The organism is Undibacterium sp. GW821-FHT11B02, assembly GCF_058808955.1.
This window is the reverse complement of record NZ_JBXASD010000002.1, coordinates 403701-519043: the sequence shown is the minus strand read 5'-3', so window position 1 is coordinate 519043 and position 115343 is coordinate 403701. Positions and strand designations below refer to the sequence as shown.

At 49.8% G+C, this 115343-nt stretch carries 83 protein-coding genes, 1 other RNA gene and 1 pseudogene (2 of these 85 cut by a window edge); 42 read left to right on the top strand and 43 right to left on the bottom strand.

Features of this window, described 5'->3' with window-relative positions; all coding sequences use genetic code 11:
• Together AC1RVX_RS05510 and AC1RVX_RS05505 are read left to right on the top strand one after the other, a co-directional pair.
• On the top strand, positions 1-1488 hold the 3' portion of the coding sequence (locus AC1RVX_RS05510) for an EAL domain-containing protein (RefSeq protein WP_493215565.1). The gene continues 2040 nt to the left of window position 1, outside the view; 1488 of the gene's 3528 nt are visible here — the last part of the coding sequence; its start codon lies off the left edge, out of view; its stop codon occupies positions 1486-1488.
• 533 nt (positions 1489-2021) lie between these two features.
• Positions 2022-3650: a methyl-accepting chemotaxis protein gene (locus AC1RVX_RS05505; protein ID WP_493215564.1), complete on the top strand. Its 1629-nt coding sequence runs from the start codon at positions 2022-2024 to the stop codon at positions 3648-3650.
• A gap of 199 nt (positions 3651-3849) precedes the next feature.
• On the opposite strand, the gene AC1RVX_RS05500 is transcribed toward AC1RVX_RS05505, so the two are convergent.
• Genes AC1RVX_RS05500 through wrbA form a run of 3 tightly spaced genes read right to left on the bottom strand, consistent with a single transcriptional unit; the run spans position 3850 to position 6300 of the window.
• Positions 3850-5259 (bottom strand): FAD-binding oxidoreductase, encoded by a 1410-nt coding sequence (locus AC1RVX_RS05500; RefSeq protein WP_493215563.1) that lies wholly within the window; start codon positions 5257-5259, stop codon positions 3850-3852.
• Between the two features lie 46 nt (positions 5260-5305).
• Positions 5306-5692 carry a DUF2069 domain-containing protein gene (locus AC1RVX_RS05495; protein WP_493215562.1) on the bottom strand — a complete coding sequence of 129 codons (387 nt, stop codon included), beginning with the start codon at positions 5690-5692 and terminating at the stop codon, positions 5306-5308.
• Positions 5689-6300: an NAD(P)H:quinone oxidoreductase gene (wrbA, locus tag AC1RVX_RS05490; RefSeq protein ID WP_493215561.1), complete on the bottom strand. Its 612-nt coding sequence runs from the start codon at positions 6298-6300 to the stop codon at positions 5689-5691. The genes AC1RVX_RS05495 and wrbA overlap by 4 nt, the downstream gene beginning before the upstream one ends.
• 185 nt (positions 6301-6485) lie before the next feature.
• On the opposite strand from wrbA, the gene AC1RVX_RS05485 reads away from it, so the two are divergent.
• A complete protein-coding gene (locus AC1RVX_RS05485; RefSeq protein ID WP_493215560.1) occupies positions 6486-7742 on the top strand; it encodes a YihY family inner membrane protein in 1257 nt (418 codons plus the stop codon).
• Positions 7739-8782 (top strand): GNAT family N-acetyltransferase, encoded by a 1044-nt coding sequence (locus AC1RVX_RS05480; RefSeq protein WP_493215559.1) that lies wholly within the window; start codon positions 7739-7741, stop codon positions 8780-8782. Before AC1RVX_RS05485 ends, AC1RVX_RS05480 begins: the two co-directional genes overlap by 4 nt.
• A 24-nt stretch (positions 8783-8806) precedes the next feature.
• On the opposite strand, the gene AC1RVX_RS05475 is transcribed toward AC1RVX_RS05480, so the two are convergent.
• Complete coding sequence (locus AC1RVX_RS05475) at positions 8807-10177, bottom strand: undecaprenyl-phosphate glucose phosphotransferase (protein WP_493215558.1); 1371 nt, start codon at positions 10175-10177, stop codon at positions 8807-8809.
• 146 nt (positions 10178-10323) lie between these two features.
• Complete coding sequence (locus tag AC1RVX_RS05470; RefSeq protein ID WP_493215557.1) at positions 10324-11241, bottom strand: glycosyltransferase family 2 protein; 918 nt, start codon at positions 11239-11241, stop codon at positions 10324-10326.
• 204 nt (positions 11242-11445) lie between these two features.
• Here AC1RVX_RS05470 and AC1RVX_RS05465 point away from each other — a divergent pair, with 204 nt between their 5' ends.
• From AC1RVX_RS05465 to AC1RVX_RS05445, 5 genes are read left to right on the top strand one after another with little or no spacing between them, the layout of a single operon-like run.
• Entirely contained in the window at positions 11446-12405 is a 960-nt protein-coding gene (locus AC1RVX_RS05465) for a polysaccharide biosynthesis/export family protein (protein ID WP_493215556.1), read from the top strand.
• A gap of 5 nt (positions 12406-12410) precedes the next feature.
• Positions 12411-13853 carry a Wzz/FepE/Etk N-terminal domain-containing protein gene (locus AC1RVX_RS05460; RefSeq protein ID WP_493215555.1) on the top strand — a complete coding sequence of 481 codons (1443 nt, stop codon included), beginning with the start codon at positions 12411-12413 and terminating at the stop codon, positions 13851-13853.
• Positions 13846-14784, top strand: coding sequence for a polysaccharide biosynthesis tyrosine autokinase (locus AC1RVX_RS05455; protein ID WP_493215554.1), 939 nt, complete (start codon positions 13846-13848; stop codon positions 14782-14784). The genes AC1RVX_RS05460 and AC1RVX_RS05455 overlap by 8 nt, the downstream gene beginning before the upstream one ends.
• 5 nt (positions 14785-14789) lie before the next feature.
• Complete coding sequence (locus AC1RVX_RS05450) at positions 14790-15746, top strand: glycosyltransferase family 2 protein (RefSeq protein WP_493215553.1); 957 nt, start codon at positions 14790-14792, stop codon at positions 15744-15746.
• Complete coding sequence (locus AC1RVX_RS05445; RefSeq protein WP_493215552.1) at positions 15743-16792, top strand: acyltransferase family protein; 1050 nt, start codon at positions 15743-15745, stop codon at positions 16790-16792. Before AC1RVX_RS05450 ends, AC1RVX_RS05445 begins: the two co-directional genes overlap by 4 nt.
• On the opposite strand, the gene AC1RVX_RS05440 is transcribed toward AC1RVX_RS05445, so the two are convergent.
• A complete protein-coding gene (locus AC1RVX_RS05440) occupies positions 16784-18094 on the bottom strand; it encodes an O-antigen ligase family protein (protein ID WP_493215551.1) in 1311 nt (436 codons plus the stop codon). The two genes, AC1RVX_RS05445 and AC1RVX_RS05440, sit on opposite strands and share 9 nt — an antisense overlap.
• Positions 18095-18162: 68 nt before the next feature.
• Between AC1RVX_RS05440 and AC1RVX_RS05435 the strand changes: the two genes are divergently transcribed.
• Positions 18163-20580, top strand: a complete 2418-nt coding sequence (locus tag AC1RVX_RS05435; RefSeq protein ID WP_493215550.1) for a hypothetical protein — start codon at positions 18163-18165, stop codon at positions 20578-20580.
• A 337-nt stretch (positions 20581-20917) separates the two neighbouring features.
• The gene (gene aceA, locus AC1RVX_RS05430; protein WP_493215549.1) at positions 20918-22216 is read left to right on the top strand and encodes an isocitrate lyase; all 1299 of its coding nucleotides are present in this window, start codon (positions 20918-20920) and stop codon (positions 22214-22216) included.
• Positions 22217-22362: 146 nt separating this feature from the next.
• On the opposite strand, the gene AC1RVX_RS05425 is transcribed toward aceA, so the two are convergent.
• The 9 genes from AC1RVX_RS05425 to cyoA form a co-directional block, all read right to left on the bottom strand.
• Positions 22363-23154 carry a WecB/TagA/CpsF family glycosyltransferase gene (locus tag AC1RVX_RS05425; RefSeq protein WP_493215548.1) on the bottom strand — a complete coding sequence of 264 codons (792 nt, stop codon included), beginning with the start codon at positions 23152-23154 and terminating at the stop codon, positions 22363-22365.
• A 12-nt stretch (positions 23155-23166) separates the two neighbouring features.
• A complete protein-coding gene (locus AC1RVX_RS05420) occupies positions 23167-24243 on the bottom strand; it encodes an acyltransferase family protein (RefSeq protein ID WP_493215547.1) in 1077 nt (358 codons plus the stop codon).
• Between the two features lie 269 nt (positions 24244-24512).
• Positions 24513-25049 carry a response regulator transcription factor gene (locus tag AC1RVX_RS05415; RefSeq protein WP_493215546.1) on the bottom strand — a complete coding sequence of 179 codons (537 nt, stop codon included), beginning with the start codon at positions 25047-25049 and terminating at the stop codon, positions 24513-24515.
• A gap of 193 nt (positions 25050-25242) precedes the next feature.
• Entirely contained in the window at positions 25243-26595 is a 1353-nt protein-coding gene (locus tag AC1RVX_RS05410; protein ID WP_493215545.1) for an ATP-binding protein, read from the bottom strand.
• 109 nt (positions 26596-26704) lie between these two features.
• Positions 26705-27577: an SURF1 family protein gene (locus AC1RVX_RS05405; protein WP_493215544.1), complete on the bottom strand. Its 873-nt coding sequence runs from the start codon at positions 27575-27577 to the stop codon at positions 26705-26707.
• A complete protein-coding gene (gene cyoD, locus AC1RVX_RS05400; protein WP_493215543.1) occupies positions 27574-28101 on the bottom strand; it encodes a cytochrome o ubiquinol oxidase subunit IV in 528 nt (175 codons plus the stop codon). The genes AC1RVX_RS05405 and cyoD overlap by 4 nt, the downstream gene beginning before the upstream one ends.
• Positions 28098-28694 (bottom strand): cytochrome o ubiquinol oxidase subunit III, encoded by a 597-nt coding sequence (gene cyoC / locus AC1RVX_RS05395; protein WP_493215703.1) that lies wholly within the window; start codon positions 28692-28694, stop codon positions 28098-28100. Before cyoC ends, cyoD begins: the two co-directional genes overlap by 4 nt.
• A 61-nt stretch (positions 28695-28755) precedes the next feature.
• Positions 28756-30762 carry a cytochrome o ubiquinol oxidase subunit I gene (cyoB, locus tag AC1RVX_RS05390; RefSeq protein ID WP_493215702.1) on the bottom strand — a complete coding sequence of 669 codons (2007 nt, stop codon included), beginning with the start codon at positions 30760-30762 and terminating at the stop codon, positions 28756-28758.
• A complete protein-coding gene (cyoA, locus tag AC1RVX_RS05385) occupies positions 30762-31817 on the bottom strand; it encodes a ubiquinol oxidase subunit II (protein ID WP_493215542.1) in 1056 nt (351 codons plus the stop codon). Before cyoA ends, cyoB begins: the two co-directional genes overlap by 1 nt.
• 201 nt (positions 31818-32018) lie before the next feature.
• On the opposite strand from cyoA, the gene AC1RVX_RS05380 reads away from it, so the two are divergent.
• From AC1RVX_RS05380 to bamC, 19 genes are all read left to right on the top strand, one after another.
• Positions 32019-33323 (top strand): MFS transporter, encoded by a 1305-nt coding sequence (locus AC1RVX_RS05380; protein WP_493215701.1) that lies wholly within the window; start codon positions 32019-32021, stop codon positions 33321-33323.
• Positions 33324-33521: 198 nt separating this feature from the next.
• Positions 33522-34187 carry a phosphoribosylanthranilate isomerase gene (locus AC1RVX_RS05375; protein WP_493215541.1) on the top strand — a complete coding sequence of 222 codons (666 nt, stop codon included), beginning with the start codon at positions 33522-33524 and terminating at the stop codon, positions 34185-34187.
• A 60-nt stretch (positions 34188-34247) separates the two neighbouring features.
• Positions 34248-35516 (top strand): tryptophan synthase subunit beta, encoded by a 1269-nt coding sequence (gene trpB, locus AC1RVX_RS05370; protein WP_493215540.1) that lies wholly within the window; start codon positions 34248-34250, stop codon positions 35514-35516.
• A gap of 119 nt (positions 35517-35635) precedes the next feature.
• A complete protein-coding gene (gene trpA, locus AC1RVX_RS05365; RefSeq protein WP_493215539.1) occupies positions 35636-36433 on the top strand; it encodes a tryptophan synthase subunit alpha in 798 nt (265 codons plus the stop codon).
• An 85-nt stretch (positions 36434-36518) separates the two neighbouring features.
• A complete protein-coding gene (accD, locus tag AC1RVX_RS05360; protein WP_493215538.1) occupies positions 36519-37394 on the top strand; it encodes an acetyl-CoA carboxylase, carboxyltransferase subunit beta in 876 nt (291 codons plus the stop codon).
• A gap of 57 nt (positions 37395-37451) precedes the next feature.
• Positions 37452-38741 carry a bifunctional tetrahydrofolate synthase/dihydrofolate synthase gene (folC, locus tag AC1RVX_RS05355; protein WP_493215537.1) on the top strand — a complete coding sequence of 430 codons (1290 nt, stop codon included), beginning with the start codon at positions 37452-37454 and terminating at the stop codon, positions 38739-38741.
• 62 nt (positions 38742-38803) lie between these two features.
• A complete protein-coding gene (locus tag AC1RVX_RS05350) occupies positions 38804-39853 on the top strand; it encodes an SPOR domain-containing protein (protein ID WP_493215536.1) in 1050 nt (349 codons plus the stop codon).
• A gap of 12 nt (positions 39854-39865) precedes the next feature.
• Entirely contained in the window at positions 39866-40354 is a 489-nt protein-coding gene (locus AC1RVX_RS05345) for a CvpA family protein (protein ID WP_493215535.1), read from the top strand.
• 22 nt (positions 40355-40376) lie between these two features.
• Positions 40377-41894: an amidophosphoribosyltransferase gene (gene purF, locus AC1RVX_RS05340; RefSeq protein ID WP_493215534.1), complete on the top strand. Its 1518-nt coding sequence runs from the start codon at positions 40377-40379 to the stop codon at positions 41892-41894.
• Positions 41895-42082: 188 nt separating this feature from the next.
• Positions 42083-43030 carry an ABC transporter ATP-binding protein gene (locus AC1RVX_RS05335; RefSeq protein WP_493215533.1) on the top strand — a complete coding sequence of 316 codons (948 nt, stop codon included), beginning with the start codon at positions 42083-42085 and terminating at the stop codon, positions 43028-43030.
• Between the two features lie 84 nt (positions 43031-43114).
• Positions 43115-44410: an ABC transporter permease gene (locus tag AC1RVX_RS05330; RefSeq protein WP_493215532.1), complete on the top strand. Its 1296-nt coding sequence runs from the start codon at positions 43115-43117 to the stop codon at positions 44408-44410.
• A 343-nt stretch (positions 44411-44753) separates the two neighbouring features.
• Positions 44754-47027, top strand: a complete 2274-nt coding sequence (locus tag AC1RVX_RS05325; protein WP_493215531.1) for a TonB-dependent receptor plug domain-containing protein — start codon at positions 44754-44756, stop codon at positions 47025-47027.
• A gap of 139 nt (positions 47028-47166) precedes the next feature.
• The gene (locus tag AC1RVX_RS05320; protein ID WP_493215530.1) at positions 47167-48015 is read left to right on the top strand and encodes a 3',5'-nucleoside bisphosphate phosphatase; all 849 of its coding nucleotides are present in this window, start codon (positions 47167-47169) and stop codon (positions 48013-48015) included.
• A 68-nt stretch (positions 48016-48083) separates the two neighbouring features.
• Positions 48084-48959 (top strand): protease HtpX, encoded by an 876-nt coding sequence (htpX, locus tag AC1RVX_RS05315; protein WP_493215529.1) that lies wholly within the window; start codon positions 48084-48086, stop codon positions 48957-48959.
• Positions 48960-49012: 53 nt separating this feature from the next.
• Entirely contained in the window at positions 49013-49636 is a 624-nt protein-coding gene (locus AC1RVX_RS05310) for an L-threonylcarbamoyladenylate synthase (protein ID WP_493215528.1), read from the top strand.
• A gap of 51 nt (positions 49637-49687) precedes the next feature.
• Positions 49688-50347, top strand: a complete 660-nt coding sequence (locus tag AC1RVX_RS05305; protein ID WP_493215527.1) for a site-2 protease family protein — start codon at positions 49688-49690, stop codon at positions 50345-50347.
• A gap of 18 nt (positions 50348-50365) precedes the next feature.
• Complete coding sequence (locus AC1RVX_RS05300) at positions 50366-50917, top strand: class I SAM-dependent methyltransferase (RefSeq protein WP_493215526.1); 552 nt, start codon at positions 50366-50368, stop codon at positions 50915-50917.
• 99 nt (positions 50918-51016) lie between these two features.
• On the top strand, positions 51017-51901 hold the full coding sequence (gene dapA, locus AC1RVX_RS05295) for a 4-hydroxy-tetrahydrodipicolinate synthase (protein WP_493215525.1): 885 nt from the start codon (positions 51017-51019) through the stop codon (positions 51899-51901).
• Positions 51902-51978: 77 nt separating this feature from the next.
• Positions 51979-53154, top strand: a complete 1176-nt coding sequence (gene bamC, locus AC1RVX_RS05290) for an NlpB/DapX family lipoprotein (RefSeq protein WP_493215524.1) — start codon at positions 51979-51981, stop codon at positions 53152-53154.
• A gap of 101 nt (positions 53155-53255) precedes the next feature.
• Here bamC and AC1RVX_RS05285 read toward each other — a convergent pair whose 3' ends face one another.
• A complete protein-coding gene (locus AC1RVX_RS05285; protein WP_493215523.1) occupies positions 53256-53684 on the bottom strand; it encodes a DUF1841 family protein in 429 nt (142 codons plus the stop codon).
• A gap of 111 nt (positions 53685-53795) precedes the next feature.
• Between AC1RVX_RS05285 and AC1RVX_RS05280 the strand changes: the two genes are divergently transcribed.
• Entirely contained in the window at positions 53796-54377 is a 582-nt protein-coding gene (locus AC1RVX_RS05280; protein ID WP_493215522.1) for a malonic semialdehyde reductase, read from the top strand.
• 78 nt (positions 54378-54455) lie between these two features.
• Here AC1RVX_RS05280 and nth read toward each other — a convergent pair whose 3' ends face one another.
• From nth to AC1RVX_RS05265, 3 genes are all read right to left on the bottom strand, one after another.
• Positions 54456-55103, bottom strand: a complete 648-nt coding sequence (nth, locus tag AC1RVX_RS05275) for an endonuclease III (protein WP_493215521.1) — start codon at positions 55101-55103, stop codon at positions 54456-54458.
• Positions 55100-55786, bottom strand: a complete 687-nt coding sequence (rsxB, locus tag AC1RVX_RS05270) for an electron transport complex subunit RsxB (RefSeq protein WP_493215520.1) — start codon at positions 55784-55786, stop codon at positions 55100-55102. Before rsxB ends, nth begins: the two co-directional genes overlap by 4 nt.
• Positions 55787-55910: 124 nt before the next feature.
• Positions 55911-57146, bottom strand: a complete 1236-nt coding sequence (locus AC1RVX_RS05265; RefSeq protein WP_493215519.1) for a polyhydroxyalkanoate depolymerase — start codon at positions 57144-57146, stop codon at positions 55911-55913.
• A 543-nt stretch (positions 57147-57689) separates the two neighbouring features.
• Between AC1RVX_RS05265 and AC1RVX_RS05260 the strand changes: the two genes are divergently transcribed.
• Together AC1RVX_RS05260 and AC1RVX_RS05255 are read left to right on the top strand one after the other, a co-directional pair.
• Positions 57690-61982, top strand: a complete 4293-nt coding sequence (locus AC1RVX_RS05260; protein ID WP_493215518.1) for a response regulator — start codon at positions 57690-57692, stop codon at positions 61980-61982.
• Between the two features lie 76 nt (positions 61983-62058).
• Positions 62059-63183 carry a response regulator gene (locus tag AC1RVX_RS05255; RefSeq protein WP_493215517.1) on the top strand — a complete coding sequence of 375 codons (1125 nt, stop codon included), beginning with the start codon at positions 62059-62061 and terminating at the stop codon, positions 63181-63183.
• Between the two features lie 138 nt (positions 63184-63321).
• On the opposite strand, the gene AC1RVX_RS05250 is transcribed toward AC1RVX_RS05255, so the two are convergent.
• From AC1RVX_RS05250 to AC1RVX_RS05220, 7 genes are all read right to left on the bottom strand, one after another.
• Positions 63322-64392 (bottom strand): NAD(P)/FAD-dependent oxidoreductase, encoded by a 1071-nt coding sequence (locus AC1RVX_RS05250; protein WP_493215516.1) that lies wholly within the window; start codon positions 64390-64392, stop codon positions 63322-63324.
• Positions 64393-64450: 58 nt separating this feature from the next.
• Positions 64451-64774 (bottom strand): ferredoxin FdxA, encoded by a 324-nt coding sequence (gene fdxA / locus AC1RVX_RS05245; RefSeq protein ID WP_422987633.1) that lies wholly within the window; start codon positions 64772-64774, stop codon positions 64451-64453.
• Between the two features lie 413 nt (positions 64775-65187).
• Complete coding sequence (locus tag AC1RVX_RS05240; protein ID WP_493215515.1) at positions 65188-65952, bottom strand: FliH/SctL family protein; 765 nt, start codon at positions 65950-65952, stop codon at positions 65188-65190.
• A 211-nt stretch (positions 65953-66163) separates the two neighbouring features.
• On the bottom strand, positions 66164-66628 hold the full coding sequence (locus tag AC1RVX_RS05235) for an SMI1/KNR4 family protein (protein ID WP_493215514.1): 465 nt from the start codon (positions 66626-66628) through the stop codon (positions 66164-66166).
• 21 nt (positions 66629-66649) lie between these two features.
• Positions 66650-67678 (bottom strand): Fic family protein, encoded by a 1029-nt coding sequence (locus AC1RVX_RS05230; protein WP_493215513.1) that lies wholly within the window; start codon positions 67676-67678, stop codon positions 66650-66652.
• 503 nt (positions 67679-68181) lie between these two features.
• On the bottom strand, positions 68182-69006 hold the full coding sequence (locus AC1RVX_RS05225) for an Imm49 family immunity protein (protein ID WP_493215512.1): 825 nt from the start codon (positions 69004-69006) through the stop codon (positions 68182-68184).
• Positions 69007-69062: 56 nt separating this feature from the next.
• Positions 69063-69404: a hypothetical protein gene (locus AC1RVX_RS05220; protein WP_493215511.1), complete on the bottom strand. Its 342-nt coding sequence runs from the start codon at positions 69402-69404 to the stop codon at positions 69063-69065.
• A gap of 504 nt (positions 69405-69908) precedes the next feature.
• On the opposite strand from AC1RVX_RS05220, the gene AC1RVX_RS05215 reads away from it, so the two are divergent.
• Complete coding sequence (locus AC1RVX_RS05215; RefSeq protein WP_493215700.1) at positions 69909-70235, top strand: integrase core domain-containing protein; 327 nt, start codon at positions 69909-69911, stop codon at positions 70233-70235.
• 249 nt (positions 70236-70484) lie between these two features.
• On the opposite strand, the gene AC1RVX_RS05210 is transcribed toward AC1RVX_RS05215, so the two are convergent.
• The 3 genes from AC1RVX_RS05210 to AC1RVX_RS05200 form a co-directional block, all read right to left on the bottom strand.
• Positions 70485-70742, bottom strand: a complete 258-nt coding sequence (locus tag AC1RVX_RS05210) for a hypothetical protein (RefSeq protein ID WP_493215510.1) — start codon at positions 70740-70742, stop codon at positions 70485-70487.
• Positions 70742-71158 carry a hypothetical protein gene (locus AC1RVX_RS05205; RefSeq protein WP_493215509.1) on the bottom strand — a complete coding sequence of 139 codons (417 nt, stop codon included), beginning with the start codon at positions 71156-71158 and terminating at the stop codon, positions 70742-70744. Before AC1RVX_RS05205 ends, AC1RVX_RS05210 begins: the two co-directional genes overlap by 1 nt.
• A gap of 333 nt (positions 71159-71491) precedes the next feature.
• Positions 71492-71758, bottom strand: coding sequence for a hypothetical protein (locus AC1RVX_RS05200; protein WP_493215508.1), 267 nt, complete (start codon positions 71756-71758; stop codon positions 71492-71494).
• A gap of 16 nt (positions 71759-71774) precedes the next feature.
• On the opposite strand from AC1RVX_RS05200, the gene AC1RVX_RS05195 reads away from it, so the two are divergent.
• Positions 71775-72575 (top strand): integrase core domain-containing protein, encoded by an 801-nt coding sequence (locus tag AC1RVX_RS05195; protein WP_493215507.1) that lies wholly within the window; start codon positions 71775-71777, stop codon positions 72573-72575.
• A gap of 579 nt (positions 72576-73154) precedes the next feature.
• On the opposite strand, the gene AC1RVX_RS05190 is transcribed toward AC1RVX_RS05195, so the two are convergent.
• Together AC1RVX_RS05190 and AC1RVX_RS05185 are read right to left on the bottom strand one after the other, a co-directional pair.
• A complete protein-coding gene (locus tag AC1RVX_RS05190) occupies positions 73155-73676 on the bottom strand; it encodes a DUF2247 family protein (RefSeq protein ID WP_493215506.1) in 522 nt (173 codons plus the stop codon).
• Complete coding sequence (locus tag AC1RVX_RS05185) at positions 73673-88327, bottom strand: carbohydrate-binding protein (protein WP_493215505.1); 14655 nt, start codon at positions 88325-88327, stop codon at positions 73673-73675. The genes AC1RVX_RS05190 and AC1RVX_RS05185 overlap by 4 nt, the downstream gene beginning before the upstream one ends.
• Positions 88328-88762: 435 nt before the next feature.
• On the opposite strand from AC1RVX_RS05185, the gene AC1RVX_RS05180 reads away from it, so the two are divergent.
• Complete coding sequence (locus AC1RVX_RS05180; protein WP_493215504.1) at positions 88763-89734, top strand: 2-hydroxyacid dehydrogenase; 972 nt, start codon at positions 88763-88765, stop codon at positions 89732-89734.
• On the opposite strand, the gene AC1RVX_RS05175 is transcribed toward AC1RVX_RS05180, so the two are convergent.
• Positions 89731-89985 carry an acyl-CoA-binding protein gene (locus tag AC1RVX_RS05175; RefSeq protein WP_493215503.1) on the bottom strand — a complete coding sequence of 85 codons (255 nt, stop codon included), beginning with the start codon at positions 89983-89985 and terminating at the stop codon, positions 89731-89733. The genes AC1RVX_RS05180 and AC1RVX_RS05175 overlap by 4 nt on opposite strands.
• 106 nt (positions 89986-90091) lie before the next feature.
• Positions 90092-90793: a UPF0149 family protein gene (locus AC1RVX_RS05170; RefSeq protein ID WP_493215502.1), complete on the bottom strand. Its 702-nt coding sequence runs from the start codon at positions 90791-90793 to the stop codon at positions 90092-90094.
• 109 nt (positions 90794-90902) lie between these two features.
• Between AC1RVX_RS05170 and AC1RVX_RS05165 the strand changes: the two genes are divergently transcribed.
• Both AC1RVX_RS05165 and rpiA read left to right on the top strand, forming a co-directional pair.
• Positions 90903-91910 carry a serine/threonine protein kinase gene (locus AC1RVX_RS05165; RefSeq protein WP_493215501.1) on the top strand — a complete coding sequence of 336 codons (1008 nt, stop codon included), beginning with the start codon at positions 90903-90905 and terminating at the stop codon, positions 91908-91910.
• 83 nt (positions 91911-91993) lie between these two features.
• Positions 91994-92665 carry a ribose-5-phosphate isomerase RpiA gene (rpiA, locus tag AC1RVX_RS05160; RefSeq protein WP_493215500.1) on the top strand — a complete coding sequence of 224 codons (672 nt, stop codon included), beginning with the start codon at positions 91994-91996 and terminating at the stop codon, positions 92663-92665.
• Between the two features lie 91 nt (positions 92666-92756).
• Here rpiA and AC1RVX_RS05155 read toward each other — a convergent pair whose 3' ends face one another.
• The 3 genes from AC1RVX_RS05155 to AC1RVX_RS05145 form a co-directional block, all read right to left on the bottom strand.
• Positions 92757-93029, bottom strand: a complete 273-nt coding sequence (locus AC1RVX_RS05155) for an oxidative damage protection protein (protein ID WP_422990318.1) — start codon at positions 93027-93029, stop codon at positions 92757-92759.
• Positions 93030-93083: 54 nt separating this feature from the next.
• Positions 93084-94394 (bottom strand): amino-acid N-acetyltransferase, encoded by a 1311-nt coding sequence (gene argA, locus AC1RVX_RS05150; protein WP_493215499.1) that lies wholly within the window; start codon positions 94392-94394, stop codon positions 93084-93086.
• A gap of 139 nt (positions 94395-94533) precedes the next feature.
• On the bottom strand, positions 94534-95682 hold the full coding sequence (locus tag AC1RVX_RS05145; protein ID WP_493215498.1) for a tetratricopeptide repeat protein: 1149 nt from the start codon (positions 95680-95682) through the stop codon (positions 94534-94536).
• 296 nt (positions 95683-95978) lie between these two features.
• Here AC1RVX_RS05145 and hrpA point away from each other — a divergent pair, with 296 nt between their 5' ends.
• Together hrpA and AC1RVX_RS05135 are read left to right on the top strand one after the other, a co-directional pair.
• Positions 95979-100139, top strand: a complete 4161-nt coding sequence (gene hrpA, locus AC1RVX_RS05140) for an ATP-dependent RNA helicase HrpA (protein WP_493215497.1) — start codon at positions 95979-95981, stop codon at positions 100137-100139.
• 130 nt (positions 100140-100269) lie between these two features.
• A complete protein-coding gene (locus tag AC1RVX_RS05135; protein WP_493215496.1) occupies positions 100270-101169 on the top strand; it encodes a DMT family transporter in 900 nt (299 codons plus the stop codon).
• A 15-nt stretch (positions 101170-101184) separates the two neighbouring features.
• Here AC1RVX_RS05135 and AC1RVX_RS05130 read toward each other — a convergent pair whose 3' ends face one another.
• The 3 genes from AC1RVX_RS05130 to pepF all read right to left on the bottom strand — a co-directional run bounded on the left by AC1RVX_RS05130 (position 101185) and on the right by pepF (position 105978).
• A complete protein-coding gene (locus tag AC1RVX_RS05130; protein ID WP_493215495.1) occupies positions 101185-101784 on the bottom strand; it encodes a hemerythrin domain-containing protein in 600 nt (199 codons plus the stop codon).
• Between the two features lie 160 nt (positions 101785-101944).
• A complete protein-coding gene (locus AC1RVX_RS05125) occupies positions 101945-103999 on the bottom strand; it encodes a S46 family peptidase (protein ID WP_493215494.1) in 2055 nt (684 codons plus the stop codon).
• Positions 104000-104115: 116 nt separating this feature from the next.
• Complete coding sequence (pepF, locus tag AC1RVX_RS05120) at positions 104116-105978, bottom strand: oligoendopeptidase F (RefSeq protein WP_493215493.1); 1863 nt, start codon at positions 105976-105978, stop codon at positions 104116-104118.
• Between the two features lie 326 nt (positions 105979-106304).
• On the opposite strand from pepF, the gene AC1RVX_RS05115 reads away from it, so the two are divergent.
• On the top strand, positions 106305-108404 hold the full coding sequence (locus AC1RVX_RS05115; RefSeq protein ID WP_493215492.1) for a TonB-dependent receptor: 2100 nt from the start codon (positions 106305-106307) through the stop codon (positions 108402-108404).
• 79 nt (positions 108405-108483) lie between these two features.
• On the opposite strand, the gene AC1RVX_RS05110 is transcribed toward AC1RVX_RS05115, so the two are convergent.
• Together AC1RVX_RS05110 and AC1RVX_RS05105 are read right to left on the bottom strand one after the other, a co-directional pair.
• Positions 108484-112071, bottom strand: coding sequence for an ABC transporter permease/M1 family aminopeptidase (locus AC1RVX_RS05110; RefSeq protein ID WP_493215491.1), 3588 nt, complete (start codon positions 112069-112071; stop codon positions 108484-108486).
• Between the two features lie 9 nt (positions 112072-112080).
• Positions 112081-112995: pseudogene (locus tag AC1RVX_RS05105) on the bottom strand (ABC transporter ATP-binding protein).
• A gap of 231 nt (positions 112996-113226) precedes the next feature.
• On the opposite strand from AC1RVX_RS05105, the gene ffs reads away from it, so the two are divergent.
• Positions 113227-113325: signal recognition particle sRNA small type (gene ffs, locus AC1RVX_RS05100), an RNA gene on the top strand.
• A gap of 198 nt (positions 113326-113523) precedes the next feature.
• Here the strand turns inward: ffs and AC1RVX_RS05095 are convergent.
• Positions 113524-114849 carry an MFS transporter gene (locus tag AC1RVX_RS05095; RefSeq protein ID WP_493215490.1) on the bottom strand — a complete coding sequence of 442 codons (1326 nt, stop codon included), beginning with the start codon at positions 114847-114849 and terminating at the stop codon, positions 113524-113526.
• 1 nt (position 114850) lies between these two features.
• On the bottom strand, positions 114851-115343 hold the 3' portion of the coding sequence (locus tag AC1RVX_RS05090) for a MerR family transcriptional regulator (RefSeq protein WP_493215489.1). The gene runs 566 nt beyond the window's last position; the window shows 493 of its 1059 coding nt (coding positions 567-1059); its start codon lies off the right edge, out of view; it ends in the stop codon at positions 114851-114853.

The window sequence follows — 115343 nt, the reverse complement described above, 5'->3', positions numbered from 1 at the left end:
TCTTTGCAAGAGCCGTATAGCCTTGCGCGCATAGGTGGTGATACGTTTGCTGTCGGGCTTGCCAATCTTACTCAGGGTAGCGACGCAGCAGTCATACTGGAGCAAAATATATTCAGCTGTTTTACCGGAACTTTTAATATTGATCAGCATCAGGTGCGGATATCTGCACGGGCGGGGTTGGCGCTATATCCTGAAGATGGCAAAGATGCTGAAACCTTGTTCGGACATGCAGAGGTTGCCTTAAGAAATGCAAAGATCTCGAATGAGCGCTATTTGTTTTACGCACCAAAAATGAATGCCGCTCTTGCCGCCAAACTGGTGCTGGAAAACGAGCTGCGTACTGCTCTGTCTTCGCATCAGTTGTTAATGTACTTTCAACCACGGGTAAGTTTGCGTAGCGGTCATATCGTCAGTGCTGAGGCCCTGATACGCTGGATTCATCCAGAGCGTGGCATGATTTCTCCTTCAGAATTTATTCCTCTGGCAGAGGATACTGGTCTGATCGTACCCATAGGTGAATGGGTAATCGATGCCGTATGTGCGCAGCAGGCGGCGTGGCGCGAAAAGAAAATTGAGATCGTGCCTGTGGCGATCAACCTGTCTGCTGTGCAATTCAAGAACGGTAAAATCCTGGAGATCATCCATGATGCTGTCAACAAGCATGGCCTTAATCAGCATGACATAGAATTTGAATTGACTGAATCTGTTGTTATGGGCAATCCTGAAGAGGCGGCATCGACTTTGAAGGCCATGAAGAGTATGGGAATTCAGTTATCTCTTGATGATTTCGGCACTGGCTATTCGTCGCTAGCGTATTTAAAACGCTTTCCGTTTGATTTTGTAAAAATCGATCGTGCCTTTATCATGGATGTCACTAATAATCCCGGTGATGCAGCTATTACCAGCGCCGTGATTGCTATGTCGCACAGCCTGAATTTGCGGGTCGTGGCTGAGGGAGTGGAAACCGAAGGGCAATTACAATTATTGCGCAGGCTGCGTTGCGACGAAATACAAGGTTACTACTTTAGTCGCCCTGTTCCTGCTAATGAGTTTGCAACGATGTTATGTGAGCGTAAGCATTTAACCAATGTCGCTGAATCCAATGAGAGTAACAATACCTTGTTAATTGTGGATGACGAACCCAACGTCTGCTTCGCGCTAAAACGCCTGCTGCGTCAGGAAGGTTATCGCATTCTGACCGCAACAAGCGGGCAACAAGGCCTGGATATGCTGTCGGTTAATTCCGTGCAGGTGATCGTATCTGACCAGCGCATGCCGGGTATGTCGGGAACAGAGTTTTTGAATATTGTCAAAGAATTATATCCAGATACAATAAGGATCATATTGTCTGGATACAGTGATTTGGTGATCATAACGGAAGGTGTGAATCGCGGCACCGTTTTCAAGTTTTTCACGAAACCCTGGGATGATGCGCAATTGCGAGAAAATATTCGTGACGCATTTAATCGTTATCGCCCAATCAGGTAGGTGGCAAGTTATCTGATGTCTGATCTGTCCTGAGTGCCAGTTTTTTTGTAAACGGTTTTGCTGTACTTCATTCCAGCTGTTGTTTATCTAAACTAATGTTGCAATTCGCCATCTTCTCTTCATTTGTTCTTGTAATGTTTCGGCTATACTTGAATAGAGCGCTTTCATTTACTGTGCAGAGAATTACATAATAATTCCAGGGGACACCGATTCATGTCAGCATAAATGGCCGTGCGATTTTATTGGGAACTGTGCAAACCTGTTTGCAGTCTGTTTGAAGAATACATCCCGGTTGTCGCGCCATTTATCGCTTTCCAGTCATGCCTTCCTTTCTTTGCCAGTTCTGTCAAATGGCTTTTACACATGGCTTTTTGAAGATATTTTTTCTGTAATATTTTGTTCTTGTCGTTATTAGGGTAAGGCAGGAATTTGGACGCATGCATCCTTTGTCTGGGCTGGGTCTGTTGTGACGGCTTGTTCATGCCGTGCCAATTTCAGTCTTCCGTTCTGGTGTAGGATATTCAGGGAAATATATGAATCAACTTTTACGTTTGAAGATTAGTGGCCGTTTGGCGCTAGGCTTTGGTTTGGTTATTTTGTTTGCTTCAGGCTTGCTGGTGTTGGGTTTGTTTCGTATGAGCCAATTGCAAGGGTCAACCAATTATATTTTCAACACCAAGGTCGCCAGCCTGGACGCCGCAACCGATATGCGGGAACAGGGCCGGGCGCTGGCGTTGGTGTTACGCAAAATGACTGCTCCCAGTGATTTGGCAGAAGCCGAACGCGAAACCAAAAAACTGGCAAAAATCCTGGAAAATTATGATGGTTCAGAAAATTCCGCTAAAAAACTGATAGACGATACCGAAGGCAAAACCACCTTGCAAAATTCGGTTGAGCAAAAACGCCAGGTGATGACGATTGCCAACAAGATCAAAGGGCTGGTTGCGGAGGGCAATTATTTTGATGCTGCTTCGGTTTTGCAGACCGAATTTAACGCGCCGAACGAAAAATGGATGGTATCCCTGGGGGATCTTGCACAGCAACAGCACAAGGCTATGCAATTGGCCTACGATGAATCGGTCGGTAATTATAAAAGTGCAAGGGCAGGTATGCTGATTATCGGCATCTTGACCATTTTGATTGGTTCTATCGCTGCGTGGCTGATTGCCAGAACCATTGCCGGACCCATCAAAATGTCTGCCGTGATTGCTGATCAGATTGCCCATGGTGATTTGACCAAGCCGGTTATTGTGTCTGGTACGGATGAGATTGGCGATTTATTGCAGTCTCTGAACCAGATGCAGGGGAATCTGCTCGCGACAATTTCCAAAATCAAGGTAGGCACCGAAACCATCACCGTAGCTTCGCGGGAAATTGCGTCTGGCAACGCCGATCTGTCCAGTCGTACCGAATCCCAGGCCAGCTCGCTGGAAGAAACCGCCAGCTCCATGGAAGAACTGACCAGCACAGTGAGACAGAATGCTGACAATGCAAGGCAGGCCAATCAACTGGTGGTGTCAGCATCCAGCGTCGCGGTCAAAGGCGGTGCTGTGGTGGGGCAGGTGGTTAATACCATGGGCTCGATCAAAGAAAGCTCAAGAAAAATTGTCGACATCATTGGCGTCATTGATGGGATTGCCTTCCAGACCAATATCCTGGCCTTGAATGCGGCGGTAGAAGCCGCCAGGGCTGGTGAGCAAGGGCGTGGTTTTGCGGTGGTGGCAGCCGAAGTGCGCAATCTGGCGCAACGCAGTGCCAGCGCTGCCAAAGAAATCAAATCCCTCATCAGCGATTCCGTTGACAAGGTTGATCAGGGTAGCAAGCTGGTGGATGAAGCCGGCAAGACCATGGATGAAATCGTCACCAGCGTCCAGCATGTGGCCGACATCATGAGCGAGATCACGGCGGCGAGCCAGGAGCAAAGTTCAGGGATAGAACAGGTGAATCTGGCGATTACCCAGATGGATGAAATGACGCAACAAAATGCGGCATTGGTAGAACAGGCAGCGGCGGCGGCAGAAAGCATGGAAGAACAGGCCGAGGAACTGACAAAAGCTGTCAGCGTATTTCAGTTGCCAAGGGAAATGAAAATAGAAAGCGCGCCAGCCCACAAAAACAATGGTGGACGCCAACAAAGCCTGCGGCGCCTGGAGCATCGGTAAGTAAACTAGATAGCGGGGCATCTGGTTTTTTGGTGGTGAGGCTGTCAGAACCTGTTCACGATCTGTAGCGAGCGGGCGTCAGCGAGGTGAAGAGCAGCGCAAAAAGCGGAATGTACTCTAGTACATGGGCATTTTGAGCAGCGCATGAGCCTCGCGTTGTCTCTGATTGCGCCCGCACAGTAAGATCGTGAACAGGTTCTTAAAGTAGCTTGCCTGGGTTCATCAGGTTGTCAGGGTCCAGCGCTGCTTTGATGCTGCGCATCAAAGACAATTCCAGCGCTGATTTATATCGTGTGATTTCTTCCCGTTTCAACATACCCAGACCATGTTCGGCTGAAATGGAACCATTCAGGCCATGCACCCTGTTATGCACAATGCGGTTGACAGCTTCTTGCTGTTGAATGAAATCAGTATCGAGCATGGTCACAGGAGCTGACACGTTGTAATGCAGATTGCCATCACCCAGATGGCCAAAGCAAACTATCTGACATCCTGGGAATGCCGCATGCAACGCTGCATCGGTCATGTCGATAAATGTGGGTATGTCCGAAATCGGCAAGGAAATATCATGCTTGATGTTCTTGCCTTCCAGTGCCTGGGCGGCTGAGATGTGCTCGCGCAATTGCCATAAGGTTTTCGATTGACTGATGGAAGTGGCACAGACAGCATCTGCAGCATAGCCATGATCCAGCGCTTTTCCCAGCATGCTTTCCATTAATCCGTTTGCATGTTCTTCCGATTCATGATCAGAAATTTCAAGCAGGGTGTAATACGGGCAGTTGCTGTTCAGTGGTTTTTTCAGCAGGGGAAAATGCTTCAGCACCAGTTGCAAGCTGAAATCGGAAATTAGCTCGAAACCAGTCAGCGTCGGCCCCAGGTCGCTGCGTGCCAGATTCAGTAATTGCAATGCAGCGTCTGCAGTTGGTATGGCAGCCAGTGCGGTCAGACTGGCACGTGGCTGTGGAAATAGTTTCAATACTGCAGTGGTGATGATGCCCAAAGTACCTTCGGCGCCAATATACAAATCCCGCAAGTCATAGCCGGTATTGTCTTTGCGCAGGCCGCGCAGGCCATTCCAGACCTCACCTTTTGCCGTCACCACTTCCAGGCCCAGGCACAGTTCCCTGGCATTGCCATAACGTAGTACTGCTGTGCCGCCAGCATTGGTTGCCAGGTTACCGCCTATGGTGCAACTGCCTTCGGATGCCAATGATAAAGGAAATAATCGTTGATGCGCTTCTGCCGCTGCCTGCACATTTGCCAGCAGGCAGCCGGCCTGTACAGTCATTGTATTATTGCTGGCATCCACTGCCAGTACACGGTCCATACGCTTGAGCGAAAGGATGACTGCCTGACCAGTCTGATCCGGTACACTGCCCAGCACCAGGCCTGTATTGCCACCTTGTGGGACGCAGGGAATGCGGTACTGCGCACACAGGGCGACCAGTGCAGCAACTTCTTCCGTTGATTTGGGCAGCAATACCGCGATTGCCTTGCCGGTGTAACGTTGACGCCAATCTGTCAGGTAGGCTTGCTGGTCAGATTCGTTGGTCAGTACATGGTCCTGACCTATTGTCTGGGCGCAGGAAGCGAGAAATTCAGAGTTCATGGTCGCCTGCAATCACTGGATTTTTGATGTATGTCTGCTTGCATCATTATTCAGCCGCTTTGGTTTTGGCCAATGCCTTCGCCGCTTTCTTCAGTGGGCGTAAATAAAAAATCGTGCTAAAGAAAAAAATCAGTGACAGTGCGACTTCACCCCAGGCCAGCATGGCTGACAGAGGCAACTTGTCACTGGTGGCCCTGACGATGCCTTCAGTAAAATACAGCCATATCAACATGGATGACCATTGCATGGTGTAGTTGTCTTTTTTTAAGACACCGCGCAGCGGTATCAATAGAAATAGGGCCTTGATCACCATCCATGAACCACCGGGACGCAAAGGTGCAATCATCCATTCCCATAACAGGCAGAGTATAAATAGGGCAATCAGGCTTGCAGATGCGACGAAGTAGTAGGGGGTGGAACGCGTAGTGTTCATGTCACGGCCTGCAATTTGCAGCTGGTTTCGGCCAGTCGTTTGCCTAGTGCAATGGCCAGCTTGCGGCTGTCTTCTGACAATGGCAGTGTGCCATCCTTGCCTGACCAGTGCGTAGCTCCATACGGGCTGCCACCAGTGGAGGTGGTCATTAATTCGGGATGGCTGTACGGAAGACCAAGCAACAGCATGCCATGGTGTATCAGTGGCAACATCATGCTGAGTAGCGTGGATTCTTGCCCGCCGTGCAGACTACCAGTCGAAGTAAAGACACAGGCAGGTTTGCCACTGAGTGTGCCAGACAGCCAGTCTGCCGCAGTGCCGTCAAGAAAGTATTTCATGGCGGCAGCCATGTTGCCGAAGCGAGTAGGCGAGCCGAGTGCCAGTCCTGCACATTCTTTCAGGTCAGACAGTTCTACATAGGGTGCGCCTTCTGCTGGCACATCAGGTGCTGTGGCTTCAGCAACAGTGGAGACCGCAGGTACGGTGCGCAGCCGGGCATTGCAGCCAGGTACACTTTCTATACCTTGGGCAATCAGTTCAGCCATTTTCCTGGTACTGCCGTGCCGGGAATAAAATAAAACCAAAATCGTGAGTTCTTGTGTAGTCATGCTTGTATTATATTAGGACTTACGAAAAATTGTCCCAGCAAGGCGTAGCGACGAAGACAGTACGAACAGTACGGCTAGGAGCTGCAACGCAGCTGGGGCGGTTTTGCGTAAGTCCTATGTATGAGTCTTTATTCTTTGACCCTCAGTAAAATAGAGGGTACTTTTATTTCAAGCTGCAAAAAACTATGCGTGGTCTGTCGTGGAAACAAATACTCAACCTGTTCAAATTTGCCCTGCAACGCTTGCAGGAAGGGCGCTTGCCGCAAGTCGCCGGTAGTCTTACCTTTACTACCGTGCTGGCACTGGTGCCGATTCTGACTGTCGCATTTGCCATTTTTACTGCTTTTCCCTTGTTTAATACTTTCCGTACTTCGCTGGAAGCGTATTTTATTCAAAGTCTGATGCCTAAGGGGATTTCCAACACTATTCTTGGTTATCTGACACAATTTGCTACCAAAGCGACCCGTGTTTCTGCCATCAGCGGTGTCGCCCTGATGGTGACGGCCATTACCACCATGGCAACGATAGACAAGTCCTTTAACCAAATCTGGCAGGTCAAGCGTTCACGTCCGGTTTTGCAAAGATTATTGGTGTATTGGGCGATTGTAACGCTGGGGCCTTTGCTGGTCGGCGTTTCGCTGACTTCCACTTCTTATATATTCACTGCCACGACCGGAGTGGTGGGTTCTGTACCTTTCATTGGCGGTGTGTTGTACACCATGGCCTCCATTGCATTTACTACGGGTGCTTTTACCCTGTTGTATTTGATCGTGCCGAATCGGTCTGTGGAATGGCGTGATGCGGTCTGGGGTGGCTTGTTCGCCGGTATCGCCTTTGAGGTTGCTAAACGCATTTTTGCCAGCTTCGTCATTCAGTTCCCAACCTATACCGTGGTATATGGTGCGTTGGCTGCCGTGCCTATCTTCCTGGTCTGGATTTATGTTTCCTGGTTGATTATTTTGATCGGGGCCGTGATCGCCGCAGCTTTGCCAATCGTGAAGTTTGAACGCTGGTGGCATGTGCCTACACCGGGTAGTGCATTTGAAGATGCGGTCTGCATTTTGCAGGTGCTGGTCCAGGCGCGTATGGCGAACGCCGGGGCGGCGGTTGATGTCAATGCGATACGTACTCAGACCCGCCTGGGTATCGACGAAATTGAAGGTTTGCTGGAACGCATGTCAGAAGCCGGCTGGGTGGCGCGAGTGAATGCCAATACCACGACTTCAAGAAGCCGTTTTTGGTTGCGCAAGAACGAAGCGGGCGCAGAATTATGGATCTTGCTGGTCAATCCTGTCGGGCTGCACCTGTCTGATGTGTACCGTCTGTTCGTGTTTGATGCGACGCGACGCAGCAGCTTGTCCAGTCTGGTGGACCAGAGTATAGAAAGTGGCTTGTGTACTAATCTGCAAGACTATTTTTCTGTGGCGGAGCCTGTGCAATGAAGTTCAGCCTGATACAGGCCAGCGAACTTGGTCCGGAAGTGTTGCGACAATGGCTGGAACTACGTCACAGTAATGTGATGTATGACAGTCCGTATTATCACCCTGCATTCACAGTCATTGCAGGGCGCGCACGTGCAGATGCCAGGATCTTGTTATGTGAAGAAAATAATGGCCTTGCCGGTATGTGGCCTTTTCATGCAGTGAGTGCATTTCGTGCAGAATCCGTAGGCGGTTTTTTATCCGATTACCAAGGGCCGATACGCCTGCCATCGTCGCACTGGAAAATGACAGACGTGCTGGCTGCCATGCAATGCAACCACTTTGGTTTTAACCACATGCCAACTGAATTTTCTGATTTCAAGCGCCATGCCTGGATAGAAAGTCAGTCCCACACCCTGGATTTGGCGGGTGGTTATGACGCGTATGTGCAGCGTCTGTCAGAAAAAAGAGATGCCTCTTTGATGAAGAAGGTGGCGACCAATGAGCGTAAGCTGGCAAAAAAATATGGTGAACTGCGCTTCGAAATGCAAAGTAACGATCTGCGTGATTACCAGGCCCTTCTGAAAGGTAAAAGCCAGCAGTTTGAGCGCACTGTCGGTACGGCGCATGACATCTTCCGGCTGGGCTGGGTACGTCAGATACTGGAAGAAATCCGGCTCACCAACGAGTCCGGGTTTGCCGGTATGTTGTCCACCCTGCACGCTGGGGATACGCTGATTGCAGCCCATTTTGGCATGCGTTCAGAGAAAGTGTTGCATTACTGGTTCCCCTGGTATGACACGACTTATGCAGAGTTTTCGCCTGGCCTTGTCATCTTGGCGCAGTGCGCCAAACATGCGGCGCAACTGGGTTTGACTTCGATTGATCTGGGCAGGGGTGATCAGGCGTATAAATTGCGCTTTGCCACCGGGGCAAATGCCTTGTGTGAGGGGGCGATCAGTTCGCCGGCTATGATAGCCATGGCGCAGGCAGGTTTGTATCGCAGCAAACAGTTTTTGAAACAATCCAGCCTGGGGCAGCAATTACGCAAGTTGCGTTAGACCAAAGCCTGACGCAACTTGTTTTTAATACGCGTTTTTATCGCCTAGTACGACTTTCAAAGTGCGCCAGATAATCACAATATCCAGCCAGATCGACCAGTGTTGTATGTAGTACAGGTCATAGTCGATACGCTCTTCCATTTTTTCCAGGGTTTCTGTTTCGCCACGCAAGCCGTTGACCTGGGCCCAGCCGGTGATGCCAGGTTTGATTTTATGGCGGAACATATAACCGCTAACCAGTTTTCGGTACAGTTCATTATGTTCAACAGCATGTGGGCGCGGCCCCACCAGACTCATTTCACCACGCAGGACATTGAATAGCTGCGGCAATTCATCCAGTGAGGTGCGGCGCAGGAAGCGCCCAAATGGAGTGACCCGTGGATCACCTGCTTTTGCCTGTATTACCGGCGCATCGGGTGAGGTCTGGCGCATGCTGCGGAATTTATATACATTGATGGGGCGACCGGCAATGCCGTAGCGCGTTTGTTTGAACAGGACGGAACCAGGTGACCCCAGTTTGACGCCTATGGCGATCATCAGCAGTATCGGTGAAAGTATGATCAGCCCAAACAGCGAGCCAAACAAATCCAGCAGGCGTTTTGGTAGTGCTGCCAGTCCGATGAAAGGTGTTTCGGTCGATGCCAGTACCGGCCGACCTGCCAGCTCGCGCAGTTGTATTCCGGGCATGCCAAAGATCAGCGATTCAGGCACAAAATAGGTGGATACGGTGCTATCTTCCAATACGGCAATAATTTCGGCCAGTTCTGGTGGTTCCTTGGTGTTCATGCCGATGAAAACGACATCAATATTAACGTGGCCGGTTTCAGGGTCGACGATCCAGTCAGTGGCTTCGCTTAAATCGCCCAGACGTTTCAAATTGCTGGGCGGGCGGGATTCGTTCCTGTTGTCAAAGAAACCGACTACATCAATCGCGGCCAGTGGGGTCTTGCGCAGGGATTCGACCAGGTCTGCACAGGCAGAATTGGACCAGATCAGTACCGCCTTGCGTCGTCGTGTTGGATTCGAATAATAAATCACAGCTATGCTACGCATGAACAAGGCGGTGCAGGTGAGGCTGAAAGGCGTGACAAACAACCAGGTCAGCATGACTGCGCGTGACAATTGTTCCGAGGTTTTATCGACATAGGCACTCAGCACAACGATCATGAACACCACGAACCAACGTCCGGCGATGCTGGGGAAAATCGTCAGCAGGCGTTTTTCCTGCAGGGTATTAAGCATCTGCTGACTGGAAAACACGATAATACTGGCCAGCGTGGCGATCAACATACGTACACCAAAGATCTCTGGATCGGCATGTTCGGAATAAATGATGATGGCAAACAGCGTCAGGTAAATGGTTGCAGCAAAGGCGATTCCCGTCAGCGCAGTCAAAAGTTGCGCAGGTTGTGAAGGATTTGAAGCTGATGACGCATTAACCATGGATGCCAGTGTTTTCGGTAATATTTAAACGAGTCAGTGAACGAATAAATAATATGTAGTTGAAAGCGAGAACGGCTAAAAATACAAATGACTGCAGTTCAACTCTTGTGTTTGACAAACAGATTTTTGATCTGTCCCAGCTGCCAGTGATGCAGATGCTGTCGGAATTCCAGATTGTCATAACGTGGTGCACCCTTGATGGCAGCACCGATATAACCGGCGATGATCAGCAGACCACCGATAATAAAGGGCTTTTCGCGCATGCGAAATACGCCCGAAGCCAATGCGTATAGTGGGTGGTAGCCCATGAACCAGATACCGCGTCCCCAGCGCAGGCGGCCACGATATACATTCTTGTCAGAAGAACCCATCAGCCTGTGATGCATGAGTACTGCTTCAGGATCAAAAAAACTCAGCGTAGTCCAGCCCTTCATGCGTGCCGTGTGGACATCAATACCGTCCCATAAGACTTCTTCAACGAAGCCACCAATTTCTTCAAAAGCGGTCCGGCGGTAAAGCTTGAATTGCCCAGCCACATGCTCGTCTATGATGTGTTCTTCGATTTTTTGTCCCTCTTCTTCACGGAAGACTTTGCCGGATACGGCTGCCAGTTTCGGGTCTTGTGCAAAATGCTGAAACATCAGTTCCAGATAGCGTGGACCAAACGACATGTCGCCATCCAGTTTCGCAATATACTCATACTCTTGATGCTGAATTTGTGTGATGCCAAATTTGAAGGCTGCCACCACACCTCCACCCACCTTGCGGAATCCACGGTCAGGGCGCTGAACCAGCCGGATAAAGCTGTGTTTTTCAGCATACTCACGTACGATGTCAGCGGTACCATCTTGTGAGCCGTCATCGACAATAATCCATTCAACCGGCTTGACGGTTTGGGCCACCATGGAATCCAGTGTCAGCCTGATCAAATCTGCCTCATCACGTACAGGCGCAATGATGACCAGGGGGACCACCCTGTCGGCATTGCTTGATGATGGAGGACTTGGTGTGTGCATAGATATCTTTCGCGCTTTTATCGAATGTTAACTTAGCTTTGAGTTGCTCACAATTCAACAAAGGTTAATTTTTGTTATTAAATGACAATATCAATATAGCCGATATGCCAGTCTGGGCTTGAGTTTTGTTGTCCTGACAAAAATTTGCATCTATTCTTACTATTGCAATATAAAATGAAGTTCTTTATGTAAAAGCTTGAATGCATGATGCCAATTTGGTCCATTTTTTCTGATTTTCGTCAAATAACGGTTTGCCGGGCTGTCGCTGCAATATTGACCGTTGCCTTTGCCGTACCGGTAATGGCGCAGGAAAATGTGCCTGAATCATCCGCAGGCCTGAAACTGGAAAATCGCTTATTGCAGTTGCCACAGGAAGATAAAAATCCGCCGGTAGTGACCCCCGCATCAGACTTGTCGCCAGAAACCGCCAGTGATGTTATCGGTGAAGGCGATCAGTTATTGATCACCGTTTTTGGCCAGCCGGACCTGACTGCAGATGTGACTGTCGGTGAAAGCGGTGTGATTACCTTGCCCCTGGTGGGAACGGTGGAGGTAAAAGGACGAACCGCAACCGAAATCGCTGCCGTGTTTTCCAAAAAGCTGGAACAGGGGCAGTACATAAAAAATCCCAAGGTTTCCATCAAGGTAATACAGCAGCTTAGCAGAACTTTCTCTGTGCTGGGTGAAGTCTTGCGCCCTGGACGTTACCCCTTGCAGGGGCAGATCAGCATACTGGAGGCCTTGAGCCTGGCTGGTGGCGTTTCTCAAAAAGCCGAGAAAAGCTTGCGCATTTTGCGCCGTGAACCGGGCAAACCAGCGTCCGAATTGCATGAATATTCCTCCATCAAACTGGAGCTCGATGCCGTCAGGCTTGCCCCGGAACTGGCACAGAAGATCCAGCCAAATGATGTGCTTTTCGTACCGCAGATCAAGAATTTTTACGTATATGGCGAGGTGCGCAAGCCCGGTATGTATCCGATGGAAGAAGATTTGAACGTCATGCGTGTCCTGTCCATAGGTGGTGGGGTGACAGAAAGAGGCTCAGTGCGACGCATCATCATTTATCGCAAAATGCCGGGCGGCGAAATGCGCGAGGTATCTGCTGGCATTATGGATGGCGTGTTGCCGGGCGATGTCGTGTTTATCAACGAACGGATATTCTGAAGCGCATGATGAGAACATCCCCCAGTGAGTTGGTATTGTCCTTTGCCCAGATCGGGGCCATGCTGCGTGCGCGTCAGTTATTGATCGCGTTTGTCATGGTGGTGGCGGTGGCCGGTGCGGTCGTAGCCAGCCTGTTGCTGCCTAAAACCTATGTGGCGAGTGCCGAGATATTCATTGATTACCGCATGAATGACCCGATCAGTGGCCGCCAATTTCATCCCATGCAGGACGAAAGTTATTTGCAGACCCAGTTCGATGTCATCAAGAGCGTACAGGTTGCAGAAAGAGTGATACAGGTACTGGGTTTGCAGGCAACACCGGAAGGTAAGAAATTTATCGTCAAATATGGCGAACAGCGCGGCTTGCGGGCTTTGGCTGAAGCGATCGTCAGGAATACCGAAGTCGCTCCGCATAAAAATAGTCGCGTGATCGAAATCCAGTATTCGTCCAATGATCCCAGGCATGCCACGGATGTTGCCAATGCCGTGGTCAAGGCATATATCGATTTGTCGTTGGAAATGATGAATGCCCCCGCCAGGGCAAGACGCGATCAATACAATGCCCAGCTGGAATCCATGAGCCGGCAGATTGATGAGTTGCAAAATAAGCTTACTGCCTACCAGCAGCAATACCAGATTGTGGATGTTGATGAAAGAGCTGACCTTGAATCGAAGCAGATGAATGCCCTCAGTGTGCGCCTGGTCGATGTACAGTTGCAGCGGGTCGAGGCGCAGGCCAAGCGGCAATCTCTGGAAAAGTTGGTGAAACAGGGTAATCCTGAATCAGATATTCCTGAAATCGCGGGCATTGGACATATTTCCGGTCTGAAGGCAGCCCTGATTTCCCTTGATGCGCAAATGGCAAATGCCAAGATTACCTTGGGGGTACGTCATCCGAAATATATTGCCATCCAGGATGAACGCCAGGCCCTGATGGATAAGCTGCAAAGAGAGTCAGCCACCGCCTTTGAAATGCTGCGAGCATCCGAAGATCGCCTGTCACAGCAGGAAAAAGTCATCGAGGCTGACATTGCCGCCTACCAGAAAAAGACATTTGAAAATAAAAAACACAGGGATGTCATCAGTTCATATCAACGGCAGCTTGATAGCGTACAAAAAATTTATAATGCTGCGATACAAAAATTTGATGAATTATTGATGACCAGTAATGTGGTGATTTCCAATGCCTCTGTCATGCAATGGGCTGAACTTCCAGAAAAACATGCCAAGCCTTTACTGCGCAATAATTTGATATTTGGTTTACTGGCTGGTGTCGTGTTTGGTTTTGGTCTGGCATTCTTGCTGGAATTGTTGAACCGACGTGTACGCTGCCTGGAAGATTTGGAACGTGAATTTGATGAGCCGGTAATGGCAAAAATAGGGTTTGACGAAAGATTGAGTGGCAGTGACAGCCAACCGCAACAGCTTGAGCGAGGCATGCATGCGTGAAGCTGAAACCCAGGTGCAGAATGTATCCAAGATAGGGCGCTTGGGTGAGTTGTTTTTGCAAAAAGGCTTGCTCACGCCTGAGCAGATCGACCAGGTTGCGCAACTGCAAAAGGAAAAAAAGCTGCGCTTTGGCGACGCTGCCCTGGCGCTGGGTTACCTTACCCAGGCACAGCTGGATCAGGCATTAGGCGAACAATTTGGTTATTCAACCAAGAGCCTGATCAATGGCAGTGCCGACCCTTCACTGAAATTCTTTTATTTTCCCTTTAGCAAAGAAGCAGAAGAAATCCGGCGTCTGCGCAGTGAATTGCTGTTGAAATTCAGCAGCCAGGAAAAAATAAAATTGGCCATGGTCAGCGCCGCCAAGGGTGATGGTAAAAGCTATATGGCTGCCAGCCTGGCGATTGCGCTGTCGCAGGTGGGTAAACGCACCTTGCTGATCGATGCAGATTTACGTGGTGGTAGCCTGCACGAATATTTTTCACTGGGTAAGCCAGATGGTCTTTCATCTGTGCTGGCGGGGCGCATCAGCTTGTCCGATGCCTTGATTCAGCTCATGCCCAGCCTGCATTTGCTGCCAGCCGGGCCGCAACCACCGAATCCGCTGGAAATTTTGCGAGCACCGCGCATCCGTGAATTGCTGGAATCCTGCGGCGAGCAGTTTGACGCCTTTGTGATTGATACCCATGCGGCGTCAAAAGCCTCTGATGCGCAGATGGTGGCCCATCAAACCGGTAGTGTCTTGCTGTTGGCGCGCACAGACCATACTTATATCGATGAGCTGCGCCAGACCAAGGCGGACATGCTGGCTGCTGGCGTTGAGGTATTGGGCACGATCTACAATCAGCATGAGGATGATGGTGCGTCCGGTCTGGCGCCGTTTTCATGGATGTATCGCCTGGTTTCTCGCATGTTCCGGCGTAAACATTAAGACTCATGACTGATCTGAGTATTTGTATTTGCACCTACAAGCGACCAGTCCTGCTGCGCCGTTTGCTGCAGACGATCTGGGAACAGGCGGCAGAACACAGTGTTGAAGTCATCGTCGTCGACAATGACCCGGCACAATCTGCATCGGCAGTGCTGGCAGAAATGGGGCAGCTGTTTGGCGACAGCCTGACCGTAATCAATCTCGCCAATCCCAATATCTCCCTCGCACGCAATGCTGCCATTGCCGCAGCAAAGGGAAACTGGATTGTCATGATCGATGATGATGAAGTGCCAGTATCCATCTGGTTGCAGCAATTGATGGCAGTACAGGCTGCACACAATGCCGATGTGGTGTTTGCACCGGTATTACCCGACTACGCGGAAGCCACCCCGGACTGGATACGACGGGGAGGGTATTTTGATCGACGGCGCATGCCTACCGGAACTCGAATAGACCATCGTGATGCACGCAGTGGCAATGTGTTGATACGGCACGTCTTGCTGCAACGATTGGCTTCAAGTCAGCAGGGTGGTATCGGCCCGTTTGACCCCGCCTTTGGCACCACTGGTGGTGAGGATACCATGCTATTCCGGCGGCTGGATGCAATGGGGGCAGTCATGGTGTGGTGTGATGAGGCCCCTGCCAATGAATATATTCCGGCAGAACGGGCCACGGCGAAATGGCTGCTGCAACGCTCTTATCGTACCGGACAATTATTTATCCGTACCGAACTGGCAATGTTGTCTGGTATGAAAAGATGGCGGTCGGCTATCCTGTTGAGTGGCCGTGCCTGCGCGCAGTTTGTACTGGCGCTGTTATTTGCGTTGCTGTGCCTTCCTGTCAGGCCTTTGAAAACATTTACCTGGTTGAGAATTGCGGCTTCCCAATTGGGTAAGCTGAGTTATTTCTGGGGTAAGGCTTCTCATGCATACGGTAGTCAGGGAGCAGCAAGTAAGTCATGAGTAATCATTCCCAACATCGCTTGCAGGCACTTGATGGTTTGCGCGCTGTTTCCATTGCCATGGTTTTTTTCTCGCATGCAGGCTTTGGGCATGTGGTGCCGGGTGGCCTGGGCGTTACGATTTTCTTTTTTATCAGCGGCTTCATCATCACCAAACTCATGTTGTCTGAGTGGGATGCAAAAGGCAGTATTAGCATACGTCACTTCTATGTGCGCAGGCTGTTTCGCCTGACACCGGCCCTGTTGCTGTTTGTGGGGATTTCGGTGACGCTGATGTCACTGGTTGGGGATGTCTGGACATGGACCGAACCGGCCGCAGTATTTCTGTATTTTGCCAATTACTATGGTATTTATTCCACGTTCAGTGGTGAACTGATCAAGCAACCCTTGGCTATCACCTGGTCGCTGGCAGTGGAAGAACATTTCTATTTTGTGTTTCCGTTTCTTTTTATGGTCTTCGCTGGCGCGCCAAGGCGTTTTCTGGGTGTCATTGCCGTGATCTTGCTGGCGATGCTGGCCTGGCGCAGCTACCTGGTATATGGCATAGGCCTGGATCATTTGCCGCATTACCGCATTTATACGGCGACAGATACCCGTGCCGATTCGATTTTATATGGTGTCTGCCTGTCATTGATATTGGCACGTTACCCCCAATTGTTTGCACGCCTGAATACCTTGCACAGCTTTGCCGTGGGAGCGGCTGTCATGTTGATCAGTCTTGCTATTCGTGATGAAAATTTTCGGGAATCGCTGCGGTATTCATTGCAAGGCATAGCCTTGTTCCTGATGTTTTCGACATTGGTATTTTCTCGCAATTGCCTCAACAGTTTCCTGCAATGGCCACCAGTGGTGTACGTAGGCAGGATCAGCTATTCCCTTTATCTATATCACTGGCTGGTGATTGGTGTCGTGAACTGGTATATGCCTGAAACCTCTGTCCTGCTCAGATTGATGGTGGTGACGGTGTTTTCCTGGTTGTTGTCGCATCTGTCCTACCGCTATATCGAGCAAAAATTTCAGGCGTTGGGGCGTAAGCTGCTAAGCTGATTGCGATTGGGCGTACTTTAAGCGTCTGGTGGCCGAACTGACAGCGATCAGGCTGAAGATGAAAAATACATTCTGGAATACAAAGCCACGAAACAGGCTGCTTTCGGTGAAATTGGTAATCACCACCACAACCAGCATGGCTGACCAGAATGCAGCCTGCTGGCGGTCAAGGCGGGCCAGGGTAACCAGAAAGCCAGCCTGCGTCAGCAGTGTCAGTATCACCAGTATCAGACCGATTAGTCCTTGCTCATTGAGGATATCCAGATAGCCATTGTGCGACTGCAGGGGAATCCAGTGCAGGGCATCAATTACAAATTGCGACAAACTGTCCGGCCCCAGCCAGAACGCGCCATAGCCCAGGCCCATGAGGTAGTGCTTGTTGATTTCCAGCCAGACCAGTTGCCAGACATCGGTGCGACCAGTCAGGTCTGTGCCTTTGCCAAACAGGCTGGCAATGGGTGACGCAGCTTCTTGCCAGGTAGGCATGCGTGACTCTTGCATGAAGAAAACATAAACGGCGATGGTCAGCAAACAAACAATGACCAGGGTGGCACGCGTCAGTGAATAGGATGATGAAATATGGCGTTTGCGCAACAGGTGGAATATACCTGTCGTCAGCAAGGTGATAATCATACTGGTGGAGCTTTTGCTCATGACCAGCATGAAAAAAGAAAATAACAGACCCAAAGCCAGGCTGCGTATGCCGACTTTTTCAGTGCACGACTTGATTTGCCATAACAGAATGCTGAGGGCGGCGACCTGACCCAGTTCATTTTTCTGTGACAAGGCGCCGCGCCAGGCACCACCCAGTTCGTAATCTATCCCTATGCTGGGAACGGCAATCGCCATGAAAAACGACAGTATCAACAAGCCCGTCAACGTGTAAAGCACATAATTGACCATCAGTTGCAGTGGGCGGGCTGCGAGTTGCACGCTGAAACCTATCATCACCAGGCCATATAGCTGTATGGCACGCTTGAAAGTAGTAGCCGACAGCGGTGACCACAGACTGGAAGCCAGGCACCAGATCAGGACCAGCGCCAGAAAGGGATTCATGGCACGAATATCTTTCAGGGTTTCGGGTAAATGACGGTAAAGAATGAAGGTTGCCAGAATGAACAGGCTGCCCCATTGCAATTTGGTGGTGAGCGAGCCTTCCATGGTGACAGCAGATGAGCCGGTATAGTCCCAGGACAGGCCATATGGCAGCAGAGAGAAAATGACGAACAGAATGATCATCAGTTTGACGATATTGGTTTCCAGCTGGTTCAGGCTGGATGGCAGTACAGGCAAATTTTGCATTTCTCAATACTGATGTCATGTGTTTGTGCGATATTCTAATGGCTACCATGTCAGTTGCGACCCAAACTATGAAGTATTTTCAATTTCCTGCCCGTTCTCCTGGTCATCCTATGCTGCGTTTGCTGACTTCTCTGTTGGCATGGTGTGTTATTGCTGTTTCTGCCAGAGCAGGGGAATTGTCCTGGTATCCCTTTGAAGTGAATGAAGATAACTTGTCTAGCGTCGTTGATTTTGGTGGCATGAACCATGCGTTGGAAGCAGGCGACCGGCTATACGTCAAGGGGAATCATTTTTTTCGCCTTGGACATGATGGCAAGCAAGGTACCCGTGACGACAGCCGGGTGCGTCTGTTTGGCATCAGCCTGGCGAATGCTGCCAATTTTCCTGACGAAAAAGATGCCGTTAAAATAGCCAGGCGCTTGCGCAGACTCGGATTCAATGCCGTGCGCCTGCATCATCTGGACACCGTGCTCAGCGACAGTCAGGAACAGCCGCGTGGCATTTTAACGACAGCCGCCTTCCCCAGTTTCAATGAAGCCGCCTTGCTGCGTCTGCGGACCTTTATCAATGCACTGAAGGCGGAAGGCTTGTACGTGAACCTGAATTTGCACGTGGGTTACCAGTTCAGGCCCGCAGTGGACCAGGTGACACCCTTGACGCCAGGCGAACAGATGCCTTTTGCCAGCCACCCCTTGCATTTGTTCGAGCCACGCATGATCAGCCTGCAGGCCGAATATGTGCAGCAATTGTTGCGGCGATTGGAGTTGAAAGACGACCCGGCCCTGGCAATGATAGAAATCAACAATGAATCATCGCTGCTTGGCGCATGGCAGCGCACACAACTCGATTCCCTGACTGGTGAATATGAACGCCAACTGCAGCAGAATTGGCAAAAATGGGTATTGCGCCAATATGGCAGCGCCGAACAGGCTTGCGCAGTGTGGGATAGCTGTTCTTTGCCCAGAAAGGGCATTATCAACGTCAAATCGTCCGAAGCCAATGTGCTGGAATATGGTGAGGGCTGGTTGGCCCGATTGCAACGTTTTGGCAGCAGGGCAATGACCAGGTTGGGTTATGCCACACCAACTGCACTGCAACAGCAATACCGGCCACACAAAGAGGGAAATGGGCGTCGGGTGCTGGATTATGTCCGTTATTTGTCGGACATGGATATGCAATACCTGACCGTGATGCGTAAAACCATACGGCAGGAACTGGGTGATTTGGTGCCGCTGACAGGAACGCAAATGTATTTTGGCGGCATTGCCATGGCAGATGCGCAGCAACAGATGGATTACGTGGATGAGCATTTCTATGTTGACCACTATGACTTTCCAAACAAGCCATGGGACAGGAACGACTGGCGCATCCGCGATGAATCCGTATTGCGCGATGGCTGGCAAGCGCTATTGCAACGCGCCTATGTGCGTGACCTGCGCAAGCCTTTTGTCATCAGTGAATTTAACCAGGCTTACCCGAATCGCCAGTCCGCAGAAATTCTGCCGGTGATGAGTGCCATTGCTGCCGCGCAAGACTGGGACGGGCTATTTCTTTTTCACTATATAGATGGTGATCGCTGGTTGTCTGTACCTGACAGTTTTGGCCTGAGCGGTCATGCCGGACAACTGGTAACGACTGGGATAGCCTCTGCATTATTCCGTCAATATCAGATACGTCCGCTGCCTGAACAGATAGCCATTAATCTGCCGACCGAGACCAGGCAAATGCTGGGAGCCTTGCGCGATGGCGTCAGCGGTAGCGGCTTCCCCGGTTATTTGCAAGCGCAATATGGGCTGGAATATAAGCATGCATTTTTCTCGCGCCTGGGTATGCTGCATGATATGCAGGCAAAATCTGAGAGCATGGCTAAATCCGGGGCACGTTACGCAAAAACATGGGTGGATGAGGATATGTTATGGACAGCTCCTGGAAGGCAGTTGCGCTATAACCAGTCTGGCCCCTGGTTATTTGCGGATACAACTTATGCACGCATGTTTGCCGGTACCCGCTCAGACTTGTCGGTGAATCTGGATTCAGACAAAACCTTGCCCATGTTTGCTGAAAAAGGCAGGCAGTATGGGGTTATGCTATTGACCAGCCGTGACGCACTACCTTTGAAGAGTTCCCGACGCTTGCTGCTGGTATTGTCCGGTGCCACGGCAGCAACTCAGCCAAATGTCATACCACAACGTCCCAAAAAACTGGTTAACTACGACGGACAAAAAGCCTGGTGGACGCTGGAGCCAGATACCACAACCTCAATCAAACCATCTGGCGCGCTGGATGGCAATGCCCCAGTCTGGCTGGAGCGTATTCCCGTCAAGCTGTTCCATGCTACCAGCAGCAAAAAAATAACAGTCTTTCCACTGGATGGTAGTGGCAGTCGCATGAAAGCGCTGCCTCATACTGCTGTCCGGCAAAAAACGGGTGGATTCGAGCTGGATTTTGATTATCCATCGCCTTGGTACGAGATTGTGCTGGAATAAACCAGATTAATACTTCCTAATCTGAATCAAAAATTTACAACTCTGAATTTCATTTTGAAACTTAATTTTCTTTATGTGCAGAATTGAATTTCCGAATTTTATAATGTGAGCAGCATTTTTCGCATTGTGAAATGAAACTGTGTATCTGCACAAATTATTTTTCTCATTCTGAGGAATGTTATTTCACATCGCAAAAAACATATTTTAAGTATTTGATTTTAAACGATTAAATATTTGTTATATGTCTTATATAAGACCTTGTTGCTACGCAAAAAATACCCTATTATTTCTCTCAACGGATTCACTTTTTTATTTGATTTGCCCACAGGAGAGAAACATGACAACTCGCGCACAACAAGTAGCAGAATTGCAAAAAGACTGGGATACCAATCCACGCTGGAACGGTATCAAGCGTAACTACACGGCAGAAGACGTGGTTCGTCTGCGTGGTTCCATGAAGGTTGAGCACACCATCGCCAAAAACGGCGCGATCAAACTGTGGGATCTGGTCAATAACGAACCTTTCATCAATGCACTGGGCGCGCTGACTGGTAACCAGGCCATGCAACAGGTAAAAGCTGGCTTGAAAGCCATCTATCTGTCTGGCTGGCAAGTTGCTGGCGACGCCAACGTTGCTGGTGAAATGTACCCAGATCAATCCCTGTACCCAGCCAATTCTGTACCACTGGTTGTCAAGCGCATCAACAACACTCTGACACGTGCTGACCAGATTCAATGGTCTGAAGGTAAAGACGACATCGACTTCTTCGCCCCTATCGTGGCTGATGCTGAAGCTGGTTTCGGTGGCGTATTGAATGCCTTCGAACTGATGAAGGCCATGATCGAAGCGGGCGCATCTGGCGTTCACTTTGAAGATCAACTGGCTTCCGTTAAAAAATGCGGCCACATGGGCGGCAAAGTATTGGTGCCAACACGTGAAGCAGTTGAAAAACTGAACGCTGCCCGTCTGGCTGCTGACATCATGGGTACTTCCACCGTGATACTGGCCCGTACCGATGCTGAAGCAGCTGATTTGCTGACATCTGACGTGGACCCCAACGACCAACCTTTCTGCACAGGCGAACGTACGGTTGAAGGCTTCTACAAAACCAAACCAGGTCTGGAGCAAGCTATTTCCCGTGGTCTGGCCTATGCAGAATATGCAGACTTGATCTGGTGCGAAACTGGCAAACCTGATCTGGAATTCGCCAAGGCATTTGCTGACGCTATCCATGCCAAGTTCCCAGGTAAATTGCTGTCTTATAACTGCTCCCCATCTTTCAATTGGAAGAAAAACCTGGACGATGCCACCATCGCCAAATTCCAGAAAGAACTGGGCGCAATGGGCTACAAATTCCAGTTCATCACACTGGCTGGTTTCCATGCATTGAACTACGGCATGTTCAACCTGGCCCACGGTTACGCACGTCGCCAGATGTCTGCCTTCGTTGAATTGCAAGAAGCTGAATTCGCAGCAGCTGAAAAAGGCTTCACTGCTGTTAAGCATCAACGCGAAGTTGGTACAGGCTACTTTGATGCAGTCACACAAACTATCCAGCAAGGCAAGTCTTCCACGACAGCTTTGCATGGTTCGACAGAAGATGAACAATTCTTCGATGCAAAAAAAGTAGCATAAATATCAGCGTTAAAAATAGCAGTAAAATTAGCAGTAAATTCAGCACCAAGTAAGCTCCCAAGAAAAAACCGCGCAGATTAATCTGTGCGGTTTTTTTAATTTCTTATGCGACGTTGCGAGGATTGAAGCTGAACTTCGTTTTAAATTCAGCGCATCTGCTTTTGTATTTTTCGCTCACGCAGCAACAAGCCAACAAAGCGCCAGGCTTGTGTCGTATAGCGCTGCCATAGCCGGCGCGGTTCACTGGCAAGACGCCAGAACCATTCCATGCCTATCTTTTGCATCCAAAGTGGAGCACGTTTTTTCTGCCCCAGTGCAAATTCCATGGCGGCACCCACACACAATATCAGTGGCACATTGTCAGTGGTGAATTGCTCACGATAGCGAAATGCCAGACGCTCTTGCTTGGGCATGCCCAGACAAATGAAAAGGATATTGGGTTTGTTATCCTGTATGCGTTGTAATGCCCGATCACTTTCCGCACCATCAGCACTAAACTGCATGGATGGACAGAAAATATCGACCTTCAGCCCAGGGTAGGTTTTGGCAAAGGATTCCAGCAACAGACTTTCTTGCCCTGGCATGCCGCCCAAAACAAAAATCGACATGTCTTTTTCTATGCAGCCACGGCAAAGTGACACAAACAGATCAGCCCCAGTCACACGTTCTGGCAAGGGCAGGGCGCACATCTTGCTGGCCCAAATGATGGGCATGCCATCAGCAAAAATATAATCAGACGTTGCGTACAAGGTCTTGAATACTGGCTCATATTCCAGCTTGGTCATATGATCGACATTCGGCGTCACCACCACGCGGCTAGTATGGTCACGACGACTGGCAACTTCCAGCAAATGCTGATTGGCATCTGCAAAACGCATATTGCAGATATTTAAACCAAATAATTTAGTGGTAATCAGTCTGGTTGTAGATGAATTCATGTCAGCATAATTTCAGCGTTCAAAGGGTACTTTTTTTCTCAAAAACCAGCTTTCATAATAGATAAAACTGATTCTTGCCAAAATGATCGTCAGCAGGCTAGTCAATATGAAAGTGGTGATACCAGAATCTACCACGCCGATTAGCTTGAAAGCTTTGACGACAAGGTTTTTACATAGCATGTGTAGCATGTACATGCCGTAACTGATGGAGCCGATATACGCAATTGGGCTTGCGCGTAGCAGCTTGCCAAATAGATGATTTTCCTTGACGACACAGGAGCCAACCAAGGCAGAAAATAGTAGAGAGGATATAAAATTTGGCAAGGCATTTGAAGCTAGATTTGCCAGCAAGCAAACTGCAATAACCGGGCCAGACCAGGGTTGACCAAGTATCTTTAATAGCGAATTGAAGAACGTTTCATCATTCAGGGCTATGGCTAGCAAAGCGCCAATTACAATGGGTAATGGCACCGCGCTAAGAAATGCGTTCCCTATGAGTTGCCCTGCGATACAAAGAAGCAATGCCAATATCAATGACAAACTGGCATTCTTTATTGATCCCGTCAATATAAGAAGAGGTGGCCAGATTAGATAAAATTGTTCTTCAGCAGCAAGTGACCAGGAAAAATAAAAAATCACGCGCCCATCAAGTGGGACAAACAGGTTCGAGGTATAAGTGGCGAAGTAAATCAGATTACTAAAAAAAGCCTGACCATATTGTGAGTGACGTTCAAGCACAGCTACGACAATGACATAGAGTGCTAAGGTGCCATAGTACAAAGGGAAAATCCGCAGTGCGCGGCGCAGGTAAAATGCTTTGATATCTATTTTGCCGTTCCGGTCGCGTTCCCGGAGTAATAGAGTAGTGATCAGGAAGCCACTAATGGCAAAGAACAGTTGTACCCCTTGCGCGCCAATGGTAGCCATAACATGATTAACACTGGCAGGAGCGGTATGATGCCAGATGACCGCGAAGATGCTGACGGCACGCAATCCGTCTAGGGACGCAAATTTTTTTGTGGATAGGTACGCGCAATGCTCATTACTCATTCCCACCTCTCGAATATTGACAGCTAATGATAGTGACATTCATGGTTGGCAAGTTTAGTTTGGGTGGTGTAGAGGAGTCGATATGCAAGACGTGAGGGTGGAAGCTTATCGAATCCAAGTCCCCATTATAGAGGATGTGCGTGGCTGAATTGTCAAAACGTTTTCAATCCATAATCCGGATGGATGTTGTATTCCTAACCGGTAAAGCGCAAACGGTGACTTTTATGTTGAGTTAATTATCGATCGTAAGGTTTAGACCACCGGTCAGAATTACTGACATGCTTTTATTTGCTGGTATGGTGATTGAGCTATTTAATCCTTTGTTTCTCCAGCTTGCGTGCCAGCGTACGTCTATGCATGCCTAGCCTGCGCGCTGTTTCGGAAATATTAAAGTCGGTTTCGGCCAGCACCTCGTGGATTCTTTCCCACTCCAGATTTTTGAGGGAAGTGGAACGATTCGTAATTTCTACATCGGCAGTGCCGGCGATATGTCCAAAGGCGGCTTCAATATCATCGGTGTTAGAGGGTTTGGACAGATATTGACAAGCCCCTAGTTTGACCGCTTCCACGGCAGTTGCAATACTGGCGAAGCCGGTGAGTACGACAATCAGCATGTGGGGGTTGTGTTGATTTAAAAGCTGCACGCATGCCAGTCCGGACGAGTGACCATTCAACTTCAGATCGACGACAGCATAATCAGGGGAATGATCTGATAATAGTTTTTCAGCATCGTCCTTGTTTGTTGCGTGCAAGACGGTATAACCGCGCCGCTCAAACGAGCGACCCAGTGTACGGGCAAAAGCAGTATCGTCCTCAATAATGAGTAGCAGACGATTCTCTGGCATAGTGAACAAATTCCTGAAGTTAAACGGAGATTTCGATGAGGTGCACCAGAAGTGTAATTTCAGTAACTACGGCGTATTTTCTGTCATTTTGACGTTTTTCGTTGCTCATAGCTGGCCATGGGCGCCTCAGTCGAATCAAAAATGCAGTTAAGTTGCATACGTCGCCAGCACGAATCTTAATGGAAAATCCCACTTACAGCTTGATCGCCGAAAGTGGCAGGCTCAATTGTACGATGGCGCCGCCTTCATCGCGGTTGGACGCAGTGACATGACCGCCCAGTTTGCGTGCCACGTTGACGACAAAAAACAATCCCAGTCCGCTGCCCGGCCGGCCTTTGGTTGACTGATAAGGTTCGCCTATGCGTGACAGAATGGCAGGGTCAAACCCATGTCCATGATCGACGACTGTGAATATCAACGAATCATCTTCACGCCTGACCTCCATCCTCAGCCATTCAGGGGAGGCTTCCAGGGCGTTATCGAGCACGTTACAAACCATTTGCTTGAGGGCAGTATCATAGACGATAGGTATATCTTCTTTGATCTGATTATCGAAACCAAATGAGACAATTGATCGCGTCGATATAAATTCTTTGGTGAGGTCATTTAAAAAAGTATTGATCGTGGTTTTGACCGCAGATTCTCCGCGTGCTTCTCCAGCCGATAGCAGGATGCCGCTGACGATACTTTTACAGCGTTGCAGCTGTGTTTCCATCTCGCTGATTTCTTCCAGCAGTTCGGCGTCCTTCTTGAACTGCGGCATCCGTCGCCAGTCACCCAGGATCACCGATAGCGTCGCCAGCGGTGTGCCCAGTTCATGCGCTGCGCCAGAAGCAAGCAGACCCATGCGCACGATGTGATCTTCTTCAACTGCCCGTTGGTGCAGATCTGCCAGTTGGGCGTCCCGGGCACGCAGGTTGTGACCAATACGGGTGATAAAGAAAACCAGCAGGGCAGCATTGAGCATGAAACAAATAATCAGGCCAGCTTCATATAAACGCGACAGCCCGCCGTTTGCGCCAGGTGGCAGAGACAAAGGTTCAGAAAACAGCGATAGTCCGGCCAGGCAGACACTGGTGATGATGACGATGATCCAGGTGGACCAGGCTTCAAGCAAGACAGCACTTAAAATCACTTGCAGGAGATACAGAAACGCAAAAGGATTGGATGTACCACCGCCAAAATAGAGCTGTGCTGTCAGGCTAAATACATCGATCAGTAAGGCAAAAACAAGTTCGCCATTCGTCACAAAAACACGCTCGTGCCAGCGTAAATGACTGGCAATATTAAAGGCGATCAGGCAGATCAGAACAGACAGCATTTTGACTAAGGGCAATTGAATGCCAAAGCCTAGCTTTACAATCAAGATGGTGGATAATTGACCAAAAACAGCAATCCAGCGCAGCTGAATAAGCTGAAGCATATTTTTGTGGCCTGCCGAATTTTGGTATTCGATAGCAATGGCGGACTGTTTTACCGGCGTTCTGGTTGCCGGCTTAGCAGAAATTTCTTGCTCATGGCTGTGCGGTATTATTTTTTTTGTCATGTTCGCTATGTCCGCTTGCTCTGATCGTTCTGACTATTCTGGCTATTCGGGAATGCTCCCATATCATGAGCGGGAGGTTCAATTCGAAGTTCAATTACGGTATTGTGTTTCAGCTGTGTTGGCTTTGTTGACGTTTTCTATCCCGGTTGACATAAAACCAGGCAGCTGCCGTCATGGCTGCAAGCAAGAACCAAACTACAGCATATACCAAATGGTTGTTATGGAATTGAATCACCGTTAAGCCTGCGACGGGGTATATGGCAGTGTCGTCATTTTGCGGCGCACCAGGTTGGTCGTTCACTGTTTTGATGGTCGCATCTGCATCGATAAAAAAGGGGGCTACCTTTGTTAAGCCAACCGCTGCTGCAATCGCCTGCACATCGCGCGAATACCAGCGATCGTTGGCAGGGTCATTTTTCTGCAGGAAACCTCCACCAGGCTCGGTCATGCGTAATAGTCCACTGACATGAATAGTGCTGATGCCTGGTGATTCAGTGAGATTTTTTTGGGATGATGTTCGATTAGATCGATAAGATGCGGCCATTTTTTCCGGGATAAAACCGCGATTAACCAGGACCGTACTTTGATCTGCCATCGCTAGCGGTGTCAGTAGCCAGAAGCCGCGCCCCAATTCTGTAGAGGCTTGCACCAGGGTCGTTTTCTCATACAGAAAGTTGCCGGCAACTTGTACATGACGATACTCGTCAGCACTTGCGTTGATGTGCGCCCATTCAGAGAAGGTGGGGACAGGAACCGGATTGGCGTGAACCCGTTGTTCAACACGTGCTATCAAATCCAGTTTCCATTGCAGGCGTTGAATTTGCCAGATGCCAAGTGAAATGAAACCTGCAAAAATAGCCCCCATGCAAGCGGTGAAGGCTAATCTGAAAAAGGCGGAATGGCGGGTATGGCGCTTGGGTTGATCTACTTTTAGCATCAGATCAGCACCTTTACCTGCCAGCCCTTGTTCAGAATCACTCATTGCATAGACGGCATAGGCTTCATACTGTCGGGGGCGCTACCTGATGCAGGCGTTGTTGCTGGTGCCAATTGCAATGCGGGCTTGGATAAGGGTTTGGATATGGCATTGATCGATTCCGGTTTTGTCTCGGCTTCATGCATCATGCCGGGCATCATATTGTGATTCAAGTGGTACATTACCCAAAGTGATCCGCTCATCATGATAAATACCAGCATGCCGGTGAACAGTAATGCCAACATCGACCAGCCGCCCTCTGATTTGGTATTCATGTGCAGGAAATACACCATGTGTACCACAATCTGCACTGCTGCAAACGCCAACAGCACCAATCCTGTCGTACTCGATTTGTCAAAGACTTTTCCCATGACGAGCCAGAATGGGATTGCTGTCAAAATCACAGCCAGGATAAATCCCTTGGTATAGCTTTTCAGGCTGCCATGGCCGGCATGCATGTGTCCATGTTCATGGTGGTCATCGTGATGATTGCCGTGACCATGGGTGCTGTGTTCTTGGTGCGCGCTCATGGCAAGACTCCCATCAAATAAACAAAGGTAAATACGCCGATCCAGACTACATCAAGAAAGTGCCAGAACATAGACAGGCACATCAGTCGTCTGCCATTCTCTGGTGTAAGTCCATGGCGGACGATCTGGAGCATCAGTGTAACGAGCCAGATACTACCGAAGGTAACGTGCAAGCCATGTGTGCCGACCAGGGCAAAGAACGATGTCAGGAAGCCGCTACGTTGTGGGCCTGCACCTTCATGTATCAAGTGTACAAATTCATACAGTTCCAGGCTGATAAAGCCGGCACCCAGCAAGCCGGTAACAGCAAGCCAGACCAAGGTGGTTTTAACACGCTTGCCTTGCATTTCCAGCATGGCAAAGCCATACGTGATCGAAGATAACAACAGCAGGGACGTATTGACGGCAACCAGAGGCAGGTCAAACAATTCTGCGCCTGTAGGTCCGCTGGCGTAGTTGCGGCCAAGTACGGCATAGGTCGCAAACAGGCAGGCGAAGATCAGGCAATCGCTCATCAGGTAGATCCAGAAACCGAGCAATGTGCCGTTTTCTGGATGATGTTCTTTAACGTAAAAATCGCTGCTGGCGTGCATGCCTGCGTGTGAAGTTGCACTGGTATTCAAGTTCGTGCCCTCGTTTGGAAAAGTTGCAGTATTAGACATAGCTGGCACCTGACAAGCGGGTACGTTCGTCTTCAGTGCGGATGACATCGACAGCAGGGATGTAGTAGTCGCGCTTGTAATTAAAGGTATGGATAATGATCGCGGCCATCATGGCAACAAAGCCCAGGCCCGCCAGCAACCACATTTGCCAGATCAGGGCAAAACCGCACACCGCACTCAGCAAGGCAATGATGAAGCCAGCGCCAGTATTTTTCGGCATATGTATCGCCACGAAACCGTCTTTTGGACGAGCATATTGATTGCTCTTCATGTCAGCCCATGCATCGTTGTCATAGACTTTTGGTGTGAAGGCAAAGTTGTATGCTGGTGGAGGTGAGGATGTTGACCATTCAAGCGTACGACCACCCCAAGGATCACCAGTAACATCACGCAGAGACTCACGACGCTTATAGCTGACAAATAACTGGATGATGAACGAGGCAATACCCAAAGCAATCAGGAATGCGCCGAAAGCAGCGACCTGGAACCAGATTTGCAGGGATGGATCTTCGAAATGACTCAAGCGTCTTGTTACACCCATCAGGCCCAATACATACAAAGGCATGAACGCAAAGTAGAAACCGATAGTCCAGAACCAGAAGCAGCATTTTCCCCAGAAATCATCCAGTTTGTAGCCAAACGCTTTTGGGAACCAGTAGTTAATGCCAGCAAACATACCAAACAGCACGCCACCGATAATGACGTTATGGAAGTGAGCAATCAGGAACAAGCTATTGTGCAAAACGAAATCGGCAGGTGGTACCGCCAACAGCACACCTGTCATGCCGCCGATGACGAAAGTGATCATGAAGCCTATGGTCCACAACATGGGCAATTCAAAGCGGATGCGGCCACGGTACATCGTGAACAGCCAGTTAAATATCTTCGCGCCTGTCGGAATGGAAATAATCATGGTCGTGATGCCAAAGAACGAATTGACACTCGCGCCAGATCCCATGGTGAAGAAGTGATGCAGCCATACCAGGTAGGACAAAATTGTGATCACCACAGTCGCGTAGACCATGGAGGTATAGCCAAACAGACGCTTGCTGCAGAATGTCGATACGATTTCAGAAAAAATGCCAAACGCAGGCAACACTAAAATATAGACTTCAGGGTGACCCCAGATCCAGATCAGGTTCACGTACATCATGGCGTTTCCGCCCAGATCGTTGGTGAAGAAATTGGTGCCTACCATGCGATCTAGCGACAACATGCCCAACACTGCAGTCAGGACAGGGAAGGCCGCAACGATCAATACGTTGGTGCAAAGCGCAGTCCAGGTAAATACGGGCATCTTCATCATGGTCATGCCAGGCGCACGCATTTTGATGATGGTTGCAATCAGATTTATCCCTGAGAGTAAAGTGCCGACCCCGGCGATCTGCAGTGACCAGATATAGTAGTCCACGCCCACATCCGGGCTGGACATAATGCCAGACAGCGGTGGATAGGCCAGCCAGCCAGTTCGGGCAAATTCGCCTATGAACAGCGACACCATCACCAGACCACCACCAAACGCAGTCATCCAGAAGCTAAAATTATTCAGGAAAGGAAACGCCACATCGCGCGCACCGATCTGTAGCGGTACCACGTAGTTCATCAAACCAGTCACCAAGGGCATCGCCACAAAAAAAATCATGATCACGCCATGTGCCGTAAAAATCTGGTCATAGTGGTGAGGTGGCAAGAAGCCGGCAGAATCACCAAACGCCAAAGCTTGTTGCAGGCGCATCATGATGGCGTCTGCAAATCCGCGCAGCAGCATCACCAAAGCAAAAATTACGTACATGATGCCGATTCGTTTGTGATCGATGCTGGTAAACCAGTCACGCCACAACATACCCCAAACGCGGAAATACGTCAGTGCCGCAAGAACTGCGAAACCACCAATGCCTACGACAACAAATGTCGCCAGCAGGATAGGTTCATGAAAGGGAATCGCATCCCAGGAGAGCCGGCCGAAGATGAGCTTCGTCAAATCAATATGGTCTTGCATCATTTGGTTCCGATGATAAGAGGAGAAGCTTTGCAAATGTCGGCTTCGGTATCGAAGGACAAACGTAAAGCGTTATCTTGTTTCAGGCGTTGAGTGAAAATATTGGCGAAAGCTGTTTTCGCATTCGATGCGGCGTAGGCCTTTGCATTTGCTCTTGCATCACTCATCATCATTTTGTCCATACATACTTCACCAGCACCGACACAACGATTCAAGATCGCATGGTACAAGTCTGCGTCGACGCTGGCGTAGTGTCGTACCGGGTCACGCTGGCTTGGTTTTTCTAATGCCTGATAAGTTACACGGTCCAGTGTCTGCGCTTTTGTTTTGGCGGCTTGTACCCACAAATCAAAATTTTGAGCGCTCATCCCATGAAACTTAAAGTGCATGTCAGAGAAACCTGCGCCGCTATAGTTTGCTGAAAAACCATCGAATTCACCTGGCTTGTTGATAACGGCATTGAGTGTTGTCTCCATTCCAGGCATGGCATAAATTTGACCAGCCAGTGCAGGAATAAAGAAGGAATTCATGACAGTGGATGCGGTAATCTTGAAGCGGACAGGTACGTCAACTGGTGCTGCGACTTCATTTACCGTAGCGATACCAAGATCGGGGTAGATGAAAAGCCATTTCCAGTCCAGGGCTACAACTTCTACGTTCAAGACCTTGGTATCAGCGGGAATAGGGCGGTTTTCATCCAGGCGCGACAACTTACGATAGGGGTCCAAAGTATGCGTGCTGATCCAGGTGATCAGACCCAGAGCGATGATAATCAGCAGCGGGGCACCCCAGATCACTAATTCCAGTTGAGTTGAATGATCCCAATCCGGTTCGTACTTTGCTGAAGTGTTATTTTTTCTGTAACGCCAGGCAAAGAGGATGGTAAGAAAGATCACTGGCACGATGATCAGCAACATCAGCAGCGTAGATACCCAGATCAAATGGCTTTGTTGAGAGGCAATATCGCCAGATGGATTCATTACTACCGTGTTGCAACCCGCCAACAAAATTGCAGAAAAAACAGCAAATCCGCGTCGTGCAAATAAGGGAATCATATTGAGATAGGTCAATAAATATAGAAATTTGTGCTAATGTACCTTTACAAAAAGGCCTTGGCGATTGGACGTTTTGTCCTAGTTTGCAAATAAGCATCAAAAAAGAAGATCGCACGAGAACCTAATATAATTTTTGAGACAATTTGAGGGACCATCATGGCCAGCATCAGCACCAATGAGAATGAACTGCCCCCCAGCTATATGACAGATTCTGCAATCAGGAATGTCAGAAACACTAATTCTGATCATTCTTCGATTGCTCCCGGCGAAATTGCAATTGGCGTCGTCATCGGCAGAGCGTCGGAATACTTTGATTTCTTTGTCTATGCGCTTGCCTCGGTGCTGGTTTTTCCTCAGGTTTTCTTTCCATTTGAGCAACGACTCGAAGGTACTCTCTACGCGTTCGTGATCTTCTCATTTGCTTTCCTGGCTCGTCCGTTTGGCACGGTGACGTTTATGGAAATCCAACGGCGACTGGGACGCGAAGCCAAGCTCACCATTGCCCTGGTGTTGCTGGGTGTATCTACCGCAGGCATTGCTTTTCTTCCTACCTATTCACATCTGGGCGCAACATCTATTGTGTTACTTTCCGTGTTGCGTATTGGGCAGGGTGTTGCGCTCGGTGGCTCATGGGATGGTTTGCCTTCCTTGCTTGCTTTAAATGCGCCGGAAAATAAGCGCGGATGGTATTCGATGTTAGGGCAATTGGGTGCGCCGGTAGGCTTCATGATCGCTGCGGGTTTGTTTGCGTACATGGTAGCCAATTTGTCGACAGAAGACTTCCTGGAATGGGGGTGGCGTTATCCGTTTTATGTCGCGTTCGCGATCAACGTGGTCGCTTTATTTGCCCGCTTGAGGTTGGTTTCAACCAACGAATATAAGCATTTGCTGGATGAGCGCGAACTGGAACCAACCAATGTCGTCGAGATGATCCGTTCACAAGGCCGCAACTTGCTCATTGGCGCACTGGCAGCTTTGGCAAGCTACGCATTGTTTCATCTTGTCACGGTGTTCCCATTATCGTGGATCACGATTTACTCCAAGCGTTCGCTGAGCGGCTTTTTGGAGGTGCAGATGACTGGTGCCGTATTGATGATCTTGGGTATTATTATTTCTGGTCTTGTTGCCGATCGTATTGGCCGTCGCAGAATGTTATTTGTGCTGGCATCGATGATTGCTGTGCTGAGTGGATTCGTACCAGCCCTGTTAGGTGGTAGTGAACTTGGACAGGATATCTTTATTCTGTTGGGTTTCAGCATATTGGGCTTGTCTTATGGGCAGGCATCGGGCGCTGTGACCTCTAATTTTGCTCCCAAATACCGTTATACCGGCGCTGCTTTGACATCTGATCTGGCATGGCTGGTCGGGGCAGGTTTTGCTCCGCTAGTAGCGCTGGGACTGTCTTCACACTTTGGGCTGGAATATGTCAGTCTGTACCTGCTGTCTGGCGCAGCGTGTTCGATAGCAGCGCTCAGCTTGAATCGTGCTTTGGAGATCAGAAACTAGTCGACGAGATTGGGGCAGACGTTGGATGCTTGTCCGACGCCTGCCAGTCAGAGAAATCGGTGATATCAAGAAGTGTTTGCTTCTTGATGTCACCGATTTTTATTTTCGGGCTTTGCCAAAAAGATATGTCCGCACACCCGGGATCAAGGTAAAGTTATTGAAACGGTGTAAGCTTCCTCAAAGTTTAAAGGTAGTTCAATGCATTTTAAAACCAGAATCAAAATTTGCGGTTTAACCCGGGCAGAAGACGTGCGATTTGTCGTGGCGGCTGGCGCTGACGCCTTGGGGTTCGTGTTTTATCCACCCAGCCCACGCTTTGTCACGGCTGAAGCAGCTGGGGCGCTGTTGCGGGAAATTCCACCATTCGTGATGTCGGTCGGCCTGTTCGTTAATATTGATGAGGCAGGCTTGCAAGCGGTCATACGGCAAGCGCCTGTGCAGTTACTGCAATTTCATGGCGATGAAACCCATGAGCAATGTGCCAGCCTCGCGGCCAGTGTGAATCGTCCTTTTATTCGTGCTTATCGCGTCAAACCTGACACAAGTGCAAAGGATTTGCTAGAATGTGAGCAGTCTTATCGTAAGGCTAGTCCTTTATTCAGTGGTTTATTGCTTGATACCCATGTTGATGGGTATGGCGGTAGTGGAAAGGTTTTTGATTGGTCTCTCATTCCAAAAGAGCTCGCGCCTCGGGTCGTTTTAAGTGGTGGCTTGAGCGTACAGAACGCGACTGGCGCAGTTAGTCAGGTTCGCCCGTTTGCGGTCGACATCAGCAGTGGTGTGGAAGCAGCAAAGGGTATCAAGGATGAAGCCAGCGTACGTGCATTTATAGCTGCAGTGCGCCTGGCAGACAATCAGGAATAACGATGTTACTTCGGGTATATCCCCGGAACATCGTTTTCAAGCCAGTATGAAGGAACGAAAATGAAAGAACTCCAGCCTTTGGATGCTCAGTTCGAGCACCAACCTATCGCCAATCAGGCAATTTATCAGTCAGCCGGCTACCATTTACCCGATGCACGTGGTCATTTTGGCCAGTTTGGTGGCACTTTTGTGTCCGAAACCCTGACCCATGCGCTGACAGAGCTCAAAGAAGCCTATGCCAAATATCAGCATGATCCTGAGTTTTTAGCTGAGTTTCGCAATGAATTGAAGTATTTTGTCGGTCGTCCATCACCTGTGTACCATGCCAAGCGCTGGTCTGATTTGATGGGTGGTGCACAAATCTATTTCAAGCGTGAAGACTTGAATCATACTGGTGCCCACAAGATCAATAATGTCATCGGCCAGGCTTTGCTGGCCAAGCGCATGGGTAAGCCGCGTGTCATCGCTGAGACGGGGGCCGGTCAGCATGGTGTGGCGACTGCTACTATCTGCGCCCGTTTCGGTCTGGAATGCGTGGTCTACATGGGTTCGGAAGACGTCAAGCGTCAGGCGCAAAACGTGTATCGCATGAAGTTGCTGGGTGCAACCGTGGTGCCGGTGGAATCCGGTTCCAAAACCCTGAAAGATGCGCTGAATGAAGCCATGCGGGATTGGGTTGCGAATGTGGATAATACTTTTTACATCATAGGTACAGTGGCTGGCCCACATCCTTACCCCATGATGGTCAGGGATTTTCAGTCTGTCATCGGTGAAGAATGCTTGTGGCAGATGCCTGAGCAAACCGGACGTCAGCCAGATTATGTGGTGGCTTGCGTTGGCGGTGGCTCAAATGCGATGGGTATTTTTTACCCGTACATTGATCACAAACAAGTGAAGCTCATCGGTGTGGAAGCTGCAGGAGAGGGACTGGAAAGTGGCAAGCATTCTGCTTCGCTGACCGCAGGTTCACCTGGTGTCTTGCATGGCAACCGCACCTATTTGCTGCAGGATGAAAATGGTCAGGTCATCGAAACCCATTCTGTTTCGGCCGGCCTCGATTACCCTGGTGTGGGGCCAGAACATGCCTGGTTGAAAGAAAGTGGTCGTGCACAATATGTGACCATTACCGATGATGAGGCACTTAAGGCTTTTCATGATTGCTGTCGTATTGAAGGCATCATCCCGGCGCTGGAATCCAGCCATGCCCTGGCGTATGCAGCCAAGCTGGCAGCGACTTTGTCCAAGGACAAAATTGTCCTGGCAAATCTTTCTGGCCGTGGTGACAAGGACATGCATACTGTGGCCGAGCGTGCCGGGCTGAAGTTCTAATCCACCATTGCAGTCAACACAGACATACAGGCAGAGATGCCTGTATGTTTTCCCTATCAAGAATTGAGATTGATGTCAGCATGCTATGCAGATGAGGCATCAAATAGAGGACCGACAACATGTCAAGAATTCAAAACACCATGGCTGCTTTGGCAGCCAGCAATAAAAAAGGTTTAATCCCTTTCATTACCGCTGGTGATCCTGCACCGGATTTGACTGTGCCTTTGATGCATGCCCTGGTTGAAGGTGGGGCCGACATTATCGAGCTGGGCGTACCGTTTTCTGACCCTATGGCGGATGGCCCTGTCATTCAGCGTGCTTCTGAAAGAGCGCTGCAATTTGGAGTTGGCTTGCGGGATGTATTACAATTCGTCCGCGAATTCCGGCAAAGTAATCAAAAGACACCGGTTGTACTGATGGGGTATGCCAATCCCATAGAGCGTATGGGTGAAGATACATTCATTGCCAAGGCCGCCGAAGTTGGGGTGGATGGCGTGTTGGTAGTGGATTATCCGCCGGAAGAATGTGAAGAATTTGCAAGAAAAATGCAGCAACAGGGTATGGATACCATTTTCTTGCTGGCACCGACATCGACTGATGAGCGTATTGCGCAAGTTGGCAAAATTGCCAGTGGTTATGTGTATTATGTGTCTCTGAAGGGGGTTACAGGCTCTGGCGCATTGGATCTGGATGCGGTTGCCGCCATGATTCCGCGTATCAAGAAGCATGTTACTGTGCCGGTGGGCGTGGGCTTTGGCATACGTGACGGGGCCACGGCCAGAGCCATTTCCACGGTATCAGATGCAGTGGTGATAGGCTCGCGCATCATCCAGGAACTGGAAAATACCCCGCGTGAAAATGCTGTTGCGGCAGTGAAAAGCTTTATTTCTGGTGTCAGACAGGCTTTGGACGAGTAAAATACGCGCCTGACTGGTTCTTTTACCAGAATGAACCTGATGCTGGGTTGTTAAAAAGACAGCCTGGCGGACATAAGGAGAAAACATGAGTTGGTTAGAAAAACTGTTGCCACCGCGCATACAACGCTCGGAATCTGCAAATCGCAAATCGATTCCTGAAGGTTTGTGGGTCAAATGCCCGTCTTGCGAAGCGGTGCTCTACCGTTCTGATCTGGAAGCCAATATCCATGTTTGCCCCAAGTGTAGCCATCATCTGCGCATAGGTGCACGTGAACGTCTGGATGCCTTGCTGGATGCAGGTGGTCGTTATGAAATCGGTCAGGAAGTCTTGCCTATCGATACACTGAAGTTCAAAGACAGCAAGAAATACCCGGATCGTCTGAAAGACGCGCTGGAAACCACGGGTGAAACGGATGCCATGGTTGTCATGGGCGGTTCCATCATGGCGGTGCCTGTCGTTGCAGCCTGTTTTGAATTTGAGTTCATGGGCGGTTCCATGGGTTCTGTGGTGGGTGAGCGTTTTGTCCGTGGTGCCCAGGCAGCGCTGGAGCAGAAAGTGCCTTTCCTATGCTTCACTGCAACGGGTGGCGCACGTATGCAAGAGGGCTTGCTTTCCCTGATGCAGATGGCAAAAACCACGGCCATGCTGACCAAATTGTCAGAAAAGAAATTACCTTTCATCTCGGTACTGACCGACCCTACTATGGGTGGCGTGTCTGCTTCTTTTGCCTTCCTGGGTGACGTGGTGATTGCTGAGCCCAAGGCTCTGATCGGTTTTGCCGGTCCACGCGTGATTGAAAACACTGTGCGTGAAAAATTGCCGGAAGGCTTTCAGCGTTCCGAATTTTTGCTGCAAAAAGGCGCGATAGATATGATTGTCGATCGTCGCAAGATGCGTGAAGAGATTGCGCGTTTGCTGGCTTTGTTGCAAAACCAGCCCGCTGAAGCAGTTTCCTCCTGATTTATATTGAATATCCAATAAGCCCGAAGCAATTTTTGTTCGGGCTTTTTTTATCCTATGACAAACTTACCTGCCACCTTGGCTGCCTGGTTGGCCGTACTTGAAACTCGCCATTCCAAAGAAATCGATATGGGTCTGGACCGCGTTGCTGCGGTCAAAAACAAGCTGGGAATTCATTACGATTGCCCCGTCATCATGGTTGCAGGTACGAATGGCAAAGGCTCTACCTGCGCTATGCTGGAAGCAGTGTTGATGCAGGCTGGTTACCGCGTGGGTTTGTACAGCAAGCCACATTTCCTGGATTTTAATGAACGCGCACGCATCAATGGCGAAATGGTCAAGGATGATGTTTTCATCACCACCTTCAACGCGGTTGAAGAAGCGCGTGGCGATATTTCACTGACGTATTTTGAATTTACCACTTTGGCAATCTGCAAATTGCTGGCCGATGCCAAACTCGATGTGGTGATCCTCGAAGTCGGTCTGGGCGGTCGCCTGGATGCTGTCAATGTCATCGATGCTGATGTGTCCATCGTTACCAGTATCGATATCGATCATATTGATTATCTGGGTGATACCCGCGAAAAAATCGGTTTTGAAAAAGCCGGTATCTTCCGTCCTGGTAAGGCAGCTATTTGTGGTGACCCTTTGCCGCCACAGTCGCTGATTGATCATGCGCAAGCCATAGGCGCTGATTTGTGGCTGTTTGGCCGTGATTTCAACTACAACGGTGACCAGCAGCAATGGAATTTTGCCGGACGCAGCCAGCGCCGTAATTCACTCGGCTACCCCAGTCTGCGCGGTGCCAACCAGCTCTTGAATGCATCTGCCGTACTGGCTGCCTTGGAGGTATTGAAGCTTGAGTTACCGGTCGGCGCGCAGGAAGTGCGTACCGGTCTGGTGATGGTGGATTTGCCTGGTCGTTTCCAGGTTATGCCGGGCCGCCCGACAGTGGTGCTGGATGTGGCGCATAATCCGCATGCGGCGGCGACGCTGGCACAAAATCTGGACAATATGGGTTTTCATGCCTATACCTATGCTGTATTCGGCTCCATGCTGGATAAGGATATTGACGGTGTAATTGCAAAATTGAAAGATAAAGTGGATCACTGGTGCATCACCACCTTGCCTTTGCCGCGAGCGGCCCCAGTTGATGTATTGAAAGACAAGTTGATTGCTGCAGGAGTATTGGCTGATCCTGAAAAAACGGTCACCAGTTTTGATACGCCAGAGCAGGCATATGCGGACGCCATCAGTAAAGCAGGCGAAAATGATAGAATAGTGGTCTTTGGATCCTTCCTGACGGTAGCAGGTGTGATGCGCGCCCGTCGTTCAGCGCTCCATTGATGTTTTTTGCGGGCTGGTCTGGATATTCCTGACCGGTTTGCTAACCAACCAGAAATTTGCACATGGGTTTGCTCTCGCGTTTTACACAGAAGCAGGAAACTTCCGAACCTCAGGATAGTGGCGAATTCCGCTCTCGCGCCGAAGAAGAGAGCATTCAGACACGTTCGCGCACTAAAAAGAATGAGTCCAAGCGCAAGACAAAGACAGATGACCCTATCCTGCCAGAAAAAAAGCGCGCAAGACAGCGCCTGATAGGGGCGGTTGCTCTGGCATTGGCAGCCATCATTGGTTTGCCTATGATTCTAGATTCTGACCCTAAACCGCTGGCTGACGATGTAAATATCCGTATTCCTTCAAAAGACAAAGCTTTTGATGGCAATGCAGCGGCATCATCTGAAGTGGTAACACCGAGGTCCAAGAATCTTGCCGTCAATGAGCCAGTAGAAGAAATTATTGAACCTGCACCTTTGCCCAAGAACAAAACAGCGAACAATTTAAACAATGCCAATCCGGCAGCAAATATCCTGGTGCCCCCTCCGGCTGCTGCGATGAAACCGGCCAAGCCAGAACTGAAACCTGAAGTAAAGCCAGAACTTAAAGCTGATAACAAACCTGCTGCCAAAACAGAAACAAAACCTGAGCCAAAAACTGAGGTTAAATCTGTCACCGCTACGACAAAACCTGCGGAAAAAGAGCAGACAGTTGCAAAAGCTGAAGTGAAAACAGAAGCCAAGCCAGTCAAGCCTGAAACTAAGCCAGATAGCAAGCCAGTCGTTGCCAAACCAGGTGGCGCTGACGATGACGCCGCACGTGCTCTCGCCATCCTGGAGGGAAAGACACCGCCCAAGCCAACAGTCAGTAAGCCGGCAGAAGCTGCAGCCAAGTCATCGTTTACTGTGCAAGCAGGTGCGTTCTCTACCCAGGCCAAGGTGGATGAATTGCAAGCCAGACTGAAAGCCGCTGATATCAAGTCCTATACGCAAAAGATAGTGACTACCAATGGTGAAGTGACAAGAATACGGGTAGGTCCTTTTGCTTCGAAAGAAGAGGCAGATAAAATGCGTGCCAAATTGAGCAAGCTGGGCATCAATGCCAGCATACCAACGAACTAGGCCGGATGTGCAATGACCCTGTTTGATTATGTCGTGATACTGGTGCTGGTTTGTTCTGTTGTCATTAGTACTCTGCGCGGATTGATCAAGGAAATTTTATCGCTGGTGAGCTGGGTGGTCGCTTTTGTCGTGGCGAATGCCTTCAGTGAAACGCTGGCTGGCTGGTTGCCAGATGCCGTGCCAGGACAGATATTGCGCCTGATTGTGGCTTTCATTGCCCTGTTCATCGGTGTGCGACTGATTATGGCGCTGATCATCATGGCGTTTGATGCCGTGATCAAGGCTAGTGGTTTGACGCTGGCAGATCGCGGCCTCGGTGGATTGTTTGGCTTGGCACGCGGATGTGTGCTGGTGTTGGCGGCAGTACTGGTATGCGGAATGACATCCATTCCCAAGCAGCCATTTTGGACCGGGGCTGTGCTCAGCCCGATAGCAGAAGCGTCTGCTCGTGCCATTCTTCCGCTATTGCCCGAATCTATATCCGGGCACGTAAAGTTTTAATTGTTTTTTTTAGGAGTCCACCATGTGTGGCATCGTAGGCGTATTCTCAAATAATCCCGTCAACCAATTGATTTATGACGCCTTGCTGTTGCTGCAGCATCGCGGTCAGGATGCTGCAGGTATCGCAACCAATCATGGCAATAAATTCGCCATGCATAAAGCCAACGGTCTGGTGCGTGACGTTTTCCGTACGCGCAATATGCGGTCTCTGCCGGGTAACGTTGGTATCGGCCAGGTGCGTTATCCTACTGCTGGCTCCACCAGTGAAGAAGAAGCGCAACCGTTTTATGTGAATGCACCGTTTGGTATTGTACTGGCGCACAATGGCAATCTGACCAATGCCGTAGAGCTGAAGATCGAGTTGTTCAAGAATGACCGTCGTCATTTGAATACTGATTCTGACTCTGAAGTCTTGCTGAATATCCTGGCGCATCAGATTCAGGAGGTGACCAGCGGTTATTCGCTGGACCCTGAAGGTTTGTTCCGTGCCGTCTCCATGCTGCACAGGCGCGTGCGTGGCTCTTATGCAGTAGTTGCACAAATCTCTGGCTATGGCTTGCTGGCTTTCCGTGATCCTTTTGGTATCCGTCCTCTGTGTATTGGTGTTTCGCAAACCGACAGTGGTGCTGAATACATGATCGCCAGCGAATCTGTTGCCCTCGAAGGTCTGGGCTTCAAGTTCCTGCGTGACGTTGAGCCGGGCGAGGCCCTGTTTATCGACATGGATGGCAAATTGCACACTCAGCAATGTGCTGATAACCCTAGCCTGAATCCTTGCGCATTTGAATATGTTTATCTGGCTCGTCCTGATTCCATCATCGATGGCGCATCGGTTTACCTGACACGTTTGAAAATGGGTGAATACCTGGCGGAGAAAGTGCGTAACCAGTTCCGTGATGGCGAAATTGATGTGGTCATGCCTATCCCTGATTCTTCCCGTCCTTCAGCGATGGAGCTGGCACTAAAACTGAATCTTGATTATCGCGAAGGCTTTATCAAAAACCGTTACATCGGCCGTACTTTCATGATGCCTGGTCAGGCCGTACGCCGTAAATCGGTACGTCAGAAACTGAATGCCATCGGTTCCGAATTCAAGGGCAAGAGCGTGTTGCTGGTCGATGATTCCATCGTCCGTGGAACAACCAGTCGCGAGATTGTGCAAATGGCGCGTGAATCTGGTGCCAAGCGCGTGATTTTTGCTTCAGCAGCGCCGCCAGTGCAATTTCCTAATGTGTATGGTATCGATATGCCTACCCGCAGTGAATTGATTGCCTATGGTCGCAGCGAAGAAGAAGTCTGCCGTGAAATCACTGCTGATGCCCTGGTGTATCAGGATGTTGCTGCCATGAAGCGTTCCATCTCTGATGTGAACCCAGTGCTGAAAAATATCGAAGCATCCTGTTTTGATGGTTTCTACATCACTGGTGATGTGACAGCCGGTTATCTGGACAAGCTAGAAGCCGCACGCAATAACCCGCGTGCAGAACCTGAAGATTTGTTGCGTTCACAGTTGAATCTGAACCTGGCTACTACCGACTAAGGTCGTACTTAAGCCAAAAAAACCTGCCCGTTTGCAAACGGGCAGGTTTTTTTACGTCTGGATTTTTGCTTGATGGTTGGGGGGGGGCTGTGCCGACACGCCACAGTTTTGTTTCATGCTTGCTGAAAAAGCATTGAATGAATTACCATTGCTGAAACAATTTTTTTCCTACTTCAAGGACATCTGCCATGACCACACCTTTGCTGGACGTGCGTAACCTGAGTAAGACATTTGGTACGCGCAAGGTTGTTGATGATATTTCTTTTTCCATTGCACGTGGCCAGACCCTGGGTTTGCTTGGCCCTAATGGTGCAGGAAAATCGACAACTGTCAGCATGATTTGTGGTTTGTTGCAACCGGAACAGGGTAGTGTGCTGCTTGATGGACAAGCCATGGGGCCGGGTAAGAATGCTGTCAAATACAAGATAGGTCTGGTGCCACAGGATCTGGCCTTGTACGAAGACTTGCCAGCAAGAGAAAATCTGAAGCTGTTTGGTGCGCTATATGATCTGTCGGGCAGCAAGTTGCAGCAGCGTTGTGATGCCGTGCTGGAACTGGTCAATCTTTCTGATCGCGCTGCCGACAAACCATCCACTTTTTCTGGCGGCATGAAAAGGCGTTTGAATATTGCTGCAGCCTTATTGCATGATCCCGAATTGCTAATTTTGGATGAGCCCACCGTCGGTGTTGATCCGCAAAGCCGGAACGCCATCTTTGACAGTCTGGAAGTGCTGAAAAGCCAGGGGCGAACCCTGATTTACACCAGTCACTATATGGAAGAAGTGGAAAGGCTGGCTGACCACATTGTCATTATTGACCATGGCAAACTCATCGCCAATGAAACCCCGGCTGATCTGTATCGGCGTCTGCCAGCCAAAGCGGCTCTGTCTGTGGATTTGATCCGGGAAATGAATGAGACGGATGTGGCAGCTCTCAGTGTTTTGAATGGTGTGAATAGCGTGCAATTGACTGACCAGGGCAAGCGTCTTGATGTAACCATGACAGAGCATGACGTGGCGTTGGCCTTGCTGGACTGGCTTGCCAGGCAGGGTCATAAGACTGCGCATTTTGCTACAGCTAAAACCAATCTGGAAGACGTGTTTTTAACCCTGACTGGCCGCAGTCTGCGTGACTGATAAGCAGCCTTGCCTTGTCGGTAAAAGATTTATTTCAATTCAAATTTCAAATCCAATTTTCAAGCGATTTTCTAAGGAACAAACATGACTGCCTTGCTCGCATTGATCAGGAAAGATCTGATCCTGTTTATGTCTGATCGCCGTGCCTTGTTGCTGAATTTGCTGATGCCCATACTGCTTGGCGCTTTCTTTGGCTTTATCACCGGTGGCGGTGGTTCAAAAGATGCGGCTAAGATAGAAGTGGCATTGGTCGTGCTGGACAATCATCCGATTAGCCAAAAAATAGTGAAAGGTTTGAAGGAGGAATCATCTTTGCTGGTAAAGGAAATGTCGCTGGATGAAGCAAAGGCAATGGTGCTCAAAGGCAAGATCAATGTCGCCATCGTGTTGCCTGAAAAATTTGGAGAAAATGCCGGTGGTGCCTTGTTTGGTGCCAAGACCAGACCAGAAATTCCCGTGTTTTATGATCCATCGCAGAATGCCGTACTTGCCATGGTCAAGGGTATGTTGACGCAGCAAGTCATGCAAAACGTCAGTGCTGAAATGTTCAATGGCAAAACAGGAACTGCCTTCATTGATGACAGTTTGCAGAAATTGGAAAAAAGCAGTCAGGACAATCCGGACAGAGCAGAATTGCATGACTTTCTGGGCAGTCTCAAGAAGTTTCAATCAAGTCAGTTAGGTGTTGCTGTAGCTGCCAAGGATGGTGCTGCGGCCGGTGGTTTAAGTATGCCTTTTGAGACCAAAGATGAAGCCATGATTGCTGGTGACGCCGTTACCAGCAAATACAATGGTTATGCACATTCATTTGCCGGTATGAGCGTACAGTTTATTTTGTTCATGGCAATTGATGCAGGTATAGGTGTTTTGCTGGCAAGGCGGCTGGGTTTGTGGAGTCGCCTGCTGGCTGCACCTGTTGGTCTCAATACGCTGTTGATTGCGCGTGCGCTGTCATGTGCATTGATTGCTTTTTTTCTCATCAGTTTTATTTTTGGTGTGGCCGTCGTTGTGTTCAAGGTGCATATCGCTGGCAGCTTGCCAGGTTTTTTTGGTGTCGCGATTTCATTTTCCCTGATGACAGCCAGCTTTGGTTTGTTGATCGCGGCTTTTGGTAAAACACCAGAAGCCGCACGCGGCATTTCAGTCTTTGCGACCTTGATCATGGTGATGTTAAGTGGTGCCTGGATGCCATCTTTCATGTTTCCGCAATGGTTGCAGAGCCTGACCTTGATCGTGCCAACCCGCTGGGCGGTGGATGGCCTGGATGCCATGACCTGGCGTGGACTGGGTTTTGACGCTGCTTTGCCAGCGATTGGGGTGCAATTGATTTTTACACTGCTATTCGGTTCGCTGGCTTTGTGGCGTTTTCGCAAAGTCTGATTAAATTTAATCAAATATTTGATTGAATTTAATTTTGCAAAAATCAGCTTGAGCCATTGCCTGGAGTTGCCCTGCCAGGCTCTGGGTTTTCACTGTAATTGAGCGATCTCGCTCTGCACGTATCGCATGTTCATTGGCTATCCGGTTTGTGGGGAAATTCTCTGACACATAAATGGTTTGCTTGCAGGTATCGCAAAGTAACGGGGATCGTCCATCTGTTTCAATTCAATACAATAAATGCTTGGTCGTTGCTGGTATTCGGCCTTGCTTGAAAATACAATCTGCCCAGAGTACAAAATTCCTTGTGCCATGGCAGCACGTTATTTTTATATGTTTGAAACTTATGTATCCCAAATTTAAATTAAGTAGTTTAACGCTGGCGATTGCAGGTGTTTTTTCTATTGCACCTTTTGCCTACTCGCAATCAACGCAGCCAGAACCACAAAAAAATACAGAAGAATCCAATCCAAACGCGAAGACCAAAGAAAAGGCCGCGGTAAAAAAAACAGATGCTGCCAATAAGGATAATGTTCAAAAAGTAACCATCAACGGTGGCCGCACCGATCTGGAGGAGCGTCGTCAATCTACCGCTGCCAAGATGATTTTTGGCCGCGAAGAGTTGGATCGCAATGGCGACAGCAATCTGGGTGAAGTCTTGAAAAGATTGCCTGGCGTAACAATTGGTGGCCGGCCAGGACGTGGTGGTGATATTCGTATGCGTGGCATGGGTAACGGGTATACCCAGATACTGATCAATGGTGAACGTGCGCCGCGGGGATTCTCCATGGATAGCCTGACGCCAGACCAGGTAGAACGCATAGAAATCATGCGCGGCCCCGTGGCGGAATACAGTACCCAGGCGATTGCCGGTACCATCAATATTGTGCTGCGTGAAGAATACAAGCAAAAAAATACCGATCTTAAAGTGTCGATGGGATTTGAACAGGGACGGGTTGCACCAAATGTGTCTTTAACTGTGCCGGGTGAAATCGGCAATTTGTCCTATGCCCTGAGTGGCTCGATATTCCAGAATCGTCAACATGACGAAAGCACGACCTTCACTAATGAAAAAGGTGTTGATGGGACAGATGCCTTAATACAAAATCAGGCCGATCAGACTAATCGCAAGACCACAGGCATACATTTGACGCCGCGCTTCAACTATCGTTTTGATAATGGTGATACCTTGATGGTGCAGCCGTTTTTGATGCTCTCACGCAGTGATTCGAGTAATCAGAGTGAAGTGGATCAGTTATATCGTTCACCTACCCTGGTGGCACCAACGCCCTATGCTTTTGCCACTTTTGGCGCGCATGCAGAAACCACGTTCTTGCGTGGCTTTGGTAACTGGCAGCATAAGTTTGATGACAATGCCAAATTGAATATCAAGTTTGGTGGTGGTCTTGGCAAAATGGATAACTCATCGCTGCGCTATCAGTTCGACAAGGCGGGCAATCAGATAGATATCATCAGTGACGTCAACAATACCCGCGACAGCAGCATCAATACCGGTGGTAAATACACCAAGCCTTTTGGTGAAGGGCATACACTGGCAGCCGGTTGGGATCTGGAAGCAGGGCAGCGTTCTCAGACCCGGGTCTCACTGGATAATGGTCTGCCACAGTTTGCTGATTCAGGTGACAACCTGGATGCCAGTACTCGCCGTCTGGCGGTGTTTGCGCAGGATGAATTTGATATCAATCCACAATTTGCTGCATATGCCGGTCTGCGCTGGGAAGGAATCAGGACCAGCAGCACATCATCCAAGGGGGCGGTGGAAAACACCAGCAGTGTCTGGAGTCCCTTGTTGCATGGGGTTTGGCGTATTCCGGATAGCAAGGACCAAATCCGGGCAAGCCTGACCAGCAGTTATCGCGCACCTGCACTGAATGACCTGATTGCCTTGCCCAGTATTTCAAATCTGAACGGACCTACCCGCCCTGACCGTACCGGTAATCCTTCCCTAAAGCCGGAACGGTCAAAAGGCCTGGATATCGCCTATGAGCATTATCTGACACGTGCCGGTATTCTTAGTGCTAATTTTTTCATACGTGATATTAATGATCTGATACGCCGTCGCACTGTACTAACTGATACCAGTACCGGCCAGCGTTGGGTATCATCACCTATCAATATTGGCCATGCCAACACACGTGGCATAGAGTTGGAAGCCAAATTCCAGTTGCAGGAATTCTTCCCTGACGGTCCGGCAATTGATGTGCGCAGCAATTACAGCCATTTCTGGTCAAGAGTTGATGATATTCCAGGGCCAAATAATCGTCTTGATCAGCAACCGTCCCAGACTGCCAATTTTGGTCTTGATTATCGTCCGTCCAAAATACCTCTGACCGTAGGCGGCAACATCAACTGGACACCGGCGTACGTGATACAAAACAGCGATACCCAGGTTACCAGCACCGGCATCAAGCGCCAGATGGATTTGTATGGTTTATGGAAATTCAATCCCAATCTGCAAGTGCGTCTGTCTGCAAATAATCTCCGGGCCAATGATTACCTGAGTGGTACCGTCGTTACCACTGGCGGCATCAACCATGCGGATTACACGACGGCACGCACCTACACCACATGGACATTGCGTGTAGAGATGAAGATATAAAGAAGTAAACGAAAAGAACGAGTGATCGTGCAGTGCAGCACGATCACCATTGCGGGAGTACAATAACCACCGAGACTCGTGTTTGGGTCTGGTTGAGCCTGTTCGCAGGCTTGTCTGCAATGTTTCTCTTTTGTTCATCATGTTATTTTCAGAGCTAAACGCCGATCTGCATAGTCATTCCATCGTTTCCGATGGAGTGTTGGCACCTGCACAACTTGCAGCACGCGCCAAATCCAACGGGGTGGATATGTGGGCCCTGACTGATCATGATGAAGTCGGAGGAATCCCTGAAGCACGTGAAGCAGCGCGTGATCTGGGCATGCTTTATATTCCTGGCGTCGAGATTTCTGTTACCTGGGCCGGTAAGACTATCCATATCGTTGGCCTGAATATTGATGAAACCAATCAGTATCTGGTTGATGGACTAGCAAAAACCCGTTCAGGCCGTGAGAGCCGGGCACGCGACATGGCAGCAGAACTTGCCAGTCGGGCCGGTATTTTGAACGCCTATGAGGGAGCACTGAAATACGTCGGCAACCCCGACCTGATTTCGCGCTCACATTTTGCCCGTTATCTGGTTGAAATAGGTGCATGTGCTACCGTATCGGACGTATTCAAACATTATCTTGCCGAAGGCAAGCCCGGATACGTGCCGCATCGCTGGGCCACATTGGGTGAGGCAGTGGGCTGGATACGCAGCGCCGGTGGTGTGGCAGTCGTTGCCCATCCAGGGCGTTATGACCTGACCCCGCTGGCATTTGATGCTTTCTTTACAGAATTCAAAAACCTTGGTGGTTTGGCAATTGAAACTGTCACTGGTAGTCATACTGTCGATCAGTATGATGAATACACGAAGATTGCTGCGCAATACGGGTTCATGTCTTCGCGCGGGTCGGATTTCCACTCACCACAAGATGCGGAAATCGATATTGGACGCTTGCCCGTCTTGCCAGCAATGGCAAAACCGGTCTGGGAAAAATGGTCGTGACTTGAATTTACCTGGATTGGCCTTATTTGCAGGACATGAATTATGCAGTTTCCTGAGTGAGGTGAGTCATGAAGCGTATTGTGCTGTTTTTACTGACTAATCTGGCGGTAATGGCCGTCATGTCTGTCGTGTTGTCCCTGCTGGGCATCAACCGGTTTTTGACGGCGAATGGCCTGCAACTGACAACGCTGATGGCGTTTTCCCTGGTGGTTGGGTTCACAGGTGCCATTTTTTCCCTTCTGATCAGCAAGCCCATGGCAAAATGGTCTACGGGGGCCAGGGTAATAGACGCACCTTCAAATTCGACTGAACTGTGGTTGCTGAATACTGTCAAAGCTTTATCTGAAAGGGCTGGTATCGGTATGCCGGAAGTAGCGGTATACAATGGCGAAGCAAATGCTTTTGCCACTGGAGCTTTCAAGAACTCTGCTCTGGTTGCCGTTTCCACGGGTTTGCTGGAAGGCATGAGCAAGGAAGAGGTCGAAGCCGTGCTGGGTCATGAAGTCTCGCATATTGCCAACGGTGATATGGTTACCATGACCTTGATACAGGGTGTAGTGAATACCTTTGTCGTTTTCCTCGCCAGAGTGGTAGGCTATGCGATTGACAAGGCGGTATTTCGCAATGGGGATGATGATCGCCCGGGCATCGGTTATGTGGTCACCGTTTTCGTGTGTGAAATCCTGTTTGGTATAGCGGCATCGATGATCGTTGCCTGGTTTTCGCGGCAGCGCGAATTTCGTGCGGATGCCGGTTCAGCCCAGTTGCTGGGTAATCGCCAGCCCATGATTCATGCTTTGGCCAGACTGGGTGGTATGGCCCCGGGCGAATTGCCAAAGTCAATGGCGGCATCTGGTATTAGTGATAAACCGGGCTGGGGTGCATTGTTTTCTACGCATCCACCATTAGAACAGCGTATCGCTGCATTGCAGAGCATGCGCTGATTGATTGAATGAATGTTAGTGGCGGTAGCACAGCTACCGCCTTTCTTATTTTTATGAGCCAATTTTTTCAAATTCACCCAGACAATCCTCAACTGAGGCTGATTAAGCAGGCAGTGCAGATTATCGACAATGGCGGCATCGTGGCCTTGCCTACGGATTCCTGCTACGCATTGGTTTGCCATCTGGATGACAAGGATGCGGTAACGCGTCTGCGCAAGATCCGCAATGTTGATGAAAAACATCATCTGACCTTGTTGTGCCGTGATTTGTCTGAAATCGCCCAATATGCCAAAGTCGACAATCGCCAATACCGTTTGCTGAAGGCAGCGACGCCAGGACCGTATACCTTTATCCTGGAAGCGACCAAGGAAGTGCCGCGCCGCCTCAGCCATCCTTCACGCAAGACCATAGGTTTGCGGGTGCCGGAAAACAGTATTACCCATGCCTTGCTGGAAGAATTAAAACAACCTTTGCTGGGAACGACCCTGATTTTGCCGGATGAAGCAGAACCTTTGACCGATCCCGAGTTGATACGCGAGCGCCTGCAAAAGCTGATTGACCTGGTGATCGATGGCGGTGCCTGCAGTCTGGTACCGACTACCGTGGTCGATATGACGGCAGATTCTCCTGAACTGGTGCGCCAGGGAAGGGGAGATGTGGCCCTGTTTGGTCTGTAATACCTGTTTTTCCTCCCTTTTTGTTTGCCAGTGACATCTTAGAGCTTATTCATGAATGAACTTATACAAACCGTATTGACTTACGCCTTGCCTGTGATTTTTGCCATCACCCTGTATGAGGCTGCGCGTGGATATACGGCACGTCACTTTGGCGATACCACGGCACAGGCGCAAGGGCGCCTGAGTTTCAACCCTATGGTGCACATTGATCCCCTGGGTACCATTGTCATTCCTGTGGTGCTATATCTGGCGACCGGCGGGGCCTTCCTGTTCGGTTATGCCAAGCCCATGCCCATCAATTATGGGCAATTGCGCGACCCCAAGAAAAACCTGAAGTGGATCGCCCTGTCTGGCCCAGCGGCAAACTTTGCCATGGGCTTTGCCTGGTTGTTACTGTTGGTGATTTTGCAGGCCATGAAGGTAGAAGAGCCTTTCTTTTTGCAAATGGCACAGGCCGGTGTGCAGACCAACCTGGCCATGTTTGCCTTTCACCTGATTCCTATTCCACCGCTGGCAGGGGGGCAGATTTTGTTGAGCTTATTGCCGCATCAAATGGCGTATAAATTTGCCAAAGTGGAGCCGTATTGCTTTTTCATTGTGATGGGCCTGGCTTTGCTGCATTTGCTGCAATACTGGATGTTACCCTTGATGGTGGGGGGCAATATCATCTTGCGGATACTGATTACGCCTGTCCTCCTGTTATTGGGTTAAGTGAGCTGGGACTGCATCATGAATCTGCCTTCTGCCTGGTTGCAAAGACATATTGCCTTGTTGCCTGCCGGATTGGTGCTGGATCTGGCTTGCGGCGGTGGCAGGAACAGTCTGTTCCTGCTTGAAAAAAACTATGAGGTACTGGCGCTCGACAGGGATGGTCAAAGTTTCGTCATGCTGGAGACGGCTGGTGCTCGTACCATGCTGCATGATCTGGAAGTGGAAGTTGAACACGATAACTGGCCATTTGTAGAAAACGCTTTTGAGGCCATCGTGGTCTGTAATTACCTGCACAGACCCCTGTTCCCTGCCATACTGGGCAGTCTTGCCCCGGGCGGCGTGTTGATCTATGAAACCTTTGCTGTTGGTAACGAACAGTTTGGCAAACCGTCAAATCGGGCCTTTTTATTACAGCAAGGCGAACTTCTTGAGCAAATCCAGTCTAATCCCCAGGTGGCAATGCATGTGATTGCCTATGAAGAGGGTTATGTTGAACAGCCAAAACCAGCAATGATCCAACGTATTTGTGCCAGAAAAACTGGAAAAACCAAGGGTTTGGACAGGCTTTGAAACATTCTCCTACAAGTTTAAAGGCTTATTCCAGCTATTTGCGCCCAGATTATCAGCGTATCCGCTACAATCAGGGTTTTACTTTTTTCTTGCATTAACATGACAAAGATTCAGGGAAGTCTGGTTGCGATCGTAACCCCCATGCAGGCAGATGGCAGTCTCGATTTGCCTTGTTTGCGCAAATTGATAGACTGGCATATCGCTGAAGGTACAGATGGTATTGTCATTGTCGGGACAACCGGCGAATCACCTACAGTTTCTGTAGCGGAACATTGCGAATTGATACGCGTGACGGTTGAGCATGCGAACAAGCGCATTCCTATCATCGCCGGTTCTGGCGGTAATTCAACTGAAGAAGCCATTACCCTGACCAAATTTGCCAAGGAAGCCGGTGCTGACGCATCCTTGCAGGTTGTGCCTTATTACAATCGTCCTACCCAGGAAGGCATGTATCAGCATTTCAAGAAAATTGCTGAATCGGTAGATATTCCTGTCATTTTGTACAACGTGCCTGGCAGAACGGTTGCCGACATGTCAAATGAAACCATACTGCGTCTGGCGCAGGTTCCTGGCATCATCGGTGTCAAGGATGCAACAGGCAATATCGCCAGGGGTACTGACTTGCTCCGTCTGGCACCAGAGTCTTTTGCCGTTTTCTCGGGTGATGACGCAACTGCCATGGCATTGATGCTGTGTGGTGGCAAGGGGAATATTTCGGTGACTGCCAATGTGGCACCACGCGCCATGCATGAACTGTGTGTAGCTGCCATGGGTGGCAATATCAAAGAAGCGATTGCGATCAATAATCGCATGTTGCCCCTGCATAATAAATTGTTTGTAGAACCTAATCCTCTGCCAGTGAAGTGGGCGATGATTGAAATGGGATTGATCCCTACGGGGATACGCTTGCCGCTGGTTCCCATGGCTGCGCAATATCATGAAACCGTTCGTGCTGCTTTGCGCGAGTCAGGTGTATTACAATGATCTCCCCTGAACAGGCAGGAATCCTGTCAGTTTGCTTCATGCAGTTTTAATTGATAATAATTCGTAGGGATTTTCACATGGCAAAAAGCTTTGTTGCTAAAAACGGCATCATCGGCGCTGTAGCGCTGATAGGTTTAACTGGCTGTAGTTCAATCAGTAACATGCTTGAACCGAATCGCATTGATTACAGAAGTGCCAGTAAGGCAACGACTGCATCCCTGGAGGTGCCACCGGATTTGACCCAGATTCGTCGTGATAGCCGTTTCTCTATCCCTGAAGCCAACAAGAGTAGTGCAACAGCGTCTGCCTACAATCTGGAAAAAGGCAATAAGGCGGTCATCAATTCAGGTAATGGTGGAGTTGCAGTCAAGCAAGTACAAAACATGCGTATAGAGCGTGATGGCACGACCCGTTGGCTGGTGGTCAAGGATACGCCTGAAGCCCTGTGGCCACAGTTGAAGGACTTCTGGCAAGAGTTGGGCTTTCTCATCAATATTGAAAATCAAGAAGCCGGTGTGATGGAAACCGACTGGGCTGAAAACCGCGCAAAAATCCCTCAGGATATTATCCGTAACACCCTGGGCAAGGTATTGGATTCCCTGTATTCGACTGGCGAGCGTGATAAATTCCGCACCCGTATTGAGCGTGGTGCGAATGGTGAAGTAGAAATCTATATCAGCCATCGCGGTGCACAAGAGGTATTGATTGGTGCACAAAAAGACAGTACGGTATGGACGCCGCGTCCAGTTGATCCTGGTCTGGAAGCTGAATTCTTGTCGCGTCTGATGGTGCGTCTGGGTTCAGATGGTGAAAAAGCCAAGGTCGCAGTAGCGGCTACAGCGCCAGGTGCGCCTGCCGTTGCCCATTCCAAATTGCTGAAGGCAGATGGTTCCTCCTATGTGGAAGTGGATGAGGCTTTTGACCGCTCATGGCGCAGGGTTGGCCTGGCACTGGATCGCATTGGCTTTACAGTGGAAGACAGGGACCGTTCGCAAGGTCTGTACTTTGTCCGTTACATTGATCAGGACATTGACGCCAAAACCAAGGGTGCCAGCGAAGGCTTCTTCTCCAAATTGTTCTCGTTTGGTTCTTCCAGTGATGCTGCCAAGAATGCACAGAAATACCGTATTCTTGTGAAAAATGCACCGAATGGCGAAGTCAGTCATGTGTCGGTACATGGCAATGACGGTAAAGTGGATTCTTCTGCTGTTGCAGAGAAAATCCTGCAATTGCTGAATGACCAGTTGAAGTAATTCTGCTGTACAGACATAAAAAAAGCGAAGCTGATGCTTCGCTTTTTTTATTGGCTTCCGGTTTTTGCCGGAGCTTGCCTACTTGTCGACTTGAAGGGCGTTTAACTGCAGCGCTTTTTCAGGGCATCGATATACGCTTGTCCATCAGGTGGCAGACCGCTTCTTTGTGAGTTCCATATCATTTCACCCAGGCATTCCATGATTTCATGATGGGCTTCGTGTTCTGAATTATTTCTTCTGGCCAGTATCTGAAATGCTTGCCTGACACCAGGCGGCTGATCTACTGAGATTTGCTCGGCAATCGACAGGTGCATGGACAGGTGCAGAAAGGGATTGGTCTGCCCTTGGTCAACGCTGTAATTGGTTTCCAGAGCTGCTTCTACATCGCTCAGGGCTTCTGCATATTCAGGGTGTTGGCTGATCCAGTCGGCGGCAATGATTTCCAGCGGCGTCAGCACCAGGCTTTCACGGCTTTTACGAAAGGTTTCACAAAAAAAACGGCGCACATCGTGCTGGCTGGGGGTGAACATGAACAAGTCCAAAATAGTAAATGCCGCTATTGTAAAAGGTATTTTATTTTACTGCCCTGTAGCTTTCATTGACTTCGGTTATGATCCACACATTATTTGAAAGGAAATCCCATGCTTGGCAAAGAATCCCTGAATCAGTTGTTCACCAATGCCCGTACCCATAATGCCTGGCTGAACAAGCCCGTTACGGACGCACAGTTGCAAGATATTTATGATTTGATGAAGTGGGGTGCCACTTCGGCCAACTGTTCTCCTGCCCGTATCATTTTTGTGAAATCGGCAGCAGAAAAAGAGAAGCTGCTGGCTTGTGTATCTCCTGGCAATCTGGAAAAAACCAGAGCAGCCCCCGTGACTGCCATCATAGGCATGGACATGGAATTTTATGAAAAATTGCCACAGCTGTTTCCACATGCAGATGCGCGCTCATGGTTCGTCGGTAATCAGCCTATGATCGATGCGACGGCTTTCCGCAATTCATCGCTACAGGGAGCTTACCTGATGCTGGCGGCGCGTGCAGTGGGCCTGGATTGCGGCCCTATGTCAGGTTTTGATGCAGACAAACTGAATGCCAGTTTTTTTGCCGGCACCAGCGTCAAGGCTAACTTCATTTGCAGTCTGGGCTATGGCGATGCACAACAATTATTCCCGCGTTCACCTCGCCTGGCTTTTGATGAGGCTTGCAAGATAGTCTGATCATTTTATTTGGGTAAGCACGCTATTTGCTGAAGAGTTCTGTAAAGGACTCTTCATCCGTATTTCATCGCGAGCGGCTCAAACGATGTCAGGTACAGGTGTTTTTTGCTTGAAGTCGCACAGATCGGCAATCATGCAATTCCAGCACTTGGGTTTTCTGGCGATGCAAGTATAACGACCATGCAAAATCAGCCAGTGATGGGCATCCTGTTTGAATTCTGCCGGAACAAATTTCAGTAATTTTTCTTCGACGATATCGACATTTTTGCCAGGTGCAATGCCGGTGCGATTCGATACGCGAAAGATATGCGTATCGACGGCGATGGTGGGTTCACCAAAAGCGGTATTCATCACCACATTAGCGGTTTTCCGGCCTACGCCTGGCAGTGCTTCCAGTGCTTCGCGTTGACGTGGGACTTCGCCATCATGCTCGGCCATCAGTATACGGCACGTCTCAATCACGTTTTTGGCCTTGGTGCGAAACAGGCCTATCGTTTGTATGTATGGGATCAGGCCATCCACCCCCAGGGCATGAATCTTGGCAGGCGTATTGGCGACTGGATAAAGCAACCGGGTGGCTTTGTTGACCGAGACATCGGTTGCCTGTGCAGACAGCAGTACGGCAATCAGCAATTCAAACGGCGTTGTGTATTCCAGTTCGGTGGTCGGATGCGGGTTTTGTTGTTGCAGACGGGTGAAAATCGCGTGACGTTTAGCCGCATTCATTCTTTATTATCCTCGGAATCGGTTTGCAATTTTTTCAGGCGCGCTCTTTCTATGGCGGCAGCGATGATCGCTTTTTTCCGTTCCTTGCTGGCGATTTCTTCTGCGCTGAGAGCGGGTTCTGCTTCCAGGGCGACCAGTTTGGCGGCAGCCTTGGCTGCCAGTCGTGCGTCGTTTTCCTGTTTTTCCCTCAATAAGCGCTGTTGCCGGGTATGGAATTGCTGCCGGGCTTGAGTGGCTTTCTCTTCACTCCAGGCATCCCAGCCAGTTTTTCCAGGGGTGACAGGCAGCATGCTGATGCAATCGACCGGGCAGGGGGCTACGCACAGGTCGCAGCCAGTACATAACTCGGGGATGATGGTGTGCATTTGCTTGGGGGCACCAATAATGGCGTCTACCGGGCAGGCTTGTATGCACAATGTGCAGCCTATGCAGTAGGCTTCTTCTATCACTGCGACCGGGCGTTCGCGCTCGTGGCCATGGCTGCTGTCCAGTTGTATCAATGGCTTACCCAAAATATGCGCGATACGCTGTATGCCTTCTTGCCCACCTGGCGGACATTGATTGTAATTGGCCGTGCCGTCGGCAATGGCCTCGGCATACGGACGGCAAGCAGGGTAGCCGCATTTGGTGCACTGGGTTTGCGGCAATGCGTTTTCTATCTGGTCGGCAAGTGAAAGTAGCACGGGATATCAAAAAACGATGAGGAGACGTGATTATCCGCTGAAAGCAGTGTGTCGACAAACAAAAAAGCCACTGGCTTTGCAGGCAGCGGCTTTTATTGGTTTAGATTGATACTGCCAGACAATATCAGGAATGATCCTTGATGAATTCGCCAATTTTCGGGCAGATGATATCGCGCCAGCGACGGCCAGAGAAAATGCCATAGTGGCCGCAACCAGGGGCAACATAATCCTGCTTCATATTGGCCGGAATACTGCTGCACAAGTCATGCGCAGCCTGTGTCTGGCCAGGGCCTGAAATATCATCGAGTTCGCCTTCAACAGTGAACAGGGCTACTGTCTTGATATCTTGTGGTCTGACCAGTTTGCCTTCCACTTCCCAAGTGCCGGTAGGCAGGCGGAATTCCTGGAAGACCGTCTTGATGGTATCCAGATAGTATTCAGACGGCATGTCCAGGACCGCATTGTATTCATCGTAGAATTTGCGATGCTGCTCTGCGGAATCATCATCACCCTGTATCAGGTGTTGATAAAAGTCCCAGTGGCTTTGCGCGTGGCGATCCGGGTTCATGGCGACAAATCCGGTGTGCTGCAGGAAGCCAGGATAAACCTTGCGACCATAGCCAGGGTAGTTAGCAGGCACACTGTAAATCACGGTATTTTCAAACCAGGAGAATTTTTTCTCCGTCGCAAGATTGTTGACCTGGGTAGGTGATTTACGTGGGTCAATCGGGCCACCCATCAAGGTCATGGTCTTTGGCAACAGAGGGTCTTTTGCCGTTGCCATCAAAGAAATGGCAGCCAGTACCGGGACCGTAGGTTGGCAGACAGAAATAACATGAGTGCCAGCACCCAGGAAGTGGATGAAATCCTGCACATAATAAATATAGTCATGCAGATGAAAAGCGCCGGCAGACAAGGGCACCATGCGTGCATCCGTCCAGTCAGTGATATATACATCATGCTTGGGCAGCAGACCACGTACAGTGTCGCGCAACAATGTCGAATGATGACCTGACAGCGGCGCTACCAGCAGCACTTTAGGATGGTTAAGCTTGACGGCTTCCTTGTCGCCCAGCACTTTCTTGAAGTGCAGTAACTTGCAGAAAGGTTTGATGACAGCGGTAGTTTGTGCAATTTCGACGACCTGACCATCAATGGTGGTAGAGGTAATGCCAAATTCCGGTTTTTCGTAATCTTTACCCAGGCGGAACAGCAGCTCATAACCCGCCGCAATTCGCTGCGAATAAGGTGTGTGTGCCAGTGGTGACACAGGATTGGTAAACAGTTTGGATGATGCTTCTGCCCACTGCGTCAGCGGGTTCAGAAATGCACGATTGAGTTCATGAAGTTGATAAAGCATAGTGAATCTTTCGAATAGGGTGCCATCGATAATTTCTTGCCACAGAGTGCGTTGTTGCTGCAATGCTGATGACTAAGAAAAAACACTTAAGTCAAACTGTTGCAATGCATCATAAACCAGTTTTAAAAATTTTGGGCTGACCAAAAGAGTTGCATAACTTGATGTTGTGAATTAATGTTAAATTATTGATCTATATACAATTATTTCTTGTGGAAAAGTTGAAATTTAAGTTATTTTTTCAAAAAGCATCAATAAGTTCCACCGGATTGCAGGCCAATATTGCTACTTGCAGTGTCATGTGGGACGAAATTTTTGTGATAACGGGTACGGATTGCAGCTACAAATAGGCGGATGCCAATGAAGAGACACATGTAGAGATAAAGATGCAGATAAATGAGTTTGTCTTGCAGGTATACAAATACAATGTCATATCGTCCTCTATTCGTATGCTGGGTAGGTAACTGACAAGACACCGGGGCTGGCAACATGTCCGGTCTCCTCCATTTTTAGATGGCATCATTTCTTTCTGAAGAGCTGAGCAGAATGAGTAAAGATAGTTCTCAAACAGAAATTCACTGGCGCGAGCGCTGTCTGGACGCACTGGACCTGATGCGTGATGTCCCTGCTGAGGGTCGTAAGATCGCTGCCGAGATGCGTCGTCAGGAAAACATAAAAAGCAGCCCCGCATCATTGATTGCGGCTGATTTGATTGATGCCTTTGCCGATTATTTTGATGGCCGCCTGGAGCTGGCAGCGCCAGTCTTCGAGCGTGGTGCCACCTTGTTTGAATCGGTAGATGAACATGAAGGCATGGCATTTGCCTTATTTGGCACCATTGCCGTCTGGCGCCGACGTGGCAATGTGCAGGAAGCCTATGCCTTGTGCCATGCGCGTATCATACCTGCCTTGCGCATGCGTACCAGCCGTGTTTCGATTGTGGTGTACAACATGCTGGGTATTCTTTCCCAGGAGCTGGGTTATACCGAAGAAGCTATTCGTCATTTTTATACTGCGTTGAATGATGCGCGCAGTCTGCAAATACCAAACCGGGTGGCGCAGGTAACTGCCAATCTGGGTGAGATTTTCTATGTCAGTGGCAACGCTGAAGATGCTGAAGTCTTGCTGCAGGAAGCCAGGGATATTGCTGTACATTCCTCTGAGCGCTGGCTGGCTCCTTTTGTGTCCACCATGCTGGCCTTGTGCAAAGTGTCGCTGGATAAATATGAAGAAGCCTACCAGACCATAGCCAGCTACATCGGTGATATCCAGACCGGCCATAATTCTGACGTTGCCAGCCGTACTTTTTGCTTGTCAGTTGCTGCCTACACGCTGGCGATGCGTGGTCAGCTTGACGAGGCGGACAAGCTCAGCGAAACAGCCATGGCTTTGCTCAGCAGTTTTGAAGACAAACATCTGAAACCCTATAGCTGGTGGGTCAGCGGTCACTTGCACAGATGCCACAAGCGTTATCCCGAAGCGATCCGCGATCTGCGACATGCTGTTGACGAAGTTGGGGGCAATGGTTACATCTACATGCCGCTGCGCGCCATCAAGGAGTTGTCAGAGATCTTCACTGAAATGGAAGACTGGAAGGAAGCCTACAACGAGCAAAAACGCTATCTTGATCTGTTTGCCAAGGCTCAGGGACTGGCTACCCGCGTGCATGTGCAGACCCTGCACATCAGAAATGAACTGAAAGAAGCTGAACTGGCCAGACGCATGGCTGAAAGAGCCATGGTGGAGAGGCGACAGCTTGAAGATGAACTCAAGCGCATGCTGGCTGAACGCGAAACCGTATTGGAAAATTCCATCGTTGGCATGGTGTTTCTGAATAATCAGGGCCGGGTTCAATGGGTGAATACGCCGCTCTGTCAAATCTTCGGCGTTGAACGGTACAAAGTGCTGGGCGCGTCGCTGGAACCTTTTTACGAGTCACGCGAAGCCTATCTGGAATCTGGCGCCGCCGTCAATCAATCGGTGCTGCGTGGTGAAGCCTATGAGGCTGAATTGAAAATGCGGCGCAGTGATGGCAACGTATTTTGGGTGCATTTTTCAGGTCGCGCAGTGGATAAGGATAACCTTGCCCACGGTACGGTCTGGGTGGTCATGGATATTTCAGCCCGTCGCCAGTTGGAAGAAGACCTCAGCAAGTCCGAACAGCATTATCGTCAACTCATTAACAATGTGACCGAAGGTATCCTGGTGGTGCAGGATGGTCGCATCGTATTTGCCAACCCCCGCGTGCAAAGCCTGACAGGCTACAACGCGGAAGAGCTGGCGCAACTATCTTTTATCTCGGCGATTTATCCCGATGACAGACCGATGGTGATTGATCACCATACCCGTCGTTTGCGTGGCGAGAATGTTGAGCAGTATTACCATTTTCGCATACAGAATCACACCACCAAATCAATCATCTGGGCTGAGCTTTCTGCCGTCCTGATCGATTGGGAGGGGCGGCCAGCCACGCTGTCGTTTGTGTCCGATATCACGCAGCGCAAGCTGCTGGAATCCCAGCTCAAGGAAAGCATGGCGGAGCAAATACGCCTGCAGACGCTGCAAATGCAAAATGAACTGAAAGATGCAGAAATGGCACGTCGCCATGCGGAAGAAACGACGGAAGCCAAATCCATGTTCCTGGCCAATATGAGCCATGAAATACGTACTCCAATGAATGCCATTATCGGCATGGCCCATTTGGCATTGCGGACAGAACTGAATGCCAAACAAAAAGACTATGTTGATAAAATTCATAAAGCCGGGATTTCCTTGTTGGGCATCATTAATGACATTCTGGATTTCTCAAAAATCGAAGCTGGCAAGTTAAGCATAGAGCATATTGATTTTGATCTGGATGAAGTACTCAACAATATCTCTGCCGTGACCACCGACAAGGCGGATGAAAAAGGGCTGGAATTTTTGTTCCGCGCACCTCCGGATATTCCGCGATATTTAAATGGCGATCCCTTGCGTCTGGGACAGGTCCTGATCAATCTCATCAATAACGCCATCAAGTTCACCGAGCAGGGGGAAATCTACGTCACATGCCAGTTGCTGGAAATGTTGAACGGCAAAGTAAAACTCAGATTCGAAGTACGTGACACCGGCATAGGCATGAACGAAGAACAGTCAGGCAAATTGTTCAGGCCATTCAGCCAGGCGGATGAATCGACGACCCGCAAGTTTGGTGGAACCGGTCTGGGGCTGTCCATTTCCAAGGGTATGGTCGAATTGATGGGAGGTGAAATTGCCCTCACGAGCGAAGCCGGTGTCGGTACTTGCGTACACTTTACTGGCTGGTTCGGCATTGCCCAACCTATAGTTCAACGCCAGGTCATTCCGGCAGCCATTAATGGAATGCGTATTCTGATCGTGGACGACAATCTGGCCGCAGCGGAGATATTGCAAGAAATACTGACAGAACTGCCGGTAGATATTGATGTGGTCACCAGTGGTGCAGCCGCCTTACATGCGGTGCGGCAATGTAATCTGACACGCCCCTATGGCATCATATTTACCGACCTGCGCATGCCGGAAATGGATGGTCTGGAATTGATTACCTACCTGAAGCGCGACGGCTCGCTGCAACCGACACCTTTGATGGTATTGGTCAGTGCGCATGGCAGGGAGGAAGTCAGTTACCGCGACGATATTGCAATACCGGATGGTTTCCTGACTAAACCAGTCAACGCATCGACTCTGGTCGATTGCATGATTGAATTGTTCTCCAGCACCGGCTATGCTGTCTCCAGTGCCCACGGTGTGCTGATACCCAAATATACCGATTTACGTGTGTTACTGGTGGAAGACAACGAAATCAATCAGCAAATTGCCATGGAATTGATGGAGGCCGCAGGTATTGCAGTCGACGTCGCCAACAATGGCAAGATAGCCGTCAATACCTTGCGTGAAGCTGGGCCTGAATATTACGGTGTCGTGTTCATGGATGTACAGATGCCCGAAATGGATGGGCACGAAGCCACTAAACTGATACGTGCTGACAAACGTTTCGACGTGTTGCCCATCGTCGCCATGACGGCACATGCCATGGTGGAAGAACGGGAACTCTGTTTCGCCTCCGGCATGAATGCCCATCTGGCTAAACCCATCAATCCCAAAGAACTGTATCACGCCATTTCTCACTGGTGTCAGGGACATGTTTCCGGGGATAATTTTGACACCGTGCAGCTGCCGGTACAGGATGCTGGCAATACCTTGCTTATCGAAGGTGTAGATACCGGAGAAGGCTTGAGCCGTACTTTGGGTAACCGGGCTTTTTACCTGGAATTGTTGTCACGTTTTTGTGATGACCAAAGAAGCGTACCTGAACAAATGCGTATAGCCTATACCAACGGCGATCATTTACTGGCAGAGCGCCTGGCACATACCCTGAAGGGTGTTGCCGGCCTGATCGGCGCCAAGCAGATACAGCCTTTGGCCGCTGAATTGGAGCTGATGCTGCATGAAAAAGTGGATTGGTCCGTGTTAGGTACGGTGCTGGATGAGTGTGAAGCCAGGTTGCATGCGACTGTTTCAGCGATTGATCAGGTCCTGGCGCAGGAAAAATCACTCAACAAAGCTGAAGTAAAAACACCAGAACTGACACCGGTTGACCATGATGTCATGCAACAACTGTTGGATAAATGTTGCAATTTGTTGCGAGATTACGATGGCGAGGCGGTGGACTTACTGTTAGAGTCAGGAGAGATGATCGCCAATGCATTTGGTGTGGATGTGCACAAGCAAATTATGCGGGCCGTCAGACAGTTTGATTATGATGTAGCCCTGAGCTTATTGAGTAACAGCGCAAAGAATCTCGGTTACGCAATACTTTGATTTGATGAGTCAATCCGTAGTCACCGGCTTCAAAGAAAACAGTACTGGTAATCTAGTAATCGGGGCGAGGTAAAACATGAATGAAATGTTCGACCATAATGCGAAGCAGGTAGTGTTGATTGTCGACGATACGCCAGACAATATTTCCCTGCTGTCGGGTTTGTTGAAAGATCAGTACAAAATAAAAATTGCCACCAATGGTCTGAAGGCCTTGCAAATCGCGTCCAGCCTGCCAGGGCCGGACCTGATATTGCTGGATGTCATGATGCCCGAAATGGATGGTTATGAAACCTGCCGCCGCCTGAAGGCTGAGCCGACCACCGCCGATATTCCCATCATCTTTCTGACGGCCAAGAGCCAGGTGCAGGATGAAGAAATGGGCCTGAGACTGGGGGCAGTGGATTACATCAGCAAGCCTATCAGCCCACCTATCGTGTTGGCGCGTGTAGCTACCCAGCTTAATCTGGTGCGTGCACGCCATTTGCTGCAAGACCAGAACAAGCATCTGGAAAGCCTGGTGCAAGACCGTACCCGCAAGCTGGGCAAGATGCAAGACGCCATCATCATGGCCATGGCATCGCTGGCTGAAACGCGTGACAATGAAACAGGCAACCATATCCGGCGCACACAAAACTATGTCGCCGCGCTGGCGCGCAAATTGCAGAATCATCCACGTTTTCATACTGAATTGACCGATGAAAACATAGATTTATTATATAAATCTGCACCCCTGCATGATATCGGCAAGGTTGGTATACCCGACAATATCTTGCTGAAACCGGACAAACTCACGTCCGAAGAATTTGAAATAATGAAGTTGCATACCACCTATGGTCGCGAAACCATCATATCGGTAGAAATGTATCTGGGTGAAAGTAATGAATTTTTGCGCTTTGCCAGAGAGATCACCTATTCCCATCAGGAAAAATGGGATGGCTCAGGTTATCCTGAGAACCTGGCAGGCGACGCCATACCGCTTTCTGCACGCCTGATGGCCGTAGCTGACGTGTATGATGCCCTGATCTCCAAACGTGTCTACAAGCCCGCATTTAGCCACGAGGAAGCCATCAGCATCATGCGCAAGGGACATGGCAGTCATTTTGATCCAGACATCCTGGACGCCTTCCTGCAGATTACCGATGAATTCAATCAGATTGCCCATAAGTTCAGGGAATCTGAATCTTATGTGCCGGTTAATTGAGGTCATGTGAACATGTGGCTACATGGCCGCATGCGTGTGTAACTGTTTGATGGTAGGTAGTTGTGGTCAGTTCGCCACCTTCAAAAACAAAAAAGCGCAAAGAATTTCTTTGCGCTTTTTGTTTAACAGCTTGCCAGCTTAATCGAAAACCGGTGTTTCCACACCCAGGATCTTGTGCAACTTTGGCGACGTAGTGGTGTACTGCATATGGATTTTCTTGTCAGGGAAAATATATGGTGCAGCACCAAACGCAGCCAGTGCAGCTTCATGGAAGCCGGACAAAATGAGTTTTTTCTTGCCAGGGTAGGTGTTGATGTCACCAACAGCAAAAATGCCAGGCACATTGGTCTCAAATTTTTCAGTATTGACGACCTTCAATTGCTTGCGTTCTATGTCCAGACCCCATTCAGCGATTGGGCCAAGTTTTGGCGACAAGCCAAAGAAGACCAGCAAAGTGTCCAGTGGCATACGGCGGGTGACGCCATCCGCACCAGTAACCTTGATTTCAGACAGGACATCATCTTTGGTTTCTATGCCTGTAACCTGACCTATGGTCAATTGCATTTCATAGTTATCGCACAATTCTTTCATCTTGGCGACCGAAGCGGGCGCAGCGCGGAAATCTTCACGACGATGCAGCAACACAACGGATTCAGCCTTGCCGACAAGATTCAATGCCCAGTCCAGCGCAGAGTCACCACCACCACAGATCACCAGATTTTTGCCATGGAACTGGGTAGGGTCTTTGACGCGATAAAAAACCTGTTTGTTTTCAAACGCTTCTATGCCTTCGACTTTCAAAGTACGTGGCTGGAAAGAACCAACGCCTGCAGCAATGAAAATGGTTTTAGTGATGAAACGTGTACCAGTCGATGTTTCCAGATCAAAGCGGCCATCTTCACGGCGCTCAACCAGCGTCACTTCCTGGCCCAGGTGGAAAGTCGGCTCGAAAGGTTCGATTTGTTTCAACAGATTGTCCGTCAGTTCCTGACCTGTGCAGACGGGTACTGCTGGGATATCGTAAATAGGTTTGTCAGGGTACAGCTCCACACATTGGCCACCGACGACAGGCAGAGAGTCAATGACATGGGCTTTAATTTCAAGTAGACCTAATTCGAACACCTGGAACAGGCCAACCGGGCCTGCGCCGACGATGACGGCATCTGCTTCAATGGCGGCGCTGGCCGCGTTTGTTTGTTTATTTTCCATACGACGGGATGATTCCTGATATTGCGGTTTGTTTGAGCTGGTTAGCTACTGCTCTGTATTACTTTTGCAGATATTGCAATTTATCTTTGACATCTTTCCAGTCATCCGCATCTGGCAAAGGCGTGACTGTCTTGGTAATCGAAGGCCAGTTACGTGTCAGATCAGCATTGATCTTGATAAACTGCTGTTGATCGGCAGGCACGTCTTCTTCTGCAAAAATGGCATTGGCAGGGCATTCTGCGACACAAACGGCGCAATCAATGCATTCGTCCGGGTCAATGACCAGGAAATTCGGGCCAGCACGGAAACAGTCCACCGGGCAGACATCCACGCAATCGGTATAACGGCAGCGGATGCAGGATTCGGTCACAACGTGGGTCATAACAGTCCAATCTAAAAATTCGGGGTTCGGCACAGCAAAAGCGCAAAAAACGGGCTTATAGCTGCAAAGCCTTGTATTTTAAGGCAATTCAGCAGTTCCCACAAATCAGGCTTATATAGTTTGCGCATAAGCAAATGCAGGCCCGTTGCGGCGGTTTCTCAAGTGAGTACCGGTCAAGTCGCGTAGGCAGATGCGCCATGCTGACAGATAGAGCAAGAATTTGACTTGATGTGCATCATGTTTCTTCTGCAAATGCAAATATTCAGACGCTGCCGGTATTTGTACATTGAGCTAAAAAGCGAGTTTTTGAGTAAATGAGCATACAGAAAGGGTGCATTCATCAGCACCCTGTTTTTTGTCCCTGTATTGCAATTAAGTTAATATTGCATGGGTTACCAGCAAATCCCAGGAAGTCATTGTGAAACAAGAGAGCTTCGAACGTTTAACAATGTAGTGCGTAAATTCTCGACCTGTGTTTCAAGGCGAGCATCAAAATCGCCAACGTTGGTCTCAAGAATAATGCCTCCCAAGGCGATATTGCTATCAGGCATCCACGTAACTGCATCGTTTGTTTGTGACGGAAGTGTCGTATCCAATGCGCCGCCACTTTGAAGAAGATTGAAATCCAAAGGGTTGATCCTGACAATGAGTTTTTCTTTCACACTGACCCTTTTTGCAACTTCGCGCACTATTCCTTGCACGCCATCCAGAGACACAGCGCTACTTCCCAAAATCTTGCAAACAGACTCAAAGACAATAGCAATAGCCAAGTCTTCAACACCCTTGACCCCGGTTTCTATCGCATTTTGTAAATTTTCCGTTATTGACTTGATCCGTGCAAATTCAGTCACGAATTCAGCTTTCGCTTCTTCCATTCCCGCTTGGCGTCCTTCACGCAAACCGCGCTGACGCCCTAATTCACGTGCAGCCTCTGCCTCATCTTTAATTTGTGCCAACACAGAACTGCGTGCTTGCTCAATAAGCTCATTAACATTTTTGCTTGCATCAGCTGCAGCCGCAACTGATGCTGCTTCAGTCTGGCTTGGTACATTGGCGACAACACCAACCGGCTCCGCTGAAGGAGCAGCACTGGGTTGAGCAATTTTCTCTTTGGAAGCACGCGATACGAGTTTTCGTTTGTGCTCAGAGAGAGTAGGGGAGCGAATTATTGATGCCATGATGTATTTGCAAAGTTTGATGCTGAATGATACCCGTCCTTCATCAACTTTGTGAGAAATGCAGAATTAAATGACGAGAATTGCCGGGGTGCTTCGCTTTTGAGAGCTGAAAACGTAATTCTATCGATACATGTTGAAAAGATTGCTTAAGATGCAATGTCCTCGCTATTCAATTGAGAGAACAAATAATTTTGGCTCAGTGCACTTGCAACTAATTCAAATCAGCCCAGAGCTTCAAATGGGTCTTTATGCCGCTCATGACAAACTCTGACAATGATTCCCATGACATCGTTGCTACATCTTGCCCTTCAAAAAATTGAAAAACAGGTGGGTCTTCAGATGTGGGGAGAAAATAATTTAACTCATACCCTTGATGCATACAGAACACCTTTGCACCAGTTGGCAAAAGGTGCGGTAACCCCAGCTCAATCAGTAATTTCTCAGCTTCATCTTGAAGTTGCAAGATGCGAGGGTAAAAAATATCAGTCCCACGAAAAAGCTTCCCAGCCCCTTTACCTGCGAGACTTAAAAAATCTTGATAGGCTTGAGGCATCTGACAGCCAAAATGTTTTTCAACTGTTTCGATTTCTTGAAAACTACAGCCAATCAAATTTTCTTGCTTGATTTTCCCTTGCTCAACGATAGCGTTCAGAGCATTTTTTACTTTGCAGGTCATCTTCAATTTCTGGTGATCACATCAATGTTCACCGGTAGTTCCGGGAGAACTGACACAGTTAGCCTTAAATCCTTCCTCCAGAAAACAGATATGCCCCCGCGTAGCTAAACGCATCCAATAGTAAAACTGCGTACTGGTAATTTGCTGCCATTGCATAGACAGATTCCATTTGGCCAGATAGTTCGTTACGATCAGCATCGCCATTCTTTGATTGGCGTTGACAAACGAATGTATGGCTAAAAAGTCGGAAAACAATCTGGCAGCAAACTGCACTGCTGCCTGTGTGTCATTAGGGCGGTGTTCACGGGCAACAGCAAGCAAAGCATCAACAACTGCAGGCAACGCTGTATGTTGCACAAACACGGTATCACCGCGCTTCAAATTGAAATCACGAAAGCAGCCATAATGTTGTGGGCGTGTAACACAAATGCTCGCATGTGAAGTCATTAAGGCAGATGCAGTCAGTGCTATCAGTGGCTGTGGTGGCAAGAAAAATACCCTGGGCAATTTTGCAGTATGGGCTTCATAAGCTAAAAATGCACTTCTATCATAAGCACCCCGATAGCTGTCCTGCCAGGGCAGCAAATACAGTTTGGGGTGACGTTCCCCTTTGGGTACAGCTGGCCCCAAACGAGGCATGCGTACTGCATAGGCAATATGGGGTTGCTGTAAGAGCTCAGCATTAAATGGAACTTTACAAACCTGTTCTGCGTGCCCAGGCAGTGCAGCAACAAAATGATCATGCTCGGTTTTAAGCAGCAAAAAACAAAAGCCAGATTCACACAACACAAGCACAGGCCATGACGCCAGCACGGTCATCAAATCTTCTTTGACAACATGCATGGTCTGCATGCCCAACCGTCGTGTTAGTACAAGCAATAATTTTTCTGACACCTGCCCACGAGCCAAAGGAGCCAGCCCCAGCAAATGCGTGAGCCTGACTTTGACACCCCATAAATTCAATAAAACAGAGAGGCAGGATAAAAGGCTGGTTTCGCTTTCGCGACACTCAACATAGCCATAAAAATTACGAGAATTTTGATGTTCCATTTTTTGGGACTCTAGGCGTTAACGCAAGCACTGGTTTCTTTTTAAAAATGTCTGCTAAAAAAAGCCCGATATTAAATCGGGCTAAAAAACTTTTAATGTACTCTGAAGTACAAGCAACAGTGCCATAATCAACGGACGGTAGTCGTAGTACCTGTGATACCTGTATTGAACTAATCGCCCCGTAGCCAATCGGCTACAGGTACTCCCTGTTGAATAACTGACGCGTAATACGATACTGCAAGATTAAGCTCAACATCACCTTTTAGTCTGAATCTTATATAGGATATAGCCAATACCCCACTCTTTTTTTCTAAAAGACTAATTTCAGTCACGTCCGACTTCGTGAAGTCAGCAAAGGATTCAACGTTGCCATGTTCGACGGGAAGAATTTCCCTGCCGAGAATAATGCTGATTTTTCTACGTAAATCCGTACTTAAGTTCATTCTTCTATTTTCGGCAATTAAGTACTACACACTGCTATCGGCGTTGCCGACGGTCTCACTTCAAATCGAATATTGTTTCATAAAGTCAAAAGGATCTTCATATAAGTCCAAAGGGGAAATAGGTAGCCAAGCTTTCGGAATATAAGGGCTATCGACTTCGATTTGGTAACCATGTCGCCATGCAAGTTTGCTGTACAAGATGGCAGGAGTACAAATCAAATCAGCAGTATATCCTCCCTCTATGGGCTCACGTCTTGCGATTAATTTTGGCGTAACCAATTCTTTTATGATAGCTTCCATGCCACCAACATCACCTTTTGCCAGCGCAAGATAAAAATGATGATCTGGCATGAATTTTTTCTCCCTTGAGCCAGTTGGAGGATTTGCCAGTATGCGTTCACAGCGTTCAATCAAAACATCCCATTCCCCACGTAGGGCAATAAAAAATTGCTGCGTCCAAAATCCGAACGACGCAGTATTTTCCGTACGCTTTTTGTCAAATTTACTATCAAAATTTGAGTACCAGTTAATCAGGCCGGGATGGTCAGATGCCAAATAAAACATACCAAATAGAGCCTGGTTCTCAAATGCCAATGAGCCACCAGTTTGATTGTATGGTGGACTCCCAAGGATAAATTCCAATTTACTTCTGACATAAAACCAATTTTTTACTACTGATAAATCTTCAGTATGAAACCACGTTGACATTCCTTTCGCCGTCGCGTAACTCATCAATTGCAAAATGCATTGAGTTGCGTTCGACTCATTAGCAACAATTCTATTAATCAAGCGCAAGATGCGTTCAGAATTAAATGATTGTCCATATAGATTTCCATCTATATGCGCCAAACGCATTCGGGCTTTTTCGTTATGAATAGAAAACATAATAATTAGATGATAATTTGGCCGGGAGTGCGATCAAAGTGAAGCGCGCAACACTATCAAGATAAAACTGGCATAGGTTTGCCATATTTATATACTGTAAAAAATTTTATGCAAATTAAAGAATACTTAAATGCTTGTGAGCTTTCTTTTTTTAGCACTCCTGCAATGGCTGCGTTGTCGCAATAACTATATTGACCTCCTGCTAACCCAGGAACTTTCGACTCTAGATATTTCTCCAAATTCGGATAATCGATGAATATTGCTTCATCAATATTATCTCTATAATCTTTTGAATCGACGAAGTATCCAACACCTCGCTTCATGACAAATATACCTTCAATGCTTATTTCTGCATCTAGTAACGCATCCCCTTTTTTTAAGATGTCACTAACTTTCATAAATACGCACTCGTTCAGTAAGGTAATCAAGTTGGTTCGTGCTAACTGGCATATGCACATCTTTTGAAATAAAAATAGTTCCAGCCATTCTTTACTCACTTAAGTAAAATGATTTTCGATTGCAATTCCTTATCCCAATTTCAGTTCACATTTCATTTACCACTCGTCGGAAATGTACTTATCAATTCTTTGATCTGATATTTCACCGCTTTCCCAACCCTGTATAGTTGAGACTGCTTTTATAGACAAATCAAAGGCAACTCTGAAATAGCTCACACAAGTAAATGTCTTGACATAATCTGCAGCACATTCACTCCTAATATATCTGAGTAATGTAGAAGGAGGTTCTCCCAGAGATTTTAACCGCCTTAATTCGTCGATTATTCTTGTATCTAATATTGGTTTCATTTTGATTTTGTAAAAATAACATAAAGAAGCGATCAACTTATTTGGCTCACCAAAAATTATTCGTACAGATAACGCATCTGTGTTTCGCAGTAAAAAATTCAGACGCGGTATGACGGAATTGGGAATACGCCACAGGAATTCAGCGAGCCGGGCAAGCCGTGGCAGAACGGCAGGATTGAGCGTTTCGTTTTAACGTTGAAGCAAAAACTGAATCTGACCATACCTGTCAATGCGGTGATGCTGGATAATTTGCTGAGTGATTTTACGGCCTGGTATAACGTAATTAGGCCGCATCAGCATTTGCATGGTCATACGCCTGCTGAAGTGTGGACTGGTGTTGATCCTTATACCTGTGCACCAAAATCAGTTCAGTACTTTAGTGCTTGGGATGGTTTGTTATCTGGCTACTATTTGAGGCGTTAGCAACATTATCCGTAACACAAAAATAGCTTTCAGCGTTGAACATTTTGTGTGTTCAGGGTGATGCTCGTCTTTGATAAATAATTTGATCAAATTTTAATCCGGCGGACAACATTCATTGTTCGCGCTGAAGAAAAAATCGTCAGTTCAGTGTTCAACTGAACCAAAACATCCGCCGTTTTATGCAAAAAATGCAGATCAGACGGAATGATTTGGTTTAGCTGAACGCTGAACGGGGCAGCAACATTCGTACTATTTGCCGCTTAGCATTTCCTCATTAAGGAACGCATCAACCTTCTCATCTGAAAGCTCTCCGCTGTGCCACCCTCCAATAGATGAAACTTGCTTAATAGATAAATCAAAGGCTTTTCTGAAATATTGCATATAAGTGAATTGAGTAGCTTCTGGGCATTCTCGCTTAATGTAATTTAGCAATTCAGAAGGGGACTTCCCCGCATCTCTTAATCTTTTTAACTCTTCAATTATTTCAGTATTTAAAGTATCGTTCATTATGGTTTCGTAAAAATAACATTAACCTTCGTGTAATTTCCGGGAGATCCTACGGGAGTTTCGACAATTGTTGCATTGGTAAATCCATAACGTGCTGCATTTGTAGCTGTCCATGTGCCTGATACGGCATTTTCGATACTCATCGCACCTCCTGCCGTTGCCTGATTAACAAACGCAAGATTTGTACCGGATGTCCAATTTTCCCCTACACCTGTCGCTTCATTACCAAAATGATTCATCATAGAATCAAATAACTGATAACCAGGAATACTTGCCCCGTTACCTTGCAAATCATAACTGGCCACCGCAATACTGCTGACACGGTTGGCTGCGTCATAGCTGAAGTAACGAGTGATCAGCCCTTCGCGCACGATATAGGTGGTGTTGCTGGTGTCGGGCTGGCCGTTGGTGCCCAATGGTACCTGTGCGCCAAAATCAGTTCAGTACTTTAGTGCTTGGGATGGCTTGCTCAATGGTTATTATTTGAGGCGTTAGCCTCACTGCCACGTAGAGCAAAAATAGCTTTCAGCGTTGAACATTTAGGGTGTTCAGGGTGATGCTTGTCTTTGATAAATAATTTGCTAAAATTTTAATCAGGCGAACAAAATTCATTGATCGCGCTGATTAAAAAATCGTCAGTTTAGTGTTCAACTGAACCAAAACTTCCACCGTTTTCTGCAAAAAATGCAGATCAGGCGGAATGATTTGGTTTAACTGAACGCTGAACGGGGCAGCACAGCAGCAGCAACCTACAAATACCCCGCCTCTTTTAACATTCGCGAAAGCTCTGCATCCAAACTTTCATCGCTCATGCCCTGAGTTTTCCCCGGCCCTTTCCAATGCCAAACAAATTCCTGAGCTAGACTATCCAATTCGACGAATTCATCGCTTAACATTTCACCAAGACGAATATTTCCAATAGTTGGATCTTCCTCAATTATTTTTCTAAACACAGAGCTTGGAGATTCGCCGTTAAGGATTTTTTCAAACATAACATTGCTTTCAGATAAGTTCAATTTTTATCATGGTTTTTTGAAAATTACAACCGTTGCATCATTAAAGAGAGGTAGACCTAAACCGCGCTGGGTTTTAGACTTTGTGTTGACGAGATTTGCAGAAGGCAAGAGTTATCGTCAGATTCAGAATGAGTTTAATCGACTCTATGCACATACAGGCATGACGATCAGTTTGGGGACGGTGTATAGCTGGATACGGAAGTATCGTTCTGAAATGGAGATGATACGCAAAGAGACGCGGAATCGATTTCCTGAATTTAGCCCTGCGAATGTACGATGGTGTCTGGATGGTACAGGGAAGTTTGATGCAGATGGCGTCAACCATTTTATTCTTGGTATCGTGGATCACGGTACAAGACTGAATTTGCTGTTGCAGCGTTTGGAGTTCGCAACTTCTGCGGTGATACTTGAACATATTAAAGAAGCGATCAAGTTTTTTGGGGCACCAAAAATTATTCGTACGGATAACGCATCTGTGTTTCGCAGTAAAAAATTCAGACGCGGTATGAAGGAATTGGGAATACGCCAGGAATTCAGCGAGCCAGGCAAGCCGTGGCAGAACGGCAGGATTGAGCGTTTCTTTTTAACGTTGAAGCAAAAGCTGAATGTGACCACACCTGTCAATGGGTTGATGCTGGATAATTTGCTGAGTGATTTTACGACTTGGTATAACGTAATTAGGCCGCATCAGCATTTGCACGGTCATACGCCTGCTGAAGTGTGGACTGGTGTTGATCCTTATACCTGCGCACCAAAATCAGTTCAGTACTTTAGTGCTTGGGATGGTTTGCTCAATGGTTATTATTTGAGGCGTTAGCCACATTACCACGCAGAAAAAATAGCTTTCAACGTTGAACATTTTGGGTGTTCAGGGGGATGCTCGTCTTTGATAAATAATTTGCTAAAATTTTAATCAGGCGAACAAAATTCATTGATCGCGCTGATTAAAAAAATCGTCAGGTTAGTGTTCAACTGAACCAAAACTTCCACCGTTTTCTGCAAAAAATGCAGATCAGGCGGAATGATTTGGTTTAACTGAACGCTGAACAGGGCAACAGGGCACATGGTGTTAGTCCCTATACCTGTGCGCCAAAATCAGTTCAGTACTTTAGTGCTTGGGATGGTTTGCTCAATGGTTATTATTTGAGGCGTTAGCCTCACTACCACGTAGAACAAAAATAGCTTTCAACATCGAACACTTTTGTGTGTTCAGGGTGAAGTTCGTCTTGAGTAAAAAATTTGCTGAAACTTTAATCGGGCGAACAACATTCATTGTTCGCGCTGATTAAAAAATGATCAGCTTAGCTGATCAATTGAACCAAAACATCCGCCGTTTTTTGCAAAAAATGCAGATCAGGCGGAATGATTTGGTTTAACTGAACGCTGAACAGGGCACCTATTTTAGCAAAAGAATTTCCTTAGCAATCCATTCTTTGTGCTCCTCAATTACATATTCAAAGTTCTGCTGTGAGTAGTACTCATTTGGAGGTAATTTATTGCTTTCAAGAAGCATTGAAGATGGTGCATCATTAGGCCATCCCCAAGCTGACCAAAACTCTGCAAACTTCATTAAACCATACATTGGGTCTTCATCGATATTAGATAGTGTGTACTCCAATGAAACCAAGCGCCATTTTCTTTTGGATTTAACTAAATTTACTTCCGTAATCTGACAAATTTCTACCAAGTTTTCGCGTAATTCGGCATAAGAATAACTATTTTCCAACGCTAAACCCACAACTATATCCATCAAGGAATCGCCAATCGAAATATTTCTTAGTTCGTTAGATGCAAAATCTGCAACCAAAGAAGCAGATAGACGTCCTGATACGCCTGGAATACTCTCTGTTCCAATTAAAAGTACCCCCCAATCGGTCATGTCATGACCGATCATTAATTTATATATTTCTTCAATCATGGCTCAATTGGTTTTCCGTTAATTTTACCGCCTGGGATGAACATTCTATGAGTAACTCCACCCAGGTTCGTATCGATAATCCATTCAAATCTTCCTTCAACTCCATTTAAGCTACCAGAGATTTGGAAAAGGGTGCGTTCAGCTGACAGCGGAAACGATGCGGCATATCCTGCATAATTATCCACCAAATCAGAGAAACCATGAGCTCGCGCTGGATTTGGAAATTCTTGCGTCGCGAAAGGGCCATTTGGTTTATTTTCATAAACTGGTATCGGATTCCCATTTGCGTCGAGAACTTGTTGGTTTGATACGCTATCCACTTTGTTACCACTACCCCCCCCTTTTACATAACCATTACCGACCCTCGGTGAAATTATCACATCGTTTGAGACGGCTGACCAATCAATGTCAATGTTACCGCCGCTGTTGCCAGCACTGTTCGTCCCAGGTGAAGCCGACCCACTTCCGCCGTTGCCATATGGCTGATTTCTTGCAGAATTTGCCGACGTATTAAGATCACCGCTTGGATTTTTTAGTCCGCTGTTAGCGGTTGTGTTATCTATTGCCGTATTTTTGACAATAGTCGCGTCTTGTGCAGCAACCTTAGTTGTATTCGAGCTGGGAAGCAGTGCGCCAATTCCATTGAGTGCACCCTGCACTACGTCCGTCACACCATCTCCTATTTTACCATCCAGGATTTCTGCAACGCCGCGTCCAAATTGCGATCCACCAAGAACCGTTAGCAATACCGCTCCTGGTGTTCCCATTGTCGTTGCAGCGACTACAGGGCCAATGGTTCCACCCACTGTATTTTCAAGTGTATTGGCTCCTACATTATTAAAGCCATTATTGTTTAGGTAACTTACAGCAGGATTTTCCTTGATAGGCGAAATTGTTCCATCACTAGTAATAACGTTTTGCGTAAAGTCAACCGTGCGAACACCCAGGGCATTATTTTGTATGTTCGTAGCAATTTCTGCGGGCGTACGTGGCATTGGAGTACCCGCTAAATTGTTAGGCGTACTAACACCTGGCAGGGTATTTTGAGTTTGATTAGGGAATTCAACTACTTGCCCATCGCTCAGTTGGATTGCTGGAATTGGATTGCCATTCGCATCAAATGAGACGCCTCTAGTATAAACTGTCCCCGCCGGGTAATATCCGGCGGGATAATCAGGCGTTGTGTCTGTTGCAGTAAACCCGCTATTTCCTGTGCTAACAAGCTTTATTCCCAAAGGGGTACTGCCATAGGTATTTGTGGTCGTTGTTGCAGAGTTTTGAGCGCCTCCAGTGGGATCATTGCCACTCATGTAAAATTGCGTTCCTCTGGGCAGGTTAGGGTAGCCTTGCTCCGCTGGTGTTAGTCCTAAATTGGTAGTAGTTGAGTCAGACGTTCCCGCCGCCACCTGAATATCATTTGGATTGATCAAATCGCTGATATTGGCAACACTGGTCGTGCTGATACTCGAATCCACCTCTATACTTGTAGTAGCATTCCGAGTCGCAAAATTATTGCCTTGGGCAAATCCAAGTGGTGGCGCAATCGACTGATGTCCAACAGTTTTCCAGCCTGCCGCCGCCATGGTGGAATCAGCAAGTCCGAAGTCATCCGTCATCCAGTCAGCATTACTAGCGTCTGATGTGATCGCTTCTCCTATTTGGTAAGTTCCATCAGGTAACACAAAGTAATATTGGCTTCTGCCATCCCAACCTTGCGATTTTAGTGCGTCAGTGACGACATCCCAATTTTGCCCATCCCAGCCATTCTTGGTGAGGTCGTTCAGATTGATGGTGTAGCCGCCAATGGGTTTATCCCCATAGGCAACCGTATAAGCACCATTGTCTGCATGCCCAATAACACTGGCCACCAGATTTTCTGCATTAGCGCCCCCCTTAATTAGGTCTTCTTTGCTTATTGCACCGGCGGCTAACCCCATGTTTTGTGTATACAATTGTCCAGCAAACACCCCGGAAGCCGACCCTGTACTGCTCAACCCCGTCCACACCGGATTAGTAGAGGTATTGTTATTCGCAGGCGACATCGCCTGTGTTCTTTCCGCTGCCGTCGTCACATTCCCCAAATTCAAATTATTCTGAGAAGTACCAGTCGTTGTCGTTGCTGTTGCAGTCCCCGTAGTATTCCCCGTAGTCGCCGTCCCTTGCTTGACCTGCTGTACAAACGTGGTGTTGGCCGCAATCTGATTGGCATTGGGTGCCGTAGGTGCTGGTGGTATGGCGGCAATTTGGTTGTTTATACTATCGATCTGTCCTTGCAAGCCCGTCATATAGCCCTGCCACGCGAGCAAGGTAGAACTGGCGTTTGGATTAGATGCACTCAGTTGCTGGAACTGCGTGTTTGCCAGGCCCAGCATGTAAGTACGGTAGTTCAACTCCGTTTGCAACGTACTGATATCGCTGGAAATCACCGGTGCAGGTAAAGCCTGTGGTTGCGGCAATGAAGGATCTGGCGGTGTCGTTGGTGGCGTGGTGGGAGCTGGTGGTGTGGTCCCTCCTTGCAATGCGGTTATCTGCCCATTGACACTATTAATTTGACTCTGCAAGTCAGCAATATGTGCCTGCAAATACTGGATCAGCGTACCCACATCCGCCGGATTAGACGCATACAGCGAATTCAACTGAACAGAAGACGTACTTAAATCTGCCGTCAACTGCGCCAGCTGTGCCAGCAGGGTAGGGAGATCCGCTGCTGGTGGAGGTGGAGGTGGGGCAGATCCTCCACCCGCGCCCAGCGCACGCAATGCATCCATTTGGGCTGCAATGTTGCTGATCCTCGCACGGATATCAGCAGCGCGTGCCTCTTCGGCAGCCAGCAGGACTTCTTCATTGTCAGGATGTGTTTCACGAATACGGTTGATTTGATTGAGCGAATACGACAAATCCCCTGATGCAGAATCATATTGCGCTTGCAAGATATTGAGCTGATCTTCAATACTCAGGTCACTCGTTGAACTCTGCGCACTGACACTCATCATCATCGGCGCAAAGCTGACACTATCCTGTGCGGGTGTTTCTGCTGATGCCCCCGCATCCATCACGCTGGTGCTGTCTGCCGAGATAACCGCATCTGACATCACCGCATCCGACAAACTGCTGGTGTCAACAGCGTCAGTGGTCGCAACAGCGTCTGTTGTGTCCGACAGCCCACTCGTATCCAGCATGACCGTATTCGCCCCGGCTTCACTGTCACTCAAAGCCATCGCACTAAACATCGCCCTGGTAGCAAACAGCGCAGCAGGGGATGGGCTGGCCCAGGTATCGGTCTTACCGTTACCATTGCCTGCATTGGCCGCAAAGTCATTGTGGTTTTCACCCGTCCAGCTATTAAACACCTGACCATTCACGATCAGATTGTTCGTCGCCACACCAGCCTGTTCGCTTACCAGTACCTGGCCATGTGCATCGGTAATCTTGTGGCTGACAGTCGTTGTGGTGGAATTGTTGGTAAGTCTGTCTGTGCTCGTTACCTGGCTCTGTTTGCCATTGACGTCATAACTGATTTGTTGGGTATTCCACAGATTGAATTGGGCCCACTGACCATTGCTAAAGGTCGATTGTGAACCGGTACGTAAATAACCTTCAGCCAAACTGAAATCGACACTGACGTTGACGGAGTCACCAGCAGCATCGCCACTGCTATAGCCACGCAGGTTACCCACCGCATCATAGGTGCCGTAGTTGCTTGCCCCTGTGCCCTGGCCCTGAGCGTTATATGTAACATCTTTTCTGAGAAGGCCATCAGCATCATAGTAGTGGGTATTCTTCGTCGCCGTTTCCGCAAATGCCGCCAGCTGACTGACCTGCAAAGCCTGCAAATAACGCGCATCCATACTGCTGTTGATACCTTGCTGCAGCAGCCGACCCGCACCGTCATACATGCGCTGGTCCACAACCGTTGCCAGGTTCTGTGGCAGACGGTTACCTTGCAAGTCATAACTGGCCACCGCAATACTGCTGACACGGTTGGCTGCGTCATAACTGAAGTAACGCGTGATCAGCCCTTCGCGCACGATATACGTGGTGTTGCTGGTGTCGGGCTGACCGTTGGTGCCGAGTGGAATCTGTGCCACCAGTTCCTTGCCCCAGGTCGTATCACTGGCGATATTACCGTTCTTGTCGTAAGTCAGTACATGACCCTGGGTGCTGTTGGTGTTGTTCTGGTTGGCGACATTGCTGTCACTGGCTCCTTCCACCAGGGTTTGTCTTTGCATGCTGTCATAGCCATACCAGTTACTGGTGACGGTGGCGGCACTGGCGACAGTTTCATGGCTGACCGTATGCATGCTGCCACTGATGCTGACCTGGCGGGTACTGGTGCCTGCTGTCTGTGCCTGCTGCACATTCAGCTCATGCTGCAGCTTGCCGGTCTTGTCATATGACAGGGCACTGATATACCCCTCATCCAATGCTTCAATCAGCGAGACCTGGCCCTGGGCGTTATAACTCAGGCGGGTGTTTTGCAGGCTGATGTCAGCCTGGATGGTTTGTTCCCTCGTGTGTTGGCCTGCCAGGTTGTAGCTGTACAGCGTGGTCTTGTCGGTAGCCAGGTCACGGATCTGGGTGACTTGGCCAGCTTCGTTGTAATGGTAGTTCAGGTTCTGGCCACGGGTATTGGTTTGTTGCAGCAATTGGCCGGCACTGTCATAGCTATAGCTATAGGTGGCACCACCAATATCCTTGTGGCTTTGCAACTGACCCGCTGCATTGAATTGCCAGGTGCTGATATTGCCATTGGCATCGCGGTTGGCGATTTGATGGCCCTGGGCATCATAGGCGAATTGGTCATACTGGCCCAGTGGTTTGGTGGTAAGGACGAGGTTACCACGCAGGTCGTAACCATACTTGGTGGTTTCACCATTGGCATTGGTGCTGGCAATGACGCGTCCGGCCTGGTCGTACGTGGTGGTACTGACCAGGTTTTGCAGGCTACCGGTGACATTGCCGGTGCTGGTGCCGTACAGGCCAACCGGGTCACTGCTGGACTGGATGACACGGCCCAGGTGGTCGTACTGGTAACGGATGTGGTTGCCGTCGGCGTCGGTCAGGGTAAGCTGGTCACCAAAGGCATTATAGGCATGGCTGACGATGCCGCCATCGGCATGGGTTTCCTGCACCAGTTGGCCGTTGGCATCATAGCGCAGCTGGTTGAGATTGCCATTGGCGTCACGGGTCGCAATCTGGCGACCGGCACGGTCATAATAGAAGGAAGACACCGCGCTGTTGGCGCTTTGCTGGCCTGTTGCATCCGGGCTGGTCTGGCGGATCAGCTGGTTGTTGGCATTGTACTGATAAGTTGTCGCACCACCGTAGCCATTCAAGTCACTGCGGCTGATGAGGTTGCCCCAGCGATCGAAGCTTTGATGGATGACCGGGGTTTGTCCATCACGGGTTGGCAGGGTTAATGTCACTGCACGGCCCAGTGCATCATACTGACTGGTGCTGCGACGCAGGCCAGACACATAATCAGCTTCCTGGGCACTGCCTATGCTGGCCAGTGGGTCACCATTGCCCAGATTGAGGCTGGCGGTGCTGATACCGGCACTGCTTAAGGTGACGGTCTGGTGGCCTTGTACATCGTATTGCATGACTTTGGTGACACCACCGCTGTTGCTGCGCCAGACATGGCCAGCGTTGTCATAATCAAAGTGCGCTACCTCAACACCATTGCTGCGCTGGCTGATGGCTTCATCAAAGGCGTTGTAGCTGACTTCATTGCGTACCACAGCAGTTTGGGCCTGGTTGATGGTGTTGATCTGGCTACCATTAGCACTGAGCTGGACATTGCTGCCCGGGGTAATGCTGGCGGTACGGCGGCCCAGGGCGTCGTATTCATAGGCGGTAAACAGGGTGTGTACACTACCATCGGCATTGCTGACGGCTTGCCATTGTTTGTCCAGATGGTTTTGTGCATCGTAAGACGCAAAGTGATTGACGCCATTGGCATCTGCACTTTGCACCACATTGCCACGGTTGTCGTAACGGGCCAGGCTGATACGGTCATCGGCGCTGCTGGCTGGTGTCGTGTAGCCGCTACTGTTGGCGGTGGTTGCGCCGTTGGCGTATTCCAGTTTGGTGACGACATTGCCATAGGCATCGCGACGGTATTCGGTCAGTGGTGTTAAGTTGGTGGTGTTGTCAGCAGTATTGCCACTAACGGCACCCGTCACGGCACGTACGTGGCCCAGGGCATCGTAATAACGGTAAGTGCGGTTGCCCAGCCCATCGGTACTGCTGATGACATTGCCGACGGCATCATATTGCTGGCTGGTGGTGATATCGCCACGGGTACGCTGGCCGGTGCTCATACTATTAATGCTATTGCTGTCGGCAGCATCACTCACATCGACATTGACGCGTGTCTGGCTGATCTGGCGGTTCGCCTTGTCATAGGTAAAGACGCTCGTGCGGTCATCATCGCTGCTGACTGGTAAAACCAGACCGCTCTTGGTGTCGATGGTGCCGGCATTGGCATAGTCTGTGGTGCTGGTGATATTACCGGCAGCATCATACGACTTGGTGGTGACATAACCCAGTGCATTGATACCGGCAATGCGTTGGCCTTTTTTGTCATAGAAGTAACGGGTGGCGGCCCAGGTATCGGTTTGTGGATCGCTGAGCACGGATGACTGGCTCAGGTTGCCGAACACGTCATAGCTCCAGCAGGTCACTTTGGCTGCCAGCATGCTGGTTTCACCATCTTGCCCGCTGTTGACCCAGGTCGCCGGTTCCGTGGTTTCTATCGCACGGCCCAACTGGTCGTAACGGGTAGTGGTGGTTCTGTCCTGGCTATGGTCCAGACCAGCCAGTGCTGTTGTGACCTGGCTGCTCACGGGTGCCTTGCCTGCCTGACCACTGATAGCTACGGCATCGATGGCCGTCGCATAGCGGGTGACTGCCGTGGTATTACCAAAGCTGTTATGGCTATAGCCTGTCACATTGCCAAGGGCATCGATGTCGTAGTTGAGATGGCCCAGCTTGTCATAAGCGCGGTAGCTGTAGTTGCCTGCCACATCGCGGCTGGCGATGACATTGCCGAAGCTGTCATAGGTGACAGAGCTTTGTAGCGTGACTTGTTTTTCTGATGCGCTTGCCAGGCTGTTGGCACCATTGCTGGCCAGGTTATCCGCCGCCGGGTCATACACCGTGGTGGTCTGGTAAGTGGTCCTGGTCTGACGCCCCATTGCATCATATTCATAGCTGGTGGTACGTTGTTCTGGCCTGCCAGCGGCTTCGGCACGGCTAGTCAGGTTGCCCAGTGCATCGTAAGTCATGCGGGTCACGATGGCGGCGCTGACGGTGGCCCCTATCTGCAAATTGCCACTGCTGTCGGCAGTGACACTGGCCAGGCTGACGACGGGTGAGGTTTCACTCAATACATGGCCGGCAGCATCGTAGTCATAAGTCCAGGTGGCACCGTTTTGATTGGTGTAGCTGGTACGGTTACCCACGCCGTCATAGCTAAATTGTTCATTGTTACCCAGCGCATCGGTATGGGTAGTCATGCGGCCATCAGCGTCGTACTGGTAAGTCTGGAGCTGATCGGCGCTGTTGTTGACCAGGGCAGCAGCAATGCTGGCCTGGGTGATGTTGCTGCTATTGACGATGGTGGCTGGCAAGGCGGTGGCATATTGCTTGTTGCTGACCAGGCGTCCCAGTGCATCATAGCCATATGCTTTTACATAACCCAGGCTGTCGATGCTGTAGCGTACACGGCCATTGGCATCAAAGACTTGTTGCTGGCGTTGGTCATTGCTGGCATCGGCTTGCAGCAAGGCACGTACGCTGGCCGTGCTGACTGTGTTTGTGGTGGCAGTGGTGGCTGACAGCGCACTGAGGTCAATGGTGTTGGCGTAATTGATGGTGCTGGTGACATTGCCATTGGCATCGTAACGGGTTTCACTGACGGCACCCTGGCTGTCGATGGTAAAGACCAGGCGATGTGCGCTGTCATAGGTGTAACGCAGCGTGCGGTCTTGCTTGGCGTCGGGCTGCAACTGGCTGGCGATATCGCTGCTGTTTGCTTGTGTCGTTGCATTGGGTGCCGTAATGGCATTGGCATAGGTGATGCGTTGTGCCAACTGGCCATTGGCATCATAGATGTAGTGACTGACCACACCTTCGGCATTGACCTGGTAGCTGACGCGATTGGCATCATCGTAGCTCATCAACGTCACGCGGTCGGCAGCACTGGCTTGTACGCTGTTGGCATTAGTACCATTGGCGATGGCATTGGCATAACTGATCTGTTTGACCAGGTTGCCGTTCTTGTCAAACACCTGCTGGGTCACGGCATCACTGCCATTCACGCTCCATGTCAGGCGATTGGCCGCATCATAGGTGCGGTGCACGTGGGCATCATGGGCAGTATCAGCCAGGGCGGCAGTGGCTGCTGCCAGTGCCGTGGCAGTCATGGGGGTGCTGGCTGGCAGCGGCTTGGCATAGGTGATGGCATCGACCAGATTGCCATTGGCATCATAGGTATTTTTAGTGACGGTACCAGTGCCGTTGACGACATACAGCGGACGATTAAGGGCATCGTAGACGGTACGCACGCGCTGGTCATGCGCCGGGTCGGCCACCACCAGGGGGGCGGTACCCGGGGTCCAGCCCGACAGGCGTATCGGTTTGGCATAGCTGACGCGCTCGGTCACATTGCCATTGGCATCATAGCTGTAAGCGGTGACGCTGCCGGTGGCATCGATGCTGTAGCGGACATGGCCGTCTTTGTCATAGACGCGGTTCTGGCGCACATCCTGGGCCGGGTCAGCCTGCAGTCTGGCGGCGACATCTGCCAGGCTGGGGCTAGTGCTGAGTCCGGTCAGTGAAATGGTATTGGCATAGCTGATGCTGGTGAGCATCCTGCCTTCATGGTCGTAGATGGCCTTTTGTACGGCACCGGTGGGGCTGATGGTATAGACCAGGCGGTCATTGGCATCAAATACATAGCGCGTCAGGTTGCCGTCGGCATCGGTGACGCTGGTGACATTGCCTTTGGCATCATACTGGTAATGGTGACTGAGGTTGAGTCCATCCGGATCGGTATGGTCGGCAATGCGGTGTCCCTGGGCATCGTAGTCGTACTGGACGACATCGCCTGCCGGGCTGGTGATGCGCACGACATGGCCTTGCTCATCGTAACTATAGCTGGTGACGGCATTGAGGCCAGTCGGGTCTACTACCTGGCTGGTGACCTGGCCTTTGAGGTCGTAATGCGTCAGGGTGACGATGCCATTGGCATCGGTCATGCTGATTTGCTGGCCTTTGGCGTCGTACTGGTAGCTGGTGGTGAGTGCCAGGCCATTGGCGTCTACTGTGCGGGACAGCAAACGGTTGGCGGCATCGTAGTGGTAATCGACTTTGTTGCCATTGGCATCGATGGTCTGGATCAGGCGGTTGGCATGGTCATACACATTGCCAGCGCTATTGAGTTCGCTGGCAGCACTGAGCAAATTGCCATTGGCATCGTATTGATAGCTGGTGACATGACCATTGCCATCGGTGACGCTGTGGGTCTGGCCTTCACGGTTGTGGATGGTGCTGACGGTCACGCCTTCGGCGGTGGTGATGCGGACACCACGGTTGGCGGTGTCATAGGTGTAGCTAACCGTATTGCCATTCCCATCGGTCTGGGTCAGGACACGACCGATGGCATCATAGCTGACGCTGCGCAGGGTTTGGTCAGAGTTGGGATCAGCAGCGATGCTGACAATGGCACGGCCCAGACGGTCATAGCTGACCTGGCGTACATTGCCATTGGCATCCACACTGCGGGTGGCACGGCCAAAGGCATCATAGTCAACCTGGTTGGTGGCGGCAACACCAGCGGTATCGGTGACAGAACCGGTTTGCAAGCCACGGTGATCAAACATGGCCAATTGGGTCAATGCGGTATTACCGGCACCTGTGGTCCCTGTCGTACTACTGATGCGTTCACCAAAGGTATCGTAAGTAAAACTGGTGACCGCACCAAGCTGGTCGGTGACGCTGGTCATCTGACCCGCGTTGTTATAGCTGACGGTGGTGTGGCTATCGAGGGCACTATTGGCGATGGCTGTCAGTGCGCTACGCAGCGTGCTATCCACCAGGCCACCATGCAGACTAGTCAAATCCGTCAGGCGGGTGCCGTACTGGATGGTGCCGACCAGTTGGTTCAAGCTATTGTATTGACGCTCTTGCACTTCGCCCAGGGCATTGATGCTGTGGGTGAGGTTGCCACTCTGATCGTAGTAATACAGGGTGGTGTTGCCATTCGGGTCGGTCATGCTGATGCGGCGACCGGCAGTGTCATAGGCATAGCTGGTGCCATACTGGGCCCAGATGGTATCGACTTCTTGCGGGCTTTGTTGACCATTGAGCTGGGCACTGCCCAAGCCAGACAGGGTGGCAATGACGCGGCCCACCTGGTCGTAACGCTGGTTGCTGATGCGGATGTCGCCGGTACCGGCAGCATTGATGACTTTAATCAGATTGCCGGCAACATCGTACTGGTATTGCGTTTGGGTGCCTTCGGCATTGGTGCTGCTGATGACGCGGTTCAATGCATCATAGGTCTGGCTGCTGATCTGGTCTTCGGTACTGCTGGCCGGACGCAGGCTGGCCAGGGTGGAATTGGCGGTGACCGGGCCCAGTACCTTGTTGTTGTAGCGGGTGCTGCTGGTGACATTGCCATTGGCGTCGTAATGCAATTCGGTCAAATAAGCTTCGGCATCGACATTGGCGACCAGTTGGCCTTTGGTGTTGTAGAGGGCGTAGCTGTGCTGGTCGGCGGCATTGGCAGCCGGGATCAGGCTGGCGAAGTTGCTGTTAGCCGTAACGGGAGCAGTAACTTTAGTGGCGTAGCGGATGACTTCAACACGACGTCCGGCACCATCATAACGGTATTGGCTGAGATAGCCTTCGGCATCGACGCTGCCGATGAGCTGGTTGTTGGCGTCATAGAAGCCGGTATTGCTTCTGTCATCGGCATGGGCAGCGACCACCACATCTTGCGGGCCAGCAGCAAGACTGAGGGTGGCAGGGGCAATGGCATTAGCTCTTTGTACGGTGGACAGCAGATTACCTGCAGCGTCGTAGCTGTATTCAGTGACGAGACCAGCGGCACTGACGGTTTTACTCAAGTGACCGGCGGCATCGTAGAAGCTGCGGCTGATGAGGTCATTGGCTGAACTGGTCAGCATCGGCAGCAGGTCGTAGGTGGTGCGGGCTGGCGGGGTGACAACAGGCGGCGTGACAACCGGTGGAACGACTACAGGAGGTGGTTCAGCCGGGGCGGCACCCAGGTCTGCCCAGACAGCGGACGATGCCAGGCCCGGTGTTTCACCCAGGGTGAACCATTGGGCCAGCCACAGGTGATTCTGGTAACTGATGGTTTCGCCACCATAGTAGGTGACGCCTGCACCAAAGGGGGCATAGGTACCGGCATCCGGGGCTTGCGCCCAGGCTTGTGACTGGCCGGGGATGTCGCCATGGCTGGGCCAGCGGGCTTTCCAATGCTGGCCCTGGTAGTCAACGATTTGATCTTGTGCATATTCCGGACCGGCAGACCAGGGCGGGTTGGTGCCTGCTGGCACCACCTGGCTCCAGACGTGATCCACGCCTGGTTCATTGCCGGGGGTGGTGGTCCAGCCTGCTTTCCAGAGCTGGCCATCGTGGCTGACGATCTGGTTGACGACATATTCAACACCCACCATCCACGTACGTGCCGTGCCTGGTGCGGGTACCTGTGTCCAGACCTTGTTGATACCTGGCGTATTGCCTAAAGCGGTGTCCCAGCGGGCGAGATACACCTGGCCGTCATAGGTGACGGTTTGGCCTTCCAAATAATATTGGCTGTCTGACCAGGCAGCAATACTGTTGGCAGATACCACTTCCAGCCAAACTGCGCTGCCTGTCGGGTCACTGCCCTGGTTATTACTCTTTGCCTGATACACTTTACCGTTGTGGCTAACCTGGTCACCGATCAGGTAGGACGTGGCAACATTCCAGTCTGGTGTAATGATGGGCTGGGGTGCTGGTGCAGGCGTGGTTGGTGCCGTTGGCGTCGTTGGTGCTGTTGGCGCAGTTGGTGTTGCAGGGGTTATTGACTGCGATGCGGAAGTATTAATCGCCCCCAGGTCTGTCCACGGTGAACCGCTGTCACCATTTGGTGCAGAGCCGACGTTATACCAGTTGGCTTGCCACAAATGACCTTCATAACCAACGATTTCACCACCCTGGTAGGTGGTCTGGTTATTGGTGACTACAGGTGTACCGCCGTGGTAAGTCAGGTTGGCTTGCCACAGGCTATAACCTTCGGTACCGGCAATGGGTTCCCAGACTGCGGCTGCATCCAGGTCAGTACCTGTCATGGTGCTGCCCATGGTGTCCCAGCGGGTTTTATAGAGCTGCCCCTGGTAATTGACGTAGGTGCCAGCAGCATAAAAGATGTTGGCTGCCCAGACTTCGGCCTGGACATTGATCGGTGTCGGGACCGGTGTGGTCGTTGGCGGCGTGACTGGTGGCGTCGTTGGTGGATTGGCCGGCGGCGTCGTTGGTGGTGTTTCCGGCGCAGGTGTTGTCGCCAGTGGATCGCTATTGCTGATGAGTTTGGCGATCTGGGTCGCATCCAGTGCCACGCTGTGTTGTATGGTCTGGGTGCGTTGACCCAGTGCATTGTAGACATACTGGGTGACTTTGCCATCGCCATCAACCTGTCCTTGCAGGTTGCCGGCAGCATCGTAGATATACAGTTGTTTGACACCAGTTGCATCGGTGCTGACGCTGAGGCGACCCAGGTCGTCATAGCGGTATTGGCTTTGTGCCTGGCCACCGGCCATGCTGGAGATCAACTGCCCGGCAGCGTCATACACAGCAGTGTCGATGCGGCCATTGGCCTGGGTTTGGGTGATGGTGTGGTTGGCATCATCATAGTGGGTGATGGTGGTCTGCCCCAGGGCATCGGTGCTCGACAACTGGCGGTTCAGGCCGTCATAGGTGAAGCTGGTCTGGTTGTGATCGGCATCGACCTTGAACAATAAATTACCGGCCGCATCATAGCTGTAGATGGTGGTGGATTCCTGACCATCGACGACGCCATTGCCACTGGCATCAACGGTCTTGAAGCGGGTGGAGGAAGTCAGTTGGCCACGGCTGTTGTAGTGGTAGTCAATGCGGCTGGTTTGTGCGGGGTTTTGCGCAGCGGCCCAGGTGAGCAGGCTGCCCAGGTCCAGGCTTTGGCTGGTGGTTAATGTATGTAGGTCAAAGCTGGCTGCCGGGTAGCTGATGGTGGCAATGCGCTGGCCAGCGGCATCATAACGGAATTCGCTGACATTGCCTTCGGCGCTGATGACAAAGCGGGGGTTGAGCTGGCCGTCGTAGACGGTGCGGGTGGTTTCCGGCAAACCGGTTGCCTGGTCGTTCGTCGCAGCTGCACGGTACAGTGTGGAAGTCTGTACCTGGTGCTGGTCGCCATAGGTGCGTTCCATTCGCTCGCCCTGGCTGTCGACCTGACTCAGCAGGTTGCCCTGGGCATCATAGGTGTAGTTGCTGCTGTTACCGAGGGCATCGGTGCTCTGGATGAGGTTGCCGGCAGCATCGTATTGGTAATGCACTTGTTGTGTCACGCCATCGACAGTGGGGCCGGTAATGCTGGTCAGGCGGTTGTGGTCGTCGTAGGTATAGGTATTCTTGTTACCCAGTGGGTCGGTGACGGTGGTGGTTTTGTTGTCCAGGTCATAGCTGAAGCGGGTGACGCGGCCCAGGGCATCGGTCATGCTGGCAATGCGGTCTGTGCCACCCAGGTTGATGTAGGTGAAGCTGAGCTGGGTGCCATCGGTCTGGCTGACGCTGGTGATGAGCTTGCTGCTGCCTGCATAGCTGTAGTTGGTGACATACACATTGCCATCGGTGCTGCTACCGTCGTCGGGGCTGAGGTCGAGTTTGACCTGGGTCAGGCGGTTTTGGGTATCGTAGCTGTAGCTGGTGTTGCTTTGGATAGTGCCGTCAGCGAGGATGATTTTTTCTTGGGCGAGGTTGCTGCCGGTATAGCTGAATTCAACTTTATCGCCATTGGCGCTGGTGATGCTGCTTAGGTAGTCGCCGCTATAGGTGTAGCTGCTGGTGTTGCCATTGGCATCGCTGGCAGAAGTCAGACGCCAGGTGTCGCCATGGACGGCATAGCTTTCTTTGCTTTGGGTGGCAGGGTCGGTCCAGGTCCAGCTGGATTGGCTGCTGTCAAAGGCGAGTGTGTCAAAGCGGCCAGAACCGGCACGGGCGATATAGGTGTGGCTGGCAGCATCAAAATCATAGGTCTGGACGGCATTGTCGGTGCCGATGCGCTGGATGGAGCTGCCTGCCTGGTTAAGGGTGCCGGTGAGGTTGATAAGGCGGCGGTAGCCATTGATCCACCAGTTGTCGGCATTGTCGTCGTTGAACACACCCTGGCTGTTGTAGGTGCGTAGCAGGGACACATTGTTGCCACGGGCGACCAGCAGGCTGTCGCGGTCTTGCAGTACCAGGTTGCCGTTAGCGATATTGACACTGCTTTGCTCGCCCGTCTTGCCTTGCGCTGCCGAACCCAGGTTACCGCGCTGGCCCAGATTGCTGGTGGACGTTAAGTTCAGGCCTGTGCTGTTTCCGCTAACAATTGCTACCATGTTTATTCACCCTTGTATGTTCAGATCAGTAGATTGCGTGACAACAATGTTTCTTTAAAAAACTGCCACGTATGAGCACAAGGTATCCACGGATTTTGAAAAAGGTTTAGCTGAATCGGAAAATTATTTGTATTTCCATCAATTATTTTTAATATTCAATGAATATATGTTAAAAATTTATAAATCGGATTATTTCAACGAATAAGATTTGGAGATAGAATTTAGGAAGAGTGGCGACAACCTTTGATGAAAATTACCTAAAAAACATCTAAAATTTCAAAGATAAATACTTGTTTGATAATTTATATGTCAAAGCCACAAGGCTGAATGAGAAAAAGAGAGAGCGAAAGGTTTATGATGTCAGCTTGACTCAAATGAATGTGGAAGCGAGCCGGAAAGAGTTCCGGTTTTGTTTTTATTATTAAAAGGATATGCATGAAACCTGCCATTCTTGTTGCGCGCGCTATTTTTCCTGAAGTATTGACCCGGTTGTCTGGGTATTTTGAAGTTGAATCAAACCAGGATGATGTGATTTTTACACCTGCTGAGTTGGTGGCGAAGTTGAAGGGGAAGGCTGGTACCCTGGCGACGGCCAGTGCCAAAATCAATACTGAGCTATTGCAACAATTGCCAGATTTAAAAATGGTCGCCAGCATGGCCGTGGGTTATGACAATATTGATGTGGCGGCCTGCACTGCGCATGGCGTCATGGCCAGCAATACGCCGGAAGTCTTGAATGAAACGACCGCGGATTTCGGCTGGGCGTTGTTGATGGCAACGGCCAGACGGGTGACGGAATCGGAGCACTGGTTGCGTGCCGGTCACTGGACCAAGTGGCGTTATGACTCTTTCCTGGGGACGGATGTGCATGGTGCCACTCTGGGCATTATCGGCATGGGCAGGATAGGGCAGGCCATAGCGCGCCGCTCTATGGGTTTTGATATGAAAGTCATGTATCACAATCGTTCACGTCTGACTCCGGAACAAGAGGCGCATGCAAATCATGCCCAATATGTCAGCAAGGAAGAATTGCTGACCCAGGCTGATCATGTGGTACTGGTCTTGCCATATTCACCGGCTTCGCATCATTGCATAGGCGCGGCTGAAATTGAATTGATGAAGCCCAGTGCGACTCTCGTTAATCTGGCGCGTGGCGGTATTGTGGATGATCAGGCCTTGATAGCGGCTTTACGCAAGCACAGGATTGCAGCGGCAGGTCTGGATGTGTTTGAGAATGAACCCAAATTTCACCCAGACTTTTTAACGCTGCAAAATGTGGTGCTGACACCGCACATCGCCAGCGCTTCAGAGGCGACCCGGCGGGCGATGGCGAATCGCGCTGCAGATAATCTAATTGCAGGCCTGACCGAGGGCAGGCCACGCGACTGGCTAAACCCTGTAGCTTAATCCTTGAGTTCGTTGATCAGATCAACATATTGCTGCATCGCGGCTTCCTGGGTGGTGCCTTTCAGTTCAGCCCAGGCATCAAACTTGGCGCGACCGACAAAATCGGTCATACCAGGACGGTCGCCAGTGACATCGCCGCCACTGCCTTGCTTGAACAGGGCATAAATTTTAAGCAGGGTCATGTTGTCCGGACGTTCTGGCAGATTTTTGGAATCGGCCAGTGCCTGGTTGAATTGTTCTTGTAAGCTCATTGTGGTCTCCAGCGTAATAGTGAGGAGTACAAAAATAGCATGAAGACATGCGGGCAGGGCGGTTTTGCGCTAGAGGTTTCCCTCCAGCGCAGAACTTAATTGACGATCAGTGCAGGGTAGGTTCGGCACCGCAGCAGGCTTTGTATTTTTTACCGCTACCGCAGGGGCAGGGATCATTTCTGCCAACCTTGGGGGCATCACGCTTTACTGTGGTTACGCCGGATTTGCGTAAAGGTGCCCAGAAACGGCGTATGGCGGGGATAGATGCTTCCAGTGTCAATGCCAGCGCATGGCATTTTTCTGGTGTATCGACGAATTTCAATTCCTCTTCTTCGATTTCTTCTGCACCCAGCAGGTAGATAGGTTGTAGCAGAGGGCCAATTTCTTCTGATTCCCAGGCGGCTTCCCAGGCTTCTTCGCGCAATTGCATGCCTTCCCAGAAGCCCCAGGCCCAGGTTTCACCGTCTATCAATTCCTTGCCATTTTGTTCCATGACGCAAAACAGGGGTTCATATTCCTGTGGCGCAACTTCAAAGGTGATCTGGATTTCATTCATGAAACGTGCCACCAGACCGGTGATGCGCTGCATTTCTTTGTCGTTCTTGAACTTGGGTTCGCCCTGATCGGGCAAGCCCCATACCAGTGGCAGCCATTCGGCCATCGGTATCATTTCTGGCCCCAGAGCGATGGCGGTCAGGTAACCGTGCAGGGCATCCATGGTCATGCCATCGTCGCCGACCTTGTCCGACATCAGGAATTTGTCGAGTTCATTGAATTCTTTGTCGCTTAAAGGTTCGTCGAGATGCATGGATCACTCTTGAATTGGAGATTGAAAATACCGGCAGTTTAGCGCTTTGTTTGGCGGCTGTGCAGGTCTTTTGTGCTGTGCAGGCGTCGGCACACGTACAATAGCCACCATGACAAATACCAATCTCCCAGACTCTTTTGCCGGTTTGACCCCTGAACTGGTGCTGGACGCTGTTGAAAGCAGCGGCCTGCGCAGCGATGGCCGCATGCTGGCCTTGAATAGCTATGAAAACCGGGTCTATCAGATAGGCATAGAAGACGATGTACCTGTCGTCGTCAAATTTTACCGCCCCTTGCGCTGGACGGATACTGCCATCAACGAAGAACATGATTTTGTACGTGAGTTGCTGCAACATGAAATCCCGGTGGTCGGTGCAATGCAGGCAGCAGATGGCAGCAGCCTGCGCCATTATCAGGGCTTTCGTTTTGCCCTGTTTGCCAGGCAGAGTGGCCGCGCGCCGGAAACCGGGGATGCAGCAACTTTGGAATGGCTGGGGCGTTTTATTGGCCGCATCCACGCTGTAGGTGCCCTTGCCACCTATCATGAGCGACCAGCAATTAACCCGGAAACCTTTGGTGTGCAGCCGCGTGCCTGGTTGCTGGCACATGACTTTATCCCGCCTGATCTGTTGCCAGCCTATGAAAGTGTCAGCCAGCAGGCATTGGATGGCATACAGCGTTGCTACGAGCGTGCAGGGGCCACGCAGCAATTGCGCCTGCATGGCGATTGCCATCTGGGGAATGTGCTGTGGGTAGAATCCGGCGCTCAGGCTGGCCCGCATTTTGTGGATTTTGATGATAGCCGCATGGGGCCGGGCATACAGGATTTATGGATGCTGCTGTCGGGTGACCGTCAGGAAATGCAGCGGCAATTGACAGATATCCTGGCTGGTTATGAGGATTTTTTTGAATTTGACAGCCGTCAGCTCTACCTGATAGAGGCATTGCGTACCTTGCGCCTGATTCATTATTCCGCGTGGCTGGCGCAGCGCTGGAGCGATCCTGCCTTTCCTGCAGCATTTCCCTGGTTTAACAGTCAACGGTATTGGCAAGACCGTATTTTGGAATTACGCGAACAAGTCGCCTTGATGGAAGAGGCACCCCTGTGGCCGGTTTGACGTAATTTCACCCGGAATCTGCAAAGAAAATCAGTCTGTCCTGTAAAATTCGGGCAAATGATCAACTTTGATGGAAATGCACCATGACGCAAGATGAATTAAAACTGGCAGTGGCCCAGGCTGCCATAGCCTATGTGGTTGAAAACGAAATTGTTGGCGTAGGCACAGGTTCGACGGCTAATTTTTTTATAGATGAACTGGCCAAGATCAAGCACAAGATCAAGGCGGCAGTTGCCTCATCCGAAGCAACCGCAGCACGTTTGCGTGGGCATGGCATTACTGTGCTGGATTTGAACGAAGTGGTGTCCATGCCAGTCTATATTGATGGCGCTGATGAAATTACCCCGCAAGGGGCCATGATCAAGGGTGGCGGTGCCGCATTGACACGTGAAAAAATCGTTGCCTCGGTCGCTGAAAAATTTATTTGCATCGCTGATGGTTCAAAGCTGGTGGACAAGCTGGGCAAGTTCCCCTTGCCGGTGGAGGTGATACCGATGTCGCATGCCGTTGTCGCCCGCAAGCTCAATGCCCTGGGTGGCGAGGCGCGTTTGCGCATGAAAGATAGCCAGCCCTTGTTGACCGACAATGGCAATATGATATTGGATCTACATGGCTTGCAGATCGCCGACCCTGTGGCGCTGGAAGCGACGATTAATAATATCGTTGGTGTGGTGACCGTGGGTCTGTTTGCACAGCAGGGTGCCAATGTCTGTCTGCTGGGGACCAGTGAAGGCGTTAAAACCTTGCAGTTCTGACGCGATTGGCTTCAAGTATTGATCCCAACAAAAAGCCCGCTGAATAGCGGGCTTTTTGTTGGGTGCTGATTGATGTTAGTCAGTCAGGCATTTATTCGCTTGGCGGCACATAACCAGAAGCGGCATCGGCACCATCACCAAAGAAATGCTTTTCCATCTGGGTTGCCAGATATTTGCGGGCGCGGGTATCGGCCAGGTTCAGGCGGTTTTCATTGACCAGCATGGTCTGATGCTTGAGCCAGGCGGCCCAGGCTTCTTTGGACACACTTTCATAAATCCTTTTACCCAATTCACCTGGATAAGGGGGGAAATCCAGACCTTCGGCTTCTTTGTCTAATTTGATGCAGTGGACCGTACGGGCCATGGTGTTACTCCTTTTGCTAAATCTCGAAAACAGCGTGATTATACGGCTTGTAACCTAGAGTTGCTTGATCAGGACCAATGATTTACGTTGCCAGTTATACATTTTTTGTTTGTCCTTGGGCAAATCATCGAATGAGGCATTGACGAAACCACGTTTCAGGAACCAGTGTGCAGTGCGTGTAGTCAGTACAAACAGGCTGTGGAAACCGGCGCGGCGTGCCCGTTTTTCCATATGTTTGAGAATGCGTTCGCCATCGCCCTGGCTTTGTACGTCTGGGTTGACGGTCAGGCAAGCCATTTCTGCCATTTTTTCAAAAGGGAATGGGTACAGGGCGGCGCAGCCAAAGATCACGCCGTCATGTTCTATCACGGAGAAATAATTGATTTCGCGTTCTATCAGTTCGCGCCCGCGTTTTACCAGTGTGCCGTCGGCTTCCAGTGGTTCTATCAGTTTGATGATGCCGCCTACATCTTCAATCGTGGCTTCACGCAGGCTTTCCAGGTTTTCTGACGACACCATGGTGCCGACGCCATCATGAGTAAATAATTCCAGCAGGGCAGATCCATCCATCTCGTAAGGCACGATATGTATCCGTGGTACGCCGCCACGTGAAGCCTTGACGGCATGTTCCAGATAAAAAGCCGAATCCAGTGGCAAATAGTTGGCTTTTAACTCTTGCTCAGCCTGCACGAAAGACAATTCCCGGATTTCATCATTTTCCTGATCCTTCATCATTGGCGTCTCAGTGATGAAAATCAGTTTATCGGCACGCAAGGCGGTGGCAGTTGATACAGCCACGTCTTCCATGGTCAGGTTGAAGGCTTCACCGGTGGGCGAGAAACCCAGGGGGCCAAGCAATACCAGATTGCCGGCATCCAGAATGCGGTGGATGGTGTCATACGCCACTTTGCGGGCAATACCGGTCAACTGGAAATCCACACCGCCAACGATACCTATCGGTTTGGCGGTGACAAAATTGCCTGAAATGATGCGGATGGCCGAATGCGCCATGGGTGTATTTGGCAAACCCTGGCTGAATGCGGCTTCAATATCCAGTCGCAATTCGCCAGCGGCCTCTTTCGAGCATTCGAGCGCTGCGGTATCGGTAATGCGTATGCCATTATGAAAACTGCCTTCGACATTACGCAAGGCCAGTTGTTCGGCAACCTGGGGTCGTGAACCATGGACGATGACAACTTTTATGCCAAGGGCATGTAACAGCGATAAATCCTGAGCCAGTACCGGCAGTGCACCTGCCATGACCAGCTCACCCGGAAAGGCGACCACGAAGGTCTTTCCACGGAAGGCATGAATATACGGCGCGACCGAGCGCAGCCATTGAACGAATTGAACGGGATTTTCCATCCGCCAATTATAATCTGAGACGCGAAAACAGATGACCATCCAACGTGGTCGAATTTCCACATTGTTGTCATTAAGGCTTTTGAGCCAGTTTGTGGCACGCTTATGGCATGTTTATGAGTGCATGCCGAACACGGGTGCTTTAGTGGTAGGCAGCTTTAATCCTTTCAAGTTTGCTGGCATATAGATTCTGGGCTTTATGGGTGGTGCTGTTGGCTTGTGCCAGCGTCAGTTCTTCTATCGCGTCAGAGGTTTCGCCCAGTTTTAAATGGGCAAGTGCCAGCCATAAGTGAAATTCGTCATAATTCGGGTCGCGTTTGATTTCTCGTTTGAACAGCGCTTTGGCTTCTGTATAAGCTCCCCTGTCCATGGCTGCCAGGCCAAGATTAAAGAAATGGAAGGGCGCATTCGGTTGTAAGCTTTCCAGGCGGCTGGCATAGACTTGCGCTTCAGTTTGGCGGTCGGCTTTGCGCAACACTTCAATCAGGTTGCTGAGAGCCATGGTGTTTTCTGTCTCCGTCCCCAGAATTTGCTTGAACACGCTTTCAGCCAGTGCCAGATCGCCATGCTGTCTATACACTACGCCCAGGGTATTGTAGGCAGCTAAAAACTCTGGGTCGCTAGTCAGGGCAGCGCGGGCAAACCAGTAAGCATCGTTAATTTGGTGTTGGGCCAGCGATTCGGCTGCACGGTTATTGAAGTACATGGCTATCACCGTGGCTTCGCGTATCAGGTCGGCACGTTGACCTCGCAGGTCCTTGGGCGGGAGGAAGTCTATCACCATTGACTGGCTGTATTCCTGTGTAAAGAACCGGAATCCTGATTTGTTTCCCAATACAATATTGACATGTCCTGCAGCAAAGTAAATGTCATTGTTACGGCTCCAGGATTCGTTCATCAGGATATTTTGATATTGCACTTCCATACCCAATTCTTTTGCCAATGCGGCTGTCATCAATACCAGTGACAGGCAATTGCCGGAACGGGCCTTGAATGCCTGTGCTGCGTTGCGTGTTATTTCGGCATCATATTCAAGTTTGATCTGACCTTTGGTAGACAGTGCATCAAACAATGCCTTTTGAGGAGATTTTCCATGTAACTGTGAAGCGATATCGTTTTTTAGATAGGCGCGCATTTCCGGGCTGAGCGCCAGGACATCTTCGGCATTGATGGTTTTTGATGCCGGGCTAAAGCCCTGGTCATGCAATTGGATATGACTTAATTTCTGGCTGGGCTGGCTGGCGCAGGCGGCTAGCAAACTGGTGAAGAGCAGGATGATCCAGGTTTTCATTTTGTCCCCCAACACGGCTGGATTTTGACTGGAACGCATTCATTATGATCGATGAAATCCGTTCTGGCACAGACTGTTACGCTGATACGCAAGTGGAACCTGGTTACAGTTAAATGCAGTCTCAAATTCTGGTTTCATTCATTATAGGATAAATAAAGAAGGGATTTGTTTATATGATTTGTCGCTTGTTGCTAAAGCCGAATACTGTTGCTTTGACGGGATCAAAACAGCTGTGTTATGGCAAACAGTGCAACATTTCCTGTGCAGCGTAAAAATCTGGGATAATGCGCAGCGCTATGTCTTCAAATCAAACACCTAAAAACTCCCTCAAAAAAGCAATGCCCGGTGCGATAGATGGTTTATCGGGATTGCGAGAGCTTCGACAACAATTGCGTGAAACCACCGCGAAGTCTGAAGTACCGGAAAACAAACCGCTCAATTCCAATGTTAGCGGTGCTGGACAGGATCGTCCGCCAAAAGTGCAGCAGGGGCGGCAGCAAGGGTCTCGCCAGCAGTCAGCCCGGCCGCGGGCCAGTGGCACAGAAAACGGTGTAGAAAACCATAGGGAAAATAAGCGACAAAAACCAACTGCTCCAGCCAAAGAAGAGCCAGCTTTACCTTTTCGCAATGTCTTGCCGCCCATTACCTTCCCGGAAGAATTGCCGGTATCCGGCAAGCGGGCAGAGATTGCCGAGGCTTTGCAAAAACACCAGGTCATTATCGTTTGTGGCGAAACAGGCTCAGGCAAGACCACGCAATTGCCAAAAATCTGCCTTGAACTGGGACGTGGGCAAAAAGGCTTGATAGGCCATACCCAGCCGCGCCGCATTGCCGCGTCGTCAACTGCCAAGCGTATTGCCCAGGAATTGAATTCACCACTGGGTGAGCATGTCGGCTTTAAAGTCCGGTTTACCGATACCCTGAGCAAGGGTGCATCCGTCAAGCTGATGACTGACGGTATCTTGCTGGCAGAAACCCAGACTGATCCGCTGTTAAGACAATATGACACTATCATCATTGATGAAGCACATGAACGCAGTCTGAATATTGATTTCCTGCTTGGTTACCTGAAGCAATTGCTACCCAAGCGCCGTGACCTGAAGATCATCATCACTTCAGCGACGATAGATGCCCAGCGCTTTGCCAATCATTTTGCGGATACCCGGAACGGTGAGCCCAAGCCGGCACCCGTGATCGAAGTGTCAGGTCGTTTGTACCCAGTAGAGTTGCGCTATCGCCCCATACAGGATACAGAAAAAGATAAAGAGCGCGATTTGATGACGGCGATTACCGATGCCGTCGATGAACTGTGTCGCGTCGGTTCTGGTGACGTATTGGTGTTTTTGCCGGGTGAGCGTGAAATTCGCGATGCCGCTGAAGCATTGCGTAAACACCATCCCCCACACGTGGAGATTTTGCCGCTGTTCGCCCGTTTGTCGGCGCAAGAGCAAGAGAGGGTATTCAAGACTTCAAATGCACGGCGCATCGTGCTGGCAACCAATGTGGCAGAAACCTCGTTGACCGTGCCAGGTATACGCTATGTCGTCGATGCCGGTCTGGCCCGTGTCAAGCGCTACAGTTACAGAAATAAAGTTGAGCAATTGCAGATAGAGGCTGTCGCCCAGTCGGCTGCCAATCAGCGCGCCGGTCGCTGCGGTCGCGTTGCGGCGGGTGTGTGCATACGGCTGTTCGATGAGCAGGATTATCTGCAAAGGCCAAAATTTACCGAACCTGAGATTTTACGATCGTCGTTGGCTGCTGTCATCTTACGCATGAAGTCCTTGCGCCTGACGGATGTTGAGACTTTTCCTTTCATCGAGCCACCACCGGGCCGGGCGATTGCTGACGGTTATCAGCTATTGCAGGAACTGGGGGCTATGGATGAAGTCAATCAGTTAACGCCGGTTGGCAGGCAACTCGCCAAACTGCCGCTGGACCCGCGTGTGGGCCGCATGATTTTGGCAGCGCGCGACAATCAGGCCCTGCAGGAAGTGTTGATCATTGCTGCTGCCTTGTCGGTGCAAGACCCGCGTGACCGTCCTATGGAAGCCCAGGCTGCGGCGGATATGGCGCATAAGAAATTTGCCGATGAAAAATCCGAATTCCAGTCTTACCTGAAAATCTGGAAATGGTTTGAAGATGCCATCGAACACAAAAAAACCAATCGCCAGTTGCAAGACAATTGCCGGGCCAATTTCTTAAGCCAGATGCGCTTGCGCGAATGGCGTGAAGTGCATTCGCAATTGCTGACCATCGTCAAAGAGCAGGGCTGGCGTTTGAATGAAGCACCTGCCACCTATGAGCAATTGCATTTATCCCTGTTGACGGGCTTGCTGGGCAATATAGGTTACAAGTCAGATGAAGAAGCGCATTATCTCGGCGCACGTGGTATCAAGTTTTATATCTGGCCCGGCTCTACCATGGCCAAGAAAGCCGGACGCTGGATCATGGCGGCTGAGCTGGTGGATACCACACGCCTGTATGGTCGCTGCATCGCCCAGATCAATCCGGAATGGCTGGAAAAAATCGGTGAACATCTGCTGAAAAAATCTTATGGTGAACCGCGCTGGGAAAAACGTGCTGGTCAGGTATCGGCCTTTGAACGCGCTACCCTGTATGGTCTGGTGGTGTATAGCCAGCGCCGCACCCAGTATGGATTGACGCATCCGGTAGAGGCGCGTGAGATGTTTATCCGCGATGCTTTGGTGGAAGGCGAATTTGATACCCGTGCCCCGTTCTTTGCGTATAACCAGAAACTGGTGCGCGAGATTGAAAATCTCGAACACAAATCCCGTCGCCTGGACGTGCTGGTGGATGAAGAGCTGATCGTGGCTTTTTATGATCAGATCTTGCCAGCCGATGTATGGAACGCCGTTCTGTTTGAACAATGGCATAAGGAAGCCACAAAGGCTAATCCCAAGCTCTTGTACCTGAACAAGGACGAGTTGATGCGCCATGAGGCGGCAGGCGTCACCACGGATTTATTCCCCAAGACAATGCAGGTCTCGGGTGTAGCTTTGCAGCTCAGTTATCACTTTGAACCTGGCAGCCCACGCGATGGCGTGACCCTGACCGTGCCACTGTTTTCTCTGAATCAGGTATCGGCAGACCGCTGTGAATGGCTGGTGCCCGGCATGCTCAAAGAAAAGGTGCATTTGCTGATTAAGTCTTTGCCGCAAAAGATACGTCGCCATTGTGTACCCATCCCAGAATATGCGGCAGGTTTCTGTGAGCGTAATGATTTTGGTAAAGGCAATTTCCTTGACGCAGTGATTGCCGACATACGCGAACAAAAAGGCTTGTTGTGCAAGACCACGGATTTTAAATTCGAAACAGTACCCGTGCATTTGACGATGAATTTCAAAGTCGTCGATGAACATGGACGCCAACTGGAAATGGGCCGCAATCTGGCCAGCCTGCGGGCAGAATTTGGTGGGCAGGCACGCGAGAGCTTCCAGCGCATTGCCAGTGCCGAGAAACTGGCTTTGCTGGATACAAATCCAGTTGCGACCAAACAGGCTGTTGTCGCAGAAGACAAGTCAGTCCGCACTGCTGGAAAACCTGCAACTGCGAGCATTCAGACAAGCGCCGCGGTACCGGCATTCAAACAGGAAAATTTGACCGCATGGACCTTTGACAGTTTGCCTGAATTGCTGGAAGTTCAGCAAGGCAAACAAACTTTGATTGGTTATCCGGCTTTGGTGGATAAGCTCACGCATTGTCATATAGAAGTGTTTGATGACCCGGATGAAGCCGCTCGCGTGCATCGCATTGGCTTGCGACGGCTGTTTGCCTTGCAGTTGAAAGAGCAGATCAAGTTCCTGGAAAAAAATATCCCTGGTTTGCAACAAATGGGGATGCAATTCATGGCGCTGGGTTCGCAGGAAGAATTGCGTGACCAGATTATCCAGGTCGCCATAGAAAGTGCTTTCCTGCAAAGCCCTTTGCCTGCCAATTCGGGCGAATTTAACAAGCGCCGTGACGAAGGCAAGGCAAGGCTGAACTTGCTGGCAAATGAAATTGCCCGTACTGCAGCTCAGATTCTGGCCGAATACCATGGCTTACCCAAGAAGCTGCAAGGCATCAAGGCGCATGCGCAGGCTGCCGCCGATATGCAGAGACAGTTGCAGATGCTGGTGACCAAGCACTTTATTGCGGATAATGATTTCACCCAGTTGTCGCACTTCCCGCGTTATCTGAAAGCAATCACGGTACGCATGGACAAGCTGCGCGCTGACCCCGCGCGTGACCAGAAACTGCTGGCTGAATGGAATAGCGTTGCGCAAGCATGGCAGCGTCATCCGCGCAAGACGGGTGTTGACGCCGATCCTAAATTGCTGGAATTTCGCTGGTTGCTGGAAGAGTTGAGGGTGTCGCTGTTTGCCCAGGAACTGCGTACGCCCATGCCAGTGTCTGTCAAGCGACTGCAAAAGGTGTGGGAAAGTCTGCAACGATGATCATGGATGACAAGGTTCTCAATGTCATGGCCGCAGGCAAACCTTGTTTGCTTGCGGTATGCTGACGGCTTTTCACTGATCACTGGCAATTTTTCATTGCCTGCATAATTGCTGGATTTACTGCGTATTCATGAATCATAAACTGACGCCTTCTACCATACTCCTGCTTGTCACGCCGCCCTTGCTGTGGGCGGGCAATGCCATTGTAGGACGCATGATTCATGAAATGCTGCCACCGATTACCCTGAACTTCATACGGTGGGTGCTGGCCTTTTTAATCCTCCTGCCTATGGCTTTCCACATCTATCGCCGTGAAAGTACATTGTGGCGTAACTGGCGGCGTTACGCAGTACTGGGTTTGTTGGGGGTGGGTCTGTACAACGCCTTGCAGTACCTGGCATTGCAGAGTTCGTCACCCATCAATGTGACGCTGGTGGCGGCCAGCATGCCAGTATGGATGCTGATAGTGGGTGGTTTGTTCTTTCAGGCAAAAGTCACGCGGTGGCAACTGGCTGGTGCGGCCATGTCCATTGCCGGTGTTCTGCTGGTATTGAGCCGGGGTGAACTGGCGCAATTGCTGGCTTTGCGGCTGGTGCCCGGCGACATATTCATGATTATTGCGACGATCACCTGGTCACTGTATAGCTGGTTGCTGACACGTGGCAATGATGGTGAATTGCGACAACATTGGGCCGACTTCTTGCTGGCCCAGGTCAGCTTTGGGGTGTTATGGTCCGCCGCATTTTCTGCAGCTGAATGGACATGGGTGAAACCGTCCATACACTGGAATCCGATGTTGTTTGCCGCACTGGCTTTTGTGGCAGTTGGTCCGGCAGTGATTGCTTTCCGTTGCTGGGGGCTGGGTGTACAGCGCGTCGGCCCCAACATTGCCGCATTTTTCAATAACCTGACCCCCTTGTTTGCTGCCGTGATGTCAGCTGCTTTTTTGGGTGAAGCACCACACGCATTTCATGCTGTGGCTTTTCTGTTTATCGTCGGTGGCATTATTCTGTCTTCGCGACGCGGCTGAATGTGTAATTCATCGTCAGAGCGGATCGGCTACTCCGATAGGTGCAGGTGTAATATTAACAATGAGTGAAAATAATTCCTCATATTTATAGCGTGCACCTTCATCGTCCATATGGGCACGATTTTCCAGGAAGGCAGCGTCTATTTCTTTCCAGTCGCGATCATTTAGTATTTGTCTGGCAACCGGGATAATTTTTTCTTCTTCTGCACGCATATGTGCAAAATAAAACTGCGCATATTGCTCCACCAGATCACGAAAATGAGCGAATGCCGGCGCACCACCAAATTCATAGTCGAGCAAGGCGTGGAATAACCGGTGTACCAGCAGTTCCCCCTTTGCATGTTGCTCACTGAGGGCATCCAGTTCATTGTCCAGCTGATGGGTTCTTTCCTTGATCTTGGCAAAAAGGTATTTTTCTTCTTTGGGATGATGTACCTTTTCTGGATATTCCATGATGTAGTAAAGCATGGCGCGGAAGACTTTCAAGTCTGGTGCATTCCCACCACCTTCTATTTTTCTTACAAAATAGCGCATGCCTTGTATAACTGAGGACAGGTGCTCGTGCTCGTCCTGTATAACGCTGAGCGATGCGGGATAAATGTTTCTGACAGACATGGCGAGCCTCCTTGCTATTCTTTTTACTACTTTACTTCTTCGGAAACGTGGTGCTGTTGATGAGGATCAAACATGTATGAACACAAGGGGGCAGACATAAAAAAACCTCGTGCAGTTTGCTGCAACGAGGTTTTTGCCTGAGAATGCTATTTGCTTTTGCCTATTTGCTAGTCAGTTCTTTCAGTAATTCCCTGGCATCATAGATTTTATCCATGGCTTCAAGGATGCCGCCACTGTGTACAGCAACCGTGCGGTTGTTGCGGCCATCGGACCAGAAGGCACCTCCCAGTGAGTGAATATTGCCGTCAAAAGCCAGGCCTACTATTTCGCCATTGCGGTTGATTAACGGGCTGCCTGAATTGCCGCCGATGATGTCATTGGTGGTCACAAAATTGTATGGCTGTTGTAAATTCAGTTTGCCTTTTGCAGTATGCCAGGAGGCGGGCAGGGCAAACGGGTAAGCCCCGGTATCACGTTCAAAGGCGCCGGCAAAATTGGTAAAGGGGCTGATTTTATGTTCATCCTGATCCCAGCCTTTGACTTCGCCATAGGACAGTCGCAAGGTCGCCGTAGCGTCTGGATAGGCGCTGGTGCCGGATTGAGAAAAACGTGCCTGAGCAATCAGTTCGGAATTCTTTTGTACTATCGCCTGTACTTCCTGTTCCATGTGCTTGCGGTAATGGCGTGATTCTGTCTCAACTGCCAGGGCCAGTTTGATGAAGGGGTCATCTGATAGGGCAATTGCTTCCTTGCCACCATTCCACAAGGTTTTGCGGTATTCAACATCCGCCAGCCTGGTGTGATCGATGAGCTTGTCCGTCAATTGTTCTGGTGATAATTTACCCAGTACCTGTTTGACGAATGCGTGATCCACTCCAAGGTCTTCACGCATTTTGGTCAGAGAGTGTGTGAGTTTGACCTTCTCAAATTCAGGATAGATGGGTGCTTTGGAAAACAGGTTTTGCTGTATGGCAGGCAGCCGGGTATCAATAAATTCAGGCAACCGTTCTGCGTTAGCCTTGTTTTTTTCATCGGCAGCACGTACCAGCATACGTGCAAGGTGGAAATAGTTGCTGTTGAAAGCTTCCGCCCCTTCACTCATGCTGGTGATTCGGAATAACTGACGATAACTATCCTGTGCCTTGGCGATGGCATCCCACGCGCCGCTGATTTTCTCTTTCAGTTCAGGCCTGGAATCAACAAACTGACGTAACTCAGTTTCTTCTGCCTGTTTGCGCGCCATGAATTCAGGATCAAGCAAGGTTCGCAATCTGCCTATGCCAGCCTTGTAACGATTTTCTATGCTGAACAATGCCTGGTCGGCTGTGCGTGCCGCTTCGGGGCTGGTTTTACTATATTGCGTGATGACGCCGCGTAGTTCGGCGGTGTGTTGCAAGCTGTCGATCAGGCCAATATCGCGCAGGCTGACCAATTGCGCCATGGTCAACTGACGCTGGGTAGAGCCCGGATGACCGGTGACGAAAGTCATTTCACCTTCTTGTGGCCCAGATTTGCTGAACGGGAAGTAATGTTTGATTTCCACCGGCTTGCCATTCTCATAAACACGCAGCATGGTGATGTCGAGGTCATAGCGCGGGAAATTGAAATTGTCAGGATCCCCACCAAAGAAAGCGATGGTTTTTTCTGGCGCCCATACCAGGCGGGTGTCGGCGTAGCGATGGTATTTGTATAAGTGATAACGGCCACCGTGATAAAGATCAACGATGTCACAACGGGTTTTTTCCTTGTCTTCACCAACGCAGGCGGTAGTCAGTGTGGTGCTGATGGCGTTCTGTGCATGTTTGAAGGCGGCACCTTCAAGCCCATCTGTCGCCTTTTTAATATCTTCTGTGACATCCGTGATTTCTTCCAGTCTGTTCAATTCCATTGCCGGGCAAACCTGTTCTTCTTCGCGCTTTTGGGCGAGAAAGCCATTGCTGACGTAGTTTTTCCTGGAGTTTGACAGCTGCTCTATGCACTTGGATGCACAGTGATGATTGGTCATCACCAAGCCATCTTTGGAGATGAAAGAACCAGAGCAACCAGGCAGTTTGACTGAACTTAACATGGCATTCCTGATCCATTCCGGACTTGGTTTAAAGCCATATTCAACCTGTAGCTTGTTCATGGGCAGATTATCCAGTGTCCACATACCTTCTGCCGCCATGGCCAGGCCAGGTAAGCACAAGGCAACCAACAGGATTTTCTTTTGCATGATGTATTCCATTTTACTTGGGCATAATGCCTATCCCGATTTGGGAGAAGTCATGATGGAAGGCAGCATCCACCCTAAAGGTGGATGTGCTGGATGTTACTTGACACTGAACGAGCTTATTGTTTTGCCTTGATGGCTTCAATTTGATCCATAATTTTATTCATGCGCGCAAAAACAGCCTGGTATGGAGCAGGGGAAGCCAGATCGACGCCCGCCTTCTTGACCAGTTCATAAGGATAGGCAGAGCCGCCTGCTTTCAAAATGTTGAGATAGTTGTCACGGGCACCGGGGCGACCTTTGAGGATTTCATCTGCAAACATGGAACCGGCGGCAATTGACGTCGCATACTGGAACACATAAAAACGGTTGTAGAAATGCGGGATGTAGGCCCATTCAATGGCATAGGTATCGTCTATCTTCATGACACCTTCTTTGTCGCCATGATAGTTTTTCAGAATATCGCCATAGATTTTGGTCAATGCTTCACCGGTCAGCGACTCACCCTTGTCGACCTTGGCATGCACTTCACGTTCAAAGTCGGCAAACATGGCCTGACGGAAGAAGGTACCACGCAGGTTTTCCAGCGCTGATCCCAGATACAACAAGCGCTCGTCATCGCTCTTTGCGATTTTCAGCATATGGTCAAGCAAAAAGACTTCATTCGTAGTGGACGCGATTTCTGCCGTAAAGGTAGGGTAGTCGGCGCTGATGAAAGCCTGGTGTTTGTTGGCCAGATAGGAATGCATGGCATGTCCCCATTCATGGCCCAGTGTCGATACTGACTCATAATCATCATTGTAATTGAGCAGCAGGTAAGGGTGGACGTCATAGGCTGCGCCATTCATGTATGCGCCAGAACGCTTGCGTGGACGTGGATAGACATCCATCCAGCGTTCGGTGGTGGCTTTCGTCATGGCCTTGGTATAGTCGTCACCCAAGGGTTTGACAGATTCCAGCATCAGCTTGACGCCTTCAGCAATCGGGTATTTGAAATCGCCAGATACCAGTGGCGGGTAAATGTCGAAATAGCGCAAGTCCTGCACACCCAGCATTTTTGCACGCAGTTTGAAATAGCGATGCAGGGTAGGCAGGTTGGCGCGTGTTTGTTCTACCAAGGTGTCATAGACTTCCCTTGGCAATTTATTGTTGTCCAGCGCCTGCGTCAGGGAGTCTGGGTAATTGCGGACCTTGGCATAAACAGAATCGCGTTTTAACTGTTCATAAAAAGTGACGCCGTAGCTGCGTTCAAATTCTTTCCATTTGCCCCAGAAGGCATCGAATACCAGTTGACGGTCGGCGCGATTGGGGGCTGCGCGGTATTTGGTATAGGCTGCCTGATCTATACGTACTTCTTCACCGGTTGACAGCTTGACCTTGGGCCAGGGCATTTCTGCATTGGATAAGGTGGTGTAGACGGCGCTGGCGGTATTGGTGGCCATGCCAAAGATGGCGATAATTTCTTCGCCTTTTTTATCCAGGGTATGTTTGCCTGAACGCAAAATGTCGTCCAGCTGGTGGGCGTAAATACGCAAGCCCTTGTCTTTGGCCTGGAAGGCTTCGATCTTCTTGTCACCCAGGGCCAGAATTTCTGGCCGGATGAAGGAGCTGGCTTCTTCTACCTTGCTACCCAGAATGTCTGAACGCTGGCCCAGATCCATCCCTGCATTGTTGCCGGTATCCTGGTCGCGGTACTGAAATGCATAACTGGACAGACGGGCAAAGCGTTTCAGCATATCTGAATTCAAATCCAGGCAAGTCTTAAATCGTGCCAGGCTATCGCCCAGATGACCACTGCAAGTCTGCAGTTGTTTTAGTTGCACTTCCAGCGTCATGGCATCCTTGTCCCAGTCCGCCTTGGTCTGGTACATATCACTCAAATTCCAGCGATCAGCTTCAGTTTCATTCGGATGGGAGGCAAAGGCGAAGGCAGGTAAGGTCATGGCAACCACGAAAAGGTTGCGGACAAGATGTTTATGCATGGCGTAGCGTCCAGTTTTGATTGATGGATGGATAACAAAATGCCGAAGGAGCTTATGGATTTATTGTATGTATTATTAAGGCCATTTTTCTTAATGACCAATTAGCTCCTGGCATTGGAGCAGTATTCTGGTCTGAAAGTTCTCATTTGAGAAGACAAATTGAAAATAAAGTTCCTAAAAAATTGACCTGTAAATGATAATGATTGATAGTTATCAATGCAAATAATAGTAATTCGCATTTATAATATCGATATTCTCATTTCGCCAGCCACATAGCCTTGCCTATCAGCCAGCCAGAATTATTTAACTGATATTCAAGGATTTTCATGATAGCCCGCCTCACGCCTCTCGCTGCATTATTAAGCAGCGTTGTTTTGCCAGTTTTTGCCCAAAACACTGCTACCGAATCTGCTTTGCCAGAAGTGAAAATTACTGGCGCTGCAGAAAAAACCTATAACGTCAAAAGCACCAGTACCGCGACCAAGACAGATACATTGCTGCGCGATACGCCTCAGGCTGTCACTATCATTAGCAAGGACTTGATTCGTGACCAGAGCATGCAAAGCCTGAGTGATGTTATCCGTTATGTGCCCGGTATCGTTGCGGCGCAAGGTGAGGGTAATCGTGACACGGCAGTGTTTCGCGGCAATAGCTCTACTGGTGATTTTTATGTAGATGGCATACGTGACGATGTCCAGTATTACCGTGATTTTTACAATATCGACAGTGTGGAGGCGCTGAAAGGTTCGAATGCCATGATTTTTGGCCGTGGCGGTTCTGGCGGCGTGATCAATCGTGTGACCAAGCAGGCCGAATGGCGTCCTGTGCGTGAAGCCAGTCTGACGCTGGGCTCATGGAGCCAGCGTCGTGTCACCGTGGACCTGGGACAAGCATTGACGGATACGGTAGCCATGCGTGTGAACGCCGTGGTGGAAGATTCTGGCAGCTATCGTCAGGGCTTTACGCTCAAACGTTCTGGTGTCAACCCGACTTTGTCCTGGCGAGCGGGCAGCGACACCATGGTTGCCGTGTCCTATGAGCATTTTAAAGACGAAAGAACAGCCGATCGCGGTATCCCGTCTTTCCAGGGATTGCCTTTAAACACGGATCCGTCCACCTTCTTTGGTAATACCGATATCAATACCACCTGGGCCAAGGTTGACGCTTTGTCCGCTTCCATAGATCATGATTTTGGTCAGGGATGGAGTTTGCGCAATCGTACCCGCTACGCTGAATACGACAAGTTTTATCAAAACATCGTACCTGGTGCTGTCAATACCGCCGGAACTTCTGTGGCTTTGTCGGGCTATAACAATGCAACCCAGCGCAAAAATTTCTTCAATCAGACTGATTTGATATTCAATCTGGATACGGGCAGCATACGTCACAAGCTGGTTGGTGGTGTTGAGTTTGGCAAACAGGATACGGATAATTTCCGCAATACTGCCTACTTCCTCTCTATCAGTCCGACGACGACATCAATCAATGTGCCGTTGACAAATCCAGTGGCAAATACGCCGGTGACTTTCCAGCAGGCATCCACCGATGCCAATAACACCGGCACCGTGACAACCAAATCGATTTATCTGCAAGACCAGATAGAATTTTCACCGCAATGGCAACTGGTCGCCGGCATACGTCGTGACAGTTTTGATGTGGATTTTACCGACAGGCGTACTGCTGTGAATCTGAAAACCACGGATACACCAGTGTCGCCACGGGTAGGGTTGGTATTTAAACCGGTGAAAGAAGTATCTGTCTATGCCAGTTATAGTCTGGCATTTGTGCCACGCGCAGGTGATCAGTTGTCTTCACTGACGTTAAGCAACAAGTCGCTTGATCCAGAGAAATTCAAGAACCTGGAAGTGGGTGTGAAATGGGACATCGCTTCGGATTTGTCTGCCAGCGCTGCCATTTATCAACTGGATCGCAGTAACGTGGCGATTACCGATCCGGCGGATTCCAGCAAAATGATATTGGTTGATGGTCAGCGCAGTAAAGGACTGGAACTGGGATTCAATGGCCGTATTAATGCAGACTGGAGCATCATGGGTGGCTATGCCTATCAGGATGCGAAACTGACCAAGACGCAGTCAAGTACAGTATTGGCCGGGGCTACTTTGGCACAGGTACCGAAACACAGTGCTTCCTTGTGGAACCGTTATAACTTTAACCCCGTCTGGGGTGCGGGTCTGGGCGTCGTCTATCGCAGTGAGGTTTTTGCCGCGACAGACAATACTGTTACCGTACCTGGCTTTAGCCGTGTTGATGCAGCTCTGTATTACACCTTGAGCAAATCCATCAATGTGCAGGCCAATATAGAAAATCTGCTGGATAAAAAATACTATGCCTTCGCCAACAGCAACAATAATATTACGCCAGGTTCGCCACGTGCATTGCGTGTCAGCCTGAATGCGAAATTCTGATCGGGCGGCTTATTTCGTTTCTGTCGTAAAGTAAAAAAAGGCGAACTTTGCTCGCCTTTTTTACTGCTGTGGTCAATCTTTATTTCGAAGCCAGGTCAATCTTAACCATATTGTCACTGGGTTTTCTGTCTATGTATTTATTGTCAGGGTCTAACCCTGCCTTGGCGGGTATGCCCTTGACGATCATTTTGAAATCCATACTTTTTTGATTGATCAGTTTGCGTTCACGCAGCAAGGGTTTGCCATCCTTGTCGTCCACGCCTATGTCTATCCAGTCTTGCAGAGGGACTTCTTTTTCAACCCCCAGCTCATCGGCCTTCAATTTATTGCTGGTGACATGCAAAGCCACTTCATATTGTCCATCTGGCAGGGGCTTGGCCGAGGCTGTCATGGCGCGGTTTTCAAACAGGATGATGGATTCAAATAAATCGGTAATCAGTCCTTGCTTGTCTGCCGGTGCATTGTTTCGCAGGGCATCCACCAGCGCTGCGCTGCTTGGGTAAGGGGCACCCTTGTTCGCATGTTGTGCAATGACCTCACGCAATGCCTGGTTGACCTTGTCTTCACCTATCTGGTCTTGCAGCAGATACATGACCAGACTGCCTTTGGAATAGTGGATGTAATTCTGGTTTTCATTGAATGCCAGTGGTAATTCTTTCTTCCTTTCCTGACTGCGTCCTTGCAGATAGCGATCCAGTTCAAATTTCAGAAAGCGGCGCATGGCTGCTTCACCATAGGTATGCTTCATCACCATGAGTGCAGAATATTGTGCCAGGGTTTCAACCAGTACGGTGCCACCTTTGCTATTGCCGGAAATGACCTGATGTGCCCACCATTGATGGGCTACTTCATGGGCAGTCACGTAGAAAGGGTAGTCCACCTCCAGCGGATTTTTATCGTCCACGTGGGCGATGAAACCTATGCTTTCCGAATACGGAATGGTGTTTGGAAATGACTGTGCAAAAGTAGCATAGCGTGGAAATTCAACTATCCTGACCAGCTTGTGCTGATAGGGGCCAAAATTGGCCGTATAGTAATCGAGTGAATTTTGCACGCTCTTTATCATGCGATCAAGATTGTAGGCATGTCCTTTGTGATAGTCGATTTCGATGGGGGTATCTTTCCATTGTGCCCGTTTGACTTCATATCGCCCAGACAGGAATGCATAGAAATTCAGGATGGCCTGTTCAGGCGCATAGTGGTAATAGTGTCGTCCATTTTCTTGCCATTCCCGTTTCAGGCTGCCCGGTGCAATGGCCATCTGATCGGCACTGGTGGAAACCACGGCATCGAAATTGATCCAGTCTGCATCATTGGCGATATAGCTATTGGCTAATGCTTTAGGATCATCTCTTTCTGCCATTCTTTCCTTTTCCGGCAGGCCATGCTTGCGCCTGGCCTTGTCGTCACTGAGTTCCAGATTGGGCTGATAGCCTATATGCGGCATCAGTGTACTGTTGAAAAAGCTGCCGTTGTAAATAACGGTTTGGCCAGAACTCATGCCCAGGAAGTTCTTGGGTGCAAATTCCAGTTCAAAATGCAGTTTCAGTTTTTCTCCAGGTTGCAAGGCTTGGCGCAATTGATAACTGTAAAAGCCTATTTTTTTATCTTGTATGCGCGACTCATGTGCGGCGTCGAGCTTCATCTGGATGATGCGTGCATCGTCTGACTCCATGATGAAAATTTCCTGGATGGCAGTGTTGCTGCGATTGATCAACTGGAAGTCACCCCTGATCTGCGCTGTACGGGTTTCGGGATAGATATCAACGTTCAGTTTGACATCGGTGATACGTGGCTGTGCCTTTGCAGCATATTGCTTGTAGCTCTTTTCATATTGGGCATTTTCTGCTTGTCTTTCATACTGGTTTTTGTACGGTGTGAGTATGTTGCTAAAGTAAAAAATGGCTGTACCAGCGAACAGGAACAGGGCGGTGCCACTCAGCATCAGGCTGGTACTGCCTGCATTGATGGACAGGCTGGCCATGCGCAGACGATGACTGAATGCGGTGGTGGTGCCACGTACCCACATCAGCAGGGACCAGGCAATCAGGACAAGGGCGGCACCAGTCCAGTACAACAGATACCACCGGGACAGCGGCAATGAATGGCCATATCCATTCATGTCTGAATACACGGAGGAAGGGATTGTCGCATAGCGCAACATGGGGTGTTCTATACCCAGTGCTGGCAGCGCGATCAGGGCAATGTAGTACACAATCATCAGGAAGTAAGCCAGGTACTTGTGGTTGATGATGGCTTGCAGCGACATTGCCAACACTGCAATCAGTGCGTATTCTGGCCATTGCACCAGAAACAACTGGTGCAGGTACAAACCAATTTCATAATTGGTGTAGCCCTTGATGGTCTGGATCAACATTCCGCACAGCATCAGCACAACAAGCATGATGCCCTGCATCAGGATGAGCGCAGACAGTTTGGCGGTGAATGGCAGCCAGCCCGGTACCGGCAGTGCATCCAGCAATTGGGCGATGCGTGCATCTCTTTCACGCCAGACCAGTTCACCGGCGTAAAAAGTGGTGATGATGAGCATGAACAAACCGAAAGTACCGCCCAAAAATTCCAGTACCGCATACGTCACCGGATAGGTCGGGGTACCAAACATTTTGGTCACCGAACTGGATATCGCAAACATGAATAAAACGCCGGATAGCAGTATGACGATGAAATACACATTCTTCACCGATTCACGCAAATTCAGCCAGCTTTCTGCCAGCAGCAGCTTCCATGTTCTGGAGGGGGAAAATACGAGGGTGACTTTGGGCAGCTTAAACAGCGCTGGCTGGCTTGTCTGTGCTGTCTGCGCACTTACCTTCTCTTTCTTTTGTTTCCCTGCTGTAGAGATAGCCTTGAAGTCGAAGCGCCAGTAGCAGAAAACCAGGCAGATCAAGCCTGCACTTCCCCATAACAGACGATTGAAGAGGAACAGGCCGTCAAGACTGACTAGTCGGCTATTTTTGTCGGCAATGCTCCAGTATTCCGTCAGGTTGCTGACAGCGGCAGAACCGAAAGGATCGAGCAGGGCGGCCAGGGTCTTGTTGTCGATATCGCGCATGAAAGAACGCGCAATCATATAGCCTATGATCAGCACCACGCTGGATACATACACTGGCATCATGCGTTTGCCGAGCGTGGCAAGAGTAAAGAAAATTACCCCGAAGATCATGAAATTGGGCAGGACCGAATAGACGTAGGGCAGGAAATAAGCCACCGGGTGCATGGCACCCAGTCGCACCGCTTCTATGCCCGGTAAATAACATCCAAGCCAGGCACCCAGGCCCAGGCCAGAAAAGATGATCAGCAAACTCAGCAAAGCCCCCAGAAAGCGGCCAGTCAGGTACTGGAATTTGGAAATCGGTGCACTGTAAAAGAAATGCCAGGTATGGTGTTCCACATCCTTGTGTGTTGCCTGCCCCATGATGGCCGCCACTGTGCTCGTGCCAAGATAGGCAAGAAAGGTAATGCTCTGGAAAATCGCGACTGGCGAATTGATAAACACTTTGCCACCAAAATCGATGGAGGCAGAAGCGAAGGCACCACCAGCGGCAGCCATCCACAACAGCGCCAGGCTGAAGAAAATCAGGAAATACACGTAGCTGGACAGGCTGCGATATTTTTGACGCAGCTCAAACAAGAGTATCGTGAACATGGATGCTCCTCAGACCGCTGGCACAGCTGTCAGGTCTGCTGATGGCTGGGTAGAGAACAACCCCGCCATCGCTGCAAAATACACATCCTCCAGGTCTGCAGATGCCAGTGCATAGCCAGAGTCTGGCTGTGAATCAGCATACACATGGATGAGAGTGCGGCCCTAAGTCAGGCGGCTGGAAATGACCTGACATTGCTGCTTGTAGCTTGCCAGTTCGGATTTTTCAATAAACCTTTTCCAGATTTTCCCTTGTATCTGTTCTATCAATGGCAGGGGCTGACCAGTCAGTACGACGCTACCCTGATTGATGACTGCCATGTGATTACATAAATCAGATACATCTTCAACGATGTGGGTGGACAGGATGACGATTTTTTCGTTGCCGATATCGGATAAAAGATTGTGAAAGCGCACGCGTTCTTCCGGGTCCAGCCCGGCTGTGGGTTCGTCAACGATGATCAAGCTTGGGTCGCCCAGCAATGCCTGTGCAATGCCAAAGCGCTGGCGCATGCCGCCCGAATATCCACCCAGATGCTTGTTCCTGTCCTTGTACAGATTGGTTTGGTGCAGCAAGGCTTCCACCACTTCCTTGCGCTGCTTGCGATTATCGAGGCCCTTGAGCAGGGCGAAATGATCGAGCAGGTCATAGGCGCTGACCTTGGGATAAAGGCCAAAATCCTGCGGCAGATAACCGAGTACCCGCCTGATCTGGTCCTTGTTTTCACGTATATTGAGTTTATCCAGCGTGGCAGTGCCGGAATCGGCATCCTGCAAAGTCGCCAATGTACGCATCAGCGTGGATTTGCCAGCACCATTTGGCCCCAGCAAGCCAAACATGCCTGCAGGTATGGTCAAGTTGATATCGTTCAGGGCTTGTACGCCATTGGCGTATTTTTTTGACAGGTGCTGTATGCAAAGTTCCATCGACTTATCCTTCTTCCATAGGTTCTTGTTAAGTGCCCGCCCCTTCATATATAACCGGGGACGATATCATGTTATTAAGTATAGAGAGGCTTGTGCAGGCATGTGACGAAATAGCGCGTGACAGGAATGAAATACGGAAAAATCAGCTTGAAACAAGAACTGCTCACATGTCTGGATGCGGCTTGTGCTGAATTGCTGCAAGTTTGCTGGCGTTCAGTTATAATAAGGCTTGGCGGGCCCCTGCGCATTGCGGCATGGCCAATCTGGTCAGGTCGGGAACGAAGCAGCCACAGTCATTTCCCGCAAGTGCCGCAGACCAGGCTCGCCAACTCTGATTTCTTCTCTATACTGCCAAGGGCAGTTCTGTATTATCCATCCTGCAATCGAAACTTCATCGCATATCTGTAATTGTGCTGCAATGGTGTTTTGCTGCGGATCTAATTTGTATCAATAATGAAAAAGCCATTTTGCTTGTAGCAAAATGGCTTTTTTTCTCACTTGGCCTGACTTCGCCCAGCTTGGCCTGTCTTAAGTGGATGAGGCAGATGTCGGGCGGTCACTGACTTCACGCATGGGGCTGATCAATATCGCCAGCAAGACGATCACCACCAGTAAGATGCCACTGCTCATGAACAACTGAGAGATGGTGATGCTACGCATCAGCCAGCCGGTGAAGGCTGCAGATACCGGACCTATACCCATGAAGATAAACATGAACATGCTCATGGCGCGGCCTATCATTTGTGGCGGAACCTGTTTTTGTATCCAGGTGAACACTGCCACGTGCAGGAAACCACCCAGCGTCCCTACAGCCAATAATATGCATGCACCTTGCCAGCTGGCATTGATGAAACCCATGGGGATAAACAGCAAGCCGACAATGAAATCTATCAGCAAGATGGTGCGCCCCAGGTTGCCAAAGCGCAGCCCTGGCCTGATGCCTGAAAGAGCCATGCCCAGCAGGGTGCCAGCACCATGCGCGCCCGCCAGCAAGCCCAGTGCACTGGCGCTATTGCTGAGCTGATTTGCCATGACGGGCAAGGCAATCTGTATTGGCCCCATGATGAAGAAGGCAATCGCAGCCCAGTAAATGAAGCAACTGCGCAACTGCTTTTCATTCCAGCAATAACGCAAACCAGTCACGACGGATTGCAACAACTGCATGGTTCCCGTACTTGCCTGTTGTGGATGCTGGCTGGCAAAGGGCGAGGCATTCATTGTGACCTTGTTCAAGGTCCAGGCAGAAAATGCATAGGTAAAACAATCAAACAGGAAAGCCGCAGCCAATCCATGCGCATCGCTGACCATGCTTTGATTACTTGTGCCAAACACGGCAATCAGTAAACCTGCCAATACCGGGCCTATGAACATGGTGAATTGCCGTATCCCCAGCATGACGCCATTCGCAGATTGCAATTGTGCTGCTGGCACCACTCTGGGTAACATGGATGTGCCAGACGGAATGCTGAAAGCGGTGGAAATGCCCAAACCTAGCGCAAGTACATACACCATCCATAGTTCCAATCGCCCGATAAACAATAGCAGGCTCAACATGCCCAGTAGCGCAGTGTTGATGTATTTGGTCTGCATCATGACGGTCTTGGGGGAGTAACGGTCCACCAGTGCGCCACCTATCAGGATAAAGAGTGCGCGCGGGACGCTGATCAGTGCCAGTACGATACCCAGTATCAGGGTGTCGTTACTCATCTTCAACACCAGCCAGGGCAGGGCGATGAGGGTGAATTGATCACCGAGCATGGAAGTTGCTCCGCCGCCCATCAGCCAGCGAAAATTACTGTCCTTGAAAAAGGCTGGCCGCGCATTTTTTTGGGTAGTAGCCTGGATAGTATCCATGTTATTTCTTCCTCGTATTTTTTGACTTGTTATCATTCTGGTCAAGAATGATCAAACCTTCGCGGGCATAACGCAGCAGAGAACTGGTCAGTCCGCCTCCGGTACTTAGGTCCGCTTCTTTCTCATGGATGGCTCTGGCTTTAATCGCGGTTGGTAAATGATTACCCCAGGCTTCCATAAAAAGGGCACGCCATCGGACCAGTATGGCCTGGCTTTCAGGATGTTCTGGCGGCAGGCCTGATGCCATTTTTTGCCTTAATTCCGAAAACACCGCTGTCCAGGCATCTGCATTCTTGAAGAATGAAGCGCGGTAATACTGCAACTCTTCATCGCTCAGGTATTTGCGGTAGATTTCATAGCGCATTTCGATAGATGACAGAGTGATGTAATCCATCATTTCACCATCCACGCCACTTAGTGATTGCAAGGACGGTTCGTTCCTGTGCATGAGTGAAAATTTATTCAACAAACGCGCATCAGGTATCAGTCTGCTC

Bases quoted from the DNA above. Each gene is read 5' to 3' on its own strand.
- AC1RVX_RS05505 (WP_493215564.1), top strand. From the start codon at position 2,022: ATGAATCAACTTTTACGTTTGAAGATTAGTGGCCGTTTGGCGCTAGGC.
- AC1RVX_RS05500 (WP_493215563.1), bottom strand. From the start codon at position 5,259: ATGAACTCTGAATTTCTCGCTTCCTGCGCCCAGACAATAGGTCAGGAC.
- AC1RVX_RS05495 (WP_493215562.1), bottom strand. From the start codon at position 5,692: ATGAACACTACGCGTTCCACCCCCTACTACTTCGTCGCATCTGCAAGC.
- wrbA (WP_493215561.1), bottom strand. From the start codon at position 6,300: ATGACTACACAAGAACTCACGATTTTGGTTTTATTTTATTCCCGGCAC.
- AC1RVX_RS05485 (WP_493215560.1), top strand. From the start codon at position 6,486: ATGCGTGGTCTGTCGTGGAAACAAATACTCAACCTGTTCAAATTTGCC.
- AC1RVX_RS05480 (WP_493215559.1), top strand. From the start codon at position 7,739: ATGAAGTTCAGCCTGATACAGGCCAGCGAACTTGGTCCGGAAGTGTTG.
- AC1RVX_RS05470 (WP_493215557.1), bottom strand. From the start codon at position 11,241: ATGCACACACCAAGTCCTCCATCATCAAGCAATGCCGACAGGGTGGTC.
- AC1RVX_RS05465 (WP_493215556.1), top strand. From the start codon at position 11,446: ATGATGCCAATTTGGTCCATTTTTTCTGATTTTCGTCAAATAACGGTT.
- AC1RVX_RS05460 (WP_493215555.1), top strand. From the start codon at position 12,411: ATGATGAGAACATCCCCCAGTGAGTTGGTATTGTCCTTTGCCCAGATC.
- AC1RVX_RS05455 (WP_493215554.1), top strand. From the start codon at position 13,846: ATGCGTGAAGCTGAAACCCAGGTGCAGAATGTATCCAAGATAGGGCGC.
- AC1RVX_RS05450 (WP_493215553.1), top strand. From the start codon at position 14,790: ATGACTGATCTGAGTATTTGTATTTGCACCTACAAGCGACCAGTCCTG.
- AC1RVX_RS05445 (WP_493215552.1), top strand. From the start codon at position 15,743: ATGAGTAATCATTCCCAACATCGCTTGCAGGCACTTGATGGTTTGCGC.
- AC1RVX_RS05440 (WP_493215551.1), bottom strand. From the start codon at position 18,094: ATGCAAAATTTGCCTGTACTGCCATCCAGCCTGAACCAGCTGGAAACC.
- AC1RVX_RS05435 (WP_493215550.1), top strand. From the start codon at position 18,163: ATGAAGTATTTTCAATTTCCTGCCCGTTCTCCTGGTCATCCTATGCTG.
- aceA (WP_493215549.1), top strand. From the start codon at position 20,918: ATGACAACTCGCGCACAACAAGTAGCAGAATTGCAAAAAGACTGGGAT.
- AC1RVX_RS05425 (WP_493215548.1), bottom strand. From the start codon at position 23,154: ATGAATTCATCTACAACCAGACTGATTACCACTAAATTATTTGGTTTA.
- AC1RVX_RS05420 (WP_493215547.1), bottom strand. From the start codon at position 24,243: ATGTCACTATCATTAGCTGTCAATATTCGAGAGGTGGGAATGAGTAAT.
- AC1RVX_RS05415 (WP_493215546.1), bottom strand. From the start codon at position 25,049: ATGCCAGAGAATCGTCTGCTACTCATTATTGAGGACGATACTGCTTTT.
- AC1RVX_RS05410 (WP_493215545.1), bottom strand. From the start codon at position 26,595: ATGACAAAAAAAATAATACCGCACAGCCATGAGCAAGAAATTTCTGCT.
- AC1RVX_RS05405 (WP_493215544.1), bottom strand. From the start codon at position 27,577: ATGAGTGATTCTGAACAAGGGCTGGCAGGTAAAGGTGCTGATCTGATG.
- cyoD (WP_493215543.1), bottom strand. From the start codon at position 28,101: ATGAGCGCGCACCAAGAACACAGCACCCATGGTCACGGCAATCATCAC.
- cyoC (WP_493215703.1), bottom strand. From the start codon at position 28,694: ATGCACGCCAGCAGCGATTTTTACGTTAAAGAACATCATCCAGAAAAC.
- cyoB (WP_493215702.1), bottom strand. From the start codon at position 30,762: ATGCAAGACCATATTGATTTGACGAAGCTCATCTTCGGCCGGCTCTCC.
- cyoA (WP_493215542.1), bottom strand. From the start codon at position 31,817: ATGATTCCCTTATTTGCACGACGCGGATTTGCTGTTTTTTCTGCAATT.
- AC1RVX_RS05380 (WP_493215701.1), top strand. From the start codon at position 32,019: ATGACAGATTCTGCAATCAGGAATGTCAGAAACACTAATTCTGATCAT.
- AC1RVX_RS05375 (WP_493215541.1), top strand. From the start codon at position 33,522: ATGCATTTTAAAACCAGAATCAAAATTTGCGGTTTAACCCGGGCAGAA.
- trpB (WP_493215540.1), top strand. From the start codon at position 34,248: ATGAAAGAACTCCAGCCTTTGGATGCTCAGTTCGAGCACCAACCTATC.
- trpA (WP_493215539.1), top strand. From the start codon at position 35,636: ATGTCAAGAATTCAAAACACCATGGCTGCTTTGGCAGCCAGCAATAAA.
- accD (WP_493215538.1), top strand. From the start codon at position 36,519: ATGAGTTGGTTAGAAAAACTGTTGCCACCGCGCATACAACGCTCGGAA.
- folC (WP_493215537.1), top strand. From the start codon at position 37,452: ATGACAAACTTACCTGCCACCTTGGCTGCCTGGTTGGCCGTACTTGAA.
- AC1RVX_RS05350 (WP_493215536.1), top strand. From the start codon at position 38,804: ATGGGTTTGCTCTCGCGTTTTACACAGAAGCAGGAAACTTCCGAACCT.
- AC1RVX_RS05345 (WP_493215535.1), top strand. From the start codon at position 39,866: ATGACCCTGTTTGATTATGTCGTGATACTGGTGCTGGTTTGTTCTGTT.
- purF (WP_493215534.1), top strand. From the start codon at position 40,377: ATGTGTGGCATCGTAGGCGTATTCTCAAATAATCCCGTCAACCAATTG.
- AC1RVX_RS05335 (WP_493215533.1), top strand. From the start codon at position 42,083: ATGACCACACCTTTGCTGGACGTGCGTAACCTGAGTAAGACATTTGGT.
- AC1RVX_RS05330 (WP_493215532.1), top strand. From the start codon at position 43,115: ATGACTGCCTTGCTCGCATTGATCAGGAAAGATCTGATCCTGTTTATG.
- AC1RVX_RS05325 (WP_493215531.1), top strand. From the start codon at position 44,754: ATGTATCCCAAATTTAAATTAAGTAGTTTAACGCTGGCGATTGCAGGT.
- AC1RVX_RS05320 (WP_493215530.1), top strand. From the start codon at position 47,167: ATGTTATTTTCAGAGCTAAACGCCGATCTGCATAGTCATTCCATCGTT.
- htpX (WP_493215529.1), top strand. From the start codon at position 48,084: ATGAAGCGTATTGTGCTGTTTTTACTGACTAATCTGGCGGTAATGGCC.
- AC1RVX_RS05310 (WP_493215528.1), top strand. From the start codon at position 49,013: ATGAGCCAATTTTTTCAAATTCACCCAGACAATCCTCAACTGAGGCTG.
- AC1RVX_RS05305 (WP_493215527.1), top strand. From the start codon at position 49,688: ATGAATGAACTTATACAAACCGTATTGACTTACGCCTTGCCTGTGATT.
- AC1RVX_RS05300 (WP_493215526.1), top strand. From the start codon at position 50,366: ATGAATCTGCCTTCTGCCTGGTTGCAAAGACATATTGCCTTGTTGCCT.
- dapA (WP_493215525.1), top strand. From the start codon at position 51,017: ATGACAAAGATTCAGGGAAGTCTGGTTGCGATCGTAACCCCCATGCAG.
- bamC (WP_493215524.1), top strand. From the start codon at position 51,979: ATGGCAAAAAGCTTTGTTGCTAAAAACGGCATCATCGGCGCTGTAGCG.
- AC1RVX_RS05285 (WP_493215523.1), bottom strand. From the start codon at position 53,684: ATGTTCACCCCCAGCCAGCACGATGTGCGCCGTTTTTTTTGTGAAACC.
- AC1RVX_RS05280 (WP_493215522.1), top strand. From the start codon at position 53,796: ATGCTTGGCAAAGAATCCCTGAATCAGTTGTTCACCAATGCCCGTACC.
- nth (WP_493215521.1), bottom strand. From the start codon at position 55,103: ATGAATGCGGCTAAACGTCACGCGATTTTCACCCGTCTGCAACAACAA.
- AC1RVX_RS05265 (WP_493215519.1), bottom strand. From the start codon at position 57,146: ATGCTTTATCAACTTCATGAACTCAATCGTGCATTTCTGAACCCGCTG.
- AC1RVX_RS05260 (WP_493215518.1), top strand. From the start codon at position 57,690: ATGAGTAAAGATAGTTCTCAAACAGAAATTCACTGGCGCGAGCGCTGT.
- AC1RVX_RS05255 (WP_493215517.1), top strand. From the start codon at position 62,059: ATGAATGAAATGTTCGACCATAATGCGAAGCAGGTAGTGTTGATTGTC.
- AC1RVX_RS05250 (WP_493215516.1), bottom strand. From the start codon at position 64,392: ATGGAAAATAAACAAACAAACGCGGCCAGCGCCGCCATTGAAGCAGAT.
- fdxA (WP_422987633.1), bottom strand. From the start codon at position 64,774: ATGACCCACGTTGTGACCGAATCCTGCATCCGCTGCCGTTATACCGAT.
- AC1RVX_RS05240 (WP_493215515.1), bottom strand. From the start codon at position 65,952: ATGGCATCAATAATTCGCTCCCCTACTCTCTCTGAGCACAAACGAAAA.
- AC1RVX_RS05235 (WP_493215514.1), bottom strand. From the start codon at position 66,628: ATGACCTGCAAAGTAAAAAATGCTCTGAACGCTATCGTTGAGCAAGGG.
- AC1RVX_RS05230 (WP_493215513.1), bottom strand. From the start codon at position 67,678: ATGGAACATCAAAATTCTCGTAATTTTTATGGCTATGTTGAGTGTCGC.
- AC1RVX_RS05225 (WP_493215512.1), bottom strand. From the start codon at position 69,006: ATGTTTTCTATTCATAACGAAAAAGCCCGAATGCGTTTGGCGCATATA.
- AC1RVX_RS05220 (WP_493215511.1), bottom strand. From the start codon at position 69,404: ATGAAAGTTAGTGACATCTTAAAAAAAGGGGATGCGTTACTAGATGCA.
- AC1RVX_RS05210 (WP_493215510.1), bottom strand. From the start codon at position 70,742: ATGAACGATACTTTAAATACTGAAATAATTGAAGAGTTAAAAAGATTA.
- AC1RVX_RS05190 (WP_493215506.1), bottom strand. From the start codon at position 73,676: ATGATTGAAGAAATATATAAATTAATGATCGGTCATGACATGACCGAT.
- AC1RVX_RS05185 (WP_493215505.1), bottom strand. From the start codon at position 88,327: ATGGTAGCAATTGTTAGCGGAAACAGCACAGGCCTGAACTTAACGTCC.
- AC1RVX_RS05180 (WP_493215504.1), top strand. From the start codon at position 88,763: ATGAAACCTGCCATTCTTGTTGCGCGCGCTATTTTTCCTGAAGTATTG.
- AC1RVX_RS05175 (WP_493215503.1), bottom strand. From the start codon at position 89,985: ATGAGCTTACAAGAACAATTCAACCAGGCACTGGCCGATTCCAAAAAT.
- AC1RVX_RS05170 (WP_493215502.1), bottom strand. From the start codon at position 90,793: ATGCATCTCGACGAACCTTTAAGCGACAAAGAATTCAATGAACTCGAC.
- AC1RVX_RS05165 (WP_493215501.1), top strand. From the start codon at position 90,903: ATGACAAATACCAATCTCCCAGACTCTTTTGCCGGTTTGACCCCTGAA.
- rpiA (WP_493215500.1), top strand. From the start codon at position 91,994: ATGACGCAAGATGAATTAAAACTGGCAGTGGCCCAGGCTGCCATAGCC.
- AC1RVX_RS05155 (WP_422990318.1), bottom strand. From the start codon at position 93,029: ATGGCCCGTACGGTCCACTGCATCAAATTAGACAAAGAAGCCGAAGGT.
- argA (WP_493215499.1), bottom strand. From the start codon at position 94,394: ATGGAAAATCCCGTTCAATTCGTTCAATGGCTGCGCTCGGTCGCGCCG.
- AC1RVX_RS05145 (WP_493215498.1), bottom strand. From the start codon at position 95,682: ATGAAAACCTGGATCATCCTGCTCTTCACCAGTTTGCTAGCCGCCTGC.
- hrpA (WP_493215497.1), top strand. From the start codon at position 95,979: ATGTCTTCAAATCAAACACCTAAAAACTCCCTCAAAAAAGCAATGCCC.
- AC1RVX_RS05135 (WP_493215496.1), top strand. From the start codon at position 100,270: ATGAATCATAAACTGACGCCTTCTACCATACTCCTGCTTGTCACGCCG.
- AC1RVX_RS05130 (WP_493215495.1), bottom strand. From the start codon at position 101,784: ATGTCTGTCAGAAACATTTATCCCGCATCGCTCAGCGTTATACAGGAC.
- AC1RVX_RS05125 (WP_493215494.1), bottom strand. From the start codon at position 103,999: ATGCAAAAGAAAATCCTGTTGGTTGCCTTGTGCTTACCTGGCCTGGCC.
- pepF (WP_493215493.1), bottom strand. From the start codon at position 105,978: ATGCATAAACATCTTGTCCGCAACCTTTTCGTGGTTGCCATGACCTTA.
- AC1RVX_RS05115 (WP_493215492.1), top strand. From the start codon at position 106,305: ATGATAGCCCGCCTCACGCCTCTCGCTGCATTATTAAGCAGCGTTGTT.
- AC1RVX_RS05110 (WP_493215491.1), bottom strand. From the start codon at position 112,071: ATGTTCACGATACTCTTGTTTGAGCTGCGTCAAAAATATCGCAGCCTG.
- AC1RVX_RS05095 (WP_493215490.1), bottom strand. From the start codon at position 114,849: ATGGATACTATCCAGGCTACTACCCAAAAAAATGCGCGGCCAGCCTTT.